The 115,343-nt window shown below is 52.6% G+C and carries 111 protein-coding genes, 14 tRNA genes and 1 rRNA gene (1 of these 126 running past the window's edge); 29 read left to right on the top strand and 97 right to left on the bottom strand.

Going from position 1 to position 115,343, the window contains the following annotated elements:
- Positions 1–390: the start of a sulfite exporter TauE/SafE family protein gene (locus KNO58_RS06755; RefSeq protein WP_214752473.1), read on the bottom strand. 390 nt of this gene lie to the left of the window's left edge; 390 of the gene's 780 nt are visible here — the first part of the coding sequence; it begins with the start codon at positions 388–390; its stop codon lies off the left edge, out of view.
- Between the two features lie 40 nt (positions 391–430).
- Positions 431–802, bottom strand: coding sequence for a rhodanese-like domain-containing protein (locus KNO58_RS06750; protein ID WP_251026133.1), 372 nt, complete (start codon positions 800–802; stop codon positions 431–433).
- 113 nt (positions 803–915) lie between these two features.
- Between KNO58_RS06750 and KNO58_RS06745 the strand changes: the two genes are divergently transcribed.
- From KNO58_RS06745 to KNO58_RS06735, 3 genes are all read left to right on the top strand, one after another.
- Positions 916–1,212, top strand: coding sequence for a rhodanese-like domain-containing protein (locus KNO58_RS06745; RefSeq protein WP_214752471.1), 297 nt, complete (start codon positions 916–918; stop codon positions 1,210–1,212).
- Positions 1,213–1,282: 70 nt separating this feature from the next.
- Complete coding sequence (locus KNO58_RS06740; protein WP_214752460.1) at positions 1,283–2,683, top strand: MBL fold metallo-hydrolase; 1,401 nt, start codon at positions 1,283–1,285, stop codon at positions 2,681–2,683.
- A 63-nt stretch (positions 2,684–2,746) separates the two neighbouring features.
- Positions 2,747–3,868 (top strand): TlpA family protein disulfide reductase, encoded by a 1,122-nt coding sequence (locus tag KNO58_RS06735; RefSeq protein ID WP_214752458.1) that lies wholly within the window; start codon positions 2,747–2,749, stop codon positions 3,866–3,868.
- 31 nt (positions 3,869–3,899) lie between these two features.
- Here KNO58_RS06735 and nfsA read toward each other — a convergent pair whose 3' ends face one another.
- From nfsA to KNO58_RS06710, 5 genes are all read right to left on the bottom strand, one after another.
- Positions 3,900–4,649 carry an oxygen-insensitive NADPH nitroreductase gene (nfsA, locus tag KNO58_RS06730; RefSeq protein ID WP_214752456.1) on the bottom strand — a complete coding sequence of 250 codons (750 nt, stop codon included), beginning with the start codon at positions 4,647–4,649 and terminating at the stop codon, positions 3,900–3,902.
- Between the two features lie 66 nt (positions 4,650–4,715).
- The gene (locus KNO58_RS06725) at positions 4,716–5,189 is read right to left on the bottom strand and encodes a hypothetical protein (RefSeq protein ID WP_214752454.1); all 474 of its coding nucleotides are present in this window, start codon (positions 5,187–5,189) and stop codon (positions 4,716–4,718) included.
- Positions 5,190–5,516: 327 nt separating this feature from the next.
- Positions 5,517–6,059, bottom strand: coding sequence for a sugar O-acetyltransferase (locus tag KNO58_RS06720; protein WP_214752452.1), 543 nt, complete (start codon positions 6,057–6,059; stop codon positions 5,517–5,519).
- 111 nt (positions 6,060–6,170) lie between these two features.
- Entirely contained in the window at positions 6,171–7,640 is a 1,470-nt protein-coding gene (locus tag KNO58_RS06715; protein WP_214752450.1) for a catalase, read from the bottom strand.
- Positions 7,641–7,748: 108 nt separating this feature from the next.
- Positions 7,749–8,330, bottom strand: coding sequence for a DUF2238 domain-containing protein (locus KNO58_RS06710; protein WP_214752448.1), 582 nt, complete (start codon positions 8,328–8,330; stop codon positions 7,749–7,751).
- A 154-nt stretch (positions 8,331–8,484) separates the two neighbouring features.
- Here KNO58_RS06710 and KNO58_RS06705 point away from each other — a divergent pair, with 154 nt between their 5' ends.
- Positions 8,485–8,898, top strand: a complete 414-nt coding sequence (locus KNO58_RS06705) for a VOC family protein (RefSeq protein WP_214752446.1) — start codon at positions 8,485–8,487, stop codon at positions 8,896–8,898.
- 34 nt (positions 8,899–8,932) lie between these two features.
- Here KNO58_RS06705 and KNO58_RS06700 read toward each other — a convergent pair whose 3' ends face one another.
- From KNO58_RS06700 to KNO58_RS06650, 11 genes are all read right to left on the bottom strand, one after another.
- Complete coding sequence (locus KNO58_RS06700; protein WP_214752444.1) at positions 8,933–9,658, bottom strand: class I SAM-dependent DNA methyltransferase; 726 nt, start codon at positions 9,656–9,658, stop codon at positions 8,933–8,935.
- Positions 9,658–10,005 carry a ribosome silencing factor gene (rsfS, locus tag KNO58_RS06695; RefSeq protein ID WP_034776639.1) on the bottom strand — a complete coding sequence of 116 codons (348 nt, stop codon included), beginning with the start codon at positions 10,003–10,005 and terminating at the stop codon, positions 9,658–9,660. The genes KNO58_RS06700 and rsfS overlap by 1 nt, the downstream gene beginning before the upstream one ends.
- Before the next feature lie 10 nt (positions 10,006–10,015).
- On the bottom strand, positions 10,016–10,573 hold the full coding sequence (yqeK, locus tag KNO58_RS06690) for a bis(5'-nucleosyl)-tetraphosphatase (symmetrical) YqeK (RefSeq protein ID WP_214752442.1): 558 nt from the start codon (positions 10,571–10,573) through the stop codon (positions 10,016–10,018).
- Positions 10,563–11,132, bottom strand: coding sequence for a nicotinate-nucleotide adenylyltransferase (locus KNO58_RS06685; RefSeq protein ID WP_214752440.1), 570 nt, complete (start codon positions 11,130–11,132; stop codon positions 10,563–10,565). The genes yqeK and KNO58_RS06685 overlap by 11 nt, the downstream gene beginning before the upstream one ends.
- Positions 11,129–11,425, bottom strand: coding sequence for a ribosome assembly RNA-binding protein YhbY (yhbY, locus tag KNO58_RS06680; RefSeq protein WP_034776635.1), 297 nt, complete (start codon positions 11,423–11,425; stop codon positions 11,129–11,131). The genes KNO58_RS06685 and yhbY overlap by 4 nt, the downstream gene beginning before the upstream one ends.
- Positions 11,426–11,430: 5 nt before the next feature.
- Positions 11,431–12,216: a shikimate dehydrogenase gene (aroE, locus tag KNO58_RS06675; RefSeq protein ID WP_214752438.1), complete on the bottom strand. Its 786-nt coding sequence runs from the start codon at positions 12,214–12,216 to the stop codon at positions 11,431–11,433.
- Positions 12,213–13,325 carry a ribosome biogenesis GTPase YqeH gene (yqeH, locus tag KNO58_RS06670; RefSeq protein ID WP_214720282.1) on the bottom strand — a complete coding sequence of 371 codons (1,113 nt, stop codon included), beginning with the start codon at positions 13,323–13,325 and terminating at the stop codon, positions 12,213–12,215. Before yqeH ends, aroE begins: the two co-directional genes overlap by 4 nt.
- Before the next feature lie 134 nt (positions 13,326–13,459).
- Positions 13,460–14,086 carry a YqeG family HAD IIIA-type phosphatase gene (locus KNO58_RS06665; protein ID WP_021066653.1) on the bottom strand — a complete coding sequence of 209 codons (627 nt, stop codon included), beginning with the start codon at positions 14,084–14,086 and terminating at the stop codon, positions 13,460–13,462.
- Positions 14,087–14,214: 128 nt separating this feature from the next.
- Positions 14,215–14,997, bottom strand: a complete 783-nt coding sequence (locus KNO58_RS06660) for a phosphatidylserine decarboxylase (RefSeq protein ID WP_214752436.1) — start codon at positions 14,995–14,997, stop codon at positions 14,215–14,217.
- The gene (locus KNO58_RS06655) at positions 14,994–15,413 is read right to left on the bottom strand and encodes a thioredoxin family protein (RefSeq protein ID WP_214752434.1); all 420 of its coding nucleotides are present in this window, start codon (positions 15,411–15,413) and stop codon (positions 14,994–14,996) included. Before KNO58_RS06655 ends, KNO58_RS06660 begins: the two co-directional genes overlap by 4 nt.
- A 66-nt stretch (positions 15,414–15,479) precedes the next feature.
- Positions 15,480–15,674: a YjzD family protein gene (locus tag KNO58_RS06650; RefSeq protein WP_214752432.1), complete on the bottom strand. Its 195-nt coding sequence runs from the start codon at positions 15,672–15,674 to the stop codon at positions 15,480–15,482.
- A 164-nt stretch (positions 15,675–15,838) separates the two neighbouring features.
- Here KNO58_RS06650 and KNO58_RS06645 point away from each other — a divergent pair, with 164 nt between their 5' ends.
- A complete protein-coding gene (locus KNO58_RS06645; RefSeq protein ID WP_214752430.1) occupies positions 15,839–16,651 on the top strand; it encodes a Cof-type HAD-IIB family hydrolase in 813 nt (270 codons plus the stop codon).
- Positions 16,652–16,695: 44 nt separating this feature from the next.
- On the opposite strand, the gene KNO58_RS06640 is transcribed toward KNO58_RS06645, so the two are convergent.
- The 11 genes from KNO58_RS06640 to KNO58_RS06590 all read right to left on the bottom strand — a co-directional run bounded on the left by KNO58_RS06640 (position 16,696) and on the right by KNO58_RS06590 (position 29,653).
- Complete coding sequence (locus KNO58_RS06640; RefSeq protein ID WP_214752428.1) at positions 16,696–17,367, bottom strand: 5'-methylthioadenosine/S-adenosylhomocysteine nucleosidase family protein; 672 nt, start codon at positions 17,365–17,367, stop codon at positions 16,696–16,698.
- Between the two features lie 74 nt (positions 17,368–17,441).
- On the bottom strand, positions 17,442–18,290 hold the full coding sequence (locus KNO58_RS06635; RefSeq protein WP_214752426.1) for a YitT family protein: 849 nt from the start codon (positions 18,288–18,290) through the stop codon (positions 17,442–17,444).
- A gap of 145 nt (positions 18,291–18,435) precedes the next feature.
- Positions 18,436–20,733: a glycoside hydrolase family 65 protein gene (locus tag KNO58_RS06630; RefSeq protein WP_214752424.1), complete on the bottom strand. Its 2,298-nt coding sequence runs from the start codon at positions 20,731–20,733 to the stop codon at positions 18,436–18,438.
- Between the two features lie 210 nt (positions 20,734–20,943).
- Complete coding sequence (locus KNO58_RS06625) at positions 20,944–21,351, bottom strand: general stress protein (RefSeq protein WP_214752422.1); 408 nt, start codon at positions 21,349–21,351, stop codon at positions 20,944–20,946.
- Positions 21,348–22,157, bottom strand: a complete 810-nt coding sequence (locus tag KNO58_RS06620) for a YsnF/AvaK domain-containing protein (protein ID WP_214752420.1) — start codon at positions 22,155–22,157, stop codon at positions 21,348–21,350. Before KNO58_RS06620 ends, KNO58_RS06625 begins: the two co-directional genes overlap by 4 nt.
- An 87-nt stretch (positions 22,158–22,244) precedes the next feature.
- Positions 22,245–23,228, bottom strand: a complete 984-nt coding sequence (locus KNO58_RS06615; RefSeq protein ID WP_214752418.1) for a YsnF/AvaK domain-containing protein — start codon at positions 23,226–23,228, stop codon at positions 22,245–22,247.
- A gap of 236 nt (positions 23,229–23,464) precedes the next feature.
- Positions 23,465–24,508: a LacI family DNA-binding transcriptional regulator gene (locus KNO58_RS06610; RefSeq protein ID WP_214752403.1), complete on the bottom strand. Its 1,044-nt coding sequence runs from the start codon at positions 24,506–24,508 to the stop codon at positions 23,465–23,467.
- Positions 24,509–24,559: 51 nt separating this feature from the next.
- The gene (locus KNO58_RS06605) at positions 24,560–26,071 is read right to left on the bottom strand and encodes an alpha-amylase family glycosyl hydrolase (protein WP_214752416.1); all 1,512 of its coding nucleotides are present in this window, start codon (positions 26,069–26,071) and stop codon (positions 24,560–24,562) included.
- Positions 26,072–26,094: 23 nt separating this feature from the next.
- Positions 26,095–26,928: a sugar ABC transporter permease gene (locus KNO58_RS06600; RefSeq protein ID WP_214752414.1), complete on the bottom strand. Its 834-nt coding sequence runs from the start codon at positions 26,926–26,928 to the stop codon at positions 26,095–26,097.
- A gap of 1 nt (position 26,929) precedes the next feature.
- Positions 26,930–28,282, bottom strand: a complete 1,353-nt coding sequence (locus KNO58_RS06595) for a carbohydrate ABC transporter permease (RefSeq protein ID WP_214752412.1) — start codon at positions 28,280–28,282, stop codon at positions 26,930–26,932.
- A 105-nt stretch (positions 28,283–28,387) separates the two neighbouring features.
- Positions 28,388–29,653, bottom strand: a complete 1,266-nt coding sequence (locus KNO58_RS06590) for an extracellular solute-binding protein (protein WP_214752410.1) — start codon at positions 29,651–29,653, stop codon at positions 28,388–28,390.
- 371 nt (positions 29,654–30,024) lie between these two features.
- Between KNO58_RS06590 and KNO58_RS06585 the strand changes: the two genes are divergently transcribed.
- Together KNO58_RS06585 and KNO58_RS06580 are read left to right on the top strand one after the other, a co-directional pair.
- A complete protein-coding gene (locus KNO58_RS06585) occupies positions 30,025–31,809 on the top strand; it encodes a glycoside hydrolase family 13 protein (protein WP_214752408.1) in 1,785 nt (594 codons plus the stop codon).
- A 156-nt stretch (positions 31,810–31,965) separates the two neighbouring features.
- Entirely contained in the window at positions 31,966–33,324 is a 1,359-nt protein-coding gene (locus KNO58_RS06580; RefSeq protein WP_214752406.1) for an MATE family efflux transporter, read from the top strand.
- Between the two features lie 39 nt (positions 33,325–33,363).
- Here the strand turns inward: KNO58_RS06580 and KNO58_RS06575 are convergent, their stop codons facing one another.
- Positions 33,364–34,098, bottom strand: coding sequence for an enoyl-CoA hydratase/isomerase family protein (locus KNO58_RS06575; RefSeq protein ID WP_214752404.1), 735 nt, complete (start codon positions 34,096–34,098; stop codon positions 33,364–33,366).
- A gap of 155 nt (positions 34,099–34,253) precedes the next feature.
- Between KNO58_RS06575 and ybaK the strand changes: the two genes are divergently transcribed.
- The 6 genes from ybaK to KNO58_RS06545 all read left to right on the top strand — a co-directional run bounded on the left by ybaK (position 34,254) and on the right by KNO58_RS06545 (position 39,485).
- Positions 34,254–34,718, top strand: coding sequence for a Cys-tRNA(Pro) deacylase (gene ybaK / locus KNO58_RS06570; RefSeq protein WP_214752402.1), 465 nt, complete (start codon positions 34,254–34,256; stop codon positions 34,716–34,718).
- A 20-nt stretch (positions 34,719–34,738) separates the two neighbouring features.
- Positions 34,739–35,437 (top strand): CDP-diacylglycerol--serine O-phosphatidyltransferase, encoded by a 699-nt coding sequence (gene pssA / locus KNO58_RS06565; RefSeq protein WP_214752400.1) that lies wholly within the window; start codon positions 34,739–34,741, stop codon positions 35,435–35,437.
- A gap of 86 nt (positions 35,438–35,523) precedes the next feature.
- The gene (locus KNO58_RS06560) at positions 35,524–36,276 is read left to right on the top strand and encodes a carotenoid biosynthesis protein (protein ID WP_021066675.1); all 753 of its coding nucleotides are present in this window, start codon (positions 35,524–35,526) and stop codon (positions 36,274–36,276) included.
- Entirely contained in the window at positions 36,242–36,940 is a 699-nt protein-coding gene (locus tag KNO58_RS06555) for a lysophospholipid acyltransferase family protein (RefSeq protein ID WP_214752398.1), read from the top strand. The genes KNO58_RS06560 and KNO58_RS06555 overlap by 35 nt, the downstream gene beginning before the upstream one ends.
- Positions 36,937–38,004, top strand: coding sequence for a glycosyltransferase family 2 protein (locus KNO58_RS06550; protein WP_214752396.1), 1,068 nt, complete (start codon positions 36,937–36,939; stop codon positions 38,002–38,004). The genes KNO58_RS06555 and KNO58_RS06550 overlap by 4 nt, the downstream gene beginning before the upstream one ends.
- A 14-nt stretch (positions 38,005–38,018) precedes the next feature.
- Positions 38,019–39,485 (top strand): phytoene desaturase family protein, encoded by a 1,467-nt coding sequence (locus KNO58_RS06545; RefSeq protein ID WP_214752393.1) that lies wholly within the window; start codon positions 38,019–38,021, stop codon positions 39,483–39,485.
- 429 nt (positions 39,486–39,914) lie between these two features.
- Here KNO58_RS06545 and KNO58_RS06540 read toward each other — a convergent pair whose 3' ends face one another.
- The 9 genes from KNO58_RS06540 to addB all read right to left on the bottom strand — a co-directional run bounded on the left by KNO58_RS06540 (position 39,915) and on the right by addB (position 55,480).
- Positions 39,915–40,754 carry a phytoene/squalene synthase family protein gene (locus tag KNO58_RS06540; RefSeq protein WP_214752390.1) on the bottom strand — a complete coding sequence of 280 codons (840 nt, stop codon included), beginning with the start codon at positions 40,752–40,754 and terminating at the stop codon, positions 39,915–39,917.
- Positions 40,723–42,201 (bottom strand): phytoene desaturase family protein, encoded by a 1,479-nt coding sequence (locus KNO58_RS06535; RefSeq protein ID WP_214752388.1) that lies wholly within the window; start codon positions 42,199–42,201, stop codon positions 40,723–40,725. The genes KNO58_RS06540 and KNO58_RS06535 overlap by 32 nt, the downstream gene beginning before the upstream one ends.
- Positions 42,198–43,724, bottom strand: a complete 1,527-nt coding sequence (locus tag KNO58_RS06530; RefSeq protein ID WP_214752881.1) for a phytoene desaturase family protein — start codon at positions 43,722–43,724, stop codon at positions 42,198–42,200. Before KNO58_RS06530 ends, KNO58_RS06535 begins: the two co-directional genes overlap by 4 nt.
- Before the next feature lie 73 nt (positions 43,725–43,797).
- Positions 43,798–44,799 (bottom strand): class I SAM-dependent methyltransferase, encoded by a 1,002-nt coding sequence (locus tag KNO58_RS06525; RefSeq protein WP_214752386.1) that lies wholly within the window; start codon positions 44,797–44,799, stop codon positions 43,798–43,800.
- A 102-nt stretch (positions 44,800–44,901) separates the two neighbouring features.
- Entirely contained in the window at positions 44,902–45,282 is a 381-nt protein-coding gene (locus KNO58_RS06520; RefSeq protein ID WP_214752383.1) for a YisL family protein, read from the bottom strand.
- A 138-nt stretch (positions 45,283–45,420) separates the two neighbouring features.
- Entirely contained in the window at positions 45,421–47,979 is a 2,559-nt protein-coding gene (locus tag KNO58_RS06515; RefSeq protein WP_214752381.1) for a HAMP domain-containing sensor histidine kinase, read from the bottom strand.
- A complete protein-coding gene (locus KNO58_RS06510; protein ID WP_021066686.1) occupies positions 47,976–48,338 on the bottom strand; it encodes a response regulator in 363 nt (120 codons plus the stop codon). Before KNO58_RS06510 ends, KNO58_RS06515 begins: the two co-directional genes overlap by 4 nt.
- Before the next feature lie 115 nt (positions 48,339–48,453).
- Entirely contained in the window at positions 48,454–52,056 is a 3,603-nt protein-coding gene (gene addA / locus KNO58_RS06505) for a helicase-exonuclease AddAB subunit AddA (RefSeq protein ID WP_214752378.1), read from the bottom strand.
- Positions 52,040–55,480: a helicase-exonuclease AddAB subunit AddB gene (gene addB / locus KNO58_RS06500; protein WP_214752376.1), complete on the bottom strand. Its 3,441-nt coding sequence runs from the start codon at positions 55,478–55,480 to the stop codon at positions 52,040–52,042. The genes addA and addB overlap by 17 nt, the downstream gene beginning before the upstream one ends.
- Positions 55,481–55,639: 159 nt before the next feature.
- Between addB and KNO58_RS06495 the strand changes: the two genes are divergently transcribed.
- A complete protein-coding gene (locus KNO58_RS06495) occupies positions 55,640–56,020 on the top strand; it encodes a truncated hemoglobin (protein ID WP_214752374.1) in 381 nt (126 codons plus the stop codon).
- Positions 56,021–56,075: 55 nt separating this feature from the next.
- Positions 56,076–56,432, top strand: coding sequence for a hypothetical protein (locus KNO58_RS06490; protein ID WP_214752372.1), 357 nt, complete (start codon positions 56,076–56,078; stop codon positions 56,430–56,432).
- A gap of 29 nt (positions 56,433–56,461) precedes the next feature.
- Here the strand turns inward: KNO58_RS06490 and KNO58_RS06485 are convergent, their stop codons facing one another.
- From KNO58_RS06485 to KNO58_RS06410, 16 genes are all read right to left on the bottom strand, one after another.
- Positions 56,462–56,872 carry a hypothetical protein gene (locus tag KNO58_RS06485; RefSeq protein WP_214752370.1) on the bottom strand — a complete coding sequence of 137 codons (411 nt, stop codon included), beginning with the start codon at positions 56,870–56,872 and terminating at the stop codon, positions 56,462–56,464.
- Positions 56,873–57,003: 131 nt separating this feature from the next.
- The gene (locus tag KNO58_RS06480; protein ID WP_214752368.1) at positions 57,004–60,072 is read right to left on the bottom strand and encodes an efflux RND transporter permease subunit; all 3,069 of its coding nucleotides are present in this window, start codon (positions 60,070–60,072) and stop codon (positions 57,004–57,006) included.
- 108 nt (positions 60,073–60,180) lie between these two features.
- Positions 60,181–60,630 (bottom strand): competence protein ComK, encoded by a 450-nt coding sequence (locus KNO58_RS06475; protein WP_251026131.1) that lies wholly within the window; start codon positions 60,628–60,630, stop codon positions 60,181–60,183.
- 121 nt (positions 60,631–60,751) lie between these two features.
- Positions 60,752–62,131: a HAMP domain-containing sensor histidine kinase gene (locus tag KNO58_RS06470; RefSeq protein WP_214752366.1), complete on the bottom strand. Its 1,380-nt coding sequence runs from the start codon at positions 62,129–62,131 to the stop codon at positions 60,752–60,754.
- Positions 62,128–62,790 (bottom strand): response regulator transcription factor, encoded by a 663-nt coding sequence (locus KNO58_RS06465; protein ID WP_021066695.1) that lies wholly within the window; start codon positions 62,788–62,790, stop codon positions 62,128–62,130. The genes KNO58_RS06470 and KNO58_RS06465 overlap by 4 nt, the downstream gene beginning before the upstream one ends.
- A 343-nt stretch (positions 62,791–63,133) precedes the next feature.
- Entirely contained in the window at positions 63,134–63,340 is a 207-nt protein-coding gene (gene copZ, locus KNO58_RS06460) for a copper chaperone CopZ (RefSeq protein ID WP_214720265.1), read from the bottom strand.
- The gene (locus tag KNO58_RS06455; protein ID WP_214752364.1) at positions 63,337–65,448 is read right to left on the bottom strand and encodes a heavy metal translocating P-type ATPase; all 2,112 of its coding nucleotides are present in this window, start codon (positions 65,446–65,448) and stop codon (positions 63,337–63,339) included. Before KNO58_RS06455 ends, copZ begins: the two co-directional genes overlap by 4 nt.
- Before the next feature lie 12 nt (positions 65,449–65,460).
- Positions 65,461–65,763 (bottom strand): metal-sensitive transcriptional regulator, encoded by a 303-nt coding sequence (locus tag KNO58_RS06450; RefSeq protein ID WP_214752362.1) that lies wholly within the window; start codon positions 65,761–65,763, stop codon positions 65,461–65,463.
- A gap of 94 nt (positions 65,764–65,857) precedes the next feature.
- Entirely contained in the window at positions 65,858–67,405 is a 1,548-nt protein-coding gene (locus tag KNO58_RS06445) for a fatty acid--CoA ligase family protein (RefSeq protein ID WP_214752360.1), read from the bottom strand.
- Positions 67,406–67,508: 103 nt separating this feature from the next.
- The gene (locus KNO58_RS06440) at positions 67,509–67,982 is read right to left on the bottom strand and encodes a PTS sugar transporter subunit IIA (protein ID WP_214752358.1); all 474 of its coding nucleotides are present in this window, start codon (positions 67,980–67,982) and stop codon (positions 67,509–67,511) included.
- Positions 67,983–68,139: 157 nt separating this feature from the next.
- Complete coding sequence (gene lplA, locus KNO58_RS06435; RefSeq protein WP_021066701.1) at positions 68,140–69,129, bottom strand: lipoate--protein ligase; 990 nt, start codon at positions 69,127–69,129, stop codon at positions 68,140–68,142.
- Between the two features lie 68 nt (positions 69,130–69,197).
- Positions 69,198–70,085, bottom strand: coding sequence for a Cof-type HAD-IIB family hydrolase (locus KNO58_RS06430; RefSeq protein ID WP_251026130.1), 888 nt, complete (start codon positions 70,083–70,085; stop codon positions 69,198–69,200).
- 90 nt (positions 70,086–70,175) lie between these two features.
- Positions 70,176–71,561: a protoporphyrinogen oxidase gene (hemG, locus tag KNO58_RS06425; RefSeq protein WP_214752354.1), complete on the bottom strand. Its 1,386-nt coding sequence runs from the start codon at positions 71,559–71,561 to the stop codon at positions 70,176–70,178.
- Entirely contained in the window at positions 71,554–72,483 is a 930-nt protein-coding gene (gene hemH / locus KNO58_RS06420) for a ferrochelatase (protein ID WP_214752352.1), read from the bottom strand. Before hemH ends, hemG begins: the two co-directional genes overlap by 8 nt.
- Complete coding sequence (hemE, locus tag KNO58_RS06415; RefSeq protein WP_214752350.1) at positions 72,480–73,529, bottom strand: uroporphyrinogen decarboxylase; 1,050 nt, start codon at positions 73,527–73,529, stop codon at positions 72,480–72,482. Before hemE ends, hemH begins: the two co-directional genes overlap by 4 nt.
- A 116-nt stretch (positions 73,530–73,645) precedes the next feature.
- Positions 73,646–73,951, bottom strand: coding sequence for a MerR family transcriptional regulator (locus tag KNO58_RS06410; RefSeq protein WP_021066706.1), 306 nt, complete (start codon positions 73,949–73,951; stop codon positions 73,646–73,648).
- A 128-nt stretch (positions 73,952–74,079) separates the two neighbouring features.
- Here KNO58_RS06410 and KNO58_RS06405 point away from each other — a divergent pair, with 128 nt between their 5' ends.
- The gene (locus tag KNO58_RS06405; protein WP_214752349.1) at positions 74,080–75,378 is read left to right on the top strand and encodes an ammonium transporter; all 1,299 of its coding nucleotides are present in this window, start codon (positions 74,080–74,082) and stop codon (positions 75,376–75,378) included.
- A gap of 258 nt (positions 75,379–75,636) precedes the next feature.
- On the opposite strand, the gene KNO58_RS06400 is transcribed toward KNO58_RS06405, so the two are convergent.
- From KNO58_RS06400 to KNO58_RS06380, 5 genes are all read right to left on the bottom strand, one after another.
- Positions 75,637–76,080: a GNAT family N-acetyltransferase gene (locus KNO58_RS06400; RefSeq protein ID WP_214752348.1), complete on the bottom strand. Its 444-nt coding sequence runs from the start codon at positions 76,078–76,080 to the stop codon at positions 75,637–75,639.
- 160 nt (positions 76,081–76,240) lie between these two features.
- Complete coding sequence (locus KNO58_RS06395) at positions 76,241–76,729, bottom strand: aminotransferase class I/II-fold pyridoxal phosphate-dependent enzyme (RefSeq protein ID WP_260570872.1); 489 nt, start codon at positions 76,727–76,729, stop codon at positions 76,241–76,243.
- Positions 76,730–76,755: 26 nt separating this feature from the next.
- A complete protein-coding gene (locus tag KNO58_RS06390; RefSeq protein ID WP_214752347.1) occupies positions 76,756–77,286 on the bottom strand; it encodes a P-loop nucleotide/nucleoside kinase family protein in 531 nt (176 codons plus the stop codon).
- A 412-nt stretch (positions 77,287–77,698) separates the two neighbouring features.
- Positions 77,699–78,829 carry an ABC transporter permease gene (locus tag KNO58_RS06385; RefSeq protein WP_214752346.1) on the bottom strand — a complete coding sequence of 377 codons (1,131 nt, stop codon included), beginning with the start codon at positions 78,827–78,829 and terminating at the stop codon, positions 77,699–77,701.
- The gene (locus KNO58_RS06380) at positions 78,826–79,563 is read right to left on the bottom strand and encodes an ABC transporter ATP-binding protein (protein WP_214752345.1); all 738 of its coding nucleotides are present in this window, start codon (positions 79,561–79,563) and stop codon (positions 78,826–78,828) included. Before KNO58_RS06380 ends, KNO58_RS06385 begins: the two co-directional genes overlap by 4 nt.
- A gap of 172 nt (positions 79,564–79,735) precedes the next feature.
- Here KNO58_RS06380 and KNO58_RS06375 point away from each other — a divergent pair, with 172 nt between their 5' ends.
- Positions 79,736–79,990 carry a GlsB/YeaQ/YmgE family stress response membrane protein gene (locus tag KNO58_RS06375; protein ID WP_021066710.1) on the top strand — a complete coding sequence of 85 codons (255 nt, stop codon included), beginning with the start codon at positions 79,736–79,738 and terminating at the stop codon, positions 79,988–79,990.
- Between the two features lie 47 nt (positions 79,991–80,037).
- Here the strand turns inward: KNO58_RS06375 and KNO58_RS06370 are convergent, their stop codons facing one another.
- Positions 80,038–81,087: a hypothetical protein gene (locus KNO58_RS06370; RefSeq protein WP_214752344.1), complete on the bottom strand. Its 1,050-nt coding sequence runs from the start codon at positions 81,085–81,087 to the stop codon at positions 80,038–80,040.
- A gap of 132 nt (positions 81,088–81,219) precedes the next feature.
- Here KNO58_RS06370 and KNO58_RS06365 point away from each other — a divergent pair, with 132 nt between their 5' ends.
- A complete protein-coding gene (locus tag KNO58_RS06365; RefSeq protein ID WP_021066712.1) occupies positions 81,220–81,648 on the top strand; it encodes an HIT family protein in 429 nt (142 codons plus the stop codon).
- A 54-nt stretch (positions 81,649–81,702) separates the two neighbouring features.
- Here the strand turns inward: KNO58_RS06365 and KNO58_RS06360 are convergent, their stop codons facing one another.
- Positions 81,703–82,032, bottom strand: a complete 330-nt coding sequence (locus tag KNO58_RS06360; RefSeq protein ID WP_241764606.1) for a hypothetical protein — start codon at positions 82,030–82,032, stop codon at positions 81,703–81,705.
- 174 nt (positions 82,033–82,206) lie between these two features.
- Here KNO58_RS06360 and KNO58_RS06355 point away from each other — a divergent pair, with 174 nt between their 5' ends.
- Both KNO58_RS06355 and KNO58_RS06350 read left to right on the top strand, forming a co-directional pair.
- Positions 82,207–82,563: a hypothetical protein gene (locus KNO58_RS06355; RefSeq protein WP_021066714.1), complete on the top strand. Its 357-nt coding sequence runs from the start codon at positions 82,207–82,209 to the stop codon at positions 82,561–82,563.
- Between the two features lie 60 nt (positions 82,564–82,623).
- Positions 82,624–83,187 (top strand): HTH-type transcriptional regulator Hpr, encoded by a 564-nt coding sequence (locus tag KNO58_RS06350; protein ID WP_021066715.1) that lies wholly within the window; start codon positions 82,624–82,626, stop codon positions 83,185–83,187.
- Here KNO58_RS06350 and KNO58_RS06345 read toward each other — a convergent pair.
- Positions 83,171–83,509 (bottom strand): DUF1878 family protein, encoded by a 339-nt coding sequence (locus tag KNO58_RS06345; protein WP_242679007.1) that lies wholly within the window; start codon positions 83,507–83,509, stop codon positions 83,171–83,173. The two genes, KNO58_RS06350 and KNO58_RS06345, sit on opposite strands and share 17 nt — an antisense overlap.
- Positions 83,510–83,660: 151 nt before the next feature.
- Between KNO58_RS06345 and KNO58_RS06340 the strand changes: the two genes are divergently transcribed.
- Entirely contained in the window at positions 83,661–84,659 is a 999-nt protein-coding gene (locus KNO58_RS06340) for a peptidylprolyl isomerase (protein ID WP_214752343.1), read from the top strand.
- A gap of 41 nt (positions 84,660–84,700) precedes the next feature.
- Here the strand turns inward: KNO58_RS06340 and KNO58_RS06335 are convergent, their stop codons facing one another.
- Positions 84,701–85,573, bottom strand: a complete 873-nt coding sequence (locus tag KNO58_RS06335; RefSeq protein ID WP_214752877.1) for an HD domain-containing protein — start codon at positions 85,571–85,573, stop codon at positions 84,701–84,703.
- Positions 85,574–85,745: 172 nt separating this feature from the next.
- Here KNO58_RS06335 and KNO58_RS06330 point away from each other — a divergent pair, with 172 nt between their 5' ends.
- From KNO58_RS06330 to KNO58_RS06320, 3 genes are all read left to right on the top strand, one after another.
- Complete coding sequence (locus KNO58_RS06330) at positions 85,746–86,657, top strand: magnesium transporter CorA family protein (protein ID WP_214752342.1); 912 nt, start codon at positions 85,746–85,748, stop codon at positions 86,655–86,657.
- A gap of 68 nt (positions 86,658–86,725) precedes the next feature.
- A complete protein-coding gene (gene dinB / locus KNO58_RS06325) occupies positions 86,726–87,817 on the top strand; it encodes a DNA polymerase IV (protein ID WP_251026129.1) in 1,092 nt (363 codons plus the stop codon).
- A 39-nt stretch (positions 87,818–87,856) separates the two neighbouring features.
- Positions 87,857–88,075 carry a YhzD family protein gene (locus KNO58_RS06320; RefSeq protein ID WP_251026128.1) on the top strand — a complete coding sequence of 73 codons (219 nt, stop codon included), beginning with the start codon at positions 87,857–87,859 and terminating at the stop codon, positions 88,073–88,075.
- A gap of 32 nt (positions 88,076–88,107) precedes the next feature.
- Here KNO58_RS06320 and KNO58_RS06315 read toward each other — a convergent pair whose 3' ends face one another.
- The 4 genes from KNO58_RS06315 to KNO58_RS06300 form a co-directional block, all read right to left on the bottom strand.
- Positions 88,108–88,599 carry a hypothetical protein gene (locus KNO58_RS06315; protein ID WP_214752340.1) on the bottom strand — a complete coding sequence of 164 codons (492 nt, stop codon included), beginning with the start codon at positions 88,597–88,599 and terminating at the stop codon, positions 88,108–88,110.
- Positions 88,600–88,661: 62 nt separating this feature from the next.
- Positions 88,662–90,437: an SLC13 family permease gene (locus KNO58_RS06310; RefSeq protein WP_251026127.1), complete on the bottom strand. Its 1,776-nt coding sequence runs from the start codon at positions 90,435–90,437 to the stop codon at positions 88,662–88,664.
- Positions 90,438–90,567: 130 nt separating this feature from the next.
- Positions 90,568–90,939 carry a YlbF/YmcA family competence regulator gene (locus KNO58_RS06305; RefSeq protein ID WP_114166429.1) on the bottom strand — a complete coding sequence of 124 codons (372 nt, stop codon included), beginning with the start codon at positions 90,937–90,939 and terminating at the stop codon, positions 90,568–90,570.
- Positions 90,940–90,974: 35 nt separating this feature from the next.
- Positions 90,975–92,093 carry a DUF445 domain-containing protein gene (locus KNO58_RS06300; RefSeq protein ID WP_251026126.1) on the bottom strand — a complete coding sequence of 373 codons (1,119 nt, stop codon included), beginning with the start codon at positions 92,091–92,093 and terminating at the stop codon, positions 90,975–90,977.
- Positions 92,094–92,136: 43 nt separating this feature from the next.
- On the opposite strand from KNO58_RS06300, the gene KNO58_RS06295 reads away from it, so the two are divergent.
- Together KNO58_RS06295 and KNO58_RS06290 are read left to right on the top strand one after the other, a co-directional pair.
- Positions 92,137–92,994 carry a PucR family transcriptional regulator gene (locus KNO58_RS06295; protein WP_260570852.1) on the top strand — a complete coding sequence of 286 codons (858 nt, stop codon included), beginning with the start codon at positions 92,137–92,139 and terminating at the stop codon, positions 92,992–92,994.
- Between the two features lie 103 nt (positions 92,995–93,097).
- The gene (locus KNO58_RS06290) at positions 93,098–94,198 is read left to right on the top strand and encodes an ABC transporter ATP-binding protein (RefSeq protein WP_214720281.1); all 1,101 of its coding nucleotides are present in this window, start codon (positions 93,098–93,100) and stop codon (positions 94,196–94,198) included.
- 44 nt (positions 94,199–94,242) lie between these two features.
- Here the strand turns inward: KNO58_RS06290 and KNO58_RS06285 are convergent, their stop codons facing one another.
- The 3 genes from KNO58_RS06285 to KNO58_RS06275 all read right to left on the bottom strand — a co-directional run bounded on the left by KNO58_RS06285 (position 94,243) and on the right by KNO58_RS06275 (position 97,501).
- Positions 94,243–94,893 carry an amino acid ABC transporter permease gene (locus KNO58_RS06285; protein ID WP_214752337.1) on the bottom strand — a complete coding sequence of 217 codons (651 nt, stop codon included), beginning with the start codon at positions 94,891–94,893 and terminating at the stop codon, positions 94,243–94,245.
- Complete coding sequence (locus KNO58_RS06280; protein WP_214752336.1) at positions 94,890–95,648, bottom strand: transporter substrate-binding domain-containing protein; 759 nt, start codon at positions 95,646–95,648, stop codon at positions 94,890–94,892. Before KNO58_RS06280 ends, KNO58_RS06285 begins: the two co-directional genes overlap by 4 nt.
- Positions 95,649–95,773: 125 nt before the next feature.
- Complete coding sequence (locus KNO58_RS06275; protein WP_214752335.1) at positions 95,774–97,501, bottom strand: phospho-sugar mutase; 1,728 nt, start codon at positions 97,499–97,501, stop codon at positions 95,774–95,776.
- Between the two features lie 99 nt (positions 97,502–97,600).
- On the opposite strand from KNO58_RS06275, the gene KNO58_RS06270 reads away from it, so the two are divergent.
- The gene (locus tag KNO58_RS06270; RefSeq protein WP_251026124.1) at positions 97,601–98,419 is read left to right on the top strand and encodes a sulfurtransferase; all 819 of its coding nucleotides are present in this window, start codon (positions 97,601–97,603) and stop codon (positions 98,417–98,419) included.
- A gap of 13 nt (positions 98,420–98,432) precedes the next feature.
- Here KNO58_RS06270 and KNO58_RS06265 read toward each other — a convergent pair whose 3' ends face one another.
- From KNO58_RS06265 to KNO58_RS06250, 4 genes are read right to left on the bottom strand one after another with little or no spacing between them, the layout of a single operon-like run.
- Complete coding sequence (locus KNO58_RS06265; protein WP_214752334.1) at positions 98,433–100,865, bottom strand: glycogen/starch/alpha-glucan phosphorylase; 2,433 nt, start codon at positions 100,863–100,865, stop codon at positions 98,433–98,435.
- A 22-nt stretch (positions 100,866–100,887) separates the two neighbouring features.
- The gene (glgA, locus tag KNO58_RS06260; protein WP_214752333.1) at positions 100,888–102,327 is read right to left on the bottom strand and encodes a glycogen synthase GlgA; all 1,440 of its coding nucleotides are present in this window, start codon (positions 102,325–102,327) and stop codon (positions 100,888–100,890) included.
- Positions 102,328–102,337: 10 nt separating this feature from the next.
- Positions 102,338–103,438 (bottom strand): glucose-1-phosphate adenylyltransferase subunit GlgD, encoded by a 1,101-nt coding sequence (glgD, locus tag KNO58_RS06255; RefSeq protein ID WP_214752332.1) that lies wholly within the window; start codon positions 103,436–103,438, stop codon positions 102,338–102,340.
- 34 nt (positions 103,439–103,472) lie between these two features.
- Positions 103,473–104,627 (bottom strand): glucose-1-phosphate adenylyltransferase, encoded by a 1,155-nt coding sequence (locus KNO58_RS06250; protein ID WP_214752331.1) that lies wholly within the window; start codon positions 104,625–104,627, stop codon positions 103,473–103,475.
- A gap of 152 nt (positions 104,628–104,779) precedes the next feature.
- Between KNO58_RS06250 and KNO58_RS06245 the strand changes: the two genes are divergently transcribed.
- Complete coding sequence (locus KNO58_RS06245) at positions 104,780–106,567, top strand: transglycosylase domain-containing protein (protein WP_251026123.1); 1,788 nt, start codon at positions 104,780–104,782, stop codon at positions 106,565–106,567.
- A 31-nt stretch (positions 106,568–106,598) separates the two neighbouring features.
- On the opposite strand, the gene KNO58_RS06240 is transcribed toward KNO58_RS06245, so the two are convergent.
- The 7 genes from KNO58_RS06240 to desA form a co-directional block, all read right to left on the bottom strand.
- A complete protein-coding gene (locus KNO58_RS06240; protein WP_214752329.1) occupies positions 106,599–107,489 on the bottom strand; it encodes a hypothetical protein in 891 nt (296 codons plus the stop codon).
- Complete coding sequence (locus tag KNO58_RS06235; RefSeq protein ID WP_021066738.1) at positions 107,486–108,043, bottom strand: DUF5366 family protein; 558 nt, start codon at positions 108,041–108,043, stop codon at positions 107,486–107,488. The genes KNO58_RS06240 and KNO58_RS06235 overlap by 4 nt, the downstream gene beginning before the upstream one ends.
- Positions 108,044–108,269: 226 nt before the next feature.
- Positions 108,270–108,743 (bottom strand): tRNA (uridine(34)/cytosine(34)/5-carboxymethylaminomethyluridine(34)-2'-O)-methyltransferase TrmL, encoded by a 474-nt coding sequence (gene trmL, locus KNO58_RS06230; protein ID WP_021066740.1) that lies wholly within the window; start codon positions 108,741–108,743, stop codon positions 108,270–108,272.
- 10 nt (positions 108,744–108,753) lie between these two features.
- Positions 108,754–109,197, bottom strand: a complete 444-nt coding sequence (locus KNO58_RS06225; protein ID WP_312845898.1) for a methylated-DNA--[protein]-cysteine S-methyltransferase — start codon at positions 109,195–109,197, stop codon at positions 108,754–108,756.
- On the bottom strand, positions 109,178–110,326 hold the full coding sequence (queG, locus tag KNO58_RS06220) for a tRNA epoxyqueuosine(34) reductase QueG (protein ID WP_214752867.1): 1,149 nt from the start codon (positions 110,324–110,326) through the stop codon (positions 109,178–109,180). The genes KNO58_RS06225 and queG overlap by 20 nt, the downstream gene beginning before the upstream one ends.
- A 78-nt stretch (positions 110,327–110,404) precedes the next feature.
- Positions 110,405–110,475, bottom strand: a tRNA-Gly gene (locus KNO58_RS06215).
- Between the two features lie 225 nt (positions 110,476–110,700).
- Positions 110,701–111,720, bottom strand: coding sequence for a Delta(5) desaturase DesA (gene desA, locus KNO58_RS06210; protein WP_214752328.1), 1,020 nt, complete (start codon positions 111,718–111,720; stop codon positions 110,701–110,703).
- A gap of 294 nt (positions 111,721–112,014) precedes the next feature.
- Between desA and KNO58_RS06205 the strand changes: the two genes are divergently transcribed.
- Positions 112,015–112,674: a DUF6241 domain-containing protein gene (locus KNO58_RS06205; protein WP_214752327.1), complete on the top strand. Its 660-nt coding sequence runs from the start codon at positions 112,015–112,017 to the stop codon at positions 112,672–112,674.
- 39 nt (positions 112,675–112,713) lie between these two features.
- Here KNO58_RS06205 and KNO58_RS06200 read toward each other — a convergent pair whose 3' ends face one another.
- From KNO58_RS06200 to rrf, 15 genes are all read right to left on the bottom strand, one after another.
- Positions 112,714–113,784 (bottom strand): DUF2332 domain-containing protein, encoded by a 1,071-nt coding sequence (locus KNO58_RS06200; RefSeq protein WP_214752326.1) that lies wholly within the window; start codon positions 113,782–113,784, stop codon positions 112,714–112,716.
- Between the two features lie 129 nt (positions 113,785–113,913).
- A tRNA-Leu gene (locus tag KNO58_RS06195) sits at positions 113,914–113,994 on the bottom strand.
- A gap of 9 nt (positions 113,995–114,003) precedes the next feature.
- Positions 114,004–114,077 (bottom strand) — tRNA-Cys (locus KNO58_RS06190).
- Positions 114,078–114,085: 8 nt separating this feature from the next.
- Positions 114,086–114,160: transfer RNA gene (locus KNO58_RS06185), tRNA-Gly, on the bottom strand.
- 4 nt (positions 114,161–114,164) lie between these two features.
- Positions 114,165–114,239 (bottom strand) — tRNA-Gln (locus KNO58_RS06180).
- 6 nt (positions 114,240–114,245) lie between these two features.
- Positions 114,246–114,321, bottom strand: a tRNA-His gene (locus KNO58_RS06175).
- Between the two features lie 18 nt (positions 114,322–114,339).
- Positions 114,340–114,410, bottom strand: a tRNA-Trp gene (locus tag KNO58_RS06170).
- A 3-nt stretch (positions 114,411–114,413) separates the two neighbouring features.
- Positions 114,414–114,497: transfer RNA gene (locus KNO58_RS06165), tRNA-Tyr, on the bottom strand.
- Between the two features lie 3 nt (positions 114,498–114,500).
- Positions 114,501–114,576: transfer RNA gene (locus KNO58_RS06160), tRNA-Phe, on the bottom strand.
- A 26-nt stretch (positions 114,577–114,602) separates the two neighbouring features.
- Positions 114,603–114,678 (bottom strand) — tRNA-Asp (locus KNO58_RS06155).
- 7 nt (positions 114,679–114,685) lie between these two features.
- Positions 114,686–114,759 (bottom strand) — tRNA-Met (locus KNO58_RS06150).
- Between the two features lie 17 nt (positions 114,760–114,776).
- Positions 114,777–114,851: transfer RNA gene (locus tag KNO58_RS06145), tRNA-Glu, on the bottom strand.
- Between the two features lie 19 nt (positions 114,852–114,870).
- Positions 114,871–114,961 (bottom strand) — tRNA-Ser (locus KNO58_RS06140).
- Between the two features lie 13 nt (positions 114,962–114,974).
- Positions 114,975–115,049: transfer RNA gene (locus tag KNO58_RS06135), tRNA-Asn, on the bottom strand.
- An 8-nt stretch (positions 115,050–115,057) separates the two neighbouring features.
- A 5S ribosomal RNA gene (gene rrf, locus KNO58_RS06130) occupies positions 115,058–115,173 on the bottom strand.
- Between the last annotated feature and the right edge of the window lie 170 nt (positions 115,174–115,343).

Raw genomic sequence — 115,343 nt, 5'->3', positions numbered from 1 at the left:
GACGTTCTTCTTCGGTAAGAACATCATGATTGTCGCGATTGTCGCGAGCATGGCGTAGACGACGTTAATCAAGTTCTCCGACAATAGCGTCGAGCCGTAACCTCCGATGAAACTTCCGATTAAGACGGCGACACCCATATATAAGATGAGCTGTTTGTTCAAGTAGCCACCTTTCCGATACGCATATATCCCACCAATCGTTGCGAAGAAGACTTGAATCGCACTAATCCCGGAAACCTCATGGGCGCTGAACGCCGCAAATCCGAGAAGCGGCGGAATATACAACAGCATCGGATATTTAATAATCGATCCACCAATCCCGACCATCCCCGAAATAAACGACCCGATAAAGCCGATTAAAAAGATGGTGATAATAAATCCAAATTCCATATTAACTCCTCCAATTCCCTATCCTCTATATAAGTAAGTTTTATTGTTGTTCCCAGGCGATCATGCCGCCTGAGACGTCATAAATCTCCGTATAGCCACGTTCTTGCAACAGCTTTGCCGCTTGGGCACTCCGGTTCCCGCTCCGACAGATGACAAAAATCGGTTCGTCTTTCGAATAAGGCAATTCGGTTGTATTTAATGATGAAAGTGGTGCATTCACCGCTCCTTCAATATGCCCCCCCTCGTATTCAGTCGATTCTCGGACGTCCAACAAGGTTATTTCTTCGTTTTCCAATCTGTTTTGTAGTGTTTCGACGTCGATTTTTGCAATTCCACTCTCATTTGACGTAAAAAGAACGATTCCGACCGTCGCCAACACTAAAATCGATACAATCATCATGATTTTCTTCAATTTTTGACCTCCGATTCTTTTTCTTGCATTCAGTATACCTCAGGGGGTATATTAAAAACAACGAAAGAAACTTACTTCAAAAATTCTTGAACCACAAAGGAGATTTATCACTCATGAAAACTATTTCGACGACTGAATTAGAAACGTTGCTTCAAGCTGACGAGTCACTCAACTTGATTGATGTGCGCGAGACAGACGAATTTGCAGGCGGCCACATCAAGCAAGCGAAAAACGTTCCCCTCTCTGAATTCGGTGCAAAAGTCGATGAACTCGATCGTTCGAAACCGATTCACGTCATCTGTGCGGCAGGCGGACGGAGCATGAACGCTTCGGCTTACCTCGATTCACTCGGCTTCGATGTCGTCAACGTCGATGGCGGCATGATGAGCTGGACAGGCGAAACGGTCTAACACTCTTCTATATATACAGTCAAAAAAATCACAATCGTTCACAGTCAACTATTCTTAGGGGGTATGTCACATGTTATTACGTTATTTCTATGATCAAAAATTAGCACAAGCATCTTATATGGTCGGTTGCCAAATGACCGGCGAAGCCGTCGTCATCGACCCGGCCCGTAACATCACACCGTATCTTCAAGAAGCTGCAAAAGAAGGCATGAAGATCGTCGCGACGGCTGAGACGCACATCCACGCCGACTTCGTATCAGGTTCACTCGAGCTTGCGAAACGCACCGGTTCAACAGCTTACCTCTCAGACGAAGGTGACGCGTCATGGAAATATGCATTCGCGAAAGACATCGATTCAAAACTCGTCAAAGATGGTGACACGTTCAAAGTCGGTAACGTCACACTCGAAGTCATGCATACACCAGGTCACACGCCAGAACATATCTCGTTCTTGCTTTACGACCGGAACCAAACACAACCGATGGGTATCTTCACAGGCGACTTCGTCTTCGTCGGCGATATCGGTCGTCCTGACCTGCTCGAAGAAGCAGCCGGTGTAAAAGGAACGACAGCTATCGGTGCCGAGCAAATGTTCAACTCGCTCAAGAAGTTCAAAGCGCTTCCTGACTTCGTTCAAGTCTGGCCGGGCCACGGTGCCGGCAGTGCCTGTGGGAAAGCGCTCGGCGCCATCCCGACATCAACAGTCGGTTACGAGAAAGCGACGAACTGGGCACTTCAAATGACTGATCAAGATGCGTTCATCAAAGAGTTGACGACGGATCAACCAGAACCGCCGAACTACTTCGCGATGATGAAGAAAGTAAACAAAGAAGGCATCCAAATGACGAACATGATTGCTCGTCCCGAAGTCGTCGGCACGGACCGCCTCGACACGCTCGTCGAAGAGACTCAAGTCGTCGATACACGTAAAGGGGAAGAATTCGCCAAAGGACACGTCCCGGGCACCATCAACATCCCATACAACACGAAATTCGTCTCATGGGCCGGCTGGCTCGTCAACTTCGACAAAGACATCACACTCATCGCGAGCGCGGAAGACGTCGAACAAGTGCAGACGGACCTTCAATCGATCGGCCTCGACCGACTCCGCTTCATCGTCCCAGTCGAAGAGCTCGGTCAAGAGCTGTTGACGGAAACGTACACGGACGTGACAGCGGAACAAGCGATCGAATCAGCTGAAAAAGGTGACGTCTTCGTCCTCGACGTCCGGAATGCGACGGAATGGAACGCGAGCCACTACGAGAAAGCCGAACGTATCCTCCTCGGTAAATTGGCACGCGACCACGAAGGTCTCCCGACAGACCAAACGATTGCTGTCCACTGTGCGTCAGGCGTCCGTTCACGGATGGCTGCTAGCGTGCTTCAATCACTCGGCTACAAGGATATCCAAAACATCCTCGGTGGTTACGGTGCGATGAAGACGGTCCTCAATGCAGCGCAAATCGGCTAATGCTATACTACAAACAAAGAAAGCGCCCACTCGTCTGGGCGCTTTTTCTCTAGGAGGGATTGTGTGATTGCGATTGGTCCATTGAACGTTCGACTCGATTTACTGGCTATGATGGCCATCTTGCTCATGCTCTACATTGGCTTTAAAAAAATCGGCTTATCGGAAAAAGACCGCGACGCCGTCCTCGGCACATGGTTCGCCGGTTTCCTCGCGTGGAAAGGAAGTGCAATCGTCCTCGGTCTCGCGTCGACGGGTAGTTTGGCCTTATCCCTTTATGCGACCGGCGGCACGTGGTCACTCCTGATCGCCGCCGGTGTGATTGCTTTTTTCGTCTACCGGCTCACACCTAGCTTACGTGGCTATTGGTTGTTCTCGGCCTTGTTCCTTTGGTTGGCGATGACGCTCGTCGTCCCGAAATATGGGACGCTCCCACTGCTTTCATCGCCGCAACCGCTCCATCTCTATATGGCATCCCTCATCGTCTTACTGCTCATCGCGACGTTGCGCTGGATGCGGACACCGACGCTCGGAGCACTGCTCTGGACGGGGATCGGTGCATTTTCGATTTGGTTGCTCGAATCAATCGTCACCGGTACGTTCGAGTTGTGGTGGATCATTCCGTTCTTCCTTCTAATCGCCGTCGCTGCCTACGTGGCACGACCGTCCAAGACGGCCATTCAATACGGACTCGGTCTCATCGTCGTGCTCGCCATCATCAACGCCAGCCTACCAGACGAGACACCACGGCTCGAGGCCGGTTCGTCTCAGACCGGTTTGAACATCGGTCAAGTACCGCCGAACTTCGAACTGAAGCGGACGGATGGTACGACGTTCAACTTGAATGAGTTGCGCGGCGAACGGGTCGTCGTCAACTTCTGGGCGTCGTGGTGCCCACCGTGTCGGGCCGAGATGCCCGACATGGCCAAGTTTGCCCGTGAACAAGACGATGTGACCATCGTTGCCGTCAATACGACGACGAGTGAACGGGATGTCGCTGATGCCGAATCATTTGTCGCCCCGTATGAAGACGCATTCGAAGTCGTCTATGACGAGGAAGGAATCGTCGGAGATGCGTATCGGATTCAGGCGATGCCGACGACATACGTCCTCGATGAAAATGGAGTCATCGTCGCCAAGCAATTCGGCGCCATCGACCACGCCTGGCTCAAAGCGCAGACAAACTGAAAACCGCCAAAATAAAATTTGGCGGTTTTTTTCATTGCTTCAAATAGCCTTGCGTCTTCAAGAAGTCTTTCACGTCGAGCCGAGTCGGTTTCGACAGCATTCGTCCCATCTGTCCGGTCCATGTGTCACTTCGTTGGTTCGACCCGCGTGCCGCGTAGTAGTCGTGAATCGTCGCATCATACGCATCGAGTTCTTGTTTCAGTTGCTCGGTGTCGGCGACGTATGTGTTCTCGTGATAAATATGTTCGAGCGGGAGGCGCGGTTTCTGGCCTTCGACGTGCTCCGGGACACCGACGGCAAGTCCGAAGAGTGGTAATACCCGCTCCGGCAAACCGAGTACTTCCTTCACAGCGAACATATCATTGCGAATCCCGCCGATATAGCAAATGCCGAGGCCCATCGATTCAGCGGCCACGACAGCATTTTGCGAAGCGAGCGCGGCATCAATGACCGCGACAAGTAACTTCTCATCCGTCTCAAGCGTCGCACTCACGTCGGCCCCCCGCAGTTCACCGATTAACTCATGTCGATATAAATCAGCGCAGAAGACGAAGAAATGACCGTTGTCGATGACGTACTGCTGGTTACCGGCGATTTCAGCCAGTCGAGCTTTCTTCTCCGGGTCGGTCACCCCGATGATGGAATAGGCTTGGATAAAGCTCGACGTCGAGGCGCGCTGGGCGCTCTCGACGATGAGCCGGATTTGTTCGTCGGTCAACGTCTCGTCCCTGAACGAGCGAACGGAGCGGTGGTTCAATAGTGTTTCAATGACTTGGTTCATGAAGCATCCCCCTTTTTTCCTATCTTGGCATAACCACAAGATCGGGACAATTTTGAAAGCTTCTAGTCAGTCATCCACCTCAAAAATCGCCCACGGTAACCAAAGGACAGATTCTGTCTCGACGTCTTCTTGATTGCTATATGTACAATAGCGTTCCGCTTCTTCAAGCGTCGGAATCAAGCCATGTTCATTCAAACGAAACTTGAACTGTTCAGCAAACTCTGACTCAAGACCATTACATAAATAGGAATGAAATATGCCCTTTTCATAACCAAGTACCTCATAACCTAACAGATGACCTGTTTCCACATTCTCTCTTCGCATGACAAAACGCTCGATTCCATATCGTTCAGGACTCTCACCCATTTCACTATCTTCTAAAAAGGTAGAGATGTGTGCTTCCGGTAATGCTAGACCAACCACTTTGACCGCCACATGACTGAGAAACTGACGTTTGAACGTATGAGCCAGGTCTAGCGATTGAAACGTTTGTGGATACCCAAGCTGTCCAGACTCATGATACGTATCGATCCATGCCATTAGTTCGGTACTCCCTTGTCGATTAAGCTTTAATTCATGCTCATATGTCGCTTTGGCTTGCGTTGACATACCCCAGAGTACGTCGATGTTCGGATGGTGCTCGCATATACATGTACTTATAGACAAGACTGTTTCAGGAATGAGACGACTATCCATATAATCTGGTCGCACCGACTCTGCGACGAGCACATAACCAGCACTACATATTGTCATTTTTTCTCTCCCACGTTTTCTAAGTATATGTAAAAACCTTATGACTCCCCAGGTTTATAGCGGACGAACGGTTGAAACGTTAGTTCAGCAACGTATTAGTTCTTTGTTTCATCATCATTCTTGCTCAATCGCTTTGATGATTTTGGCTGGGTTTCCAGCCACCACGACGTTCGGAGGAACATCTTTCGTTACGACGGAACCTGCAGCGATAACTGCACCATCGCCAATCGTTATTCCTGCCAAAACGACGCAACTCCCTCCAATCCATACATCGTTGCCGATATGAATCGGCGTAGCGACCCCACTCTTGTTTCGGTCACGTGAAGGTAACGCATGTCCTGCCGTATAAATCCCGACGTTCGGCCCAATCATGCAGTCATCGCCAATTGTTACTTCAGCCATATCTAAAATCGTACAATTATAGCCTGCATAAAATCGATTTCCCACATGAATGTTAGTGCCTAAGTCACAATGAAAATTGTGTTCAACGACCGGATCTTCACCCACTGTACCAAATAGCTCACGGAGGATTGACGCTCGTAACGTATCATCATCGACTTCAGATGCATTGAAGCGCTGCACGAGCCGCTGTGCACGTCTTCCTTGACGCTTCAGAGCGTCAGTTCCTCGTTCATAATAAATAGTCTCTCTCATCATATGTTCCTCCTGACGTATGGATTTGGGCCTGCTAGTCAAAACGAGCCATCCCTGTGCTCTTTATTATACGCAAAAAAGCAGAGCGGCTGTTGCCGACTCTACTTAAAATGATTATTCTGTCACTTGACTCAAGAACGGTGTGATATCGACGTTCAATTCTTTCGAGAGACGCGCGCCGAGGTCGCGGTCGGCCCGATAGAAGTTGCAAATTAAGAGGAGCACCGTGTTCTCATGGCGAACTTCTTTAATGTGTGCCACCAAGTTGTTCACGAGTGCCGTCTTCTCTTCTTCCGAGTAGCGACGGTACACTTCTCCGGCTTGACCGAAGTCGTTCGTCTTCTCGATTTTTTGACGGCCGGCCACGCCTGTGAGCGGCTGCTCCGTCTCGATATAAGCAGCATCCGGTTTCGGTGCGTCCTCATAGCGGTTCGGTTCATAGTTGACCGGGCTCGTCTGTTGTTTGAACGGCATCACCCCATCACGCTGGTTGTTCGACACTTGTGCGAACGGGCAGTTGATCGGGAGCTGCAAGTAGTTCGCCCCGATACGATAACGTTGCGTATCCGAATATGAGAACAAGCGACCTTGGAGCATCTTGTCTTCAGACGGTTGAATCCCAGGTACGAGCACGCCCGGGTTGAATCCGACCGATTCCGTCTCGGCAAAATAGTTGTCGACGTTTTTGTTAAGCGTCATCGTACCGACGAGTTGATACGGGATGACGTCTTCGAACCAGTCTTTTGTCGCGTCGAGTGGATCGAAATCGAAGTTATCCATATCGGCCGGGTCGAGGATTTGGACGTAGAGATCCCATTCTGGGAAGTCGCCTTCCTCGATGGCGTTGAACAAGTCGCGTGTCGCATGGTTGAAGTCTTCGGCCTGCACTTTCGCCGCTTCTTCCATCGACAAGTTTTTAATACCTTGTTTCGGGACCCAACGGAGTTTTATGTACACCGTGTTTCCGTATTCGTTGACCCATTTGAATGAGTGGACCGATGAACCGCGCATGTGACGGTATGAAGCTGGAATCCCTTCATCGCTGAACAAGTGGATGAGCATGCTTGTCGATTCCGGCGTGAGCGACATAAAGTCAAAGAAACGGTCCGGGTCTTGCAAGTTCGTCCGTGGGTCCGGTTTGAGTGAGTGGATTACGTCCGGGAATTTGATGGCGTCACGAATAAAGAAGACTGGTAAGTTGTTTCCGACGAAATCATAGTTCCCTTCTTCTGTGTAAAACTTGACCGAGAATCCACGTGGGTCACGAAGCGTCTCTGGTGAGCCGAGACCGTGGATGACGGTTGAGAAGCGAGCGAAGATTGGTGTCTCTTGTCCTTCTTCCTGCAAAAATTTGGCTTTCGTATATCGTTTCATGCTATTTTTAACTTTGAAGACACCGTGTGCTCCGGCACCACGGGCATGAACGACCCGCTCCGGCACGCGCTCACGGTCAAAGTGGGCGAGTTTTTCAATGAGTTGATAATCTTCGAGAAGTGTCGGGCCGCGGCGACCCGCTGTGATGGAGTTGGCGTTATCCCCGATTGGGACGCCTTGGTTAGTAGTTAGACGACGATGTTGATCCATATTATTGCCTCCTCTTTATAATCATTCTTACAAAGTTAATGATATTAAAAGATAATAATTATTACAAATAAAACGCTCGAGCAATGCTCGGGCGTTTTGCAATCGCTTTCAATTTTTGCGTTTCTTATGTTGTTCTTTGCGATGAATCTCGGTCACGAGCAAAGCTGCGATGATGCCCCCGAGCGATCCGGCGACGAGGTCGACCATCGTGTCGTCGTTCCCGTTGCCTTGCATCGTCGTGTTCAACACCAAGTCCGAGGTGAATTCATACATTTCCCAAAGCGCCGCCCCAGCCATCGAGAAGACGACGATATAGACGAAGACGAACCGTTTCGGCATCTCGAGCCGAATGTCCTCATCGAGCCGAGTCAAGAAGTCAAAGCCGAGAAACGCTAAGAAGACGCCGCTCAACACGTGCAGAAACGTGTCCCACCAGCCGTTCGAATATAGGCCGACAATCGAGCCCAAATATTGCGATGCGAACAAGAACAAGATATAGGCGACTTTCATTTTGGCGTCGAACTCGGTTTTGAACGTCTTCTCGAGGATGAACGGAATCAATCCCGACACGACCCCCGCCCCGGCGACGCTCGCATCAAACCACTCTCCTTCGATGATTGACGTCACGAGTATGACCGCCATGAACAATACGAACCCGAATTCCAGTAGACGTCCTCGAGTCAGTTTCATCTCCTTACGCCTTCTTTCGTAAGAATGTCTCACCTACTCCATTCCCGTTTCAGTGAATGTTTCAACAACCCTGTCCGAAAATTCGTGCTTTTGTCGGATTCTTCCGTCACCCGTTTGTCTCATACTGAAAGAAACGATTTGAGGAGGAACACGCATGCCAATCAACCCTTATCTCAATTTCAACGGCGACTGTCGCGACGCCGTCCTGTTTTATGCCGACGTCTTCGCCGAGCCCGCCCCAGACATCATGACGTTCGCGGCCCAGCCTGGACCGGACGGAGAACCGGTACCGGACGAGCTGGCCGATCTCGTGCTCCATGCCCGTCTGAGCGTTCATGGCACAACGCTCATGTTTTCGGACGCGATGCCGGACGGTCCTGTCTCATTCGGCCAGAACATCACGCTCGCCGTCGTGACCGATGACCTCGACGCCATCCGTCGAGAATTCGAGGCTTTATCTGCCGGTGGCCGTATCCTCATGCCGCTCCAAGAGACGTTCTGGAGCAAGGCGTACGGCATGGTCGAAGACCGTTTCGGTGTCCAATGGCAATTCAGTCACGAGGCGTAAACGAAAGACCCCATCGCAATTGATGGGGTCTCGTTTATTTCTGGGCGACAAAAAAGATTCGTTCTGCGTTCGGGCCCGGAGCTTGGTCCGTGAAGTCAGCGGTGACCGATTTCACATGGAAGCCGGCCCCGATGAGCCATTGCATATACTGCCCCGGCTCATACGTCCGTTGCTCATGCGTCTCCTCGACGCGCTCATACGTGCCATCCTCGAGGGCGACGAAGAACGTCAAATCGTGAACGACCGAGAGCGGTGCTTCGCCCGGGTCTGCGAACCAGATGTACGAGCAATCTTCCCCGTTCGAGGCATACGTCTTCTGATTGAAGAGCGTCTGCATCTTGTTCGGCGAATGCACATCAAAGATGAACATGCCGCCCGGTTTCAATTGTTCGTACACCGCCTCGAACGTGTCGATGACATCGGCCTCGTCCTCGAGATAGCAAAGCGAGTCACAGAGAATCGTCACGGCGTCGACCGGGTGTGGCAATTCAAGCTCCCGCATATCCTGTTGCCAGAGCGGAAGCGTGATGCCTGCCTCGAGCGCTTTCTCTTGGGCGACCTCGAGCATCGACTCGGATAAGTCGAGTCCGATCGTCTCGTAATGCTCCGCCAAGCGAATCGTCGCCGAGCCCGTCCCGCATCCGACGTCAGCAAGCGATGCACCGTCTTTGACATGGCGGCGCACGAAGGCGACCCAGTCCTCGTACGGGGCATCTTTCATCAACTCATCGTAGACGTAGGCGAACCCTTCGTACGCCATTAGCCGACTTCTACTTCCACGTGTGGTGCATCTGCCCACAATTTTTCAAGGTTGTAATAGTCGCGGTCATCGCGATGGAAGATATGGACGACGACGTTTTCGAGGTCAGCGAGCACCCAACGTGCCGAGTCCATGCCTTCGAATTTGTGGAGCGGGAGCTCATGCTCGCCGGCCACGTCTTTGATTTCGCGCGCGATTGCTTGGACTTGCTTCTCTGAGTTACCGTGGCAGATGACGAAATAATCTGCGACCGGTGAGATGCCTTCCATGTCGAGGACGACGATATCTTCGGCACGCTTATCGTCAGCGGCCTTCACGATCAATTCTAATTCTTCTTTTACAGTCATACTGTACCTCCTAGGGTGTTTTCACAAAATGGTTATACGTCTCAATCGTCAGCGGGAAAATCCGCACCGACTTGTTTAATAAATAAGCAATCGTCTGGCGCAACGTCGCGACGACGGCCGCTTCGAGCGAACGATCCGCGAGGTCACGTAAGGAGTCGACGCCGGGATACGACCGATTCGGTTCGATCGCGTCCGCAACGAATAAAATCTGGTCGAGCCGGGACATGCCCGGTTCTCCGGTCGTATGGTTCTTGATGGCCGACACGACGGCCGGGTCAAGGTCGTACGCTCGGTCTAACAGGATGGCCCCGACCGGCGCATGCAACAGCTCGTCATCGAACTCAAGCAAGCTCGAATCGAGGTTCTCCTCGATCACGACTTGCCGCATCATGTCGGCATCCAAATATTTCGCATAGTCATGCAACATCGCCGCGAGTCGCGCCGCTTCCACATCGGCCCCGTACAAGCGGGCCAACCGGTCGGCCGTCTCGACGACACCGAGCGTGTGGATGTAGCGTTTCTCGGGCAACGTCGCCTCAATCAATGATTGTGCTTCCTCATACGTCATACAAGTCGCGCTCCTTGATATAAGTTTCGACATCGAGCGGGACGAGATACTTGATCGACTTGTCCCGTCTCGCCCGTTCCCGGATATCGGTCGACGAGATCTCGAGTTGCGGCATATCGATCGTACGCACATCTGCCTGTTTCGGGATGCGGTAGCGGCTGCCTGGACGCGCGACGGCCCCGAACGTGACGAGGGTGACGAGTGTCTCGTAATCGTACCACTTCTCGAGTGATACGAGCGAGTCCGCCCCAATCAAGAAGAAGAACGTGTCGTTCGGATACAAGTCCCGCAACCGTCTCATCGTCTCGACCGTGTACGATGGCTCGTCACGTTCAAACTCAATCAAGTTCAGTTTGAACGCAGGTTGATCCACAATCGCCCGCCGGGTCATTTCAATCCGGTCTTTGGCCGGGCTGAAGCCCGCCTTGTGCGGCGGAATCGCCGCCGGCAGAAACCAGACCTCATCGAGCTCCAACTGTTCGCGCGCCTGTTCGGCAATCAATAAATGACCGAGATGCGGCGGGTCGAACGTGCCTCCCATCAGGCCGATGCGGCTCATGGGAGTTTGATTTGGCGATTTTCTTTCTCAGTCGCCTGTTTGTACAAGACGATGACTTTTCCGATGACTTGAACGACTTCGGCTTTCGTGCCTTCAGCCAATTCTCCGGCTACGTCTTTCGGCGTATCGGCACAGTTTTGGAGCACTTGGACTTTCAAGAGCTCACGTTTTTCGAGCGCGTCGCTGATGTCTTTGCACATCGCTTCGCTGACCCCATTTTTTCCGACTTGATAAATCGGCGAGAGGTGATGTGCCTCGGCACGTAAAAAGCGTTTTTGTTTACCTGATAACATACTATTTATTCCTCCAATAAGCGTTCAATTAACTTCATTCCGACAAGTTGATCCGGTCTCACACCTGTCCAATATTCAAACGCCAGAGCGCCTTGTCCGACAAACATGGCAGTTCCGTTGACGATTTTCGCGTCTGCTTTGGCGGCTTCCTTTAAAAACGGTGTGACGAGTGGACGATATATGATATCACAAACGACGGTGTTTTGTCGTAAACCTTTTAACGATCGTGGCGAATCGACGCCGTCCATGCCGACCGATGTCGTCTGGATGATGACGTCATAGCGTGCGATATCGACATCCTCGAGCGCCTGCGCTTCGATGCCGAACGCGTCCGCGAGGCGTTCCGCCCGCTCCATCGTTCGATTCGTGACCGTGACGTCACGGGTCGGCAAGGCGCTGATGATGCCGCGCGCTGCCCCGCCGGCCCCGATGACGAGCACACGGCCCGTCCAATCGGTCCAACGGTCGAGCGCGGCGACAAGGCCGGCCCCGTCCGTGTTCGTCCCAATCAACTTCCCGTCCCGCTTATACACCGTGTTGACGGCACCGGCGGCTTCGGCCGCCTGATCGAGCTCGTCCAGGTACGGGATGACCGTCTCTTTGTATGGGATGGTGACGTTGAAACCGTCCCAGACGCCGTCACGCATCTGTTGAAACAAGTCCGCGAGTTCGTCCGGGGTGACGTCGAGCGCCTCATAGCGCCCGAAAAGCCCAGACGCTCTCAGCCACTGCTCGTGCAGGACGGGAGAGAGCGAATGAGCAATCGGGTGACCGATGACGGCCAGTCTCATACGAGCGCCTCACGTAATGTGACGGCAACTCCTTTTGGTGCCCACGCGGCGATGCGTCCACCTTTTCCGTGAATCGCGACCCAACCGAGTCCGCTGAAGACGATGTCTGTCTTGACGCCGTCACGGAGACTGAACTCGTGACGCACGAGCGGAGGCAACAGTTGCAACGTTTTCTCGTTCGGCGGGTTGAGCATCTTACCGATATGGTTTTCGTATAGTTCATCTGCTTTGTCGAGCTTGGTCCGGTGTGTCTTCAACTCGTTCGACATGTAGACAACGAACGAGCGCTTGTTGCCTTCCATGTAGTCGAGACGGGCGAGTCCACCGAAGAAGAGCGTCTGCTGCGGGTTCAATTGGAACACGTGTGGCTTAATCTCTTTTTTCGGGGTGATTGTCTTCAAATCTTTCGCATCGACATAATGCGCCATTTGATGACGGTTGATAATCCCCGGCGTGTCGTACAGGTTGGCATCATCGTCGAGCGGGACGTCAATCAAATCGAGCGTCGTTCCCGGGAAATGACTGACCGTGATGATGGCCTCGTCTTCTGCTCCGAAACGCTTGATGATTTGGTTGATGAGCGTCGACTTCCCGACGTTCGTACAACCGACGACATAGACATCCTTGCCTTTACGATAGTACTCGATTTTCTCTGCGAGCTCGTCGATGCCGTGCCCTTTTTTCGCACTGATCAAGTGCACATCGACCGGGTTCAAGCCGAGTTCTTTCGCTTCAGACTTCATCCAGTTGGCCATCCGGTTCGGGTTGACCGACTTCGGTAATAAGTCGACTTTGTTCCCGACCAAGAGGACGGGGTTCGTGCCGACTGAGCGTTGAAGCCCTGGCAACCAGCTGCCGTTGAAGTCGAAGATATCGACGATTTTGATGACGAGCGCTTCTTTGGCACTGATGCCGTTCAAGATGCGCAAGAAGTCGTCATCTGTCAATTCGACGTCTTGGATTTGGTTGTAGTGCTTCAATTTGAAGCACCGTTGGCAAATGACGATTTCGCGATCAAGTGCCGATTTCGGTGCATAACCGGCACCGGTCGGGTCTTCCGTTTGAATGGCGACGCCGCAACCGGCGCAATAACGTGTTGTTTCTTCCATAGTGTTGTCTGCTGTCATTTAAGTTGCCTCTTCTTCATTCACTGTAGCGCCTCGCCGCTACTCCTGAAGCGTTAATTCCGACGCCTTACGCGCCGTACATGGACAGCCTCCTTCTTCCTGTGCGTTCGAGGTCCTTATTCATCTTTTTTATGTGAATCTTCGGAACGCGAGTGCATCGCTTCACCGATTTTCTCAGCGACCGCCACTTTGGCGCGCTTCGCATCGACGGCGAGCTCCTCAACTTTTTTCGTGATCAACACGTACTTTCCGCGACGTTTCATATGGGCGAACACGACTTTTTCAAGCATGCGATTGAACTTCGTGACAAGTCCGTCTGTCTTGACGACCGGTTGCACGTGGATGACGTGAATCCCAGCCATGTTGGCGCCGAGTACGTCCGTGAACAATTGATCGCCTAAGAAGATGGCTTCTTTCGTCGAATAGCCATATTTCGCAAGCGCCTGTTTGAATCCAGACGGCAACGGCTTTTTCGCACGTGCCACATAGTGAAGGCCGAGCGGTTCCGTGAACGTACGTACGCGGTTCTCGTTGTTATTCGAGACGACGATGACATCGAGTCCGTGTGATTTCACTTTTTCAAGCCATAGCAAAAGAAGCTCTGGTGCGTGCGGGACGTCCCAGGCCACGAGTGTATTATCAAGGTCCGTCAAAATGACGCGAACCCCACGGTCTTTCAATTCTTCAAGGTCGATGTCAAATACTGACGCGACGAACTGTTTCGGATAAAGTCGATTAAACACGATTAAATTCCTCCAATTAGCTAAAGCGATTCAACTACTATACATGTAGTGATATCCCTTCTATGGTAAACGAAAACCGACCAAACGACTAGTGTATCGTTCGGTCGGCCTAAAAAAGTTTTAAAAAATCAACCGTTTTGCATCGTCCCGATGACTTCTCCAAGTCGAACCGGGCCGATTTTGGCCGGATCAATGAAGACACGGCCTTTCTCAAAACAAAGGATGACGGTCGAGCCGAATGAGAAGTAACCGACCTCTTCGCCTTTGGCCGCCTGGTCGCCTGCGAGCGTCCATTCGATCGTATTGACGTTCAACGCACCGACCATGATGTGCTCGTATCGACCAGCGGCCGTCTCGAAGCGCGTGACGCGACGGTAGTTGCGTGAGAGCGGACGGACCGTCTCCGTCAACCCGATGTCGTTGACCGGCGCCGAACGGTCACCGAGTTCATAATGACTGAGCACACGCCCGGCGAGCGGGACATGTACCCGATGATAGTCTCGCGGACTCAAGTAAAGGACACAGACCGTACCGCCGGCGTAACGTCTCGCTTCTTGTTGCGAGCCGAGCAGTTCGGCAAGCGTGTACGACTGACCCTTGACTTCAAAGCGACTGTCGACCGTAATATCGGCCACGATGGACAGTTTCCCGTCGCATGGCGAGACGACCGAGCTCGGGTCGGCATCAATCGGCCGGGCCCCGTCTTTCAAATGACGCGTGAAAAAGGCGTGCAGGCTCGGATAAGCCTCAATCGGTTCCGCCGCTTCATCAACGTTGATTTGATACGTTTTCGCAAACGACGGGATGAAAGCCCGGCTCGCTGATGATTCGGCGAAGGCACGGAGTCGCTTGGCAATGACCGGGGTCGCGTTCAATTCAAACAATGTCTGATATAAGCGGCTTTTGATCACTGTGCGCCCTCCTCGTTTTTAAAGAACGTCTCGTACTGTTGCTCCGAGACCGCTCCTTCGACACGTCCGACTTCTTTTCCGTCTTGGAAACGAATCATTGTCGGTGTCCCGTTGATGCCATAAGTCGTCCAGACATTATGGTCGGCCAAGTTGATTGACACGGCGTCATATTCTTCGATGAGTGGCTCGACGTACGGTTTGACTTGCTCACAATATTCGCAACCTGTCTGCCAGAAGTAGACGACGACTTCCTCTTCTTCTGAGATTTTCGTCTCGAGCTCCTCCGGTGTGACGGCGTTGACTCCCGTCTCCTCGTTCGCATTGTTCAAGAAGAACAACAAACCGAGACCGATAACGATGATGACTCCGATGATGGCGAACGTGATGAAGTTCGCCCGTTTGGCACTATTTTTCATGACCGATTCCTCCTCGTAATATAAAAAGAACTGACTCGGATATGAGCCAGCTTGGTTGTAGACGTCTTACTTCTCTTGTGCGACGTCGCTAATCCCCATATCTTGGTTAAGCGTGTCTAAGAGTACAATAAAGATCGTGATGACGACGCCAAAGAATGTCGCGAGCATCGCGTTGAACGGCACGCCATCGACAGCAGAAATGATAAAGATTGCTGTATTCGAAAGCAAGATCGCCCAGAACAATGTGACTAAGTAACGCATCGATAGTCCCCTCCATCTCACAGATGATTCATGAAAAATTCATACGTCCTTAGTATAGCATTGTTACCGTAAAATGTGCGACCTCGATTGTATATTCTTTCCGTCGAAACGGGAAATATGGTACGGTTTGAGAAATAAGCAACTCGTAGAAAAGAGGAAACCCTATGTCACGTTATTTAATCGCAGTCGATTTGGATGGAACGTTGTTGCGCGACGACAAGACGATCAGTGAACGCAACGTGCGTGCGCTCCAGGCGGCCCGCGAGGCCGGTCATGAAGTCATGATCGCGACCGGTCGCCCACATCGCCACTCGATCATGTATTACGAAGAGCTCGGCTTGACGACACCGCTCATCAACTTCAACGGGGCGCTCGTCCATCATCCGAAAGATCCGTCATACGCAGTAACGCACCGTCCAATCCCGCTCAAGACGGCGCATGAGATTATTGAAGAAGTGTCGGACACGAAAGCGCACAACATCGTCGTCGAAGTGACCGATCACGTCTACTTCCATAAAGACCCGCAAGAGTTTTACAGCCCATACGCCGAACGCGCACTCAGCGTCACATCGGGCAACTTACTCAAGCACTTGCAGGAAGAGCCGACCTCGCTCCTCATCCACGCAACGAAAGAGCACGTCGACAACGTCCGCGCTCGGTTGAATAAAGTCCACGCCGAGGCCGTCTTGAACCGCCAATGGCGCATGCCGGAGCACATGATTGAAGTCATGAGCCAGAACACGTCGAAGGCGCTCGGTTTGCGCGAAGTGTCGAAACATCTCGGCATCAACCGTAAAAACATCATCGCGTTCGGCGACGAGGAAAACGACCTCGAGATGCTCGACTACGTCGGTACCGGCGTCGCGATGGACAACGCCATCAGCCAGTTGAAAGCCGTCGCAGATGAAGTGACCGCGTCGAATATGGAAGACGGCATCGCCATCTACCTCGAAGAGAAACTAGGCATCAAAGCATAATCCAAACACCGACTGTGCATGCAGTCGGTGTTTTTGCGATTTGCCTACAGGAAACGTATCAAATAGTCGTCGAAAATCTTCGTCATCACTTTCGGGGTATTGGCCAAATACACATTGATTTGTTCCGCATTCGAGGCAACGGCGTCACCTTGTCTCTCGTCTGTCGGAAAGTCGGAGATGCCTTTGATGATGATGCATTCGACGTCATTTTTCTTGCAGATGTACGCGATGGCACCCGCTTCCGTGTCCGCGATGGTGATGTCATGTTTCTTCAGTTCCAGGTAATCGTTCCACATCACGACCGCTCGATCGGCCGTCGCGATGGTACCGCTCAAAAAATCGTCCCCGTAATTCGCTAGTTCGATGTCGACGATGAACGATTGCTTGATGAGCGGCTCTACTTCTTTGACCGTACAATCGTATTGAACGGCTCGATGCGGGACGAAAATATCCAACGGGTCGAACGTATCGTCGATTCCAGCGCACGTCCCAGCCACGATGACTTTTACTAAATCGAACCGAGATATCATATATTGATTGGCACCGACCCCATTCGCTTTCCGTACACCGGTGCTGTAAAAAACAAGTTCGACGTCATCAAGCATCCTCCTGAAATACTCGCCATACGGGTAATCGAATCGCTCCTCCGCTTCGACGTCATAGTACGCCAATGTCGCTTCATATTCCCATTTCGTCGCAATGCTGACTCCAATCATTACGCGTCCCCCTCACATTTGTTTGATGTCTACCTATACAATAACCCCCGCTGAGCGTTCAGCGGGGGTTTATTTTAGCGTCGGAACGCACCTTCGACATCTTCAGTTGGGACCATATTGATGAAGACGGTCGGGTCGGCATCTTTACAGATGCGCGTAATTTCTCGCACTTCGTGGCGTTGGGCGACCATCATGAGCGTCGCTTTCTCGACTTTCGAGTACGTGCCAATCGCCGGCATGAGCGTGATGCCGCGGAAGACATGCTGGTGTAACTCTTTCGTCACTTCGTCCGGATGGCTCGTGACGATGAAGAGCGTCTGACGCTGCGTATTCGTGTAAATCTCATCGATGACTTTCGACGTCACATATAAGAAGACGATCGTATAGAGCGCGGTCTGCCAACCGAACAATGCACCGGCCCAAAGCGCGATCATCATGTTCATGAGGAACAGATAGACGCCGACCGAGTTGTTCGTGAACTTCGCTAAAATAAGGGCGACGATATCGAATCCGCCGGTCGAGGCACCAAAGCGAATCGTAATCCCCGAACCGATGGCGAGCAAAACCCCGCCGAACACAGCGTTCAACAGCGGGTCGTCCGAAATGATGGACGACTGCGGAAGCACGCGAATGAACACGGTAACTGCCGCGACGCTGATCAACGTATGAATCATCATGTTCTTGCCGAGCATGAAGTAACTGACGATCAACAGCGGCACGTTCAAGACGAAGAACCAAATTCCTTCCCCGAGCTCAAACGGTGTCCCCGCAAACAGTTGCGTAAAGATTTGGGCGAGCCCCGTAAATCCGGTCGAGTATACCCCCGCCGGGATTAAAAATAATGTCATGGATAATGCAACGAACACTCCCCCGATAATCGAAACGATCCCGATGCGTGCGTGTTCTTTAACGGCTTCCGTCAAGTTTTGTCTCCCCTTTCAAAAATGGCTAAGAATCAAGATAACATAGTTTTCTGGTGCTGCCTACTACAAAAATAATGAGATGTGTCCGCGCTTCTCATAAAAAAACAAGCCGGCCGAGGCCGACTTGTTGAGCTGATGCGTTTGGTCACGCTTTCACCGTCTCGATTGTCACGACATCATTTGCCGGGACCGTAACGACGTTTCCATATACGCGGATTGACACGTCCGTGCCACCCGTCTGTTTGATCGTCACTTGTTCACGCGTCGACGTGACCGTCAAGTGATGGCCGCGCCAGAGCATGTTGAACGAGTATCCGTTCCAGTCCTTAGGAATCATCGGGCTGAACGTGAGCTCCGAATCGAGGGCACGCATGCCGGCGAAACCATGAACGATCGACATCCATGAACCGACCATCGACGTGATGTGAAGCCCATCTTCCGTATCGTTGTTATAGTTGTCGAGATCAAGTCGCGCCGAACGTTGGTACAACTCGACCGCCTTGTCTTCATAACCGACTTCGGCCGCGATAATCGAGTAGACGCAAGGCGACAAGCTCGACTCATGGACCGTGCGCGGCTCATAGAAGTCGAAGTTGGCACGCTTCTGTTCGACCGTGAAGCGGTCGCTGAACGTATACAGTCCTTGGAGCACGTCCGCCTGCTTGATGAAGTTCGAGCGGAGAATGCGGTCCCATGACCAGTTTTGGTTGAGCGGCAAATGTTTCGGGTCGAGGTCTTTCACCAAAATCTGTTCTTTATCCATGAAACCATCCTGTTGCATGAACACATCCGGGACGAGGTCATCTTTCGGATAGTACATCTTCGTCTGGATATCGTTCCACTTCGCGAGTTCTTCATCTGAAAGACCGAGTGTCGCAATCAGTTCTTCAAGACGCGCCGGTTCTGCTTCTTTCAAGTAGTTGTACACGTCTTGCGTGTACTCGAGCGTCCACGCGGCAATCAAGTTCGTATACCAGTTGTTATTGACGTTGTTATCGTATTCGTTCGGACCTGTGACGCCTAGAATCATATACACGTCTTTGTGCGGGACAAAGTTGACGCGGCTAGCCCAGTAACGCGAGATCTCGACCAATACTTCAAGTCCGTATTGACCTAGGTATGACTTGTCGCCGGTGAAGTTCGTATAGTTGAAGATGGCGTGTGCGATCGCCCCGTTGCGGTGAATCTCTTCATGCGTGATTTCCCACTCGTTGTGGCACTCTTCCCCGTTCATCGTCACCATCGGATAGAGGGCGCCTTCCATGCCGACGTTCTTGACCGAGTTCTCTTTTGCTTGCGGCAATTGATTGTGACGATATTTGAGCAAGTTCCACGACACTTCCGGTTTCGTCGTCGCCAAGTAGAAGTGGAGGCAGTACGCTTCCGTGTCCCAGTATGTGGCACCGCCGTATTTCTCGCCGGTGAACCCTTTCGGTCCGATGTTGAGGCGTGAGTCCTCGCCTGTGTAGGTCTGATACATATTGAAGATGTTGAAGCGGATGCCTTGTTGCGCTTCAGCGTCGCCGTCGATGCGAACGTCCGCGTCTTCCCAACGTGCGAGCCATGCTTCCGTCTGCTCGGCGAGAAGCGTTTCAAAGCCTTTGTCGAACGCCGTCTCGACACGTTGCATCCCTTCTGACTGTAACGCCTCGACTTCGTAATCACGGTTCGTGACGACCGAGACGTACTTGTACGCCGTCGCCGTCTCGCCAGCTGGCGCCGTGACCGTGAACTTGTTGGCGACATAGAGGTCCGTCGCGTCGAGCACTTCGCAACGTGCCCCTTCGACGTCAGCAATCATCGATGCCGTGACGTGCCAGTCGAGCTTCTTCGTTTTCGTTGTCACGAAACCGAAACGCTCTTCGACGCCATGTTCCACCGGCAACCAGAACTTCTCGTCATAGTTCGAGTCTTCGTTGACGACATCCCCGTCCAAGTAAGGTGTGAACTCGACTTTCGCTTCATAGTTGACCGGAGTGACGTTGTAACGGATCGCCAAAATCTCTTTGTCGACGATGGAGAAGAAGCGGACGACTTCGACGTTCGTCTCTTCCGTCCCGTTCACGAGGGTGAACGTCCGCGTTAAGACACCGCGCTGCATATCGAGTTCACGTGTAAAGTCTTTCACTTCCCACTTCGCCAAGTCGACCGGCGTCCCGTTGATGGCGACACGAAGACCGATGACATTCGTCGCGTTCAATACTTTTGCGAAGTATTCCGGATATCCGTTTTTCCACCAACCGACACGTGTCTTATCTGGATAATAGACACCGGCCACATAAAAGCCTTGGTGTGTATCGTTTGAATACTCTTCTTCAAAGTTGCCGCGCATCCCCATGTGACCGTTCCCGAGCGAGGTGATCGATTCCGCCAGGCGATTTTCCTCTGGATGTAGGCCTTTTTCCGTTACTTTCCATTCGTCGACTGCAAACAATCGTTTCATCTGTCTGCCACTCCTTTTTCTCTACAAGGCTACTCGTCATTAGACAACCGAATCATGCAACCGTTTGTCTATGAAAGCGCTGTATTTCAATCTCACCTCTCATTTTACACGACTCGCACGAGAATGCAATCGTTTGCATAAACTTTTTTCTTACTTTTTCGAGCAAACAAAAAACCTACCACCTTGTCGTAAAGGCAGTAGGTCCACTAGTTACTTGTCTTGATCGCGTCCGAACGCCGCGTTCGCCTCGTGCCCTTCGAACGCCGGATTGTTTCCGTCATTGAACCCTGTGTCCGGTTCATCGAGAATCAAGGCGTAGCCACCGCTCAAAATATCACCGTACGCGCGATTGACGTCGTCGTCCGAAAGACCGAGGTCGAGCAACGCCCGCTTCACTTCCTGCTCGCCTTCGGCCACACCCGCAAACTTTTGCATCCAGTTCGCGCTCGCTTCTTCCACTTTCGCATCGGTGTTCCGTTTAACGAGCGAGACGTCATCTTTGTCTCTCGCGACGACATATAAGTCACTTTCGTCATAACCTTCCTCGGTCAGTTGATCGATTTTGGCGACGAGGGCAGCCTCGTCTTGATACGTGTCTACAAATCGACGTTTGCTCATTGTGTCTCATCCTTTCGGGTTGTCTGGTCTTGAATCGTGACGTCGGCCTGGCCGACCTCGGTCACTTCAATCTCTTCTTTACGGAGCGTTTCCGTCATCGTCTTGACGTCTTCGGTCACTTGTTTCCGGACGATAATCTCTTCGACGACGACTGGACGTTTGACGATGAACGCCCGCTCCTCGATGACTTGAATCCGGAGATGGTCCCCTTCGTCTATCGTACGAATGCCAGGCTGATTAAAGTCATAGTCCTCGAGTACATCTTCCGACCCTCGTGTCCGCTCCACATGAACCTGTTCCCTGCGGACCGGGACTTCAATCTCTTGAACTGTCTCCGCGACGTGCCGATTGATGACGACCTCGCCCGTTTGAACGGCTTGTTTCTCGATGATCAAGCGCTCCTCATGCAAGGCCAGCGTCTGTTCTTCCACCTCGGGTTCTGGTTTCACCTGTGGCCGGCCGGCGTCTAGGTGCTGGTCGGAACGGTCGGCATCGACGTACAGAAATAGTCGTCCCTGCTCGACTTCCCGAGCGAAGCGGTCTTGTTGCTCCTTCGTGAGGCGCATGCTGCCGAGCCAGCGTTCAATCGGCCGCTCGCTCGATGTGACGAGTGAGGCGACCGTATCCGGTTCGTCGGTGACGAGCACATATAACTTCGACTGGCGTCGGACCGTGTCCGCGACGTCGGCGCGCTTGACGAGGACGTACATGTCCTCTTCGGCGTACCCTTCTCGTTTCAAATCGACCGTTCGATTGAGCAGTAACTCTGGTTGGTCAAAGACTTCAGAGATAATCGCATGTTTCATGGCATTCGTTCCTCCTATGGTTACTTGGCGAAAAAAAGGATGGTCCCTCAGAGAGAGCCATCCTTGTCGAGGTACTTCGTCAATCGATTACAGGCGGTCACGCTCTTCGCGACGTGTGCGGTCGAGATCATGGTCGCGATCACGATGGCGCAGGTCGTCTTCCCCTTCGATATGCGCTTCTTCTTTACGCAACGTCTCACGTACCGTTTCCGTATCTTTGACTTTCTCTTTGCCGACGATGATTTCTTCGGCAACGACGTCTTTCTTCGTCACGTCAACGCGTTCTTCCGTGACCGGTACGCGAATCTCATCGCGGTCCGTCGTCGCATCGAACGAATGTCCTGTCGTTTCACGGTCCCCATCGACACGGCGACGCTCGACGTACACTTCATCGTGCTCGACTTCGACATCGACGCGTTCTTCGCGTTCGACGACATCTTTCTCGACGCGAACTTCACCGGTCTGCACACGTTCCTTGTTTACAAGGAGACGCTCTTCATGCAACTCGAGTTTCTGTTCGTCCGTCAAGTCCGTGCGGTTACGGATGTCGTCATCCATATCGTTAAAGCGGTTCGAGTCGACGCCTGCGCCTGTTGCACCGATGCCGGCACCTGTCACGCCAGTTCCGGTTCCCGTTCCGAAATCACGTGCGGTCATATTGCCGGCTTCATTGCCTTCTGATCCGTAACCGGCTGATGTGCGGCCGCCTTCGAACGTATCGTTACGTCCGTCGTCAAACACGCCGTCATTCTTGTCGAGCAAGAGAACCATGCCGCCATTCTCGATATCTTGGTGATGACGCGCCGTCTCTTCTTCTGAGAAGCCGAGTTTATCGAACGTATGACGTACTTCGTCTCCTCCGTCTGCCACTCCGAAGAAGCGATCAAGCCATGACGCTTTCGTTTCTTTTACTTCTGCATCCGTTTCGCCGCGTACCATCGAAAGGTTCGATTTATCTTTCACAACGACGTACAGATCGTCTTCGCGATGCCCTTGGGCGCGAAGTTCATCAATTTTTGACACGAGCTCTGATTCCTGATAGTAAGTGCCTACATAACGTTTGTTATCCATGATTGTATCTCCCTTTCAAATTCTATATTTTTTTGGTTATTGGCTGGGCGGATTCGTAATCATCTGCCATTCGGCCGGTAATGTAGATGTTCCCTTGCAACTCCGTTTCATGCGTTTCTTTCACGATTGTCATCTGTTTGTAATATCGTGACTTTCGACCGATTGATTCCCCTTCTACTTATATGCATCTGAATTGCACACAAAAAAACCTTCCGCCTGACACGGAAGGTTTGCCCTCATTCAACGATTTCAGTTTTCTTTTTCTGACCGCACGACTGACGAACGACCAAATAATGCGGGACGATGACGCGTTTCCCATAAGGTGGCGCACTGTCTCCAATCTGTTCAATCAGGCAGTTCGTCGCCTCGAAACCGAGGCCGAAGATGTTGATTTCGACCGAAGTGAGCGGCGGATTCGAATGCTCGGCGATATAGACGTTGTTAAAGCTGACGACGGCGACGTCCTCAGGTATTCGAAGCCCCATCTCGCTGAGCGTACTGATGACACCGAGTGCCATCATATCGTCACTGACGACGACGGCGGTCGGCGGCTCCTCTAATTGGAGCAACTCCCGCACTGCTTTGGCGCCGCCCTTGGTCATGAATTCGGCACGGGCGATATAGTCTTCCCGAACCGGGATGCCCGCCTCCATCAACGCCGTCGCGTACCCGTTGCGACGGTCTTGCGTGACGGCGAGTTTATCGGATCCTCCGATAAAGGCGATGCAGCGATGGCCGAGGTTGTATAAATGTTTCGTCACTTCACGTCCGGCCAAATAATTGTCCGTATCGACATACGTGATCGATGAGGCATCACCGAACGGCTTCCCGACGACGACGAACGGGAATTTCGTCTGACGTAAATACTGGACGACTTTATCATCTTCACGTGAGTACAAGACGATGACGCCGTCGACACGGCGACCTTGGACCATCTCGATGACACCCGACAACACCTCTTCTTCGGTCACACCTGTCGTCATGTAGAGCGAGTAGCCGTTTTGATGGGCTTTCGTACTGATTCCACGCAATACTTCAGGGAAAAATGGATTTTGTAGCGTCTTCGTCGCTGCGCTCGGCATGACGAGACCGATCGACTGCGTCGAGCGGTTGGCGAGGCTTCGCGCATGAATGTTCGGATGGTACCCGAGTTCTTCCATCGAACTGCGTACACGCTCTTTTGTTTTCTGACTGATACGCGGACTGTTGGCGATGACGCGAGACACTGTCGACGGTGCGACATTGGCGTGTTTGGCGACATCTTTAATCGTGATTTGCATGATGCTCCCCCTTGCTTCCGTTAGTTCAAAGTTCCCTATTACAGGGTATCGTCAGCTCGCGCTCTTGCGACGCTTCCACATGACCAATCCAGTCAAGAAAATCGGGATGGCGATGACAAGCAGACCGATCGTCCACATGTCCACTTCCGACTCCTCGACGATGTAGGCGTTCGCGCTCTCTCCTGCGAGCTTGATGGTGAACGTGTCACGTTTGTCGGTGACCAGTTGTGAGAACAAGAGACCACGAAGGCGTGTATCTTCTCCGACTTCGCTTACCTCGAATTCAATCTCTCGATCTTCGGCGTTCATATTGATGGCATACAAAGCGACATCGTCGCCGTCACGACGCTCGAACACGGCCATGCCGTCTTTCGAGGCGATCATGCGTTGCTCCCCGGTTGCGAAGACAGGATATTCTTCCCGCATCCGGTTCATCATCGTGACGTATTCATGGAGCTCTTCATTTCCAGGGAAATCGGTCATGGCCCGGTTCGCCGGATCGGCTCCACCGGTTTGTGCGTTCTCCGTGCCTTGGAAGACGATCGGCATGCCCGGTGACGCATAGAGGGCAAACAAGCCGAGGCGCAGGCGCCGTTCGGCCGACTCGGCCCCGCCGAGTTCTGCGACGTGCATGAATCGTTCCACGTCGTGGTTATCGAGGAACGTCGCCATTTGGTTCGGGTCGTTAAAGAACGTCTGGGCGTAGCTCGCGGCCACGTCGATTTCGTCCACGTTCGCCGACTTTTGCGTCATCGTCTTCGAGACGCGGTCGTAAAACGTGAAGTTCGTGATGCTGTTGAAGCCTAGGTCGTCATATTCCGCGACGTACTGTGGATCCGGGTCGAACACTTCGGCCAACAGATAAAAGTCGGGGTCGACGGCCCGAACCGCTTTGACGAAGTCTTCCCAAAACGGTTTGTCGACATGGCGGACCGTATCGAGACGATAGCCGTCAATGCCGGTCTCTTCAATCCAATACGTGGCCGCATCGAGTAAGTAGTCTTTCACTTCCGGGTCTTCTGTTTTGAAGTCCGGCAAATCGAATAGCCAGTGCGTCTCGACTTGTTCTTGATCATTCCATAGCACGATCGGCAACTCGTCATGGAACCAGTCCGGTCGTTCTTCGACCCACGGATGTTTCGGGCCGACGTGGTTGACGACGAAGTCGAGGATGACTTTAATGTCCCGCTTATGGGCCTCGTCGACGAGCTCTTGCAAATCTTCTTTCGTCCCGAATTGGGGATCGATGTTATAAAAATCTTTAATCCAATATCCGTGATAACCGTCCGGCATATTCTCAAACACCGGCGTCAACCAGACAGATGTGAATCCGAGCGACTCGATATAATCGAGCTTTTCAATCACGCCGCGGATATCGCCCCCATGAAAGGCTTTCGGATCTTCTTTGTCGACTTGGGCGTTGTTGTCCGGATTTCCGTCAACAAACCGATCGACCATGATAAAGTACATGCGTTCCTGTTCCCATGATGCTGCTTCTTTCGCTCCGACGATTGTTGGAAACAAAAGAAGCGACAGAAGAACGAGCACGACGCCTCGCCTCATATCGCTTCCCCCTTAAGTGAGTATTATCCTTTCGTACCACCGGCAGTGAGACCCGAGACGAAGTAGCGTTGGAACATGAAGAACAAGAGGACGATTGGGAGGGCCGAAAGGACGGCGCCTGCCGCGAACAACGTGAAGTTGTTGTCGAACTGTCGAGAGATCATGTTGTAAAGACCAACTGCGAGCGTCTGTTTCTCTGGTGAACGAAGGACGAGCGATGCCAAGATGAAGTCGTTGAACGGGCCCATGAAATTGAACAAGGCGATCGTTGCGACAATTGGCTTCGCGAGCGGCAAAATGATTTGCCAGAAGATACGAAGGTGACCGGCACCATCCATCCGAGCGGCTTCATCGAGCTCTTTCGGAATCGTATCGAAATAACCTTTTGCCAAGTACGTGTTCATCGGAATCGCGCCTCCGGCATACAGCAAGATGAGGGCTGTGTGCGTATCGAGAAGGTTGAGCATGTTCAAGAGCACGTAGATGGCGATGATGGCAACGAATTGCGGGACCATCTGCAAGACGAGGAACATAACGAGCGAGTTCTTCCGTCCGACGAAACGGTAGCGCGAGAAGACATAACCTGTAATCGTTACCAAAATAACTGAGAGCAACATTGTGATGACTGCAATTTTTAATGTGTTCACATACCATAAACTATAATCCGAAATCGATAGATCGAACAAGTTTTTATAGTGAATAAATGTCGGGTTCGACGGAATGATGGTCGATGTGATCGTACGACCCGGGTTGAATGACGTCCCGACCACCCAAAGCATTGGATAGAGAATGATGATCGACGCAAGCGTCAAGATGACATAAGAGAACGCCAAATTGATTCGTTTTTGTTTTTTCATATCAGATCATATCCTCGTCTTTGAAAGATTTTGTCCGACGGAACTGGATGACGGCAAGTGTCATGATGAAGAATGACAAGATGAGCGTGATCGCAGCCGCAAGTCCGTATTGCGGGTTGGCCCCGAGAGACAATTTGTAAATCCAAGAAATCAAGATGTCGGTACCGCCGGCCGTTTGACCCGGTACAGCCGGTCCACCACCGTTGAAGAGATAGATGATGTTGAAGTTGTTGAAGTTGAACGTGAACTGCGTGATGAGAATCGGCGCTGTTGCGAACAAGAGCATCGGCAATGTGATGAGACGGAACTTATCAAAGATGGTCGCACCGTCAATCGTCGCCGCTTCATACAAGTCACCTGGAATCGATTGCAACACCCCAGTCATGAGCGTCATGATGAACGGGAAGCCGAGCCACCATTGAATCAAGATGAGCGCACTGCGTGTCGCCGTCGGATCGGTCATCCAGTTGATCGGATCAAGTCCGAACGCCGGAAGAATCGTCGTGTTGAACACCCCGAACGATTCGTTGAACATCGAACGGAAGATTAAGATTGTGATGAACGCAGGTACGGCCCATGACAAAATTAAGATCGAGCGGAACAAACGACGGAAGCGAAGACCTTCTTGGTTCAAGAGCACCGCGAGGAAAATCCCGATGGCGATGACACCGACCGTCGAAGCGACTGTCCAGACGAGCGTCCAACCGAGAACGCCGACGAACGTGTCACGGAAAATATCAATTTCAAAGATACGTGTGAAGTTCTCAATCCCGACCCATTCGACGAGCTTCGCAGGTGGTGCGTTGTTGTAGCGATAGTTCGTGAAAGCAATCAAGAATGTGAAAATCAATGGAAGAATAACCGTGAAGACGAGCAAGATGAGCGACGGGATTAACATCAAGTATGGGAACCCGTGGTCGCGCAAGTTGCGAAGTTGCACTTGGAACGTTGCAACGTTTAGGTGCTGATCACGAATGCGACCGACTCGGTAAGCGTCACGAATGTTCCAGACGTAAAATGCGATACCGAAGAAAAGTAAGATTAACGCGACAATACCTTCTACCATCAAGAAGATGGAATGGTCGTTACGAGGTCCTGCCACTTCGCCAAGCGTGATCAATCCCCAAAGGCCGCCACGGTCGCCAGGTCCAGCGCCCGCCCCTTTGAAAAAGAGATCGTAGTTTACTGCAAAATAAGACATGATGACAATAAAGAAAGCAACGGCTTTCGCTTTTTGGTTGTTATAAAATTGGCCAGCTCCCGGAATGATCGAGAGTAATGCGGCGTTCCGAGCATGATTGGTCGGTTTGTCCGGACGTTGTTCCGGCGTATTCGGTTTCGGAATTGAAGCCATCCTCAATTTCTCCTTTCAATTTGAGCAAATCAATCGAGCAAGCGTTTGCTCAATTCTAGAAAATGAGGGGGAACGCCAGTCGGCGTACCCCATCATCTCTTGTCCTTATTGGTTGTTCGCTTGGATTTGTTGCTCGATGACTTTAACAGCATCGTCAGCTGATTTTTGTGCATCTTGCTTGCCAGTTGCGACGAGCTGAAGCGCTTGTGCCATTGGCTCCCAAACTTGTCCCATTTCAGGAATGTTAGGCATTGGGATTGCGTTCGTTGCTTGATCGAATACCGCTTTCGCAACTTCGTTCGACGTGATTGTTTCGTTCGACTCGAGTGCTGCTACTGGTGGAATCTCGTTGTACGCTTCGAACATTTTCAATGCGTTCTCTTCGTTTGTGAGTTCTGCGAGGAACATTTCAGCCCACTCTTGGTTCTCCGTGTATGCAGAGAGTGCGTATGTCTTCACGCCCATGAACGTCTTGATTGGCTCACCGTTTGGAAGTGTCGGCAATGCAGACGCTCCAAGGTTGACGCCAGCATCTTGGTAACCAGCTACGGCCCATGGTCCGTTCATGACTGTGTGTGCTTTCTTCTCAGTGAAGAGTTGGTCCATCGCTTGGCCGCCAGACTCGCCGATCAACCCTTTAGGGAAGAGGCCTTCTTGATACCATTTGCCGATGTAGTCGAAACCTTCAACTGCGCCTTCGTTGTTCAAACCGATGTCTGATGGGTCGAGCGCGCCGCCGTCTTCTTTGAAGACGTAACCGCCGAAGCCAGCCACTACACCGTGAGCGAAGTAGAAGTTATCCCAAAGACCGAGGAAACCGTACTCGCCTTTGTCTTTAAGATCTGTAGACAACTTGTACAAGTCGTCCATTGAAGTAGGAGCTTCTGATACCAAATCCTTGTTGTACATGAGGACTGGTGTCTCAACTGATTTCGGGTAGCCGTAAGCTTGTCCGTCGAACATGACAGCCGATTTCGAAGCGTCAGTGAACGCGTCAAGTGCGCCTTCGTCAGTAAGCGGGGCCAAGTGACCTTGGTCAGCGATCGTTCCGATTTGGTCGTGCGGTACGAGAACGATATCAGGACCTTTACCAGCTGGGCCATCAAGCGCCAACTTGTCTTTTTGGTCCGTCATTTGGACTTCAACGACTTCAACTGCGACGCCGTGTTCTTCTTCAAACGCCTTCGCAACTTCTTTCGTCGTTTCCGACTTTTCAATATCTTCCCAAATTACGATTTTTTCTGGCTTGTTCTCATTAGTAGAACCGCCTTCGTTAGTAGAACCGTTGTCCGTACCGCCACCACATGCAGCAAGTGCACCGAAAGCGAATACTGCCGTTGAAAGTCCTGCTACCATTTTTTTCATCTTCATGATGAAAAACCTCCCCAAGGAATAGTATGGTCAGATTTGCGCAATCGCACTGGCCTACTGATTTTAAACAACTCCGCTACAGAATCAGTAGGTTAGTGAAAACGTTTGCATCCTCACCTCAATTTTTATTATACAGTTGTGTAAGCGTTTTACAAGACTTTTTTTTAGGAATTTTTCCTGCCGTTGTCCCATTTATCTCTTTTTGAATTTTTTATAGGTGTTTTTCTTATAAAATGAGGAATTGGACGATTGACAAAATGTAAACGCTTTATTAACCTTTGCTTGAGCAAACGTTTTCACAACTGATGTTTCTTTTCTGAACAGACAGTGTAAAATGGTAACAACCCTAAGAGAGAAAGGAACGATTTCATTTGATTAAAGAAGCTATTTATCATCGCGCCATGTCCCCTTTCGTGTACAAGTACGACCGAGAAACGATACATATTCGATTCCATACGAAAAGAAATGATATCCAATCTGTTGACTTAATTTGGAATGACCCGTACGACTGGCACTCGGAAGATCCGGCCATGTGGAACTTCGATCCGAATAAACCGAGCTTCTGGCGCACGTTCGAGACACCGATGGAAAAAATCGGTCATGACGACCAATACGACTATTGGTTCATCGCCATCAAGCCGCCATTCCGCCGGCTCCGCTATGGTTTCCGTCTTCATGACGGCAACGAGACGGCCGTCTATACGGAAAAAGGTTGGTTCGAAGATAAGCCGCTCGATGACACGGGCTACTATTTCTGCGTCCCGTTCATCAATCCGATCGACATCTTCCACGCTCCATCATGGGTAAAGGATACGGTCTGGTATCAAATCTTCCCGGATCGGTTCGCAAACGGCGACTCGTCGCTCGACCCGGAAGGCACACTCGAATGGAACAGTGCCGAGCCGAGCCTGACGAACTTCTTCGGCGGTGACTTCCAAGGCGTCATCGACAAAATCGATTACCTCGTCGATCTCGGGATCACCGGTATTTACTTCTGTCCGATTTTCAAGGCGACGACGAATCATAAGTACGACACGCTCGATTATATGGAAATCGACCCGCAATTCGGGACGAAAGAGAAGTTCAAAGAGATGGTCGACCTGCTTCACGCAAACGGCATTAAAGTCATGCTCGACGCCGTCTTCAACCATGTCGGGTACAACCACCCGTGGTTCCTCGACGTCGTCGAAAACGGACCGCAGTCGGAATACCGGGACTGGTTCTATCTTCGTGACTTCCCAATCGAGACGACACCGAAGCCGAACTACGATACGTTCGCGTTCGAGAAGAACATGCCAAAAATCAATACGGAGCACCCAGCGTTAAAAGCTTATCTATTAGAAGTGGCCCGCTATTGGGTCGAGGAGTTCGGCATCGACGGCTGGCGTCTAGACGTCGCCAACGAAGTCGACCATGCGTTCTGGCGCGACTTCCGGAAAGCCGTGAAGCAAGCGAACCCAGAGGCCTACATCCTCGGTGAGATTTGGCACGACGCGCAACCATGGATTCAAGGCGACCAGTTCGACGCCGTCATGAACTACCCGTTCACGAACGCGAGCCTCAACTATTTCGCACTCGACCGGACGTCCGCTTCCGAGTTCCGGGACGAATTGACGCGCGTCGAGATGATGAACACGACGAACGTGAACGAAGTGACGTTCAACTTGATCGACTCGCACGACACGCCGCGTGCGCTCACACGGGCGAAAGGACATAAAGGCAAGTTCAAGTTGCTCATGACATCGATGCTCACATATACGGGCAGCCCGTGTATCTATTACGGGGATGAGATCGGTCTCGAAGGTGAACAAGACCCAGGCTGCCGTCGCTGCATGCCGTGGGATGAGACGCAGGAAGACCGTGAGCTGTTCCGCTATATCCAAAAATTAATTCGCCTCCGCAAAGAGCACCCGGTGCTCGCCAACGCCGGCTCGTATCGTTTCAACCTTGTCGATGACGAATCGAACGCACTCATCGTCGAACGTTGCACGAAAGACGAGACGTATTTGATATACTTCAATAACTCAGAAACGGTATCGAAGCTGAACCCGCTCTGGCATACGGGAAGCGCTTACGATTTGCTTCACGACCGCGATGTAGACTCACTTGAAGTCGAGCTCGCACCGTTCAGCGCCACGATTTTGAAAATGAAATAAATTCGGTTTTGCACCCGTCTCGGCGGGTGTTTTTTTTGTTGAAAATAATTTGCCAAATCCCTTTCTTTTTCATTTCAAAAGGAGTAACATGACCCTTGTGATTTTGACAACGTAAATATTTCATAGAGAGAATTGTAGAAACAAGGGAGAATACACATGCCGAATAAAAACACCGAACAGCTCAGTCTATTTAAAATATCGTGGCCCATCTTCATCGAGCTCGCGCTCCATATGGGAACCGGGATTATCGCCACGCTCATGCTTGCACATTACTCCGATGCCGCCGCTTCTGCCGTCGGCGTCGCCAACCAAATTTTGAACGTCTTCTTAATTGTCTTCAGCGTGACGTCTGTCGGCGCGACCATCTTGATCGGTCAAGCCATCGGCGCCAACCGGATGAAAAAGAGCCGCGACTTCGCCCGTTCTGCCGTCAGCTTGAACATGTGGCTCGGCGCAATCATGGTCGCCGTCGTGTTCTTGTTTGGTGAGACGTTCCTCCGCCTGTTCGGTCTATCGGATGAGCTGTTCGACCATGGTCTCTTGTTCTTACAAATCGTCGGCTTGTCGCTCTTTACCGAGGCGCTCATCATGGCACTCAGCTCCGTTCTTCGGAGTCACGGGATGACGAAGCACGCAATGCTCGCGACGCTTCTCATCGATATCATCACGGCCATCGGAGCCATGATTGCTGTCATGGGTTGGTTCGGGCTTCCGGTCACAGGTGTCGCCGGTGTCGCGTGGGCCATCGTCATCGCCCGTTTCTCGGCGATGGTGCTCTTGTTCTGGATCGTCAAGAAGCGGCTCATGCTTCGCTTCCCACTCAAAGAATTGATTAAGCCGCAACGCGATGATATCCGCGCCTTGCTCCAAATTGGGGTACCGTCGGCCGGAGAGAACTTATCGTACCAGTTCTCACAAATCATCATCACGGGATTCATCGCCACGATGGGCGAGGCGTCCCTCGCCGCCCGTGTCTACGTCATGAACTTGTCGATGCTCGCTTTCTTGTTCACGGTCGCCGTCGCCCAAGGGACGCAACTGTTAATTGCCCGTGACATCGGTGGGAAACGATTCAAAGAGGCATATACACGCGCCGTCAAGACGTTGAAGCTCGCCATGTTCGCGTCGCTCGTGGCCTCACTCGGACTCGCCGTCTTCGGTAAGTCGTTGCTCGGCCTGTTCACGTCGAACCCGGACATCATTGCCGTCGGCGTACCGATTTTATGGGCGACGCTCATCTTGGAGCCAGGTCGTGCCATGAACATCGTCTTGATGGGATCGCTCAAGTCGGTCGGTGACGTTCGCTTCCCGGTCATGATTGGAATCGCCTCAATGTGGGGCGTCGCCGTCGTCTTTAGCTATTTGTTCGGACTCCAGATGGGGCTCGGCGTGCTCGGGATTTGGCTCGCTTTCTCACTCGACGAGTGGTTCCGCGGTTTCTTCGCCTTCCGGCGCTGGAAATACGGGACGTGGCAACAAAAAGGCTTCCAATTCGAAGCAAAACCAACTTCATAATCAAGCAAAAAGAAGCGGTCGCTGTGACCGCTTCTTTTTTCATCGATTTAGGAACGCCTGCATCGCCTGGCGATGAACGTCCGTCTGCCCACACTTCCGTTGCCAGATAATCTCTTGTTCGAGCCCCTCCTCGAACGAATCGGCCCGGAACAGCGCCTTCATGCCTTGCACTGCCGTCGGTGACTTGGCTGCGAGCGTCTCGGCGTATGTCGTCAACCGCTCCAAGTACGCCTCATCCTCGACGAGCTCGGTGACGAGACCGAACGTTTCGGCCTGTTCGGCGTCAATCGTGCTGCCGCTCCACATCCAAGCGAGCGCAAGATCTGGCCGCATCAAGCGTCGTAACTGGTACGGTCCCCCGGCATCGGCGACGAGACCGATTTTGATGAATGCCGAACTGAACTTCGTCGACCTTGCGACGAGACGGACGTCCGCGGCGAGCGCCAGACTGAGACCCGCCCCCGCGACGACCCCGTGAATGCCGGCAATGATTGGTTTCGGACAGTCGGCAAGTGCCCGCACGAGCGGATGATACACCTCTTCTAAATACACCCCATAGTCGGCGTCACTCTCAATCGTCAAGTCCTGTCCCGATGAGAAAGCACGCCCTTGCCCGACGAGCACGATGACGTGGACGGCCTCATCCTCCACGAGCTGCTCCATCGCTTCCCTCGCCTCGCGAAGCAACGTTTCATTTAATGCGTTCAATTTTTCCGGCCGGTCCCATTTCAGCCAGCCGACCCCGTTCCGCTGTTCCAGTTGAATCGTTTCCATCCTGATTTCCCCCTTCATGATAAAATGAATCACTGTTCATTTCTCTATCATGGATTCTGTTTCCTTCTTGTCATGAAAACTTTCCGAGTTCGATTGCCCGACGCTACCACTATTTGCTATTCTTAAAAGAGTCGTTCAACGAAAGGGTGGGACTGATGCAACTGACAAACGCCGCAAGACAACTGAAACAACGGAACGTCCCGTTCACGTATCACACGTATGAAGTGGACGAGTCTGACGTCTCGGCCAAGCATGTCGCCGCATCACTCGGTAAACCGCTCGACCAACTGTATAAAACGATTTGTCTCGAGAACGAGCAACGTCGATTCGCCTTCTTTTTGATTTCAGGAGAGCTCGATATCGACTTAAAAGCGGCTGCAAAAGCCTGGGGTGCTAAAAAGGTTTCGCCCGTACCAGTGAAAGAACTCGAGGCGCTGACCGGGTACATCCGTGGCGGAGTTTCGCCGATTGGTGCGAAGAAGCGATTCCCCGTGTTTCTTCACGACAGCGCCAAACAAAAAGACACGATTATCATCTCGGCCGGAAAACGCGGCTATCAACTCGAACTCACACCGGCTGACTTGCTCGGATTCACAGACGGTCGCTGGTTCACTCAATAACAAAGATGGAGGCAATACCTATGTGGAAAGAACGAATCCGCTCGTGGATTCCTAACTCATTTACGTTCGGCAACTTGTTCTGTGGCGTCTTGGCCATCGTCTATGCGGCGCGCGGCGACTTTTCGAACGCGACGTTACTGATTATCATCGCCATGATGCTCGACAGTCTAGATGGACGGCTGGCCCGTATGCTCGGAGTGGCCGGTGACTTCGGGAAAGAACTCGACTCGCTTGCCGATGTCGTCACGTTCGGGGTCGCCCCGGCATTACTCGCCTACTATACGTTTTTTATCGATTACGGCAATTACGGCCTCTTCTTCGCGGCCTTATTCCCATTGTTCGGCGCTTATCGCTTAGCCCGCTTCAACTTATCGGCGACGAACGTCACCGCCAGCTACTTCTCAGGAGTCCCGATCACCGCGGCCGGTGGACTGCTCGCCGTCGTGACGACGTTCGGGGATCAGATTAATGAGCTACTCACCCCAATCTTTTTCACGGGTCTCGCGCTGCTCATGGTCAGCCGCGTGCGCATCCCGAGTTTCAAAGATGTGCCGCTCCCGCGCCATTCATTCATCATCACGGTCAGTCTCATCTACTTGACGTACATGATTCTGGCCCGTTGGAAAGAATGGCCTTCGTTCTGGTTCATCGCCGTCACATTCTACGTCTTATTCATCGCCTTCTCGTTCGTCAAGAAACGAAAACGGATGGCGAATTGATGGGTCCCTCTCGAGGGGCTCTTTTTTGCATGCATTTATTAGACGGATGTCACAAACCTCTCTAGAATGGTAAGTGAGGTGATGAAATGAAAGTGTATCCATGGATTTGGAAATGGTTTTTAGTTTGGTATGTCATCGGGGTCGTCCTCGTTGGCTTTGATTTGTTGCCGAGTTGGCTCGAATGGGCGAACCCGGTGTTCTTATGGCTCGCGGGGGCCATCGGCGGTTGGGTGATTGCGGACGGCGTCCGTCACGCCCGCTGGATTGTCCCGTTCATCTTCTTCGGCTCGATCGCTGTCGAGACGCTCGGTGTCAAAACCGGGTTCCCGTTCAGCGAGTACATCTACGCCGAGGCGTTCGGCCCGACCGTGTTCGGCGTACCGGTCACAATCGGCGCGGCGTGGCTCGCCGTCATCGGCTCGAGTTTTGCCGTTGCCCGTTTGTTCTCGTTCAAGAATCGCACACTCTGGCTCGTCCCGTTCCTCGCCGTTTGGCTCGACATGGCAATCGACCCGGTCGCCGCGAACGTGAAGGGGTACTGGGAATGGGCGAATGACGGTCTGTATTACGACATCCCGACGCAAAACTTCGTCGGTTGGTTTGGACTATCGCTCATTTTCTCTTGGTTGCTCGATCGATTTGAAGTCGAGGCGGAACCGATGTTGCTCGGGCACGGCCGTTATTTGTTCGTCATGCTTCACGCCTTATTCGGTGTCACGGCCGTCAACGCCGGTCTCTATGGGATTGGTGTACTCAGCCTCGTGACCGCCGCAGGTCTCATCTTGATAGAACGGAGGAGCCGTCATGATCGAAGCGAGCAAAAAGAAATGGTTCAATAACTTGTTCTCGACGTTCGTCAAAGAGCGTCAAATCCGTCCGTTTTTCCATACGATTCATGTCCGCGCCGATGACGTGCCGACACCGGGATTGTTTTTGAGCACACACAGCTCTTGGTGGGACGGGATGATTCTGCTCATGTTGAACGAATATCATTTGCGTCACGACGTCCACGTCTTAATGGACGAGGATGGATTGCGCCGCTTCCCGTTCTTTCGTCACTTAGGTGCGTTCTCCATCAAAAAAGGCAAACTGTCGGACGTGCGCGCCTCGCTCGACTACGCCAACCGGCTGTTACTCGCAGGCAAGTCCGTCTGGGTATTCCCGCAAGGACGTGAATATCCACAGGAGCACCGCCCGCTCGAAATCGGTTCCGGTGCGACGATGCTGATTCACAATCCGGAAGTCCGGCTGTGCGCCATCTATTATACGTTCGCGTCCCACGCCGCTCCGCTCGTCTATGTGCGGTTCCGCAACCATACGGTCGTCTCCACGACGCGACGCGACCAAAAACAAGAGCTCGCCGAAGCACTCGAGCGTCTCTATGACGATACGCGCGCTGACGTGATCGCGCAATCCGATCGCTATATCGAACTGTTCCCTCCGAAGCGCAGTTTGGCGGATTGGACGGAGCATTTGCTCCAAATTGGAAGAGGCCGCTCATGATCCTGCTCGTCATCACGTCCCTGATGCTCATCTTTACGTTGGTGAACTTGCTGTTTCTGCGGCCGCTCACCGCTCCGGCCCCTGTCCCGGCGACGGCGATTTGCATCCCGCTTCGGAACGAGGAACGGAACGTGCCAAAGCTCGTCGCCAGTTTGAAGGCCGCCTTGACGGATGAATGCCACGTCTATTTATATGAGGACCGTTCCGAGGATGATACATATGAGGCGCTCGTTCAAGCGATTGCCGACGATTCCCGCTTCACCATCTTCCGTGGGGTGCCACTCCCGGAAGGCTGGGCAGGCAAGGTCCATGCATGCCATCAGTTGGCGACCCGTACGACCGAGCCGTACGTCTTGTTCCTCGATGCCGATGTCACCATCGACCCGACGTTCATCGGTCGGCTCCACGGCACACTCGTCCGCGAAGGAGCGGTCTTCTTGTCCGGCTTCCCCCGCTTCCCGACACCGACTTGGCTCGGGAAACTGTTGATTCCGATGCAGCACGTCTTGATTGCCCAGCATTTGCCCCTGTTTTGGCGAAAAGTCCGCCATCCTGCCTTCGCTGCGGCCAACGGGATGAACGTGCTCGTCGAGCGGGCAAGCTACGAGGATGTCGGGGGGCATGCCTCGATTCACGATTCATTGATTGACGACATCGACCTCTGCCGCGAGTTCAAACGTCGGAAAAAGATCACGTCGCTCGTCAACGTCTCGCCGTACATCACGTGCGACATGTATGCGACGAATGAAGAAGTCTGGAATGGGTTTTCAAAGAACGTATTCAAGGGAATGAATGAAGCAGTGGGCATCGCCCTTTATTTCTTTCTCTACTACGGCATCCAGCTGTCTGCTTTCATCGCCTTTCTCGTCCGCATGGACTGGATTTCATTGTTGGCGTGTGCGTTCGTCCTGCTCGCACGACTCGCCATCGATGTCAAATCGGGTGGCCGCCAGTTTTGGCTCCATCCGTTTAGTCTCATCGCCTACTTGCTCCTCTTGTCGAGCGCGGTCATACGCAAATGGCGACGGAAGCCGATTTCATGGAAAGGCCGGACGTATCAATAATTAGGAGGCATAACATGAAACATATCGCCATTATCGGGGCCGGGCTCGGCGGCTTGAGTGCCGCCGTCACCTTGGCCGCCCGCGGTTACGACGTGACCGTCATTGAAAAGAATGAACATGTCGGCGGGAAGCTCATGCCGATCATCACCGACGGACACCGCTTCGACTTCGGACCGAATACAATCACGATGCCGGACGTGTTCCGCTCCGTCATCCGCAACAGCGGTGCCAACCCGGATGACTATTTCGAGCTCGTCAAACTCGAGTCGCACACGGTCAACCATTTCTCGGACGGATCAACATTCACGTTCGATTCGGACCGTGAAAAAATGGAAGCCGAGGTGCGCCGTCTGACCGGCGATAAGGCCGATAAAAATCAATTGGCCGCTTACTTAGACGAGGCAGAAAAACTATTCGAGATTGCCAATAACCGCTTCTTCACACGGATGGACTCGAAAATCGATACCGGTCTTTGGGCCGACATGATGAAAGTCCATCCGCTCAAGAGCCTACATGCGCTCCATAAGAAGTACTTTAAGGACCCGCGCATCATCCAAGCGCTTGACCGATACGCCACGTATATCGGCAGCAGCCCCTACGTCACACCGGGCACGTTCGCGCTCATCTCGCACCTCGAGCTGAATGACGGCGTCTATTTCGCCAAGGGCGGGAACTGGACGATTGCGAAAGGGTTCGCGAAACGGGCGAGCGAGCTCGGCGTCGAGTTCCGGCTCGGCCATGAAGTCACGAAAATCGAAGTGACGAACGGGAAGGCCCATGCAGTCGTCATCGACCATGAAGAGGTCATGTCCTGTGATGCCGTCCTCCTGAACGGGGAACTGCTCACGCAATATCCGCGTCTCGTCGACGCGATGGACCGTCCCTCGTTCCCAGTACCGACACGTGACACGATTGAGCCATCGGTGTCCGCTTTCGTCATCATGGTCGGTTTGAACAAACGCTTGAACCTCGCCCACCACAACGTCTATTTCTCAGACGACTACGAGGCGGAATTCCGAGCTTTGTTCGAAGAGGAACGCTATGCTGATGAGCCGACAATCTATATCTCGAACTCGGCCCATACCGACCCGTCCATGGGAGAAGCTGGCGACAACTTGTTCATCCTCGTCAATGCGCCCGCCCATATGACCGATATCGATGCCGAGACGTACGAGCATCTGATTCGTCGACGGCTTCGCACGTTCGGTGTCGATTGGGAAGACAGCGACGTCTTGTTCCATCGCCGCGTCACTCCGCTCGATTTGACCCGTGATTTTTACGCGTATTACGGATCTCTGTATGGCACGTCGGCCAACTCGAAAAAAGGAGCGTTCTTCCGTCCATCGGCCCGCTCCGAAGACGTCTCGAACATCTGGTTCGCGGGCGGTTCAACCCATCCTGGCGGCGGTAGCCCGATGGTGACGCTTTCAGGACAATTCGCCGCCCGATCGATGATAGAGGACATACCTCTGACAATTTGAACATTTTGTGAACAGAGTATTCGACACTTGTCGACACGGGATATACATGATAATATCGTAATCGAGTTCAAGCAGTTTCGTAACATCGGTTACACCTGTAGCGATCGAATGGCTTCCCCGAGCCTATCGCGTTTTGAACTTGTCACACCCGAGAAAAAAGTGATGAGCGAGTTTCCCCACTCGTATCCCGCAGCTGGAACAGCATGCATCTGATGTTCCCCCTTAGTCCATCAAGCATCCTGCTTCAGCGAAGATGCCCCATTGTCTCATTCCCCATGAGACGAGGCACATCTTTAGGGTTCATCACGTCCGATTCGTTCGTTTCCCCGATGAACGAATCACATAACGCTTACACCACTTTTGGTCCCCCGCCAAAAGTGGTTTTTTTATGCACAAAAAAGGCAGCCGTCTCGAGACGACTGCCTTTGCTTATAATCTGGCCAACAGCTTGCCTTTTTGAATCGTCGAGACGTACGCTCGCTTCGTGAAGACGTCATGCCCGTTCTGCCGGGCGGCGTCTAAAATGCCTTCGTAGAGGAGCGCCGCCGCCGCGACCGGCTTCCGGCTCGTCACGGGATACAAATGATGCGAGTCCCGGGCGCTGCTATATAACGCTTCCGCACGACGGGCCATCGTCTCCCAGACGTCGATGAAGGCCGGGGTCACTTGCCGCGCGAACAAATCGGCTTCCGCGACATTAAACTCGGTGAGCAACGACTGGGGCACATAAATCCGGTCCCGATCGAGGTCTTCCCCGACGTCGCGCAAGATGTTCGTCAACTGCATGGCAATCCCTAAATCGATGGCGCCTTGCTTCAATTGCTGGCGGCCGGCCGCATCGGCGTCCGGTACGAGAATCGGCAACAGCATCAAGCCGACCGTGCTGGCCGCATAATAGCTGTACCGCTCCGTCTCCTCGAGCGTCGCATAGCGCGTCTTATGTAAGTCCCATTTCATGCCTTCGGCCAACTCGAAGAACGGTTCGACGTCCATGTCGTACCGCTTCCAGACGTCCTCGAGCGCCACCCAGAGCGCATCCGGCAATCGTTCGCCCGCCAAGAAGCGGTCGAACTCGGCCAAAAATTGCGTCAAACTTTCCTCGGGACGGTCGGATTCATCGACCGCGTCATCGAGCGTCCGACAAAATGTATAGACCGCTGCCACGGCTTGACGGTCAGGTTTAGAGAGCAGGGAAAAGGCTCGATAGAACGTGAGCGAGCCTTTTTTCATTACGTCTTCACATTGACGATACGCTTCTTGTGTCGTCATGGTACAATGCCCCCATTTCTTCTTCCATTCTTTTCACTAACAGTTGCGAGCCGATCATGACGATGGGCACCCCGCCGCACGGATGGACCGATGCCCCGACCGCATAGAGACGGTCGATATGGGCATACGGACGGGCCTGCGGTTTGAACGCGGCCGACTGGGCCAATTTCGGGGCGATGCCGAAGCTTCCGCCCTCGAACAAACCGAATCGTTCCGCGTCCATCGGCGTCCGGACTTTCATCTCGATGATACGATTTCTGAAATCGGGCACCATCCGTTCGATGCGGCCGATTAAATGCTCGATGGCACCGCTCGCTTCAAAGTCTTCCCGTTCGAGTTTACGCGGCACCGGCACGAGCACGTACAGCACGCTCGTCCCCTCCGGTGCGAGCGAGTCATCAATGATGGACGGATTGAACGTATACATCGCTGGGTACTTGCTCAGTTTACCATCTTCAAAGATGGTCCGCATCGACCCGGCAAAATCATTCGGTAAATCAAACTGATGGACCGGCAAATCGATGTCACCGTTCACAGTGAAGTACAACAAGAGCGTCCCGCTCGACGGTTCATACGATTTCGGCTTGACACCATCAATCAATCGTTCCATGAGCGGGAAGTCGCCGTTGACGACGACCGCATCATACGGTTGGACGACACCGTCGACGACGACCGCATTGGCACGACCTTCGTCGACACAGATGCGTTCGACGTTCGCGTTCAGCTGGAACGTGACGCCGCGGCGTTTCAACTCTTGTTCTAATTTCGTCGCCAGCGAGAAATATCCTCCTTTGACGTACCAAATCCCTTCTTCTTGCTCGCGATACGGAATCAAGCCGTAGAGGGACGGCGTGTCATACGGGTTTCCGCCGATATAAAGCGTCTGCAGACTATAGGCGACGCGTAGACGCTCGTCTTTAAAGAAACGTTTCATGTTCTCATGGGCCGTCTCATACGCCTTCAAGCGCATGAGGAGCATCAATAGCTTCGGCTCGAACAAGTCCGTCTTGCTCTTATAGCCCCGGTCCAAGAACGCATCGAAGCCGAGGCGATATTCTTCTCGTTTTTGTGCCATATATTTTTTGAAACCGGCACCCTCGTTGAAAAGACGGTCGATTTCGGCCGCCTGGCGCTCGATATCGCGATACTTATAAAACATCGTCCCATCTTCATAGCGGAGGCGATAGAGCGGGTCGACTTCGAGCAGCTCGAGCTCGCGTTCCGGGAACCCGGCTTCTTGCAGCTGACTTTTCAGTTTCCCGGGTAATAGGACAATCGTCGGCCCTTCATCGACGCGGGCGCCGTTGTCGAACTCGACGTAATTGAGGCGTCCCCCGACACGGGATTCTTTCTCATAGATGGTCACGTGTAACGACGGATATTTATGGGTCAGGAGCATGGCCGCGTAGAGCGACCCGATTCCGGCACCGACGAAGCTGATGTTCATTGGCCGACACCTGCCCGGTCACGCAATAAGTTCGCGGTGATTCGCGCCGATTCAAAAATCGTCGGTAGCCCGCTGCCTGGATGGGTACCCCCGCCGACGAGCCAGACGTGATCAAGTTCCTCGAACTGGTTATGCGGACGAAAATACATCATCTGCGATAAGTTGTGTCCGAGGTTGAACGTGGCCCCTTCATACACACCGAACGCTTCCCAGTCGTTTGGCGTGAGCGGCTGCATGACCTCGATATGCTGACGAATGTCGCGATAAGGCGAACGGGTCTCAAGCGCATCGAGGACGCGTTCCGTCATCGTCGCCTCTAGCCTCTCCCAAGGCAAGTTCGACAGATTGTTCGGAACCGGTACGAGGACGTAGAGTGACGACTTACCGGCCGGCGCCAGCGTCGGATCAAGGTTTGACGCGTTCTGCACGTAAAAGGAGAAGTCTTCACTCAGCTTCAAGTCCTGCGTCATCTCTTTCACGTTTCGCTCGTAGTCGTCGGCGAAATGAATCGAGTGGTGAGCGACGTCGTCATAGACGCGATCGAGCCCGAGATAGAGCATGAACGTCGAGCACGAGTAGCGCTTCTTCTTCAGTTGCTTCGGACTCCAACGTGTGAGTGCGTCGCTCGGGACGAGTGTCGTCATCGCATGGGCAAAATCGGCCCCGATGATCACTTCATCGAACGCGTAATGCACGTTGTTCGCCACGAGACCGTTGACACGCTTCCCATCGAGCAAGAGACGGTCCACGCCTTCTCCGAGACGAATCTCGCCGCCCTCTTCTTCGATGACGCGCGCCATCGCCGTACAGAGTTGGTTTACGCCGCCAATCGGATGATGGACGCCGTAGGCATGTTCCATATACGACAAGATTGAAAAGCCGCCGGGACAATCCCAAGCCGACATCCCTAAATATTTGGCTTGGAACGTGAAGGCGTACTTCAGCTCCTCGCTCGTGAAGTATTCCGATAGCACGTCATACAACGATTTCCCGATCGACAAGAACGGCAGCGCCTTCAAGACGCGCGTGGCCACGTAGTCCGTCAGCTTGTCGTGCGCCGTCTGCAGGACTGGCATCAACTTCGACAGCTTGATGGCTTGTTCGGCCATGAAACGCTCATAACCTTCCCCGTTCCCTGGGAACTGCTCCTCAATCGCCCGATGCATTTGATCGCGATCGGTCGTCATTGACAGCACCCGGTTCCCACGATCGAAATAAAGGTCGTACATCGGTTCAAGTCGTTTCATCTCGACGTAGTCGTGTAAATCGCGACCCGTCTCTTCGAACATCTCTTCTAAAATATACGGCATATTTAAAAAAGTCGGGCCACGATCAAACGCGAATTCTCCGACTTGAAGACGAGACGTCCGTCCACCGACGAACGCCTGCTTCTCAAACACTGTTACCTTCACACCACGGCTTGCGAGCAGCATCGCAGCCGCAAGTCCTCCTGGTCCGGCACCGATCACGGCGACTCTTTTTTCCGACACGTTGAACAACTCCCTATGTGAATAGTCTCTTATGCTTCTATCTCATTATAGAAATGACTGGAGACAAGTTCAAATTTGAATCGGCTCGTCGTGTGTCCGCCATGTGTCAATTGCCGCGCTCGGCAATGACGATATACCATGATCCTTCCGGGATAAATGGGATAAAGCGAATATTTTCAAAGCCGACTTGTTGCATTTGACGGCGCAACTCTCGAATCGTCGGTAACGGGTGCAAGTTGTCGTGGAGGGTCATGAACGCATTGAAAGCTGACGCAAACCGAGAACCGAGTGGTGTCTCGGCGAGCGGCGTGACGAGGACGGCGACACCCGACGCCTCGAGGTTCTCGAGCATCCGCTCGAGCAATTCGACTCGTTTTTCGGGCGAGAAATAATAGAGCATGTTGTTCATCATGACGGCATCAAACCGATCATCATGATCCCATTCCATGAAATCGGCGACTTCGTAACGAATGTCGCCCGACTCGTCCTGCTCCCGGGCTTCGGCGATGACATCTTCTTCAAGGTCGATTCCGGTCAACTTCCATTCCGGTTCGAGGCCGTGCAGTTTTCGTAAATAACCACCGTGTCCGCATCCGATATCGAGCATCGTCTTCACATCGGCTTGCCGCAACAGTTGTTGCACGACCGGGAAAGCGACTGTCTCGACGAGCGTCGACGTCTGAGCGACGACTTGTCCATGCGTCGCCCCATCAAACGTCTTCTGTTTGCCCGACTCTAAAAAGTCAGGGTAAGCGATGAGCGCAGGGATGTGCAGCTCCATCATCTCTTGGAGCATGAAACCGATGCTGCGCTCGTCCTCATGCGACAATTGATATTTCAAACTACGCGTCGGGAAGTAGCGCCACCCTCGCTTCTTCAAATGACGAACGGCAACCCCCACTTCAAGCCAACGCTCTAACGCGAGCTTCGTCAACGGTTGCTTCAAACGAAGCGTCATCTCCGCAAAACTGGCCCCGCCTTGGAGCGCGTCGAACAATCCATATTTATAGCCGATATATCCGTGCCAAAGCGGCAGGAATGATTCCGTTTGTTTCATCCATCTTCGTGCGTGCAAGACGCGTGACCATTCATTCATTTGTTGTTCCATTGTTTCACCTCATCGTCGTTATCACTGATTTTTTTATTTTCCCCTAATAATTTACGGACAAACAAAAAAATCCCACTCCGATGTGCGGAATGGGAATCAACCTTAAATAAAGTTGCTGAAGAACGACTGTCCGTATGGCAACGCATAACCGATGAAGATTGTCACAAGTGCAAGTACGACAAAACCGCCGAACATCGCGCTCGCTGGTTTTTTCTTCTTCATACGGATGAGCGTCATCTCACCGAAGATGAGCGTGAGCAGTCCAACCGTGATTTTCACGTGGTAGAACATGCCGCCACCGTTCAATTGTAAATACAAATAAAGTCCTGTGCCGAACGCGACGAGCAACATGAGTCGAAACACCATGTGGGCAATCTTCCCGCTCTTGTTCGCGTTCTTATAGCCGACGTAGGCGACAGCGAACAAGACGAGTAGTAGAATCCAGCTCGTGACGTGCGTGTGTAGGAATGCAGTCAATGGCATTCAAAGTCCCCCTTTCCATTATGTACAATCTCTATTGTACACGAGTCGCTCGCTTTACGGTCAATCGGGTAATTGAAAAATCTTTATCGGCACCAAAAAGGCGCCCCGTTGACGGGCGCCTTGGCGTTGCTGACGTGATTAAGCTGTCGTTGATTCTTGTTCCCGGACCGCATATTCGTAACTCGGAATGACGACGGTGAACGTCGAGCCTTGGTGTTGCACTGACTCGACATGAATCTGACCGGCGTGACCGCGGACGATTTCTTGACAGATTGGGAGGCCGAGTCCGGTACCGCCGATTTCACGGCTGTCCGAATTGTCGACGCGATAAAATTTGTCGAAGAGTCGGTCGAGCGCATCGCTCGGAATCCCGATTCCTTGGTCTTTCACTTTAATCGAAATCGATTGGTCATGATGAGCCAATTCAACCGTGATTTTTCCGCCATGCGGTGAATATTTCACAGCGTTCGAGAGCAAGTTACTCATCAACTGTTTGAACTTTTGACAGTCAGCGAACAGTTCGTACGGGCGATCATCGGCCGTGACGAGCTCGAATTGGTGTTTCAACGACGACGCCTCATAGAACGTCATCATGTCGCGAATGACCGGCTCAACATCGAGCTGTTCGCGGTCATACATTTGACTTCCGGCTTCCATTCGTTGTACGTCGAGGAAGTCGTTGACGAGATGTGTCAAACGCTCCGTCTCGGCATGAATCGTCTCCAAGTATTTCGCTTGTTTCTCGTTCGGCAACTGCTTTTTGACCATGAGTTCAGTGAACCCGTAAATCGACGAGAGCGGCGTCCGCAATTCATGAGAGATGGTCGAAATGAACTCGCTCTTCAAGCGTTCTGCCTCGGTCTCGCTCGTGATGTCACGGAAGACGAGCAACGTCCCTTTCGAGATGCCGCCGACGACGATGCGCTCCGCATACATCTGCAGGTTCATCTCACCTTTACGAATCGAGAAGCTGACGCTGTCGTGCGGGAAGTCATCGGTAAAGAGCTGATCCGTGTACTTCAAGAAATCGTCATTTTGGTCGACCGTCGTCGCAATCGTCTCGCGCCATTCGTTCCATGATAATTCGGCAAGCTCGTTCGATGTGATGTCATCGAGTTCGGGGAACATCTCATAGAGCGGACGGTTGACGAAGACGTCATCCGTCGAGTGCTCGACATAGATGACCGCCTCGCGAATCGAGTCGAGAATGCGTTCCGTCTTCCCTTTTTCACGGGTCATCTCTTCGAATAGACGCATCCGGAGAAGCGAGAGCGACAATTGACGCGCGAACGACATGATGTCACCCATCTGCGTCTGCGTGAAGCGGTCCTTATACCGGACGAGATAGATGAACGCGATAATCGCGTCATCCGTCGGGTCATGGACCGGCACAGCCGTCTCATACATATAGTATGGGTACGGGAGCGGATGGTCGCTTGCGACTTGTTTCGATGAATGGACGGTCGTCCGTAGCGTCATCGCCCGGGTCAACACCGAATTCTCGCTGTCGAGCAACTGACGCGTGAGCGTCTCGTTCAAGCCGTGGCTCGTAATCGAGAATGAGCCTGTCGCGTCGAGGAAGACGAGTGCCCCGACCTCAGAGTCGGTGATGGCGACGAGCTTCTCGATAATCTCTGGATAGGCCGTCAGCGAATCCCGAGCCGCGAGCGTCTCGGTCAATTCGTTGCGGTATGCCAGGTGTTGCTCGTTCTGTTGCGTCTGCTCCAAGATTTCCTCGAGCTCTTGCTGCTGGGCTTGAAGCTCCTCTTGTTGCGCAATCAATTCTTCTTGTTGCGCCTGTAACTCGTGGTTTTTCTCAATCAAGTGACGTTCGTTGTCACGAAGCGTCTCGGCCATCTTATGGAACGACCGTGACATCGTCCCAATCTCATCTTCGCGTCCCATCTGATCGCTCAAATCGACGATCTCGCCCTTGAGCAGACGGTCCGAAGCGATGGAGAGACGTGAAATCAAGCGTGTTTGACGACGCAAGAACGGCTGGATGAACAGTAAAATCAAGGCCGCGAACGATAGAATGCTCGCAATCCACAAGAATTGAAGAATATTATTATTCAATTTCCAAGCGTCGTACACTTTTTGTTTCTCGCTATCCATCAAATCTTTGTAATCCGATAACGCCGTCTCAATCTGTTGAATCGGTCCGAGCGTGTCAATCCCGCGTTCTGGACTGTACGGCACGACGCCCTGCTCAATCAAACGTTGGGCGGTCGGTAATGCTAACACCGTTTCCGGATTGATGGTCGTCTCGGTGATTTCTCCGTCGGCCCGCAGTTGACCGTATTCTGTTGTCACCGGGAGGATGACACCGAAATAGAAGTCATGGAACTCTTGTAAATCTTCCGCGAAAATCTCGCCTTGTTTCGTCTGCACGACACTCTTGAACCAGTTGATTTCTTGTTGGAACTCGTTCTCTTTCGCTTTGGCGCGATCGAGCGACTCGGTATCACCGAAGACGAGATACCCTCGGGCCTCATACTGGACCCCTTGCCAGTCATCCCACAACGCGTTCAAGCGTTCGATGCGTTGATCCACGTCTTGTAGCCGTTGTTCGTTCGCGGCGACACGCTCTTCCATGTATACATACATGAAAATCGAGCCGACGAGCGCGAGTGCAAGGAAAGAGTAAAGGACGACCATGAGATCACGTCCGAGTTTTTGTTTAAACCATCTGTTCAATTCACGATGCCTCCTATAATCTTCACCAGTTCAAGGGGACTGAACGGCTTCGAAATAAAGTAGTCGACTCCAATCTCATTCGCGCAATCACGATCAGATTGTTGGCTCTTCGCCGTGAGCATCATCACTTTTGTATGTTGACGTCCTGGCAGTTTGCGTACTTTCTCAATGACCTCGAGACCGGTCATGCCTGGCATCATATGGTCGACAATCACGAGGTCATACTCGTTCTGTTCGATTAGCCGGTAAGCTTCAAGGCCGTCTGGCGCTTCATCAATGTCATATCCTTCATCTTCTAATGTATCTAAAACAAGCATACGTAATACTTCTTCATCTTCTGCTAGTAAAATTTTTACCATGACGATTCCTCCATTTTTTATCCCATTCCATTATTTTAACGGATTCAGTTCGTAATCACAAAAAATAAGGGTGTACGGTGTATAACCGTACCCCTTTTTCTTCACAACGTCTACATTATAATACAACAATTTCCTGCAATTCGAGAGAATAAATGAGCATCTGCCCGACCGTGATTCCCCAAATCGCCTCAATTGCCTCACGATAGAGCGAGAGTTGGACGTGATAGCGGTCACGCAACAGTTGTTTGGCCGCGTCACGGGAATCGCTCGAGAAGAGTACGGAGTCCGATTTATAGTCGAGGAGCACATACGTCTCGCCGTCATAAAACAGACAATCGATAATCCCTTGAATCAGCACGTGCTCGTCGGTGAACGTCCCTGTCGGATTGACCCGTGCGGCCGGCACGGTATACGTGAACGGCAGCTCCCGCCAACCGGTCCCGTTTTGAAGCGCTGCCGTCAACGCGCGCCCGGTATCCGAGGCAAAGAACGCCTCGATTTCAGGAATCGCGAGCCGGGCCGTCTCCGCCTCGACCGGACTGAGCATGCTTTCCGCTTCCCAGCGGTCGATTTGGACGTCGAGCGGCGCGGACGGGTCAATCAATTGGAAGACGAGATGTAACGTCGTCCCCCGTTCGGCCCCCGTCTGCTGGGATTGCTTCCATTTCGGTTCCCGATACGGCGTGTCCGTCGCCCGGTACGTCTCTTCAAACGCCGCCTGTTCGAGCTGGAGCGCCCGTTTCAACTCGGTCACCGTTTGTTTGGCCGCCGTTTCCGTCGCAGCATGCGCCGAATAGGCGTAGGCGAACGCTTTGTGGACGAAGTCGCTGACTTTCGCTTCGTCTTTGACCGGGAAATCGATCGCCTCGAACTGTTTAACGTGATGGAGCTGGGCCATCATCTCTTGGAGCGTGGCGACTTCCGCCAAATCGCCCTCACCGATGATACGGTACGTCCATGGTGTCGCTTCCTGTTGCGGCGCGACGACCGGTAAGCCTTGTTGTTCTAAGAACGAGGCTGCCCCTTCAAGTTTCAGGAGCGCCGGTGCAATCCAATCGAGATACGTCTTCGCGTCACGACGCGCATCGGCCGATAACGTCGTCCCGGTCTGCTCGACGTGCAGCCACTGCTGAATCTGTTTGCCCGGTTCTTTAATCGTCCCGACCAAAATCAATTTCTCTTTGGCCCGGGTGAGGGCGACATACAGGACGCGCATCTCTTCGGCTTTCATCGTGGCATCGAGATCACGGCGAATCATCTCTTTGACGAACGTTTCCGTTTTCGTACGCGTGACGACATCGATGGCGTCGAGCGAGATGCCATACTGCTTATGGAAGATGACACGCTGCATTTGGTCACGTTTATTGAACTGTTTTCCGAGCTGGGCGACGATCGTGACCGGGAATTCGAGTCCTTTTGACTTGTGGACCGTCATGATGCGGACGACGTTCTCTTCTTCGCCGAGCGAACGGGCCTCAGACAAATCCTCACCGTTATCTTGCAGCCGGTCCATCACCCGGAGGAAGCGATACAAACCGCGGTATCCGCTCCGTTCATAGGACAAGGCCCGGTCATAGAGCGCCTTCAAATTTTCTTGGCGCCCTTTCCCACCTGGCAAGCCGCCGGCGAAATCGTAGAAGCCGGTGTCGTTGAACACTTGTTGAATCAGTTCCGACAAACTATGGTTCCGGGCGAACGTACGCCACGCCGACAAGGCATCGAGCACATCCCCGCATTTCAGACCGAGGTCATCCTCATCGTCCGCTTTCGCCTTGAGCGCCTCGAAGAACGAGTCCTCCGATTCAAGGCGAATCTTGGCCAATTCCTGATCACTGAAACCGAACATCGGCGAGCGGAGCGCCCCCGCGAGCGGGATGTCTTGGAGCGGGTTGTCAATCAGTTTCAACACGGCGAGCATCATGCGAATCTCCGTCGCCTGAAAATAACCGCCGTCTGAATCGGTATAGGCCGGGATGTTATATTGCGTCAAAATATCCATCAGCTGTTCGACGCGCTCTTTTTTCGAGCGGACCAAGATGACGATATCGCGATATTCACACGACCGCAGCAACCCGGTCGCCTCATCGGTCACCTTGAACGGCTCCTCACCAGAGACGAGCTCTAAAATCCGGGTCGCGATGGCGCGGCCCTCTAGCTCTTGTTTCGAGAGGTCACGGCTCTCACCATTGACGAGAATCAATTCCGGTCTCGCCTCGAGTTCCTCATACGCCCGTCCCGGCACGAGTCGGGCCGCCTCATCGTACTCAATCTCACTCACTTCCTCGTCCATCAACCGGACGAACAAGTCGTTGATACCATGGAGCACTTCGGCCCGGCTTCTGAAGTTTTGGGACAGGTCGATGCGTTGCCCCGAACCACCTTGTCTGAAACGGGTCGCCTTCTCGATGAACAGACGCGGCTCGGCATGGCGGAACCGATAAATCGATTGCTTGATATCGCCGACCATGAACAAGTTGCCGACGTGTTCGGCTTCGTGGCTGACGAGCCCGATAATCGTCTCTTGAATCTCGTTCGTATCTTGATACTCATCAATCAACACTTCGGCGAAACGCTGTTTATAGAGCGATGCGACCGAGGACGGTCCGTCCCCGTCCCGCAGAATCGCGAGCGCATAATGTTCAAGGTCACTGAAGTCGACGAAGGCACGGTCCCGCTTCGCCTGCTCATAGGCGGCACCGAACGTCCGGACGGTCTTGACGAGCGTCTCGACGAGCGGCCGTTGCGTCATCAACACATCTAAATAGTCCGCTCCGCTCGTGCCGGCCTGGGCAATCGCCTCGCTCAACTTCTTCTTCGCCTGGTCATAGGCCGGTTTCAACACCGTGTGATAGACGTGGTGCTCGTCTTTCTTCTGGACCGATTTCATCGTCCCGAATTTGACGGCACGGGCCGCCGTCTCGAGTTCGCTCCACTTGAACGAGTCAGGATCAAGGTTCGCGAACGGCAAAATCGCCTGTTGCACGTTCTCAGATTGCGCTTCATACCCGGCGAGCCGAAGCTCGATGGCGACGCGCCGGAGTTGCCGCAACGCTTTCTCGATGTCTACCCAGAGTAGGTGACCGAATTCGATCAGCAGTTGTTCATCGTCCGGGTCTCCGTCAAATTGATACAACGAGACGAGTTCGTCCAAATACGCTTCCGGGTCCGGCAGTGTGCGCGCGTAGTGATAGAGTCCGAGAATCAACTCTTCGATCTCACTGTCACCGCGGTCGGATGTGTAGGCGTCAATCAAGGCGAAGAAGGCATGGTCCTGTTCGCCGTAGGCGTCTTCGAGCACGTCTTCGAGCACATCGTCCTGCAAGAGCACCAAATCCCGTTCTTCCGCGATTTTGAACGCCGGGTCGAGGTCGAGCAAATAGTAATTCTCTCGAATCACCTCGAGACAAAACGAGTGAATCGTCGTAATGAGCGCTCGGTTGAGCATTTGGCGCTGTTTGCGGATGTACGCGTTCTCCGGGTCGTCACGGAGTGCTTGATCGAGCGCCTTGGCGATTCGCCGCTTCATCTCGGCCGCGGCCGCATTCGTGAATGTAACCACGAGCATGCGGTCGGCTGTCAGTTCGTCCGTCTCATCCAAGAGACGGCTCGCGAGCCGTTCCACGAGGACGGCCGTCTTACCGGAACCGGCTGCCGCCGAGACGAGCACGTGCGAGCCTCTGGCATCGATGGCCGCTTGTTGGTCATTCGTCCACTTCATCGACGTCACCTCCTAATCTTGACAAGACGTCATCTTTTTCTAGCTTTTTCAATTGCCGCGCCTCGTTGGACAACGCCTCGTCAAAGTGACAGACACTTTGGAACGGGCACGTCTGGCATGGCCGGCGTTCTTTATACTCATACGGTTCGACCCCGATTTCCCCGTCATACATCGCCTCGGCGCTCGATTGGGCCAAATCGATGGCATGGTCCATCAACTGTTCGAGTTGTGGTGGCGAGACGACTTTTTTCGTCGTGTTCGCATCGAGCGTCCCGTCCTTCTTGTATTTGACCGGGATGACGATCGATTTTTTCTGGTCGAGTTTCGCCGTCCGGTCCATCATCTCTAAAATGGCCGGGTCATCGACGAGCAATCCTTGCATCTGATACGATTCGAGCACCTTGCGCTCGGTGTCGGTGTCCGTCTCGGCCGGAGCGACGAGCGGGCGATGGACGTGGAAATAGAGCGCGGCCGCTGGGGCGACGTTCTCTTGCGTCCAGGCGTTCGCCTGTTCAATCAATACTTTCAAATAGATGAGCATCTGCATCGCGAGCCCGTAATAAATCTCGGCGAAGTCGATCTCTCGTTTACTCGACTTGTAATCGACGATTCGAACGTACAATTGGTCATGAATCGAAGCCGTATCGACCCGGTCAATCCGACCGACGAGTTCGCACGTCGCCCCGTTACTGAGCGTGAACGACACCGGCGGGAAATTGCCGCTGCCGAAAGCGAGCTCAAAGGCGACCGGGTCGAACCCGTCTCGTTTCGACTGCTCGATTAACACTTCCGCCGTCTTGCTGACGACGTCGGTCAATTTCTTCTTCAAATAGCCATACCGGTTCGAACTCATCAAAATCGCGTTTTGAATCTCCGGTGTGACGAGCTCGACGGCCGCCTCGGCGAGCGACGAACATTCCTCCCGGCTCACATCACGCCATTCTTTCCCTTCCATCTGCACGGTCTGCGACATGTGCTCGATGGTGCGATGATACAGGTTGCCGATATCCGGCGCCTCCAACCGATACAAGCGGCGCTCTTTCAGACGAAGGCCGTAACTCGCGAAGTGGCGGTACGGACAGGCTTGGAACGTCTCGAGCCGCGAGACGCTCGCTCGAATCGAGTTCGTGTACAGCGACTTGGCGACGTCTTCCGGTAACGGTTTGGGCACGTTTTGATAGAAGAGCGCGCTCGTCAACAACCGAATCCGCTCGCGGCCTTCCGGATGTTTCAACAGCTCGTTATAGACCGTGAACCACGTGTCTTGAATCGGATAATGGCGACTGAGCCGCTGTAATTCGAGCGCCGTCACCGCTGCCGTCTGATTCACGTTCGTGATGAACGACAACTGGTCGCTCGGGCGATGTTCCCCGGCTTCTGCGAAGTGGGTCGTCACGACCTTCCCGCCGCCAAGCCGCGCCTTCAGGTCCGCGATGAAGCTGGCCGGCTGAATCGCTTTCCCGGAGCGATCGACGAGGGCGTAACTGACGAACAGACGGTGACTCGGTGCGGTGAGCGCCTTATATAGATAGTACGTCTCATCGTCAAACAAGTGCTCGGTCGCTTTGCCGGCCCGGACGCCGTTCTCGTGCATGAAGTCGAGGTCTTGGTCGGTCAATAGTTTCGACTGGGTCGAGACGAGCGGGATTTGATCTTCGTTCGCCCCGAGCAAGAAGACGACTTTTTTATCAAGCAACCGGCCCCGGACATAATCGGTGACCGTCAATTGATCCAAAGAGGGCGGGACGAGCGCATAGCGCAGGCTATCGAGCCCGGTATCCATCATTTGGAGGAACAGCTCGGTCGAGAGCATCTCGTCCGGTGCGGCGGCCTCCAGCTGTTCGAGCAAATGCAACACGGCGTCCCATACTTGCGTATGTTCGCGCGCCTCGAGCAAGCGTGCCTCCTCGAGCGCCTCATCGCGCCAATGGGCAAGACAAGACGACACACCGACCCGCTCCAAGAACGCGTAAATGGCGTGCGTGTACGCCTGCATCGTCTTCGCCGCCTTCAAGTCATCCAACAACGGGTCGAACGTGTCGACGACGGTTTGACGATAGCGATTGAGCGCCGTCTCTGCGTCGAGTTCTTCCCCGGTCAAGCGCGCCTCTTCCTCGGCGCGACGTTTCAAGTACCACGCATCGTGCCAATGGTAATGTTTGATGCCTCGTTCAATGACGAACGCCTCGAGCCGGTCAACTGACGTGCGCCGATGTTCTGCATCTAGCAGAATCAGTTCCGTCTTCAGCGCCCGAAACACGGGCTCTTCCCGGTATCCGCGCTGCGCGACTTCAATCGTCGCCTTCAATAATTCGACGACCGGATGATCGAGCATCGGCTGCCGCTCATCAAGGAAGAACGGCAAGTTCATTTTTTGTAGCGCCTGCGTCGCCAAATCGCCGTACGCTTCAAGCGACCGGGACACGAAGGCGATATCGCGGTATCGGAAGCCTTCCTCACGAACGAGCCGCACGACTTCACGGACTGCGGCCTCGACTTCCACCGACCGGTCGACGGCCGCGTGTAATACGACGTTCGAATCAGGTCGTGAGTACGGAGCTGCCGTCACTTGCCCGAATGTGGCCTCGAGATAGGCCAAGCTCGGATGTTGGAAACGAGGCGCACCCGTATGAGGCATGTCACTCGACGAGATGCCCCGTTCGGATAACAACTCTTTGAAGCGCATGAGCGTACGCTGTGTCGGTCCGAACGACGGATGGGGCCGGTAGAGCGAATCCGGGTCAATCGTCAACAGGACGTCGAGCGGCGCCTTCTCCGCCAAGGCGACGAGCACCGCCAGCTCCTGCTCGGAAAATTCATTAAACCCATCGACGTAAAACCGGGTCCCGGTCAAGTCGATGTCCGGTAACAGTTGCAACAGCACGTTAAAGTAATCTTCGGCATGAAGCGATTTTCCCTCTGTCATCGTCAAGAAACCTTCGTATAGGATGGACAAGTCCTGAAGTTTCAACGACCGGTGTTTGTCTTGTTCGCTCAAACGGAGCAACTGCTCCGGATCGACGAGTCCTCGTTTGAGGAGCGTGATCAACGCATTCAATTCCTCATAGAAACCGAACTGATTCATCGTCCGGCGGAACAGGGTCAAGCGTTCCTCGTTCATCTCGACGACACGGCGCAACAGCAAATGCGTCCCGGTCTGATCTAAAAACTGTTCGGTCGCGACGCCACGGTCGCGCATCATCAAAAAGGCGAGACGGCGCATCGATAAGACTTGAATCCGGGTCGACCCGTTCAAGCCGTCGGTCATCGCCATCTTCCGTTCCATTTCAAACGACATTTGGTCTGGGACGAGCATATAGATGGTCGGTCCGCTCGGGTCACGCTTCAGCTCTTCGATGACATGTTTCGTCATCCATTCGCTTTTACCGCTCCCGGAACGCCCGACGTGAAAAGTGACCGTCATTTAGGCGAACACCCCTTCCCTTTTTTCTTTATTATGACCCATTCGGCACCGTTTGTAGAGGGAAATCCTTTGAGACCCCGGTAAGAAAATTGGCCAGCTCGCATCCTTCCCATTTTCAAGGAAAATCGATTAGACTGGACGTATGAGGGGGAAATGAACATGAGTGCATATGAACAATTCGGCGGCGAGCGTGGAGTCCAGCAGCTCGTAGACGCCTTTTATGATCTCGTCTACGCCGACCCGGTGTTGTTGCCATTGTTTCCGGACGATAAAGATCGGGTCAAAGCGCATCAATTCGAGTTTTTAACACAGTTGCTCGGGGGACCGAAACTATATACGGAACGTCGCGGCGGCGGCAACTTGGCGATTATTCACCGGGACCATCCGATTTCTGAGACGCATGCCGGACATTGGCTCGGCTGTATGGAGCAAGCGCTCAAAACGGTCGATGCCCCCGAGTCGATCAAACAACAGCTCTTCCACCGCTTGATCATGTCATCCTCGAACGTCGTCCGCGTCTGCTCGCACCATTTTGAGTAGTCAGCCTTTCGAAAAGCGGGTATGATAAGAAAGTAAGTAAAGGAGGTCGTTTTTCATGACAGAAGAAGAAAAGAAAGAGGCCGTTTCGTCTGAAGAAGAAACGGAAGAAGTAGAACCGACGGCAGTCCTCGCCGACGCCTTGGATGAGGACGACGAGGAAGAAGACCAACCCGAAGAAAAGAACATGGACCACATTAAAGGTGTGTTCAACTATATGCACGAGAACGGACGAGAATATCGCGTCGTCTTCTATCAAGACCGGAAAAACCTCGTCTTCCGTGAACTCGGCAACGGGAAAGTCGAATTCGTCGGACGTTTCACTGACGAGGCATACGATGAAGAGAATGAAGCAGAGATGCGCGAACTCGGCGAGCAACAGCTCGAACGGATTCTTGCGGACCGTCTCAAATAAAAAAATCGCCCGAATTAGGGGCGATTTTTTTATTTGTTCTTGTTTTGTCTCTTCTTCCGAAGCGCGTAAATCGCACCGGCGAGTCCTCCAGCGACGGCAATCCCGGCCATGACCGGCACGAGTACTTTCTTCGTCGGAATCATTTCTTTCACGCGCTCATACGGTGTCGGTACCGACAGCTCAAGTTGAACGGCCGACTCTCCATGTCCATGCGCGCGTGCTTGGCGAGCCGCGTCAGTGATGACGACACGCCCCGTTGTATAACGGCGGTTGCCGTGCTCATCCGTATACGGACGACGTACGCGTTTGACGCCGCGAACTGTCTTCCCACGGGCTGCATCCGGACGGACGACACGTTCGCTCGTCCACGCTCGGCCCCCTGTCGCACTGTAAGCCGGGCGAATCGTCCGGCGATTTAACCATGTGTATGAATCATTCATCGTTGATTCCCTCCAATATTGTGAAGTCCTTCTCTTATTATACCCATAGAGCATCTCACAAAAACATGCCTTCCATCGACATCTAGACAGCCGACATGAAAAAAAGACCGGCACGATGGCCGGCCTTCCCCTTACTCCGTGAACGGTTTATCTCGGTGGCGACGTTTCGCCAAAATCAAATAGTACGCCGGGACGAGCACGAGCGTCAGTACCGTCGAGAACAAAATCCCTGACACGATACAGATGGCAAGTGGTTTGAAGAGTGGGTCTTGCCCGAACGCGACTGGCAACAGGGCGACGACGGCGGTCAAGGCCGTCAACAGGATCGGACGAATCCGGGCCCGGCCTGCCTCATAGACAGCGGTCGTGACCGCCATGCCGTCCCGAATCCCTTGCTCGATGAACTCGAACAAGACGACGGCGTTCCGGACGACGATTCCGGCGAGCGAGACAATCCCCATCGAAGCCATGAAGCTAAATGGCGTCTGCGTGATGAACAGCCCGACGACCGCTCCGGCAATCGCCAAGTAAATCGTGAACAAGACGAGTAACGGCAGTGACAATGAATTGAACTGGAACGCAATAATCAAGAAGATCAAGAACAGGACGACGACGAACAACGTAGCAAGTTCAAGGAAGAACTCGTTTTGTGTGTCGCTTGCCCCCGATTGATCAAACGCGATCCCGTCATCGGTCAAGGCAGACTCCGCATCGTTGAGCACACGGTCGACGTCTTGTTTGAACGCCTCCTCGTCCATGCCTTCGCTCGCATAGATTTGAAGCGTCACGGTCCGTTCCCCGTTCTCACGCGGAATCTGTTGAATCTGTTCCGTCGTCGTCTCGGTGACGAACGTGCTGAGCGGTGCGACCGGCGGGCCGGCCTCCGTTTCGACCGGGACGAGAATCTCGTCCAAGGCGAGCGCCTCACGGTTCGCTTCCGCATCGACGACGATTTTCACATCGCGCTGTTCGACACCATCATCGAACGTACCGATTGGAATTCCGTCCGTGACGAGACGAATCTGGTCACTGATCGCTTTCGCTGTGACGCCAGCTGCCGCCATCGCGTCACGGTCGAGCTCATACGTGAGCGTCTGGAACGGTTCTTTAATGTTGTCGAGGACGAGCGCACCATCAATCTCCTCGAGGTCCGCTTTCACGGCATCACGAGCTGCCACGAGCTCGTCGATCGTCTCGCCGCGCATCGTGAATTCGACAGGTGCCGACGTCGGCGGTCCTTGTTGTTGCGTATCCAAGAAGATTTCAGCGTCCGGGTTATTCTCACGGATTTGCGTCGTATACTGATCAATCAATTGAATCGCATCGATTGTCTCGTTATCGACGCGGACGACGACTTGACCGGTGTTGTCACCCGTTTGGTCGAGTCCACCCGTGAATAGGCTCGGTAACCCGCCCCCGGCAAAGATTGACGTCTCGGTGACACCATCGATGCTTTGGAACTCTTCCTCGATGGCTTGAAGTCTCCGTTCCGTCTCTTCCAAGTCGGTCTGGACCGGGAATGTGACGCTCGTCACGACTTCTGGTCGGTTCGCGGCCGGGAAGAATTCAAACGGAGTCAAAAGAATCAATCCGTACAAGGCGGTCGTGATGACGAAACCGACGAGCCCGAACGTCCACGGGCGCTTCGCAACTTTCGGCAGCAACTTGTCCGCATAGAAATTACTGAGACGGTTGAGCGGTTTTCCTAGCCAACCTGGCTCTCGTTTGGAAACTTTGACTTGTTTTCGGTTCAACCAGTATTGGGCAATCGGGACGAGGGTCAAACTGATGACCATCGAGGCGAGCACCGACAGCGCCAATACGGTCGGCAAGGCGCGAATAAAGTTCCCGTTCGCACCAGACAAGAGCGTCAACGGCAAGAACGCGAAGACGACGGCGAGCGTCGATGTGACGATTGAGCCCCACACTTCTTTCGTCCCGCGTACGGCACCTCCCATCGCCGTGTCCCCTTTCCGATAACGGCGCAGGATATTGTCGTTGACGACGATGGCGTCATCGACGAGAATCCCGAGGGCGATGATGGCCCCGATGATGGAGATTTGGTTCAAGTCGACCCCCGTGAAACGAAGCGGGATTAACGCGAGCAAGAATGATAATGGAATCGCCAAGCTGACGATGATTGATCCTGAGACCGTCAATCCGATCGTCGTGACGACGATGACGGCAATCATGGCGACGATGAACTCTTTCGTCAACGACGAGAAGATCGCGTCGACCGCTTTGGCCTGCTCGTAATAAGGGACGAGCTCGACACCAGCGACATCACCGACTTCTGTGGCGACAACTTCATCGACGCGTTCTTGAAGCGTCGGGATATCTTGTCCCGACTCGATCGTGACCGTCAAGGAAATGGCGGGCTGTCCATCGAGCGAGACGAGGTCCGTGACCGCTTTTTCCGTCTCTTCGACCGTACCGACGTCTTCGAGTAGAACGGGCGTCCCGTTCACCGATCCGACGACGACTTGACCCATGTCATTGACGTTCGTCAAACTGTCGATCGCCAACTGATAGATGCCTTCTTCCGTCGACTGACGGCCGAGCGGAGTCGTCTTATATTCTTCATTGATGGCCGTCAAGACGTCCGGGAAGGCGAGTTGACGCTCGCCGAGTTCGGCCGAGTCGAGCGAGACGACGAATTCGGTTTCTGGTAATCCTTTGATGGTCACACCCGTCACGCCATCGGTCCGCAATAAGCGCTCCTCCAACCGCTCGACATCTTCACGGGCCGCCTGCAACGATTCGCGGTCGTCCGCAGTCAACAAGTATGACGCGACCGGCAATTGTCCGATCGAGTCATTGACGGTTGGTGCGAGCGCATTGTCAGGCAAGCGCGGCGCGGCATCCGAAATGGCTTGACGCACGTTCGCCTGGAGCTCACTTCGGTCGAAGCCGTCTTCATACTCGACGGTGATGTTTGAGAACTCGGATGCGGATAATGATGACACATTCTCGATTCCATCGAGTCCTCTCAATTCAGTCTCCAAAATATTCGTGACGTTCCGTTCGACCGTCTCTGCGGTCGCGCCTGGATATGGCGTCTGAATCAAGATGATATTGACACTCGTCTCCGGAATTTCACGCTTCGGAAGTTGGAAGAACGTGAGCACTCCGACGACGACTGCGACGAGTAAAAACACGATGACCAGTTTCCCTCGTTCAATCATTTTTTGAAAAAACATGTTGACCCCTCGCTTTCAGATAATGTGCAAATACACATATGAACTATTCTTCTTCATCATAGAGGGGTTCGTCATCGATTTCAATCTTTAAACCTGACTGAATGTGTTTCAGTGAAAGCGTTTCTGGAAGGAGTACGATAATTGGATGGCGCGTTGTTTTTGTTTATCGACCGTGTGACTGGATACCGGGACATCGACCGTTTCTCCCGAATGGAATAAAATTTTGCTCCCTTTTCCACTTTTATTCGCCTTGTGCACATGTGAAAAATTGATCCAAGCACAGTCCGGGCTTTCTTTGGCGATGGTCGGGAAAAAGATTGTATCTGCGTGCCAATCCATGATGACGGGCGTTTTCCGGTGCGGGCCGAGTACGCCACGGGCCGCTTCAATCCGTCCTTGGATACTTGAACCGTAATATAGACAGGCGGATTCGAGTAAGTGAAGGGGTGAGCCTTTCAAGCGTTGAACCCCATCTGATTGATAGACGAGCGTCTCCGCCTCCCCGTACTCATTAAACACCGGAATCAAAGCTCTTGTTTCATTCGTCAACTTAGTCATCTGATCTGCCTCCATCATGGATGTATTGCCTTACCTCTCATTCATAACAAGGAATCATCGTTTTCACAAATCGAACTCCAACATTTCCCATTAAAAAAATCAGCCAACGCGTGGCTGATTTTTAATTTCGAGAATCTAACTTTAGTTTTTTTATCGAATTCGAGGGCGGAAAGTGAAAATGCACAGCAACTCCGTCACTTGTATTTCCCAATGCGACCGTCCCCTCATGAAGCGTCACAATCCGTTGAACGATGAAGAGACCGAGTCCAAACTTCCCTTGTTTTCCACGTGAGAATTGATGGAACAAGTCGAGGTTCTCGTCGACAGGTGGACCATCATTCTCAATCGTGATCTCGACTCCTGCCTCAGTATGCGACAGACGGATATGAATCCTCGATTCGGCGTAACGCAGAGCGTTATCGAGCACATTCTCGAATGCGACACGAATCTGTTCCCCATCACCGAGCATCTCACCGGCATGCCCTTCGACCGTCCAGTCCACGTTGCCACGCAATTTAAACCGGCTGACGAGTAGTTCCACCAATTTATCGAGATTGATCGGTTCAAGCCGCATCTCTTGGCCCTTGAAATATTCCAACTTGGTGACGTATAGCAAATCGACGACTTTCTTCTCGAGCCGTGAGGCCTCTTCGTCGATGACCTCGGCCGACCCTTTCAAGTCTCCGGTCGGATAGATGCCGTCTCCGATGGATTGGGCATAACCGCGGATGACCATGATTGGCGTCTTCAAATCGTGGGAGATGTTTTGGAGCAACGCCTGTTGAGCCACGTCCTGCTCTTGCAGCTCTTGCCGCATCGCATCAATCGAGCGGGCCAATTGGCCGAGCTCGTCTTGACGCGCGAGCGGAAGCACCGTCTCCCATTGACGGTTCGAGATTTTTTCGACTGCCCGTTCCATCTCGACGATCGGTTTCGTCAGCTCACGCGACATCCAGAGGGCCGGAATCAACGACAGCAAGCTGATGACTCCGATTAAAATCGAGATGCGCCAGTAGAGCGTCGAGACGAGTTCACGGCGATAGGCGTCCCACGCATAAGATGCCTGATAGATGAGCTCGCCATCATACTCGTTTTGACGGATGATATAGTAGACGTCCTCTCCGTCAATCGTCGTCTGATATTTGGCGACCTCGCTCGTCTGGTCGATTGCTTCTTGATACATCCGGTTCGTCAGCTCGAGCGGTGCCGATCCATAAATGATTCGTCCATTCGGTAAAAAGATGAGCTGGTTGACCGAACGGGACTCTTGTTGCCGGCGATCATACTCAATCGGATTTTGCGGGATATTTTCCAACTCGTTCGTATTCCCCAGGTAATAATCGACATCTTGCAACGTCTCATACACTTGTTCATCGATGAATTGCGTGATCGAGGAACGGATCGTCAATAAAATCATCAAGGCGAGCGTCACGATGATGAGGAGAATCAACACCCAGATTTTCCACATGAGCCGCTTCGGCTGAAGGTGATCGAGCTTCATGGCTTAACGAGTCGATAACCGACGCCATAGAGCGTCTCGAGCTCCAAGCGATGCAATTTCTTCCGCAGGCGCCGCACCAAATCATCGACGACGCGGTCCGAACCGAAATAGTCATGGCCCCAGACGCCTTCAAGAATCTGTTCACGCGACAACGCCGAACCCGGGTGTTCAAGGAACAGCAGCAATAAGTCAAACTCTTTCGACGTCAAATCGATTTCATCCTGTTCGTGTCGGATGAGACGTTTCTCGGGATAAATCGTATATTCCCCATACTCGATATGTTCGTTCGATTTTGAGCCGTACACCCGGTCAATCAACTTCTTCACCCGGATGACAAGCTCGCGTGGCAAGAACGGTTTGGCGATATAATCGTCAGACCCCATTTCGAGTCCGATGATTTTATCGATATCTTCGTCACGTGCCGAAATGAAGATGGTCGGTGTGAAGGCGTTCGTCGCCTTGATTTGTTTCAACAACTGGAATCCGTCCAAGTCGGGGAGCATAATATCGAGCACCCATAGGTCCGGCTCGTCCTTGATGGCAGCTTGGGCCGAGATTCCGTCGGTGAACGACCGGACGCGATACCCTTCCTGCTCCAAATATGTGACGAGCATCTTGTTCAAATTAATTTCGTCATCCACTAAATAAATTGTGTACATTCGAGTCACCTCTGCAACGTTTTTACATATCATATCAAACAATTATGGACTAAAGATGGGAATGGGCTCGTTTCTTGGGCTTTGAATGTGCTCGCTACACGTCAACGAATCGACAAAAAAAGAAGGGTCTCCCCTTCCTTACCGTGTCGGCCGCGTGCGCATCTGTTGCGCGAGGAATACTGTGCCTCCACTCAGTAAGGCCAGTACGCCGCTAATCATCATGATTTCCATCTTGCCCCACCTTCCTCGTTGATACCGATTCTCATTATCACCTATAATATAGCATGTTTCGACTCGGTTGAACATCACAAAAAAAGCTCCCGCTGTAGGCGAGAGCGTTGAATCATGCGTTGACGTCGTAGCCTTGTTCTTCGATGGCTTCAATCATCGCTCGTTTCGAGATTTTATCGTTATGGATGACATCGACCCGATGGTCCTGGAGCGAGACGATCGCTGATTCGACGCCGTCTAATTCCGTCAGCGCCCCTTCGACCGCTGCTTTGCAATGGTTGCATGTCATACCTTCTACTTTTAAAGTCGTTTCATTCATGTTGATTTTCCTCCTTGTGTTTTCAATCGTAATGCATTCAAGACGACCGAGACCGAACTGAACGCCATGGCTGCCCCGGCAATCCATGGGGCGAGCAGACCTGCCGCTGCGACTGGGATGCCTAGACTGTTATATGCCAGCGCCCAGAACAGGTTTTGCCGAATGTTGCGCATCGTCAATGAACTCATCTCGATGGCGCGGTTCACGCCCTCGATGTCTTGTCCCATCACCGTGACATCAGCCGCTTCTAACGCGACATCCGTCCCGCTCCCGAACGCAATCCCGACATCCGCGACGGCGAGAGCCGGCGCATCATTCATGCCGTCCCCGACCATGGCGACACGTCCTTGGCGCTTCAACGCTTCGACGTGATCCGCTTTCTCGACCGGTAGCACCTCGGCGATGACGTTCGCTTCGGGAATCCCGAGTTGATGGGCAATATCCAATGCGACTTCTTTGCGGTCACCGGTCAAGACGTACACTTGTCTCGTCATGGCGAGATGTTGCACAACGGCACGGCTCCGCTCTTTTAATTGATCTTGGAGACCGAACGCCGCGACGATTCCGGACTCGTCGGCCACATAGACAGGCGTCATCGCCTGCATATCCCAATCCGGTAAGGCGAAACCGGCTTCTTGCATCATGCGGACCGAACCGATACGTAGAGGTTTCCCATCCACGACCGCTTTCAATCCTCGACCGGCCAACTCTTCGACGCGTTCGACCTGGCCGCTGCCTTCACCACGACCAATCGCCTCGGCAAGCGGATGGGTCGACTGACGCTCGGCCATAATGGCCAACTTCAAAATCGAAGCGTCTCCGAACGTCGCCACGACTTCCGGCGTCCCTTTCGTGAGTGTCCCCGTCTTATCGAAGACGACGATGTCGACACCGTTCAACGATTCGAGTTGGCCGCCTCCTTTAAATAAGACGCCCCGTTCGGCGGCACGACCTGTCCCGACCATAATCGATGTCGGTGTCGCCAAACCGAGAGCACACGGACAGGCGATGACGAGGACGGCAATCGAGGCTCGAATCGCCGTATCAAAGTCGTTGAACCCGAGCGTCCAGACCGCGAACGTCAAGGCGCTGATGGCGACGACGATTGGGACGAACACACCCGAAATCCGGTCGGCCTGTCGCTGAATCGGTGCCTTATCCGTCTGGGCCTGTTCAACGACGCGGACAATTTGGGCGAGCATCGTCTCGCTACCAACACGTTCAGCGACCATCAACACCCGGTGTGAACGGTTAATCGTTCCGCCGACGACATCGGCTCCGACAGTTTTCTCGGATGGGATCGACTCTCCGGTCAGCATCGACTCATCGATGACCGTCTCGCCATCGACGATTTTCCCGTCGACCGGCACTTTCTCACCAGGACGAACGACGATGACGTCGCCGGCTTTGACCAAATCGATTGCGACCGAACGTTCGACGCCGTCGACGAGTAAAATCGCCTCTTTCGCCTGTAACGACAGAAGCGACTTGAGCGCGTCGGTCGTTTTCTCTTTGGCTCGAGCCTCTAACCATTTCCCGAGCAATACGAGCGTGATTAAGACTGCGCTCGTCTCGAAATAGAGCGACGGGTGCATCGGATGGGCGAGCATCTCGAAGACGGAGTAAAAGTAGGCCGCCGACGTCCCTGTCGCCACGAGCACGTCCATATTGGCCGCGCCGCTCTTCAAACTCTTATACGCCCCCTGATAAAACTGGGCCCCAATCCAGAATTGGACCGGCGTGGCGAGCGCGAACTGCCACCACGGACTCATCAGCCAATCGGCATGGAACGTCACACCCGGGATGTGCGTAATCATGACGAGCAGAAGCGGCGCCGACAACAGCGCCGAGATGAGCACTTTTCGCTCGAGCGGGCGCAGGTCGTGTTTGGGCGTCAGTTCCGCCTTCCGTTCTGCGCCGTAGCCGATTTTCTCGATGCGGGCGATCAGCTCGTCTTCGGTGATGCCGTCGTCGACGCGAATTGTCGCCGTCTCGAGCGGCAAGTTGACGGTCGCCTCGACACCGTCCATTTTATTCAATACTTTCTCGATGCGGGCCGAACATGCGGCGCATGTCATCCCTTGAATCGACAGTTCGACGGTTTTCATCCGAGCACCTCCTTACTTCTTGATGCGGCTGACGATTGTCATCAATTCGTCAATGTACGGGTCCATGTTTTCCGTTTCACTCGCATGGACCAAACATTTACGCATGTGACGTTCGAGCAGTTGCATCTCGACTTGTTTGAGTGCCGCTTGAATGGCTGACGTCTGGGTCAAAATATCGACGCAGTAGCGGTCGCTCTCGACCATCTTTTGAATCCCACGTACTTGTCCTTCAATCCGGCGTAGCCGTTTGCTGAGCGCTTCACGTTCGGCGTCTTCGCGCGGAACGATCGGTTCGTCATGCATGAATTCTTCCATGATTATCACCTCACCACTAATATACCCCTACCCGGTAACGGTGTCAATTCTTTCGAATAAAAAGGAGCGACCGGTTTCGTCGCTCCTTCCGTAGTCAATTACGTTGGAATTGCTCGCTCTTCAAGACAGTCCGTAAAATCTTCCCGGTCGTGTTCCGCGGCAGCTCCTCGATGATTTCGATATGCGTCGGCTGTTTGTATTTCGCCAGTTTCGTCGCCGCGAACGCTCGAATCTCGTCGAGCGTCACCTGTTCGTCTCGCGTGACGATGAACGCTTTGACCGCTTCCCCTTGCTCGGCATCCGGCACCCCGATGACGGCTGCTTCGACGATGCCCGGATGTTGATAGAGCACTTCTTCGACTTCGCGCGGATAGACGTTATAGCCACCGACGATGACCATGTCCTTCTTGCGGTCGACGATATAAAAATAACCGTCCTTGTCACGTTTCGCCAAGTCGCCCGTATAGAGCCAGCCGTCGCGAAGCGTCATCGACGTCTCTTCCGGCAGTTTGTAATAGCCTTTCATCACGTTCGGTCCACGGACGATCAGTTCACCGACCTCATCGACTCCGACCTCTTCTCCGAGCTCATCGACGACCTTGTTCTCCACGTGGACGATTGACGGCCCGATCGATCCGGCTTTCCGCTCACCGTGGAGCGGATTGAAACACGTGACCGGTGACGCCTCGGACAGGCCGTATCCTTCGAGAATCTTACACTCGAACTTTTGCTCGAACGATTCGAGCAACTGGACCGGCAGACTCGCTCCACCGGATACGAAGACGCGGACATGCTTGAGCGCCGAGGCATAGGCCGGAACTTTCATCGCCGTCTGCAACAGGAAGTTGTACATCGTCGGTACGCCGGCAAAAATGCTGACGCGATGTTTCGGGACGAGGTCGAACACGTCCTGCGGTGAGAATTTTGGCAAGATGACGATGGTCGCCCCGCGTAGGAGCGGTGCGTTGACGATGACGGTCAGACAGAAGACGTGGAACATCGGCAAGGCAGCGAGCGCTTTGTCTTCCGGCGTGATCTCCAAATACTCCCCAATCGAATGGGCGTTCGAGAACAAGTTGAGATGCGTCAACAAGGCGCCTTTCGGTTTCCCGGTCGTCCCGCTCGTATACAGGATGACGGCAACCTCGTCCTCATCGACTTCGACCACTTTGGCTTTTGTCGTCGCGAACGCCTCGTTGAACGGCAAGAACTCGATATCCCCATCTCGCTTCAACGCCGGTACGTCCGCATAAGGGACCGAGATGACGAGTCGGAGTTGCGGTAATTTCGTGAGTGCGGCTTCCGCTTGCGCGACGAGCGGCGACAAGGCGACGATCGCCTTAACGTCGCCATCGAGCAAGATGTAGGCCATCTCGTCCGGCGTGTATGTAGGGTTGATCGGAATGACGACCCCACCCCGGGCGAGCACCGCGAAATACGAAATCAAGAACGCGGGGCTGTTGCCGAGGACGAGCGCGACGTGGTCGCCTTGACCGATGCCTTTTTGCTCGAGCGTCGCCGCCATCGCCTCGACTTGTCCATAGAACTGTCCGTAGCTGACCGTGTCTTCCCCAAACACGTAGGCCGCCTTGTTCGGATGCGCGGCCACAACGCCTTGTAGTGCTGTGACTAAGTTTGCCATGATAATCCCCCTTTGAAAATGAATGACTATTCACTTTTGAGCCGTAAAAAAGAGCACGGCAGCCGCGCTCTTTTTCAGTTATCTTCATTGTACATGAAACGTTTCAATAAGAAAACGCTTTCAAGTCCATCGTCTGCAAATGATACAATCCGGTCCGACTCTGGACGTGCACGAGCGCCTGTAATGCCTCGTCGTCCATGAGCAAATCGTCCATCAACTTGTGGAGCGCCGACTGTTTCGCTTCCGTCGTCGCCGTGATGAAGAAAATCGCTTCGGCGCGGATGCTCTCTCCCGCAATCGTCTGCATCGCAAACGGCTGATTGAGATGAAGCAAGCTGATGCCGTCCTGTTTCGAGACGCGGATCGGCACATCGACGACGGCGACCGGTACGGCGACATCGGTCACGCCCGACGGAATCGTCCGCTCTTGCTCCGTCACGACGCGCGCGAACGCGTCATTGACGATGCCTCGACCTTCGAGTTCAAGGCCAATCGCTTGGACGGCGAGATCAAACGTCGGTTGTTCCGTCACCCACATCAAATTCGTGTCCATCCATTCAGTGATAAATCGATACATATCGTTTCCTCCCATTGGTTGACTCCATCTCACGAAAGCGCTTGCACTGATTATGATACGCCTCGCCGGAACGACGCGCAACGCTCCAGACAACCTGTCACGAAAACGCCAAAAAGAAGGACCTCTACGGAGAGGCCCTTCTGCGTGAAAAACCGCTTCAGCTAATGAGATCGACGAGTTCTTCGAGTTCGACGTTGCCGAAGTAATGTTTGACGTCAAGCTGTGACAATTGTTCCCGAATCGCGCCGCGTTCGAATCGCGTCCCGACGAGGGCTTGTTCGACGTCATGGATATCCCCGACACCGAAGAAGTCCCCGTAGATTTTCGCTTCCGTGATCGTTCCTTTGTTGACGTTCAAGCGCACGTCAATCGTACCGATCGGGAAGCGACGTTTTGACTCGACATCAAACTTCGGCGATTTCCCGAAGTTCCAGTCCCAGTTCGCATAACGCTCTTTCGAGATATCCTGAACGATCTCCCAGTCCTCGTCACGAAGCACGTAGCGTTCCGGCTCCTGTCCGTCGTAAATCGAATGGAGCAGCGCCTCGACGAAGTGCTCCATCGCCATCTCTTCTTCTAAGAATTCCGTGATGTTGGCGACGCGACTACGGACCGACTTGATTCCTTTTGAACGCATCTTCTCTTCCGAGACGTTGAGCGAGTTGACGACTTCCTCGATGTTCGAGTTGAACATGAGCGTCCCGTGGCTGAACATGCGGCCGCGCGTCGTGAACTGGGCATTCCCGCTGATTTTCCGTTCGCCGACTTGGATATCGTTACGTCCTGTCAACTCTGCCTCGACGCCGAGTTGCTTCAAGGCGTCGACGATTGGTTGCGTGAACTTCTTATAGTTGTTGAACGAGTTGCCGTCATCTTTTGTGATGAAGCTGAAGTTCAAGTTGCCTTCGTCATGATAGACGGCACCGCCGCCCGACAAGCGACGGACGACGTCAATCCCGTTCTCTTCGATATATTTCAAGTTGACTTCTTCTGATGTGTTCTGGTTCTTGCCGATGATGATCGACGGGCCATTAATATAGAACAAGAAGTAATCCTCATGCTCGACGTTCAAATGTTTGAGGATATATTCCTCGACCGCCAAGTTGAGTTTCGGGTCCCGGATATCCGGGTTGAAAATAAATTTCACAGTAGGTTCCTCCTAAGGATAATCGTTAATTGTATTATACGAGACCGCGGCCCGACGCTACAACTCGTTTACTTCCATTCCCCGTTCATGACGCGTTTCAATGCGTTCGCGACGCCATATTCGTCATGACGCTCTGTGACGTGGTGGCTGATGGCAATCAAGTCTTCATGACTATTCGCCATCGCGATGGCTTTACCGGCCACTTCAAACATCGGGACATCGTTCAAGTTGTCCCCGATGACGACGACTTCTGATAAATCGACACCGAAATGCTCGGCCAATTTTTTGACGCCGTGCCCTTTATCGGCCCCGTTCGCCATGACTTCAATATTATCGTTACCTGAAGACGTGACGTACACGCCTTCCACGCGCTCATCGATTTCCGTCCACAATGACGACATCTTCTCGAAATGGCTCGAGAAGGCGATGAATTTATAGACGCGTCCGGCCTCGTTCTTAATAAAGTCCTCGATGTCTTCGACAAGACGGACGTCCTCGTTGACGTAATACCGTTTCTGGAAAAACTCATACATCTCGAGCGACCGCTCATCGCCGTTTTGCTTCAAGTTCTCCATCGTCGCATCGATCAAATCGAGTCGGCTCGCGACGAGGCCCGCCTCTGAATACATTTCATAGAAGACGTCTGAATATTTGTGGTCTTGATGCAACACCGAAACGACCTCGAGCGCTTCTTCCGTCGTCAAATCGATTTCGTGCAACACGTCACCCGTTTCCGTCAGTACGCGGCCGCCGTTCGAAGAGACGATCGGGCACGTGAGGCCAACCTCGTCGAGAATCTCTTTCGCGTTGAAGTAATTGCGTCCCGTCGCAATCGCAAAGCGAATCCCTTGTGCTTCTGCCGCACGGACGATTTCTGCCGTCTCGGGTGCAATTTTCGTGTGGTTGTGCAGGATCGTGCCATCCATATCGGATACGAACAATTTGTACGTTGTCATCAACATCCACTCCTCTTTTTTCTGTTTCGCTTATAACTATAACAAAAAGAGAGGCCATCGGAATAATCCGACACCTCCCCTTCCGAATCTTTACCCTTCTTCCGCGAGCGCCTTAATCTGTTCATGGACGCTCTTGATGCAGTCCGGCATGCCGATCCCGTCATAGGCGATGCCCGCGAGCAGAATGCCGGGATAGACGCGGCCCATCTCGGCGCGCAACGCGCGGACCCGGTCGGAATGGAAGACCGCGTAAGGTGGCAACCCGTCCCGGAGCCGGCTGACGACCGTCTCGAGCGGAGCTGCTTTAATCGTCATCAAGCCGCCAAGGTCACGTAACGCCGTCGCGACAATCTCCTCATCGGACGCATCGACGATCTCATCGGCGCCCGGACGTCCGAGAAAGACGCGCAGGACGTGATACCCTTCCGGCACGGCGTGCGGCCATTTCTGGTCGATGAACGTGCACGCCGTAATCGTCACATCCGCCTCTTGGCTCGTGACGAAGCCCGTCCCGACGAACGGCAGCTCAATATCGTCTTCTTTGAATACGAGCGAACACGTCGCCGTCGCGTGCGGCTTCATATCCGCAAGAAAATTACTGTCGACTTTTGGTAAGAACTGACGGATGAGCCGGGGCGGGACCGTCAAGATGAGGTGATCGGACTCGATATCGCCTCGATTCGTCAGCAGGCGATATCCGCCCTCAATCTCCTCGACTTGTTCGACCGAACAGTTCAAGACGATCTCGGTGCGCTCTAGCCGCTCGGCAAGACGATCGGTGAGCGACTTCAACCCTCGTTTGAGTGAAGCGAACTGTCCGACTTTCTTGGCACCGACTTCCGCGACCCGTTGTTCGGGGCGCAAGTGACGCATCCCTTCATACAAGTTTCCGTGCTTTTTCTCGCCTTCGATGAACTGAGGGAACGTCGACAAGGCGCTCATCTTGTCGATGTCTCCCGCGTAAATCCCGGAAAGGAGCGGTTCGATCAACCGGTCGACAATCGGGTCCCCGACCCGTTCCCGCAAGTATAGGCCGAGTGAGACGTCCGTTTCCGGCGCCTCGACGTCCGGTGGCGATAAGAGCATCGCCCGGAGCGCGGCATGTTCTTCGTCCGATAAGAGCGTCGTGTCCTTGAACGCATCAACGTCGAGCGGGATGCCCATGACCGTCTGTTTCGGAATCGGATGCAACCCGTCATGATGGAGTACGTACGCTTGTCCGACCCCGTTCCGGACGATTTCATCGCCGAGACCGACGTCATGAATCAAATCCGTCATCGCCGTCTTACGGAACACGTAAGAGTCGGGACCTCGTTCGACCGCAAATTCTCCCGTCTCAAACGTATCGATTTTTCCGCCTAGCCGCCCGCTCGTCTCGACGAGCTTGATCGTGACATCCTCCGGTAAATAACGTTCGGCATAAAAAGCGGCGGTGAGACCTGTGATCCCACCACCGACAATCGTTACATTACGCATGATGTACAATCACGCTTTCCATGCGATCGGCGATGGCTTCAATGAAGCTCCGCTCCGCGTTTGGCATGTTCGGGCGCGCGTAGTGAACGCCAAGGCGGTCACAGACGACTTTACATTCCACGTCGTTATCGAAGAGCACCTCGAGGTGATCCGCGACAAATCCGACCGGCGTGTAAACGAACGCCTCATAGCCATGCTTTTCATAAAGTTCAGCCGTCAAATCTTGGACGTCCGGTCCGATCCACGGGTCAGGCGTGTTGCCTTCCGACTGCCAACCGACCTCATAGTTCGGTACGCCCGCCGCTTGGGCGATTTTGTCAGCCGTCTCTTTCAATTGATCCGGATACGGGTCGCCGCCTGCCAAAATCTTCTCTGGGAGACTGTGCGCCGAGACGATCAAGCAAGCCTTCTCGGCAGGTACCGGCAAGTTCGCGAACGTCGCTTTGATGGCTTCCGCCCACCAGTTGATGAATTTCGGCTCATCGTACCACGATTCGACCGAACGGATTTCGACGCCATACTTCGCGGCTTCTTCATGCGCCCGTCCATTGTACGACTTGACGCTGTATGACGAGTAGTGCGGGGCCAATACGACCGATACGGCTTCTTTGATGCCGTCGTTCGCCATTTGCGCGACCGCATCTTCTACGAACGGTTCGATGTGCTTGAGCCCGATATAGAGCTTGAACTCGATTTCGCCGACGTGGCGCTCGTTCAAGATGTCACGGAGCGTCTCCGCTTGATCGATTGTGATTTTCGCGAGCGGTGACACGCCACCGATGGCCTCATAGCGCTCCGTCAAGTCTTGAAGTGCTTCCGGTGAAGGTTTGCGGCCATAGCGGATGTGCGTATAGTAACGCTCGATATCTTCAGGTTTGTATGGTGTCCCATAAGCCATTACGAGTAATCCGACGGTTTTCATAATGATGTGCCTCCCATTTTTTCACGTGAGTAGTCATGGATAAATGCTGTCAATTTGACGAGCACAGACGGATCGACTTCCGGGAACACCCCATGTCCCAAGTTGAAGACGTATCCAGGTTGTTTCATCCCCTCATCGAGGATTTCTTTCACTTTCGCCTCGATGATCGGCCACGGAGCCAGCAAGAATGACGGGTCAAGGTTACCTTGGACCGCTTTTGTGATGCCGCGGTCGCGCGCTTCTTGAATCGACAGGCGCCAGTCGAGTCCGACGACGTCGAGCGGCTGGTCTTGCCACTCCTCGACGAGATGGCTCGCTCCGACACCGTGCATGATGAGCGGGATGTCGAGCTTGCGCAACTCGGTGAAGATTCGTTCCGTCGTCGGTTTGATATAACGAACATAATCTTTGCGGCTGAGCGTCCCGACCCATGAGTCGAACAACTGGAACGCTTGGATGCCGGCCTCCGCCTGCGCCGTCGCATACGTGATGACCATGTCACCAAGCTTGTCCATGAGCGCGTTCCAAACGTCCGGCTCGGCGTACATGAGCGCTTTCGTCCGGTGGTAGCTCTTCGATGGGCCGCCTTCAATCATATAGCTTGCGAGTGTGAACGGCGCGCCCGAGAACCCGATGAGCGGGACTTCTAAACGTTCCCGAAGCAAACGGATCGTCTCGAACACGTACGAGATGTCGTCCGTGTTGAGTGGTTTTAGGCGTTCCACGTCTTCCATCGTCCGGTACGGGTTATCAATGACCGGCCCGATGCCGCTCTTGATTTCCACATCGACACCCATCGACGGAAGTGGCGTCATAATATCTTTATACAGAATGGCCGCGTCGACTCCTAGTTGTTTTACCGGGAGCTCTGTCACGTAGGCACACAGTTCGGCATCATGGGTGATTTCGAATAAGGTCCTCGTTTTTTTGATCTCACGATATTCTGGTTGGTAGCGTCCGGCTTGGCGCATGTACCAGACGGGCACATAGTCTGTCGCCTCTCCTTTAAACGCCTTCAAAATAGTATCGTTCATACGTCGCGTCATTCCCCTCTATAATTCTCCTACACTCTTCTTCTATAGGTATGTGAACTCAAAAACATTATACAGAAATTAATTAGAATAATGCTAATGTGAAGCATTTTCATTGTGTTTTCTTTGTGTCATTTCTTTGGCGGATACGTGCGGAAGGCCGAATTAAGCTGACCACGAATCAAATCGTCACGCTGTTTCGTCGACAAGCGCTTCTCGCGATCTTTGATATCTTGAATCCGCCACCCGTCCTCGAGTTTCGAGGCCACATCAATCAATCGTTCCACGTCATGGAAAGAATATTTACGTGAACCACCTTTTGTCCGTTCCGGAAAAACAAGCCCTTTCGACTCATAATAGCGGACTTGCCGCTCCGAAAGTCCCGTCAGTTCAGTGATGACGCCCATCCCGATCACTTTCTTCGATTTATAGTCCATCGCCCGTCCTCCTCTTCATAAAAAAACTATGTCAGATAATCTGACAATTTGCAATCCAAGTTGATTTTTTCGTCTTACACTGAAAACAACTTTTGAATCATCAATCGGAAAAAAGGAGGAATCGCAACATGGAAGACATCTTATATTATATGGACACGCTGTTCGTACTCATCGCCGCCTTGCTCGTCTTGACGATGCAACTTGGATTTGGGTTGCTCGAGACGGGGACGCTCCGGGCTAAAAACGCCGGGCACGTCGCAGTCAAACAAATCATCAGCCTCTCTGTGGCGGCACTCGCCTTTTGGGCTGTCGGCTTCGGCCTCTCATTCGGGGACGGGACCCGCTGGTTCGGGACGGAAGGTTTCTTCATGAACGGTTCGTTCACGAGCCTAGATTGGGCCAACGTCTCCATCGATATCAAATTCTTGTTCCAGTTGTCATTCGTCGCCGTCGCACTCGCCATCGCTTGGGGTGGTTTCGCAGAGCGGGCTAAACTATCTGCTTACGTCTTGTTCGGCATCTTCTTCGTCGCCATCCTGTATCCAATCGTCGCCCGCTCGGTATGGGCCGGTGGACTTCTTGGGACGATGGGCATGCAAGACTTCGCCGGTTCGGCTGTCGTCCACCTTCAAGGCGGGATGGCCGCACTCATGGCCACCATCATCTTGAAACCACGTCGTAAAACGGAATCGCTCGCCGGTCATAACCACGTCTTGACGGTCGTCGGTGGACTCGTGCTCTGGCTCTGCTGGTTCGGTTTCAACGCCGGATCGACGATGTCGGTCGCGGACGGCTTCTTCGGTTACGTCGCTCTCACGACGATGCTCGCCACGGCTGCCGGTGCGCTCGGCGCTCTTGCCATCGTCATGATTCACAAGAAAACGGCCGACATCCCGACAATCGTCAACGGTGTCCTCGGGGCACTCGTCGCCATCACCGCTGCTTGCGCCTTCGTCGAACCTTGGGCCGCCATCGTCATCGGCGCGCTCGCTTCGATCGCCACGTACGGTACAAGCATCCTCATGGCAAAATATATCGACGATCCACTCTGCGCCTTCTCGGTGCACGGTGTCGCCGGTATCATCGGGACGCTCGCCCTCGGATTCTTCGCCTCACCTCGTTTGGTCGAGATCACTGGCATCGGTTCGGCCGGCCTCTTCTACGGCGGCGGCTTGACTCAACTCGGTGTCCAAGCACTCGGTGTATTGATCGCGATGGTCATCGCCGGTGGCGGTAGCTACGCCTTCTTGAAACTCCTTGACGTCACGATCGGTCTTCGTGTCACAGAAGAACAAGAAGATATCGGCCTCGACATCGCCGAGCACGGGGTTTCGGCTTACGGTGAAGTCGAGACAGAACCAGAAGCACCGGCACGTCTCCCGAAAATTCTCGGGTCGAGCGTATCGGTCATGTCACCTAAGAAATAAAGCTTATACGAATCGGCCAATCAACTTTTGAAAAACGAAAACGACTCCGGCTTCTTTTATCATAGGCTGGAGTCGTTTTAGTTTTCCCTTAATAATCTCATAATGTTAAGTCCTAGACACCCAAGGCTTAGACTTAGATGCAGGTAACCACATCTGACCTTGACAACTCCTTGTCACGCCCTCGTCGAATCCGGTCTGAAAGTTGCGACGAAGGTTGAAGCGTTTCCCCTTTCATTCACATAGCAAGGTCTACAGAACTTACATCAAACGCAATACGTAATGGAGAAACTGCGTGTCCTGCTCGTATCCGTTTTTTTCATACAATCTTTGCGCAGCCGTGTTTTCCGGTGCCGTCTCCAGGCTGATACCCTGGGCGCCCAATTCCATCGCGAAGTCCCGTGCTTGGTCCAACAGAAGTTGCCCGACTCCAAAGTTTCGCGCCTCCTCTTTCACGAACATGTCATTCAAGATCCACGACTTGTTCATCGAGATCGATGAGAACGTCGGATAGAGTTGAATAAACCCTAGATACTCCTGTTCATTCTTCACAACGAAAATCACGGACTCCTTGTTTTCGATGCGTGCTTTTATGTATGACTTTGCTCCTTCCACGTCTGATTGCTTTTCGTAAAACATACGGTACGAATCGAAGAGCCTCGATACTCCCTCTATATCTGCAATGGTCGCTTGATATACTTCCACTTGTCCCCCACCTTTTTAATTTTTTCTACCTTCTCATTCAATTAAACAGAACAGTTTGACATCATGCTAATGCCAGTCACACTGCTCACTTGAATTATGACAACAAACAAGAGCGCCCTGAGAGTATTGATAGAAATCGACTATGGCTTATCACTTTGATTCATTCGTGCACATATTGACGAGCTCGGCGACTCAACGCAATCCTCTCTCCAACTCTTCTTTCGAGGCGTAGGCATAAGAGATTCGCAAATGGTTTTGTTCCAATTTGTCGTACACCACTAGGGTTCAATAAAACACCTTCCTTCAGGGCTAAGTGAAACAGCTTGGTAATCGAGACGTCTCCCTTCAGATCGAGCCAAAATCCACCGCTAGGGATATTCCACGTGGCGATGTGGGTGAAATGCTTACTCAATAGCTCCACCACGAAATCTCTCTGCTCTTTCAGTCGGATTCGAGTCTGCTCGATAAACGTCTGGTACATCACCCTTCTGATCCACTTTTCTACGAGATGTTGCGAGATCGAACTCGATCCATAATCGGTCTGCATCTTGATATCAGCCAGTCGATTGATGACCGGCTCCGGACCGACGACCCACCCGATTCGCAGTCCAGGACTCAGTGACTTCGAGACGCTCCCGATGTAAATCACATTCTATTCTCTAAGGATGCATTACTTTAATTATTTATTACAATTTCACCTTCACCTGTGGGTACTTCAAAGCCTTTCAGATATGACAATAAAAGCTCATCTGAGACGCGGAATGCATTTGCATCGAAACGCTTACTTCGCAGCAGAAGTCTTTTCCGCAACTCACTTTCCTCAACTTTCAAATAAATAAGTAACCACTTCCCATCGAAATCTTCAATAATTTTTTTGTATCTTTCTCTTCTCTCACGATCCCAAAAACTAAAATCGATAACGACATCCTTTTTTCCCTTTATCAGCTCAATGAGTAAACCGAATAACTTGTTTTCAGCCTCTAAACGGTATTTTTCGAAATCTTCCATTGGAAAATCGATTCCCCAACGGCCATGAGTCCTCCATATTTCTTCGTCAATAGAGAGGCGAACAAAACCATTCTGTTCTAATATTTTTGAGAAAGTCGTTTTTCCTGACCCCGCGATACCGCACATCATTATAACTAAAGAGTTTGAAGTTTCTTTTTTTTGTTGGTAGATTTGATTAAAATCAAAATCATCAAACATTTCGATTGCACCCCTTTCAAATTAAAACGCTTGTCAAGATGGTCTGAATCTATTCTTTTTCATCTTAAAATTATCACTATTGACTCTTTGATTCATTTTAATGATTAAAAATGCATTATCGCCTTGTATGCTTCTATTTGTCTCCCAACTGTTCAATTATTTTCTATATTCATGTTTAATGAAAAGGAAACATATTGATGTCTAAATTTTATACAGTTCAGACATATTTCTAAACAGCCATATGATGAATGGCAATCTATCAAATTTATATTTCTGCACAAAAAAACGCAGAATCACAATTTCTCTGAAATTATAAATCCTACGTTCAAAACTATTTGCCATTCTTACCTCAATCACGATTAATGAATGGCTATTTTTTATTTGACATCAAATCAACGTTAACGTGTCTATTTTACTTCAATCTCGCCAAATAATAACGGACGACCGCGTAAGCCAAGACGAGACCGACGAGCGCGTCCCACGTCGCCCCGAACAAGAGCGAGGCAGCACCGAGGGCGAGCAGTTGCGCGAACAGCAACCGAGTCGCCCACCATTTATAGGCGACGAGCCTTTCGGTACGTGTGATTGGCAACCACGACGCCATCGACACCGTGTCGAGCCGTTTAAATAATGGGACGAGTTGGAGCGCCGTCAACCCGACGAAGAGCGGGACGACCAGTCCGACGTACCATCCGCCCGAGAGCCACATGACGACGAGCGCGACGGCGGAAAGCCGCAATACGAGGTCGAGTGAATCGTTCGACCGCATGACCCGGAGTCCGTACACGTAACGGGCGGCATCGGCGCGGGTCAATACCGAACGTTCGAGCAGGCTCACGATGAACGACCGCTCCCGAACGTCTTCCCGCAGCGCCGGCACATCGACGAACCAACTGACGACCCGGTTGAACTGGGCTTTGCTCTTCTCTTCGAGCAATAGCCAGTCGAGCAGCGGGATGCGCTGGTTCCGTCGCACGTGGAGCAGGACGAACGGGACGAGCGCGGGCACCGGGGTCAATAGCGGTACGCCGAACAGGATGAGGAAGCCGCTGGCGAGTGCACTCGCCAAGACGACGTATTTCACGCCTTCCAACTTGGCGAGACGACCCGCGGCTGAAATGAGCACACTCGTCGCGAGGATGGCCCCGACTTCGACCGACGTGAGCGCTTGCGTCCGAACGAGCAGCGGCAACACGACGAGCATGACGAGGATGGCGCGGACGGCAGCGAAGACGACGTTGAACAGGCGAACGCCTGTCATGAACGCTCGAATCTCACCGAGTTGCGGCAATAAGAAGACTTGGTCCGCTTCTTGAATCAACGTCCGGGGACGATGCCCGAGCGGCAGCAACAACCAAATCAGCGCCACGATCCATTCACTCGGAAAATCCGGGTCCAAATCCGTCAAAAACTGGTTATACACGAACGCCCCGTAGATGAGCGTGAAATAAAGCGTGAACAACAACCCGCCGTTTGCGACGTAGCGGCTGTATTTCACGACGTCTTCCACCCAGACGCCAAATCGTTGTTTGAATACGTTCATCGTTTCCGCTCCTCGGCCTCAATCGCCTCGACATAGATGTCATCGAGCGTGGCGTCCGGACGCAGACCGTATGTCTCGCGCAGCTGCGCGGCCGTCCCGGTCGCGATGACCGACCCTTGGTGCAAGAAGACGAAACGGTCGCAGTGGCGCTCGGCCGTCTCTAAAATGTGTGTCGACATCAAGATGGCGCAATCTTCCTTATACTCGTCAAACAATCGGAGCAATTGCCGGATTGCGAGTGGATCGAGTCCGACGAACGGTTCATCGACGATGAGGAGCGGTGACTTCGTCACGAGCGCACATAGGATCATTGCTTTTTGACGCATCCCTTTCGAGAAGACGGACGGGAACCAGTCCAGTTGCTTCTCCATCCGCATATCTCGTGCCAATCGCTCGGTCCGGCTCGTCAAATCCACCGCGTCGATGTCATACGCTTTCCCAATCAACGTCAGATGTTCACGCAACGTCAGCGTGTCGTACAAAATAGGGGTCTCGGGTATATAACTAATTTTCTTACGATAATTTTTTTCTGACGAGCTGAGTGTCTGGCTATCGACTTCGACCGATCCTGAAATCGGATCAAGCAATCCTAAAATATGTTTGATTGTTGTCGACTTGCCGGCTCCGTTTAGCCCTATCAGCCCGACGAGCTCACCTTTTTTTACATCAAACGAAATATCGTGTAACACTTGCTTACCTATATAACCGCCATTCAAATGGTCGACGTGCAACATGAAAACTCCACCCCTCATTTTCAACTTTTTTTTGTGATATATGTTTTAAAAGCTGTCACATGGGAATAATCTGAACTGTAAGGCATTTTAAAACTTATTCATTACTTCCATTGTTCCATAAAATTGTTAGTGAGAACAATGGACAAAACAGGACAGAGAGGAGAATGTTGTTATGGGTTGGATTATCACATTAATCGTCGGGGGTATCATCGGTTGGTTAGCAGGTCTTATTTTAGGTAAAGACGTGCCAGGCGGCGTCATCGGGAACATCATCGCTGGTATCATCGGTGCTTGGCTTGGTGGCCTCATCTTCGGAGACTTCGGTCCTGCAGTTGGCGGCATCGCGATTATCCCAGCACTTCTCGGTGCGATTATCTTGATTTTAATCGTATCGTTCGTTATGAAATCAATGAACCGCAAGCGTTAAGCTACGGCTCATGAAAACGGGACCCTCGCCGAGGGTCCCGTTTTTTGTCATGTCAAAACGAGATAGATGGCCTCATCCCGCTCGATGAACCGCTTCTCGCTTTGTAAGCGCAGGAACGTGAAAATCGACTCGAGCAACGTCCGGTCGTAGCGCCATTCGACGCCAAAATCCGTGTCGACCCGTTCATTCGGCTCACCTAAGAGCGCGATCAGGTCGTCGGGCCGCTTCTGTAAATCGATATCGATGCGATCGACCCGGCCGTCGACAAATCGGAGCTCCATGCCGTCGTAACGCCAGACGTCGCCCCGTTCGATCGGTTCGCCGAGCTCGTCGACGACCGTCTGTTCCCGTTTGTTCATGAGCGCCTCAAGCGTCTCAATCGAATGACCCGTTTGCGCCTCGACCTCGATTTCAATCAATTCGGCCCGTTCGAGGTCGAATTGTCCGGCGACCGTCTCGGATTGGTCCGGCAATAAGCCAAACGCTAGTTGCGCATCTTCCGTCAACGTCACGTCCTCGGTCTCGGTAACCGTTTCCCCATCAATGACGGCGACGGCTTTGACGTCGTAGCGGCCCGGCATGCGAACCATCTCAACTGCTTCGCCTGCCTCATCAATCCGTCCCGCCTGCACCCCGTCGATCCAAATATTCGTCAGCGGGACGTCTGCCGACGTCCGCAACGTCTTCGGCAACAACTCGATTCGATAATCCGCAAAGCCGAACCGCCCTTCGCCCGTATCGACGAGCCGGAACAATCCGTCCGTCTCCATGCCTTGCGTCCGGTCGGACCGGTCCTGTGCCACTTCCGAGATGGCCTCACCGCGGATCGACTTGTCTTCATTCAACCACCCCATAAACCGGAGCGCCTCGGCTTGCGTGAGCGGTTCCGTTTCATATTCGACGTTCTCCTGGAAAAAGCTGACGTCTTCGGTCAACAAGGCGTCCTTGAAGCGGACGTGAATCTTGTCGTTAGCGGCAGCCGGTTTATATCCCCATTGATAGAACGCACCGACCGCGAGGCCGATCCCGAGCGTCACGAGGAGACCGAGGTAAATGTTTCGTCGCCGCGACGGTTTCTTCGATCGTACATATGCCATCCGTTCCCTTCCTCTCTCTACTTGCTATTGATATCAGTGTAGGGTGAATCGACTGTCCGGACAATCGTTCTTCCGCCCGAATTTCCATGTTATGATGAAATGGATTAGTCATTCATGAATGGAGGAGTCAGCATGCACACTGAGGACAACTGTATCTTTTGTAAAATCGTCAACAATGACATCCCGTCGTATAAGGTATACGAGGATGACGCCGTCGTCGCGTTCCTCGATATCTCTCAAGTCACGAAAGGACATACGCTCGTCATCCCGAAACACCACGCCCGTAACATCTATGAATTGCCGACCGACGTGGCCCGTGACGTCTTCCAAGCCGTCCCTGCCGTCGCGAACGCGATTCAGCGTGAAACAGGCGCGATCGGGATGAACGTGTTGTCTAACGCCGAAGCGATTGCCGGGCAGACCGTCTATCACTTCCACATCCACCTCTTGCCGCGCTACGGGGAGGCGGACGGATTTGGCGCCAAATGGGAAACGCATCAAGACGCGTACTCATCTGACGACATGCAGGCGATTGCTGCCGGTATTAAAGCAAACCTATAACAAGCAAATGGACCGATCGCCCCATGTGCGACCGGTCCATTTTTGTCTCGCGCCTCATGACGAGTTGATTGAATCGAGATGGCGCTTCCGCTCCTCTTCGATTTGGGCACGCTCGACTTGTAATTTAATCGCCTGCTCGTATAACTGTTGCCGCGATTTGACAGATTCCGCTTGTTCGAATTCTTTTCTTAACAAATTTAGACGGGCGTCTATTTCAATCAGTCGCTTTTCAAGCAAAGTTTGTTTCCGCGTCTGTTCGTTCTGTTCCGACGCTTCATATCCCGCCTCGAGTGCTTCCATTATTGTCTGTGCCCAAGGGTCATCTCCCAGTCGCTTGGCCGCGTTATACAGGTCTAACATGTCATCAACCCAACGCTTTTGCATATTCACTGGAGGTCACCTTCCTTTACCCATAGTTTAAAATAAAATGATTTTTCGGTCAAAATTGAATGTTCTGAAAAATTTTATTTAAGATATAGGTTTTTAATCTCTCTTTTTTGGTAAAATAATATGAAAAGAATGTATTCTAGTATCAGCGTGCTCGAGGAGGGGAAAGTATTGTCGAATCACAATCGTCGCGATTGGGTTGCTTTCGGCTTTGTCGTAGCGTTTCTAGGAGCTGTGACCGTGAAAAAACTCGCCCGTGGAACGGCGAATGACGCGGCGGCCAATCAACACCGAGCGTCTACAATCACTACGTTGAAAGAACAATTCCAAAAAGTCGCTAAAGATGCGTCGCAAGTTGCGGCGGCCGGTAAGTTACAAGGAAAAGAATTGACAGATCAAGTGAAAGCCGAAGTCGAACGCTATCAACAAGACATTCAGCCTTCAATCGAGCGGATCCAAGGAAACCTAAACGAGCTTTCGAACGTACAGTCAGATGCGACCGAAGCGAAAGCGGAAAAGGCCAACTGACCCAGTCTGTCGTCATCGCCCGTCGTTTTAGTCACATTGTATCGGAAAGGATGGATCGACATGGAACACGAAAAAGAATTCACTGGCCCTGAGGCCATGCTCTATAGTCATAAAATCATTCAGCTTAGTAAGGCACTGTGGAAGACGGTCGAGAAAGACTGGCAAAATTGGATTAAACCGTTCGACTTGAACATAAACGAGCACCATATTTTATGGATCGCTCACGCCCTCGGCGGCGCTTCGATTTCAGAGATTGCCAAATACGGGGTCATGCACGTATCGACGGCGTTCAACTTCTCGAAGAAGTTAGAAGACCGCGGTTTGCTCACGTTCTCGAAAAAGGAGACGGACAAACGCAATACGTACGTCCAATTGACGCCTGAAGGTGAAGCGCTCTTGCTAGAGACGATTCATGCGTTCGACCCGGAAGAGAACGGCGTCTTCCGTGCCTCGCTCCCGCTCCAAGAACTGTACGGAAAATTCCCGGACTTGACGGACATCACGGCGATCGTTCGCCGCTTGTATGGCGACAACTTCATGGACATCTTCGCAGAAACGTCGAAAATGATCACGGAAGAAGCCGGACGTCGCCCTGAGGACGACGAGATCAGTAAAGAAGCTTGACCTGCCGATACAACGGTTCCGTGACGTCTAGCGCCATCCCTTGGCGCACACACGCCGCGAGAATCGTCTCGGCCTCTAACTGCGGATGAAGCATCCCGACGAAATGAACGAGCAAAGGCTCCACGGACGACAGCCCGTAGCGCATTTGCTCGTTTTGTCGTTCTCGGATATCATCCAACAACGCGAAAAACGCGACGACGTCTTGCCTTGTCAAATTCGCCTTGAGCACCTCATGTTCGAACGGCCGCTCCGACCAATCGACCGCCCCGAGCAACAGTTCCATTTGAAACGATAATTGATTGATTTTCTCTTCTAACGACACGCTCTCCACCCCATCATTTCACATTCTCTTTCATCATTATACGACACGTTTCTGTGCTATGATACTACACAGGCAAGAGAACAGCTGTTATCATTAACAAAATGTGGTATAGTCGGATTTAGAAACTTATAGATTTATAGGGGTGGAATATATGTCAAACGGAATGACGAATGAACCTAACAAACAGAACAAGAAGTTTTCAACAGGCGCCCTCGTCGGCGCGTCAGCGATTGCACTTCTCATCGGTGTCGGCGGCACGTATGCGGCGACAAGCGGCGGGTCTTCTGACAACTCAACAGTTGTTTCTTTTGAAGGCGGCGAAGTGACACGTGGCGAAATCGTGGACAAGAGCTACGATAGCATGGTCCCACAACTTGCGTTCCAAGAAACGATGAACGAATTGCTCGAAAAAGAATATGGCGACAAAGTCGAGCAAGACAAAGTCGATGAAGAGTTCAGCAAGACCGAAGAGCAGTTCAACTCGAAAGAAGAGTTCGAGCAAGCGATTCAACAAGCCGGCATGGCCAGCACGGACGAGTTCAAAGAAGCACTCCGTGGTCAAATGCTCGTCGATGCAGCGAAATCAGAGCTCGTCGAAGTAACAGACGAAGATATCGAAGCGCAATTCGCGAAAGAGAACGTCGAAGTCAAGGCGAGCCACATCCTCGTCGAGACAGAAGAAGAAGCACAAGCGATCATTAAAGAATTGAACGACGGTGCCGACTTCGCTGACGTCGCGAAGGAAAAATCGACAGACACAGGTTCTGGTGAAAAAGGTGGCGACCTCGGTTACTTCTCAGCCGGCGCCATGGTCCCTGAATTTGAAGAGTACGCGTTCCAAGAAGACGTCGTCAACAAAGTCTCTGAGCCGGTTCAGTCACAGTTCGGCTTCCATGTCATCAAAGTCATGGACCGTAAAGAAAAAGACCTTAAACTCGAAGACGAGAAAGATCGTATCCGTGAAGAATTAGCGACTGAAAAAGCCGCTTCTGTCGACGCGAACAAAATCTATGCCGAGTTAATCGAGAAATATAACGTCGATGTGAAAGATGCGAAAGCATCGAAGCAGTTCGACGCCGTGAAAGACGCGCTCAAAGCGGAACAAGAAGGTACAGAAGAAGCTCCTGCCGAGGAATCGACAGAGCAGTAATCAACAAAAGACGTCCCGCGGGACGTCTTTTTTGCATGCCTTTATAATTTCGGTTTATAGAACGCCCGGTTATCGAGCGCCATGACCCGTTCTGTGAACGTCCCTGGCTCGACGCCTTCGAACGCCTTATCGAACATGTTCATCCGGGCATCGATGTTGTCGATAAAGAAGAGCATCTCGGCTTCCGGGAGCTGCGGCGCGTTCGCCGACCCCCACTCCGGTTTCCCGTGATGGCTGAGGACGAGGTGTTGAAGCAACGTCACGACTTCACGGTCGGTGCCGAGCTCGCGTGCCACGACCTCAATCTCGGATGCCATAAGCGACAAGTGCCCGAGCAGTTTGCCTTCGAGCGTATATTCCGGTGTGATTGCGTCCGACAACTCGATCACTTTCGCCAAGTCGTGGAGCACGACGCCTGCAACGAGCAAGTCCCGATTCAATTGCGGATACAGGTCGCACATCGTGTCAGCCAGCTTCAGCATCGACAGGACGTGGAACGCGAGTCCTGAATAGACCGCATGGTGATGGCGTACCGCCGCCGGATACGTGAAGTATGCCTCCTCGTTCCGGTCGACGAGCGCCGTCACGAGTTGTTTCATCCCCGCGTGCGCCATCGCCTCGATATAGCCGCGAATTCCTGTCTCGAGTTCCGACTTCGGCACAGGTGCCGAGCGGACGTACGGCGCGATGTCAGTCTCGCCTTCAATAATGGAAATTTGCTTGAGTTTCAACTGGGTCCGTCCGCGATAGTCCATCACTTCCCCGGAAGCGTGGACGATTTTTTTCGTCGCATATTTGTCCGTATCGGCACTGTCCCACACTTTCGTCTCAATCTCCCCGCTCTCGTCGCATAGGATGAGTGTCAAATATGGTTTGCCGTTGCCGGCGAGTCCGCGATAGGATTGTTTAATCATCACATATTGGTTCAACGTGTCGCCCACTTTGAGCTGACCGATTTTAGTAGTCGTCAAAAAAAGCACCTCTCCTCTTGTCAGTACCTACATCTTAACGAAAGTTCAGGCCAGATGCCAACTTTCTAAGAAAAGCGGGAATACTTCAGAGAGAAGCATATTGGGGGAATGGAAGATGAATTGGAATTGGTATACACGACCAGAAGAAATCGTACATGTCGACAATCACTATGAGGAAGCGTACACGTATTGGCTCGAACAATTGACGACGGCGAAAGTCACAAAAATCATCGTCGAACGTGATTATATGTACGGGTCGCTCACGCTCGACTACGAACAACTCGAACGCGAACCACAAAAAATCGGGCACTATTTCGTGACCCGGGACTTTTTATGGACAATCGGATTCGATGAGCTGTATTGCGAGACAGTGGCCGCGAAGCAATATGACTCACCAATCGAGGCATTCTATGACCTGCTCTCTGAAAAGATGGACTATTATTTCCACGGTATCGATGAGTATGAAGAACGCTTGATGATGACCCAACGCGAGATGAGCGGGCAAGTCCCGCCCGAATTTATGAACGAGATTTTCGGGCTCCGCAGCGAGATTGAACGATGGTCCGACACTGTCGTCCCATATCGTGAGTTACTCATGGCCGGACGTGAGGCGTTCCTTGATGTCGACTTAGATGAATTGAAAGCCTATCGCCTTGCCACGTATCGGGTCGACCGTCTATTGACGTTAATCGAACATTATCAAGCCGATGTCATCGCGTTAACCGACCTCGCCTCGACGCTGTCGAACTTTCGCGGCAACGAAATCATGAAGGCGCTGACCGTCTTCACGGCGTTGACGACACCGGTCGTCGCCTTCGGTGCCATCTGGGGAATGAACTTCAAAGAGATGCCTGAACTGAAGTGGCCGCTCGGTTATCTGTTCGCCTGGATGATGATCATGCTCTTCACAGGCTTGGTCTATGCGTGGTTGAAACGAAAAAATTGGATTGGTTCGCTCTTACAGTTCCCAAATCAAATTCGGAACCAAGAACGCTTGGAAAAACAACGTAAGAAACGAAGTGAGTGAAAAGACTAAAAAAACGAACAAAAGTTCGGTATACTGAAAGGAGCAGATGAGACAGAAAGGTGATGTACATGGAACGATTGATTATCCACGTCGATATGGACGCTTTTTACGCCTCGGTCGAACAACGGGACCGTCCTGATTTACGTGATAAGCCTGTCATCGTCGGTGGCGCCCCCCACAGCCGTGGGGTGGTCGCCACCTGTTCGTATGAGGCGAGAAAATACGGGATTCACAGCGCCATGTCATCACGGCGTGCGTTCGCTCTCTGTCCCCAGGCGACGTTCGTCAAACCGCGGTTTCACGTCTATCGGCAAGTGAGCCAGCAAGTGATGGCCATCTTCAAGTCCATCACGCCGCTCGTCGAACCGCTCTCGCTTGACGAGGCGTATTTGGACGTGACCGAGAACACACTTATGAGCACGTCCGGCCCTTATATCGCGCGCTATATCCTCGGCGAAATCAAGCGCCGGACGGGGCTGACGGCCTCGGCCGGAGTCGCCCCGTCAAAGTTCGTCGCCAAAATCGCCTCCGGGTTCAACAAACCGAACGGACTGACGGTCGTCGAAGCGGCCGATGTCAAATCGTTCCTCGCCCCGCTCCCCATCACGACGATGCACGGCGTCGGCAAAGTGACGGCCCAAACGCTGTTCAAGCACGACTACCATACGATTGCTGATTTGCAGCGCGCGCAACCTGAACAATTGAAAGCCATTTTCGGATTCGACCGCGGGAACCAACTGTATGAACTCGCGTCCGGTCGCGATAGCCGCCCCGTCGTACCGACGCGGGAACGAAAATCGATCGGCTCCGAGACGACATTCGCGTTCGACCTCGATGATCCGGAAGAAGTATATGAACGGGTCGTCCCGGAAATCGAAGACGTGCTTCATCAGCTCGACCGGCGCGAACTCAGCTGCCAGACGGTGACGATTAAAATCAAGACGAGCGAGTTCCAGGCCCGGAGCCACCAAATCAAACTGAATCATCCGACGCACGACCACGACGAGATTAAACGGCTTGCCCGCCGCCTATTCGACGAGATGGCAATCGCTGAACCGGTCCGCTTAATCGGGATGACGGTGTCCGATTTAATCCCCCGTACTGAGACTGCCCGTCAGCTCACGTTCGAGGAGCTGACAAAACCTCCGCTTGAAGAATGAATGACCATTCAGTACAATGAAAGAAAAGGGGGCAGACGGATGGAACAGTATACGATCACAGCGTTCGAGAACGACGGCACGACCGTCTTGAACGATTCATTTACCGCGGCAAGCGATGACGAGGCGAAAACGAAAGGCCTCACGTTGCTCGAGGAAGCCGGGCACCTCCACAAGGGAGCCCGCATCGCACGTAGCGGCCAACTGATCTACTTCGAGCGCTGTAAACTGCCAGGAAAACTGAAAGGCACGGCCTCATAACAGAAGCGCCTCGGGAATCCCGAGGCGCTTGTTCATTCACTATATTTAGCTTCCCACTCGCTGCGCCACTCCGTGTAATCGGGATGCAACTCTTCCGCCGTCTTCCCATCGAGTGAATAGCTCGATCCGGTAAGCGGCTCGGCCGAATCCGGATATGACGTCCCGCCGATGATTTTGCCGTCCACCATCATGACCGAGACGTTCGTCTGGCCGAGTTCTGCGACTTCATCGAGCGGATGGTCGCGGACGATAAAATGCTCTTGTCGAATGTCGCGTCCGATATAGTCATCCGGAGGTGTCATCTGCACTTCCCACGTACTGCGTGTCGGCAATTCAAGCAAATCCGCCTTCTCGAAGCTTGACGTTCCATCCCCTTCATAAGACACGATCTCATAGCCTTGCTCCTCTAAGTACGCCTTGGCCACTTTCGCATCCGTCCCGAGCGTCGGTTTTGACTGTTCACCTTCGTTCGAGCACGCTGCCAGCAAGAGTGCACATACAATGATTCCGATTCGTTTCCACATCGTCTCTCCACCTCATCATTTAGCATTTTTTTACATATTCGGCAGATCGACCAACATGTCCTTCAAAATGGGAATAGGAGTAAAATTGTGAAGATAGCGATGACGGCTGTCACCACTTGCAGCGGCAAGCCGACTTTGACGAAATCGAAGAAACGGTAGCCCCCGATTCCGAACACCATCGCGTTCGTCGGCGAACCGAACGGGGTCATGAATGCGAGTGATGCCGCAATCGCGACGGCGACGACAAGCGGGACCGGGCTCACGTGAAGCGCCGCGGCGAGTGATACGGCGAGCGGTGCGAACAAGACGGCCGTCGCCGTGTTCGAGATGATTTGACTGAGTGCCATCGTCGCGAGGAAGATGGCGACGAGCACCAAGACCGGTCCAGCTTGACCGAACGAATCGCTGATCCACGTGACGAGCCAGCTCATAATCCCGGCATTGTCGAGTGCTTGACCGACGGGAATCATCGCGGCAATCAATAATAGTGAGGACCACTGAATCGATTCATAGGCGACGTCCATGTGGCGCACGGCTCCCGTGAGCACCATCGCCAGCGCAGCGAGCCACACCGCCACGGTCGGATCGACCCATTCGAAAACGAGGAGCGCAATCATCATGAGCATAATCAGCCCCGCTGCCAACTGATGACGCTCCGACACGGCCCGGTTCGCGACATCGGTTACCCGCTCATTGGCGAGCAATAAGGCCGTCTCGTCCCCGGCTCGCTCTAAGTCGTCCCACTCCCCTTGCGCGACAAGCATATCTCCGCGCTCGAGCGGGACGTCTTTCAATCGTGTGAGGGCAATCTCTTCGTTCGGACGAATGACTTGAAGCACGTTCAACCGATATTCGTTGCGCAAGTGACTATCCGATAAACACCGGCCGACGAGCGGGCTATCCGTCGGGATGGTGAAGACGGCAACGCCGCCCGCTTTCCCGTAGACGGCCTTCAAGTCGACCTGTTCGACCGCCACTCCTTCCCTTCGAGCAATCCGCCGGACATCCGCCTCCGCTCCGCTGACATACACTTTCCCTTCGATCAGACGGGTTTCCGCGCGAGCCGTGACGAAGCGGTGCGTCACGCTTTTTTCTTGTTCGCCGACGACGATCAGACCATCTCGCGACCAGTTGACGTCGCGAATCGTCCGTCCGATTAACGGATGCCCTTTCGAGAGGATAAAGGCAAACAGGCTTATGTGCGGCACGGCCGACCGGTGCATCGCCGAGGGTCGCACCTCGTTCGTACCGAGCAATCGGTTGCCGATGACGTGAAAATACAGCAGCCCGACGACTGCCATGACGAGCCCGATCGGAAAGAGCGCGAAGAAACCGAGCGTGCCGGCGGACGTATTTCGTAACGTCTCGGCCGCTACCAGGTTCGGCGGCGTCCCAATCAATGTCATCGTCCCCCCGATACTCGAGAAGAACGCGAGCGGCATCAACAGTTTGGCCGGACTCGTCCCTATCTGTCTCGACATGGCGAGGACGACCGGAATCAATAGGGCGACCGTCCCTGTATTCGACATGAGACTCGACAATAACGTCACGGTGACCATCAAGACGAGAAAGAGACGCACCTCACTCCCTTTCGCGTACGGGATGAGTGCGGCGCCTAACCGCTCGGCCAAACCCGTATGAAATAGGCCGGCCCCGACGATGAACAGTCCGGCAATCATAAGCACGACCGAATTCGAAAATCCGGCCATCGCTTCAACCGGCGTCAATTGATTCGTCAAGACGAGCAACAAGAGGCCGAGGAGTGCTACCAAGTCGGCTCGGAGCCATCCTCCGATAAACCCGATTATCATGATCGTTAAAATCACCAAGGTGACCATTACGTCCACCCTTTCTTGTGAAAGATTCTACAATCTTACTATACCACGCGCATTGTAAGCGTTATCATCAACGGCGTGACAATCTTGGCAACAAAAAAACGGATGGCTCGATTGCCATCCGCATTACGTCTTATTGAACTTCGTTATCATTGACCATCGGAGCGTAAAGCTCTTCAAGTGGCTTCATGATAATTTTCGTCACTTCTGTGACGAGTTGATGCATGCGTTGCTCTTCTTGCATGAGCTCCATGATCAATTCGTTCTGTTGAACGCCCATCATTTTCGTTTGTGCGTCCATCATCTCTTGTTCAGAGATTTCTTCGCCTTGCATCTGCTTCTGTTGAAGCGTCATTTGGATGTCACGGAAGTCAGCGAATAACTGGTTCGCTTCTGCATCCGCATTGACACGATCGTATAGTGAAGAGAGATTTGTGAACTCCTCAGAATCGCGAAGTGCTTTTTCCAATTGGTAAGCATGATCGTACAAGTTTGTTTGTGACATGTGACGTCCTCCTAAATACTATTAGGGCGTGCCCCTCAAATAATGGCAATCAACCCTTGAATCAACCCAATCATACCACCTAACAAGGCGCCAAGCCATGTTATTGCCCGGAACTCTCGTTTTGAGATCGACAGGACGATCTCTTCGAGGTACGACGTATCAAGCGAGCTTACCTGCTCTTGCACGATTTGGTCGATTTTGAGGCGCTCCATGACCGTCTCCATTTGATCCGTGAAGCGAGTGATGACGAGTCGGACTCCGGCCGGGACGAGTTCGTCGACGACGCGGTCTTCGATGTCTCGTGTATACGAGTGGACCGTCCGATCGAGCAACGCTCCGACCGGCAAGCGCGAGACGACTTCCGTCGTCACACCGTCAATCAACCGTTCCTCGAGACGATCGTCAAGCAACGTATCGACCGACCGTTCGCTGAACCGTTCGAACTCGCGCGTAATCATTTCAGCCATCCCCGATCGCGTCGAGCTGCCACGGAGGATATTGATAATCTCAGGACGGATCATTTCGACAAAATTCAAATTTTGCACGAACCCGGCAATGAACCCGAGACGACGCTGGACGAACGAGTCGACCATGTGTCGAAGTTGGGCCTCGCCTTCGACCGAATAGAAATACTCTTCCGATTTGACGAGCAAGGCGTCGACGATTTCGGGAATGATGCCCCGGACGCGGTCCATGCCGTCCTCACCGAGAATCTCATACAGCTTACGCGTCTTTACATCCTCGAGGATGAGCCGAAGCTCTTGGCGGAGCTTCGTGTCCGCTTCTGCCAAGACACGGGTCTCCGCATCCGGATAGAGCGGTTCGATGAGCGACCGAATCGTCTGATCGGAGCGCAGCATCGTCCGTACCTCGCCTTGAACGTAAAACGTGATATGGCCGCCGACCTGTTCATCGAGCAGGCGCTTGCGCATCCCTTCCGGCGTCAACAAATGTTTGACGACGGTCTTACCGAGGCTCGTCGCCAACTCATCTCGCCGTTTCGGGATCAAACCTGGCGTGAACGGGACGCGCATGTTCCCGATATATTTAGGGTGATGGGGCCGGAATAACATTTTGATGGCGAGGAAGTTGGTCACTCCCCCGATTGTCGCACCGATAGCGATCATGATGAATACTTTGACTAGACTCTCCAAACTGTCTGCCTCCGATCTGAAATATGATACATTTGTTGAAGAGGTGATTGTTTTGACTACGTTTGAACGAATTAAATCGATTTTCCCGATGGCTGTCCATCGGTCGGAAGAAGCGTCTGGTGACGTTCGCTGGTATCAAGCCCCGGACGGCACGATTTTTGGGCTCCCTAAACTGGAACTGACGGAGCGTGAGCGACAGTTGCTTGAATGGTCCGCCACGCCGCTACTGACAAGGCTCGACCCGCGACAAGCCAAATGGCAGGATCGACTACTCACCGACACGTACCGGTTCGACCGGCCGTTTCGTCTCATGTCGCTCGTCCTTCATTATCAGGACGCTGAGGCGCTCGAACAATTTTTAGACGTGTTGGCCGACTTTATGCCTGAAGCAGAGATCGTTCTCATGACCCGGTCTCACGTTGAAATCATTGAGACCGATCAGTTCGTCGAGCTGACCGAGTTCGAGGATGTCTTGCGGGCGATTGCGAGCGATTGTTACGTCGAGGCTCACGTCGTCTATAGCGTACGTCCGCTCGGTGACCTAGGACCACTTTATCACCAGCATCAGGCGCTACTCCCACTCGCCAAGCTCTCTACTAAAGCTTACCCTGCTAGTCAATTATTATACCATTATTTACTACAACGCCATGAGACTTTTGATGTACGTCCCCGTCTGACGGCCACTGTCGTCGCGTCACTCGACAAGACGACAATCGATGTATTGGAGGCGCTGTTCGCCAACTCGTTGAACGTGTCGCACACGGCGAAGGCGTTATTCATGCACCGAAATACGCTCAACTATCGGCTCGACCGGCTCTATGAAGCGACCGGTTATGACGCCAGACAGTTTTACGATGCCGGTCTGCTTCAATTGATTGTCACGTTGCACAAATCTGAGTAATCGTTTTTGTGCAACGTGTACATATTCGATGCAAGCGGTTTCATCGTATAATCAGTCTTGTAAGCGCTATTATCCAAGAACAGATTCTCAGGAGGCTAACGACATGGCAGAAATTCAATTGAATCATATCGATAAAATCTACGCTGGTGGCGACTCGAAGGCAGTCAGCGATTTCAACCTACACATCAAGGACCGTGAGTTCATCGTCTTCGTCGGACCGTCTGGTTGCGGTAAATCGACGACGCTTCGTATGATTGCAGGACTCGAAGAAATCTCGAGCGGTGACTTCATCATCGACGGCAAGCGCATGAACGACGTCGCACCGAAAGACCGCGACATCGCAATGGTTTTCCAAAACTACGCCCTTTACCCGCACATGAGTGTCTATGACAACATGGCGTTCGGTTTGAAGCTTCGCAAGTTCCCGAAAGATGAAATCGATCGTCGCGTCCAAGATGCGGCCCGTATCCTCGGACTTGAAGAATACCTTCAACGTAAGCCGAAAGCACTCTCGGGTGGTCAGCGTCAACGTGTTGCCATCGGCCGTGCCATCGTTCGTGATGCCAAAGTGTTCTTGATGGATGAGCCGCTCTCAAACTTGGATGCCAAACTTCGCGTTCAAATGCGTAAGGAAATCATCCAATTGCACAACCGTCTCGATACGACGACGATTTACGTTACCCATGACCAAACGGAAGCGATGACACTCGCGACTCGCATCGTCATCATGAAAGACGGAATCATCCAACAAGTCGGTTCGCCGAAAGAAGTATATGAAAACCCGGACAACATCTTCGTAGCAGGCTTCATCGGATCACCATCGATGAACTTCTTCCGCGGAAAATTGGCTGATGGGAAGTTCCTCGTCGGCGGTGAAGAAATCAACGTCCCTGAAGGCAAAATGAAAGGTCTTCGTGACCGTGGTTACGTCGGCAAAGAGCTCGTACTCGGAATCCGTCCAGAATCGATTCACGATGAGCCAATCTACATCGACTCGCCAACGACGCACACGTTCCGCACGCACATCGACGTCGCCGAACTCATGGGCGCTGAGTCGTACTTGTACGCTGAACTCGGTGGTCACCAGTTCACGGCACGGATTGATGGTCGTTCGAATATCCACATGGGTGACGACGTCACACTCGCACTTGATATGACGAAAGCTCACTTCTTCGACACGGAGACAGAACTCGTCATCCGTTAATACAAAAATCCCTTCGATTTTAGAATCGAAGGGATTTCTTTGTGTTAGCGAATCGCATACCGACGTTCGAGACGATGCTGCCCCGCTTGGATGAGCGTCGACAAGATCCAATAGATCGATGCCGAGAACAAAAGGAGCGGCATGACGAGATACGTCGTCGCTGCGATTTGGTCTGACACGTACGTCAACTCTTGGACGGCAATGACCGAACCGAGTGACGTCGATTTGATGATGTCGATGACCGAGTTGGACACCGGTGGGATTGCACGGGATAACGCCTGTGGGAAGATGATATCCTTGAAGCGCTTCGCACGCGGAATCCCGAGGGCGACACTCGCCTCGACTTGTCCGCGGTCGACCGAATTGATGGCCGCCCGGAACGCTTCCGAGATATAGGCCGCAAAGTGAAGGCCTAACCCAAAAATGAGCGCCTGCATCCCGCTCAACTGGACGAAACCGGTCAGACCGACGTACAAGATGAGCAATTGCAAGAGGAGCGGTGTGCCCCGGAAAAACGAAATATACGTACGCGTGAACAAACGAACGACCTTGACAGGACTGCTGTGCAAGACAGCGATGATCAGACCGAGCACCAAGGCGAGGAGAATCGACAGGATACTGGCGATCAACGTCAATTGTACGGCTTCGATATAGGCCGAACGGTTCTCGATGACGGTCGTGATCAGTTCATTCATTGACTGATGTCCTCACCGAAGTACTTCTCACCGATTTCAGCCATCGTGCCGTCTTCTTGCATTTCAGCCAACGCCTCGTTCAAACCTTCGAGCACGTCTGAGTCTTGACGCGTCATGTAGCCCGCCTCACTCTTATTGAAGACGTCACCGACCGCTTTCACGTCGTAACCTGTCTTCTCAAGCTCCGTCAAGATGAAGAGACGGTCGTTGAGTGCCGCATCGAGACGTCCGACTTGAAGGTCTTGGAGCACTTGGTTCGCGCCTTTGTAGAACTTCACTTCAGCACCGGCTTCTTCAGCGAGCTGTGCGTAGACCGAACCTTGTGTCGAGCCGACAACTTTGCCTTCGAGGTCGTCGATGCCTTGAATGTCGTTGTTGTCCGAAGCGACGATGACTTGCGCACCTGATACCGCGTACGGCGTTGAGAACGCGTATTTCTCTTCACGTTCCGGTGTGATGCTCATCTGGTTGGCAATCATGTCGATGCGTTCTGCGTCAAGAGCCGGTACGAGTCCTTTGAAGTCCATCGGCTCGTATTCGACCGTGTAACCGGCACGTTCGGCCGCTTCATTCAACACGTCGATGTCATACCCTGTGATTTCACCTTTATCTTTGTACGTGAACGGCGGGTACGTCGCTTCTGTCCCGACTGTGATGACGGCTTCTTCTGAACCGCTGTCTGTCTCTGTCCCGCAAGCCGCGAGCACCCCGAACGATGCTCCGATTGCGAGGACTGCTGTTAATGATTTTTTCATAGTAATTTCCGCCTTCCTGATAATCCTTATATGATTACATGGTTATGAACAATATACTCATCATACTGAGGGGGGCATAGCTTGTCAAACAAAAAACACCACCCTCGTCAGGGCGGTGTCTTCCATTAATCGATAGCTTTCGCTTGCTTCATGACATCGCGTTCAATCGCTTCCCGTTTCACTGTCGTTTTCTCCGCGCTATCGGCGTGGACACTGAAATAGAATTTGATTTTTGGCTCGGTCCCAGAAGGACGCAGGCAGAACCATGAGCCGTCCTCGAAGATGAACTTGAGCACGTTCGACGACGGCAAATCGATCGCTTCCGTCTCGCCTTGCTGCAAGTTTTTCGCGACTTGTTGCTTATAGTCCTCGAAACGGACGACTTCATAGCCGCCGACTTCTTGCGGTGGATTGGCGCGGAACGCCTCCATCATCCGACCGATCTGTTCGAGACCGGCCTTTCCTTTCAACGTCATCGATTGGAGCGACTCCTCGTAGAAGCCATACTTCTCATAGACGGCTTGAAGGGCATCGTATAACGTACGGTCGTGCTGTTTGTGGAAGGCCGCCATCTCGGCGCCGAGCAAACACGCTTGGACGGCATCTTTGTCACGACAGAAGTCCCCAATCAAATAGCCATAGCTCTCTTCATAACCGAATAAGAACTCATACTGACCCGACTCTTCATACTGTTTGATTTTCTCACCGATGAACTTAAAGCCAGTGAGCGTATTCTCGAGGTGGACCCCATACGCCTTGGCGATGGCTGCCCCAAGTTCGGACGTGACGATCGTCTTCGCAACGAAACCGTTCGTTGGAAGCGTGCCCGTCTCCACTTTTTGAGACAGGATGTAATCCATAAGGAGCGCCCCGGTCTGGTTCCCCGTCAAGACGAACCATTCGCCGTTGCGGTCACGGACCGTGAAACCGACACGGTCGGCGTCCGGATCCGTCGCCATGAGCAAGTCGGCCCCGACGCGATCGCCGTACTGCATCGCGAGTTCAAAGGCAGCCCGTTCTTCCGGGTTCGGATAACTGACCGTCGGGAATGCCCCGTCCGGCTCAGCCTGTTCGTCGACGATGGTGACTTGTTCGAAGCCGTATGCTTTCAATCCTTCCATGACCGGACGACGTCCTGTCCCATGAAGCGGTGAATAGACGATTTTGAGCGGATCGCCTTGGACGTCCGTATGAATCCGAATCGATTGGAGGGCTTCCATGTAAGCTGCATCGACCGATGAGTCGACCGTGACGAGTGTGCCCTCGGCCCGAAGCGGTGCCTCCTCTTTGACGGCAATCGTCAATTCATCCTCGATGGCATTGACGTACGAGACGAGTTCATCGGCCTCGGCTGGTGGCAATTGCCCACCGTCGGCGCCATACACTTTGAAGCCGTTATATTCAGGCGGATTGTGGCTCGCCGTGATGACGATGCCGCCGAACGCGTTCAAGTGACGGACCGCGAATGACAACTCTGGCGTCGCTCGCAAACTAGGGAACAAGTATGTCTTAATCCCGTTCGAGGCGAGTGTGCGTGCCGCCTCGAGTGCGAACTCCGGTGAGAAGTGGCGCGAGTCATGGGCAATGACGACGCCGTGACGTTTCGCTTCTTCTCCCGATGCAGCGATAAAGTCGGCAAAGCCTTGCGACGCCTTGCGGATTGTATAGATGTTCATCCGGTTCGCCCCTGGACCGATTTCACCGCGCATACCGCCCGTCCCGAATTCGAGCGTCTTATAGAAGGCATCCTCGAGTGATGTCTCGTCTTGTTCGAGCGCTTCGAGTTCAGCGCGTAAATGTGGCTCGAGTGCCTCGTGTTGTTTCCATCGGTCATATGTCTGTTGCCATGTCATGGTCAGTTCCCCTTTCGACATTCAAAAATTCAATCGAAGTACTCGCCAATTTGTTCCATCTTGTATACGATGGGAGTAACGAAACTTCGAGGTGATACTATGTTTCCAACAATGCGTGCCCAAGAATTGAAACACATCGTCCATACGGACTCGATCCGCTTCATTGATTGCCGCTATTCATTAAACGACGCCTCATACGGAAAGTATGTGTATCGACAAGGACATCTGCCGAACGCCGTCTTCCTCGACTTGATGGAAGACTTGTCCGGACCGTTGTCCGAACACGGCGGCCGCCATCCGCTGCCGTCTAAACAGGCATGGACCGAAACGCTCCGCCGCATCGGGATTCAACGCGATGACTTGGTCGTCATCTACGACGACGGCTTCCCGTTCGCCGCTCGTGCGTGGTGGTTATTCAAGTGGGCCGGCCATGAGCGCGTCATCGTGCTCGAAGGCGGCATCCAATCCGGCATCACCTATTGCGGGGAGACGACGACGGACGTCCCGTCCTATCCCGCTTCTGACTACACACCCGTCTTCCAAGACGAGATGATCGCGTCGATTGAAGACGTACGTGCCGCCACCATCACTGGTGGCTTATACGATTCAAGAACCGCCGACCGTTACGACGGCAGCCACGAACCGATTGACCGCAAGCCCGGGCATATCCCGAACGCCGTGCTTTGCCCCTATACCGAGGCCGTCACCGACCTCGGCACACTTCAAGACTTCCATGATTTGAAAGAGCATTACGCCGACGTCCTCGATGTCCCGAATCCAATCTTTTATTGCGGGAGCGGGGTCACCGCCTGCGTCAACATCTTGGCGCTACACGCCCTCGGTAAAGACGATGTCCGGCTGTACCCCGGCTCTTACTCCGATTGGATTAGCTATCCAGAAAACAAGGTCCACCCGTAACGGGTGGATTTTTTTATTTGACGCTCGTCGGTTTAATGTTCCAAACGGCGTTTGCATATTCCGTGATCGTCCGGTCACTCGAGAAGATCCCCGATTTGGCCGTGTTGACGATTGAACTCTCGGCCCAGCGTGCCTTGTCTGCGAATACTTCATCGACACGACGCTGCGCCTGCATGTATGACGCGAAATCTTTCAAGACGAGGAAGTCGTCATTATAGACGAGGAGCGAATCAAAGATTGCTTGGAATTGGTATTCCCCGACTTTGTCGAACGTCCCGTTGACGAGCGCGTCGACGACGTTGCGCACTTCCGTGTTCGCATGGTAGATGTCGGCAGCATGGTACCCGCCGAACTTCTTATAGTTCATGACTTCTTGCGGCGTCAATCCGAAGATGAAGATGTGGTCGTCGCCGACCGCATCGCGAATCTCGATATTGGCCCCGTCGAGCGTCCCGATCGTGAGCGCCCCGTTCATCATGAACTTCATGTTGCCGGTACCTGACGCCTCATAACTTGCTGTCGAGATTTGTTCACTCAAGTCCGAACCAGGGAAGATGCGCTCGGCCATGGAGACGCGATAGTTCTCGAGGAAGACGACTTTGATGAAGCGGCTCGCCCGTTTGTCATTGTTGATCATCGAGGCAAGGGCGTTGATATAACGAATGACTTCTTTGGCGTAATAATAACCAGGTGCCGCCTTCGCCCCAAAGATGAACGTCCGTGGGACCATCGTGAACGTCGGATCGGCTTGAATCTTCTGATAGAGCGCATGAATGTGCATCGCGTCCATCAATTGACGTTTATAGGCGTGCAGCCGCTTGACTTGGACGTCAAAAATCGAGTCCGGGTCGACGGCGATACCCGTCTCGGCTTGAATATAGCCGGCCAGGTCCAGTTTGTTCTGTTGTTTCACGTTCATGACCTGCTCTTGGAAACTCGTGTCTTTTGAGACACCCATCAACTTCTCGAGATCGTTCGGATGTTCAATCCATGATGGACCGATCGCATCCGTAATCAAATTCGAGAGGCGTGGGTTCGACTTGAGGAGCCAGCGTCGATGTGTGATGCCGTTCGTCTTGTTGTTGAACCGCAGTGGGAACATCTCATACAAGTGACGCATCTCACGCTGCTTCAAGATGTCCGTATGAATTCGGGCCACCCCGTTCGTCGAGTGCGAGCCGACGACGGCAAGGTTCGCCATGTTGATGTGTTGGTTCGACACGATGGCGATTTCACCCATATGCGGCTCGAGATGCGGGTAGTTGACGAGGACGTCTTTACAGAAACGGCGATTGATTTCCGTGATGATTTGATAAATACGCGGCAGTAACCGCTCATACATCTCGACCGGCCACTTCTCGAGCGCCTCGGCGAGGAGTGTATGGTTTGTGAATGACATGACGCTCTTCGTCACGCGCCACGCTTCATCCCACCCGTAACCGTGGTCGTCCATCAAAATCCGCATGAGTTCAGGGATAGCCACGACCGGATGTGTGTCGTTAATATGGACGGCATAATGGTCGCCGAGGTGTTTCAAGGATTTATTATGACGTAAGTAAGACGCGATCATCGACTGGACGCCCGCCGAGACGAAAAAGTACTGTTGTTTCAAACGCAACACTTTTCCTTCGTACGTCGTGTCGTCCGGATATAGGAACTCAGAGATGGTCGCAATCGATTGTTTGTGTTTGAGCAGGTCTTTGTACGAACCTTTCGTCCGTTCCATGTACTCCTCGTCATCAAACGGTGACTCGGCGTTCCAAAGACGGAGCGTATTGACGACCTCATTTTTGTAGCCGATGATCGGCATATCGTAAGGTACCGCTCGAACGACTTCATCCGGATGGTGAACGACGCGAAGCCGGTCCCCGATTTGGCGCATCTCAATCCAACCACCGAAATTGACGTCGACGGCTCGATCGGCACGGCGTGTCTCCCACATGTTCCCGTCACGAAGCCAGTTGTCTGGCAACTCGACTTGATAGCCGTCGACGATTTTTTGTTTGAACAAGCCGTAACGGTAGCGAATCCCGTTCCCGTGTCCCGGGAGACTGAGCGCTGCCAGCGAGTCGAGGAAGCAGGCGGCTAGGCGGCCGAGACCGCCGTTGCCGAGACCTGGTTCCGGCTCATACTCGGTGATGTCGGTGAAGTTGAATCCGAGTTCATCGAGACCCTCTTGCACGACTTCGAGGACGTCCATGCTGAGCAAATTGTTATACAGAAAACGACCGAGCAAAAATTCAAGTGAGAAATAAATGACTTGTTTACTTTGTTTTTCTTCTTGTTTGTCGCGGGTGTTGATCCATTTCGGAATCGCCTGTTCGCGCACCATCGTTGCCAACGTTTGATACACTTCCTGCTCGGTCCCTTCATCAAACGACTTCCCGTTTAATGCGACAAATCTCTCTTGGAATGAAGTGACGAAGCTCTGTTTGTCTGTAAACATATGTGTGTAAAACTCCTTCCGGTCATGCAAATAGGTGATACAACTCACGGTATTGCTTCGCAGATTGTTTCCAGCTAAAGTCCGCGGTCATCGCTTGATGGACGAGCGCGTTCCAATTGTTGTCATCGTAGAAGACGCGAATCGATTTCTCAATCGTCGCGAGCATCTCGTGAGCGTTATAGTTCAAGAAGCCAAAGCCTGTGCCTTCTTGCGTATACTCGTTATACGGTTTGACCGTATCGCGAAGTCCACCCGTCTCGCGTACGATCGGGAGCGTCCCGTAACGCATCGAGATGAGCTGGCTGAGACCGCACGGCTCGAAGCGGGACGGCATGAGGAATGCGTCCGATCCGGCATAAATCAAGTGTGCGAGTTCGATATCGAAACCGATATACGAACCGACCTTGCCAGGGTGTGACGCCGTCATGTGATGGACGATGCCCTCATACTCCGGTTGTCCCGAGCCGAGGAACACGAACTGACAGTCCAAGTTCCCGAGCTCTTCGCTCACCGCTTCAATCAAATCGAGTCCTTTTTGTTCGACGAGTCGACTGACGAACCCGATCAACATGACATCGTCACGCACCTCGAGGCCGAACCGTTCTTGGAGCACACGTTTGTTGGCGAGCTTTCCTTCTTTGACCGTATCGAGGTTGTACGTCTTTGCGATGCGCTTATCCGTGCTCGGGTCATTCGTCGCCAAATCGAGGCCGTTCAAGATGCCTCGGACATCGACAGACCGATAACGGAGTGTCGCGTCGAGCCCTTCCCCATAATACGGTTCCATGATTTCATCACGATACGACGGGCTGACCGTCGTGATTTGGTCAGAGTGGACGATGCCCGCCTTCATGTAGTTGACGAGACCGTTATGTTGAATCCCTTCCGCCGTGAAGTGTTCCGGACCGAACTGTAACAGCTCGCCGAGGACCGCTTCCGGGAAGATGCCTTGATATTGCAGGTTATGGATGGTAAAGACGGTACGAATGCGTTGATACGCCTCGATATGTTGATAATGGATCCGCAAGAAGGCCGGGACGACACCGGTCTGCCAATCATGACAGTGAAGCACGTCGGGCACGTCTTCCGCTTCGAGCTTCCCGATCATCTCAAGGACGGCACGAGAGAAGAATGCGAAGCGCTCGGCATCATCGTAATGGCCATAGAGCACGCCTTCCCGTTTGAAGTAATATTCGTTGTCGATGAAGTAGTATGTGATGCCATCCCGTTCGAGTTTGAGGACGGCACCGAACTGCTTGCGCCATCCGACCGGAACGATCAGGTCGAACATGTACTCCATCTCATCTACGTACTCTTGAGCGATCGTGCCATACTTCGGCATGATGACACTCACTTCTTCACCAAGGCTAGACACCGCTTGAGGGAGCGAGCCGATGACATCGGCAAGCCCCCCCGTTTTCATGAACGGTGCCGCTTCTGAAGCGACATACCATATTTTCATAATATCCCCCTTACACCGTTGTCCGTTTTCCGATTACGATCGGCTCATCGACCGTACCGCGAATGACTTGTCCTCGTTTGACGACCACTTCTTTATCTAAAATGGCGTTCTCGACGACAGCACCTTCTTCGATGATCGATTTGGATAGAATGATTGAGTTTTTAACGCGGGCGTGTTCGCTGACGACGACACCGCGGAAGAGAATGCTGTTTTGGACTTCACCGCTGATTTTACAACCGTTCGCGACGAGCGCCTCATTCACTTTCGACCCGTTCAAATAGCGCGTCGGCGGCTCATGTTTAATCTTCGTATAGATGTGCGGGAAGTCATATATGATTCCCTCATGACGAAGTAAGCGCATACTCTCATTATAGTATGAAAGCACAGAGTGAATCACCTGCATTTTGCCAGTATAGTGATACCCGTGAACGTGAAGACGGTGAAGCTGCGGACGGATGACACCATCGAGCAAGTCGTACTCACCCTTTGACGTCGCTTCATCAACGAGACGAAGGAACAAGTTTTTCGACATGACAATCGTCTCCGTGTACGTATATTCGTCGCTCGGACTGTATCCGCGCTCGCCGATCCCGACGACACGGTCGTTCTCGCCGAGACGGATTGGGCGGCAATAACCACATTTCTGTTCATGGCCCGTATAGGCGAGCGTGATGTCCGCCCCCATCGATTTGTGATGCTCGAGCATGTCTTGGAAATCGATTGTCGTCAATACGTTCGAACCTGTGATGACCACATACGGTTGCTTGCTGCGCACGAAATGTTCGCGGTGCATCGAGAAGTTGGCCAAATCGCCGAGGTAGGCTTCTCCGTCAGGCTTGAGTGCCGGCGGGAAGATGTGCAGGCCGCCTTGTGAGCGGTCCAAATCCCATTCTTTCCCTGATCCCAGATGGTCCATGAGTGAGCGGTATTTATCCAGTGTGAAAATACCAACTTGGTTGATGCCTTGCGTGATCATGTTCGTCAATGTAAAGTCAATCAGGCGATAACGCCCTGAGAACGGGACAGCCGCTAAATTGCGATGCCCCGTGAATTCAGGAAATAAGCCCTCTTCGGTTCCTAGGTTGATGACCCCTAACAAATCATTCGTCAACAGTAACGCCTCCTTGCGTCGGTCTTTTTTTAAATCAAGCACGTTGTTTGAAGACTGTGCCGCTCTCGATATTTTCATGTGGTTCAATGACAACGATCTCACCACCCGGCTCGCCAACTGTCGCCCCGTCTTGAATGACGGCACAGCTCGCGACGATTGCTCGATGAATCGTTACGTCTTTTCCAATCCGTGCTCCCGGCATGATGACCGAGTCTTTGACGAGCGAGCCTTCACCGACACGCACATCGTAGAACAAGACCGAATGTTGGACCTCGCCTTCGATTTGGCAGCCTTCGTTGATGACCGACTGTTCGATACATGCATCTTTCCCGATGAATTGCGGTGTCTGGTTCGGGTTGACCGAATAGATTTTCCAGTTCGGATCGTAAAGATCGAACGGTGGATCTTCCTCGAGCAAGTCCATATTGGCTTCCCAAAGCGATTGGATCGTTCCAACGTCTTTCCAGTAGCCTTTGAATTTATATGCGAACACGTCTAAGCCGTCGAGGAGCGTGTTCGGAATGATGTTTTTCCCGAAGTCGAAACTTGATGTCTCGTCTTCCGCGTCTTGAATCAAATGCTCCCGAAGTACTTTCCAGTTGAAGATATAAATCCCCATCGAGGCCAAGTTGCTCTTCGGCTTCTCTGGCTTCTCGTCGAACTCATTGATGCGAAGATCGTCGCTCGTGTTCAAAATCCCGAAGCGCGGCGCCTCGTCCCATGGCACTTCCATGACGGAGATTGTGACATCGGCTTGCTTCTCTTTATGGAAATCGAGCATCTTCTCATAGTCCATCTTGTAAATGTGGTCCCCCGATAGGATCAACACGTACTCCGGATCGTAGTCGTCGATATAGCTCAAGTTCCGATAAATCGCATTAGCCGTACCCTCGTACCAATTTTTCCCCGACTGTGCTTGGTATGGCGGTAAGATGGCCAAGCCCCCGTTGCGGCGGTCCAAGTCCCAGGCTGACCCGATGCCTAGGTAACGGTTCAATTCCAGCGGCTCATATTGTGTTAACACGCCCACCGTCGTGATTCCCGAATTGGTACAGTTCGATAATGGAAAATCGATGATCCGGTATTTCCCCCCAAAGTTGACAGCAGGTTTTGCCGTCTTCCGTGTGAGAGGCCCGAGTCGTTTCCCTTCTCCTCCTGCGAGGAGCATCGCAACCATTTCTTGCTTCATAGTACAGCCTCCTAAATTCATAATATAAACATCTATTACCCTCTTTCTCTATTTCCTAATGTATTCCTGCCCAAATTATTATATGATAACGTTTACATTTTGAATTTTTTTCAAAGATTGACGATATAATGTATGAAGAGAGAGGTGAGACGATGCGAGCGTGGATTGGGACCCTATTTTTTGCTGGACTGTTAGCCGTCGGCGGAACGATCAGCGGAGCGTTAAAAGAAGAGATTGAGCAAGCGAAACAGATTATGACGTGGGGCGAAAAGACGGTCAGCGCGACCCCGCTCGCGTCGCAACATGCCGTCACGTTGACGTACAAAGGCGGGACGGAACGGCTCTATTTGAACGGTCGGCGCGATGACGTCTCCGTCGCGCGCTTTCCGCCCCACCTCCGTGAAGCCATCATGACCATCGAAGACCGCAAGTTTAACGCCCATCCGGGATATGACCTCGGTGGCATCGCTCGGGCGTTCATCAATAACGCCAATGAATCATCGCGCCAAGGCGGCAGCACAATCACCCAACAGCTCGCCCGGAACGTCTATTTGACGCACGAGCGGACATATGAGCGCAAAGTAAAGGAATTATTGCTCGCCCGGGCACTTGAAAAACAATATAGTAAAAAAGAAATTATGACAGCCTACAGCAACGTCATTTTCTTCGGGCATAACGTATACGGGATTCAAGCGGCGGCCGAGACGTATTTCGCTCGTCCGCTCGAAGATTTGAACTGGAATCAAATCGCGTTCCTATTGACCGTCCCGAACAATCCATCTTTATATGATCCGCTCGATCCATCGGAATCGTTTTATGAGCGTAAAGATCGAATCCTCACCCAGCTCCGCGATGCCGGCGTCATATCGAGACAAGCGTATGAGACGCATCACGGGGTGAAGCTGACGGCGACGTATCGTCAACACGTCGTCCGATATCCCGATTATATGGATGCGGTCATGAAAGAGGCGATCCGACTCGTCCGCTCGCGTTACGACCTCGATGAAGAGGCCGCCAGAGACTACTTGGCGACCAATCAAGCGACCATCGAGACGCATCTGTCCGTCGCCCGGCAACAACAGGCGAAACAAGTCATGACAAAACTGCCGAACGGTTTGAACGGCGGCTATGCCGAGCTGACGCCGAACGGACGCATCATCGCCCTCGTCGATTCAGAGATGACCCAATCGGGTGAATTCAATCGGGCCACGCAAGCGTTCCGCCAACCGGGGTCGGCCATCAAGCCTGTCCTCGTGTTCGCACCCTATATAGAAGAGACCGGAGCAAAACTCGATACCATCCTCGACGGTCGGCCGGTCTGTTACGGGACGTATTGTCCGACGAACAGCGGAAATCGTGTCCTCGGTGATGTGTCGTTCCGCGACACGGTCGCGTATTCCTACAACACGCCGGCGCTCGCCGCTTTCACCGCCATCGATCAAGAGGCAGCGTATACGACGGCGGACATGATGTTCAGCCAGTGGGACGCCAAAACGGATAATAGCTTGGCCAGCGCGCTCGGCGGTTTGACCCAAGGCGTGTCGCCCAAAGAGCTCGCCGCCGCCTATACCCCGTTTCTCAACCAAGGCGTGTACGTTTCCGGACAGACAATCAAACAGATTCGGTTCGAGTCTGGCGCAGCTACGATCACGCCGAGCATGACGAAGCAAGCCGTTTGGTCGAAAACGACCGTCGCGACGATGCGAGAGGCGCTGTCCGCCGTCACCACATATGGGACGGGACGTTACGCCAACCAAATCAAAGCGCCTTACATCGGCGGGAAGACCGGCACGACGAACTCACACAAAGACATGTGGTATGTCGGGTTGACCGATGAGACGATCACGGCCATCTGGCTCGGCGCCGACACGCCGCGGCCGTTCCCGGAGCTCGCCAACCGGGCCTATCCTGCCATCGTCTGGACGGAGGCACATCGCTAAAAAAGCCAGGGACATCGTTGTCCCTGGCTTTTTATGATTGTCGATATGTATGGCACGTGTAATCTCCCCATGCCTCGAACAGTTCATGTTGTTGAATCAGTTTCCACGGATTGAACAGCGTCTGCCCGTTCTTGTTGAAGAAGAGCCCGGCGCCGATGCAGTACGTCGCGTGTTGGACCCGCCCTACCTCATCGACGAACGTCAGCACATCCCCTCGTTCGGTCAGTTCCGCCTCGGTTCTCATATAACCGGCCTGACCGAGCGTCTGCAGGAACGTGCCGGGATGGACCCATTGCGTGGCCATCCAGTCCGCACCCGTCACCGCAAACAGCGTCGCCGCGAGGCAATTGCTGCCTGACGTGTCCGGGAAAGTGTTGGCAAGGCGTCGCACATGGGTAGGACACGTGTCCGGGACGGGGCACGCCGTCCACTCGTCCCAAGCTTTGGCGTACTCGAACGTCAGTTGATGACGCATCTCGTCTGGCATTACCTGAAAGGCTGATTGATGTAAGATAAGATACGGCGCATCGTCTACTGTCACCATCGAAGTTGCCAACGAAGCGATGTCCATGTCAGTCGCCGGGAAAACGAGCCCCCGTCCGACCGTGACTTGATAGGCAAGCAACTCGCGTCTCACCTCTGTCGTTAGCGTCGCGATCCAACCAGGCGGCGCATGCAAAACAAAGGCTGCCTCGCGATCAATCATCCAATACGTATAGGCGTTGGCCATCCGGATGTCGCGATAAGACGGATGCGCGTCGAATTCCGCTCGCGGGATGATTAAGACGTTCGCATCCGCGCCGAGTCGCGTCACGAGGCTCGTGTCCGCCATGAACAAGTCCATTGGTGGCATCAGTGATGCCATCCAAGCTTGAACGACTTCTTCGGTCGGCATGAGGCGAATCGTTGTGTTCACCGTCATAGGATGATATCCCCGACCGAGTTAAACAAGCGGAGCATCGCCCAAGCGAGGCCGCTCAACAGGATGGCCCACATCATCGCTTGAATCAAGAGCAAACCGATTGCCCGAAACGTCGACATCAACTGACTGACTTGCCATATGTAATAGAACAAATAGAGAACGAAAGTACCGAGCAGTACCGCGATGACGGCAAGGAGCGAGTTCAAGAACAAGAAGCTGATTCCCGACCCGACCAGGAAAATCGTCGCCCCTGGCTTTAGACGATGGAGTGAACTACCGTTCGTCTCACGCGCGAAGAAGGCGAAGCCGAGTTGATTGAATGTGTCGGCCACGAGCTTAAAGGCGCTGAACAGCATGAAGTAAATGGTAAAGAATACGACAAGCACGAGCACTTTCGACTCCTGGACGGACAACAGTGCGATAATCTCACTGTAGACACCGACACGGGTCAGCCATTGAATCACATACTCGCTCGTGGCAATCGCAAGCGACATCGAGAACAGAATAATTCCAATCAACGGGGCATAGCTTAACAAGTACACGTTTGTTTTCATATCGGCTCCAATTTCACAAGAATTTCTCATATTCAGTGCAAATCTATTATCAAGTATATTATAATATTCGTAGTCACGGAGAACAAAAGGGGGATTTTCAGATGGGTTTATTACTAATGGTCGGAATCAGCGTCGTCTTCCTCGCAGCTATCTTAACAGCTGGATACAACAGAAAACCTGAAGGTAATCAATAAGAGCCGAGATTCTCACGAATCCGGCTCTTTTTTTATTTCAGTCCAGCATATCCTTGTTGGCGGAGCGCCTCATAGACGATAATCGCCGCCGTGTTCGAGACGTTAAGCGACCGCACGAGGTTCGATTGCGGCAAACGGATGCAGCGGTCGAGGTTATTCTCAATCACTTCCATCGGCAACCCTTTCGTCTCGCGTCCGAAGACGAAGAAATAGTCCTTGTCGACCGCAGATACGTCGAGGTCACTCGGGTACTGTTCCCCATACTTGGTAATGTAGAAGAACTCTCCATCCGGGTGTTTGGCCCATAGTTCATCAAGCGAATCGTGATACCGCACGTCGACGAACTGCCAATAATCAAGCCCGGCCCGTTTGAGCATTTTATCGTCTGTTGAAAAACCTAACGGACGAATCAAATGAAGTACGGAATTGGTCGCGGCACATGTGCGCGAGACGTTACCTGTATTCGCCGGGATTTCTGGTTGGAACATTACTACATGGATTGCCATAATCTACTCCTCACTTCACTTGTTCGAGATCAAGTAATCGTTGTTTTTGATGAATACCACCTGCGAAACCGGTCAACTGTCCTCCGCTGCCGACGACCCGATGGCATGGGAAAATGACAGGTAACGGATTCCGGTTCAGTGCCTGGCCGACCGCACGAACCGCTTTCGGTCGTCCAATCTGTTCGGCGATTTGTTTGTACGTCCGCATCTCTCCAAACGGAATCGTCAAGAGCGCATCCCATACTTCTTGCTGAAAGACGGTCCCGTTCATCTCGATCCACTCGCGATCAGACGGTTGAAGCCCGTCTTGTTCGACACGTTGAATCAGGTCGGTCAGCCAAGCTGGTGCCGAACCATCATCTGCTTTTGTCTCCGCGAAGTCTAACGCACATAGCTTTCCATTCGCGTTCAATTCATAGGCTAACGTTCCCCATTTAGATGACACGGTCTTCACGGTCCCACTCCTCTCGGAATAATCGAATCTCTTCATGTACGAGCTCCGACGTCTCCGTCGACTCGATTTGTTGATAAATCGTCTCGGCTTCGGTTCCGAGAATCGCCCCGATCGCCCAGACGGCCGTCGCCCGCATGTCTTCGCGCTCATCCTGTTGGATGAAGTCTTCGAGCACTGGCACGGCTGACGGTTCCCGATAGTGGGCCAATGCTAGAATCGCATTTCGCTGAATCGGTTTTTTCCCGCGCCATGCGCCAGACAGATGACCGAATTTCGCTTTGAACTCGCGATTGCTCATATTCAAGAGCGGGACGAGCAACGGTTTGACGATTTCCGCTTCCGGAAGCAGTTCCTCATGATGACGCCAGTCCTTCTTCCGATTATACGGACAGACTTGTTGGCACGTGTCACAGCCGTATAGCCGTCCGCCGAGCTTCGAACGGAACTCGCGTGGCATGAGTGTCTTCATTTGCGTCAAATAGGCGATGCAACGTTTCGCGTCGAGCACACCCGGTTCGATGAGCGCCGTCGTCGGACATGCCGTCATGCATTTCGTACATTCCCCGCACCCGTCCTCAATCATCTCGTCCGGCGGTAAGTATGCGTCTAGAATCATCTCGCCTAGGTAGAGGTACGACCCCTTCTCAGGCGAGATGATGGAACAGTTCTTGCCGCTGAAGCCGATTCCGGCCCGTTCGGCCACCGCCCGATCGACCAGCTCTCCCGTATCGACCATCGAGCGTGTCCGGACGCCCGGGACGAGTTGTTCAATATACGCCTGCAATTGTTCGAGTCTCGAGCCGACGGCGCGATGATAGTCGAGCCCCCATGAGGCCCGGGCGAACAAACCGCGGCGCTCATCGGCCACACTTCGTGGCGCATCCTTCAATTTGCTCGGATACAAGATGGCGATTGCAATAATCGACTGCGCTTCTTCCAGCAACAGCGTCGGTGTTGTCCGCTTGTCCAAGTCAGGCTCTTCGAACCCGGAAGCGAATCCCTTTTCTTGTTGTTTCACGAGACGTTGCTTCATGACGATGAACGGATCGGCCGTCGTCACTTTCAACTCGTCAATCCCAATCGTCGTCGCATACGCCACAATCTTCTGTTTAAGTGTTTCCGGGCTCATCCCGTTCATCGAATCACCTCTTTCATGCCTATTTTCGCATACAAAAAATCTCTCCGCCAGTCGGCAGAGAGATGATGAAGCGGGTGAAGAGAATCGAACTCTCGTCATCAGCTTGGAAGGCTGAGGTTTTACCATTAAACTACACCCGCATGGTTCAAATGAGTCGGCTGTAAAAGCGACTACAATCAATATACATCTATACCTTTCAGAAGTCAACACTTTTGAATAAATTTCTTCGACAGCTTATGAATTCTATATTTCGAATGCTTGAATACATCTAATTCCCTTATTTCTCTTATTCAAACCATATCTCAATATAAGATAACCATAACGATATAAAAATATCCTGCCGACTTTGTCGGCAGGAATATACGTCACAACGATGATGTCTTCGGTTCCCGAAGCAAGTGCTTAATATCGCGGAACGTGACAAACGTCTTATTCTGAGCATCGTATAGTTTGTAGCGCAACGATTTCAAACTCGACCATAGACCGATTGTCGTCGCTTTTTGGAGCGGTGGAGTCGACGTATGGGCTTGTTCAAGGTTGTAGTTCGGCACACGCGGGCTCAAGTGATGGACATGGTGGAAACCGATATTCCCGGTTACCCACTGCAACACTTTCGGCAACTCGTAATATGAGCTTCCCTCGATCGCAGCTTTCACATAGTCCCACTCGCTCTCGTCTTCGAAATACGAATCTTCGAACGTATGCTGTACGTAGAACAACCAGATTCCAAGGACACCAGCTGTGAACATCGTCGTGCCTTGAACGATCAAGAACGCTTTCCAACCGACGAGCGCGATGACAAGCGCATAGAGCACGACGAGCGACAAATTGATGAGATATGTGTTGTTCCGTTCTTTTTTACGCGCATCTTTACGGTTAAAACGGCTCGTGATAAGAATCAAGAACAACGGACCGAGACCGAACATGACGAGCGGGTTACGGTATAGACGATATTGCATTCGAGTCCATCTCGATGCCTCGACATATTCTTCAATCGTCATGACCCAAATGTCACCGACGCCACGCTTATCCAAGTTCCCACTCGAGGCATGGTGAATCGAATGCTCTCGTTTCCATTTCTCATATGGGAACAACGTGAGAATCCCCATAATCGTCCCGACGATTGCGTTCGCTTTCTTATTCTTGAAAAACGAACCGTGCGTGCAGTCGTGGAAAATGATGAACATCCGGACGACGAAACCAGCCGCGACGATGGCGAGCGGAATCGTCAAGAAGACCGAGATTTGGAGCGCCTGATAGGCAAGAATCCAGGCGGCAAGAAACGGCAAGATCGTATTGATCATTTGCCGGACGCTCTTCTTCACATCGGCCTTTTCAAACGGCGAGACGTGTTTTCGGAGCTGGGCGATTTTTTCTTTACTCATGTACAACTTCCTCCTCAATTGCAAACAGCGATGACGACAACAAAAATGAAATATGAAACCAAATACACTATTAAATTGACGAGCCACGTGACCGTCACTAGAATTTATTCATCATAAATTATTATTACCAGGTAATTATATCACATCACAGATGGAAAAACGTTTATTCAAAATGAGTTATCAAATCAATTTTTTGTTTCTTTTATCTATTTTTCCATATAAATTCCTTATATGGGATTAATGGTATTTGAAGTATGTTAAAATCCAACTATGTACAGATAGGAGGAAATGATATTGTTCAAAAAACTGAAACAGGTATTTACCCCGAAGCGACTCATCATCGTAACGAGTGTCTTCATCTTGCTCATTCCAGTCTTTTGGATCAGCTATACGTTTTATAAAAACTTAAGTCAAGGTGTCGAGAACGAGAATCTTGACGACAAATACGCCAAACGCGTCAAAGAATTACAAATCGAAGTATCTAAAGAAGATCCATTAGATCGGAGAGGCAACTCCACCGCAAAGACTCGCGTTGAATTAGAGGTCTCTTTCAATGAAGAGAAACCAAATCGAACTGAATTGATCAAAAGCATGCACTTGATGACACATCAAAAAATATCAGCCCGTTCCAAATGGGGAGCGATTCCGATGACACCACAGAACATTCAACAATCAGCTGAATACTTGGAGCTCTTAAAAACTAAATTTAAAATAGACGATCGAATGTACGCCGAATTGAAAACGATGCTTGATCACTGGTCACAAGGTGACTTCACTCTAGCTGACAAGGAACAGGATCGCTTATTGGACTTTCTCCAAGCGAGTAGAGGTTTCTCGAACGGATTAGCTACCAAGAACGAAGAAGAACTCTTTATTTTGAACAACTTCGGACCTGAATACTTGAACACATTGAATGAAACGACGTACACGTCATATGAAGAATCATCTCCGTGATGATTCTTTTTTCATGGATCCTAAAAACCCTAACCGAGGTTAGGGTTTTCCGAGTCTTCGCTTAAGTTTTTCTTCCGCTTCAGGTGATAGCAACCAGTTGAACCAACGTCCATGCCCATCCGTTTCGGCGAGCACGAACTCACTCTTTCTGCCGTCTGTGATGAAATCGAGGTGGAGCAGCTTGTCTTGGACATTATTATAGATGTGACAGACGTCCCTGTTCTCCCCTATCAAGTCGACTTGATGTAACAGCTCATACTTGGTTTCAAGCGACATTTGATTCGCCACGTGTGTATGGAAGATACAGACGATGGTATCCCGATCAATCGAATCGACCCGTGGTTTTAATAAGCGAACCCCATCGCCTTGAATCAACTCCATTGGTTGTGATCCAATCAACGCACTCGCCTGCTCAAATAGCTCTAGACGCGCTACATGTTCAGGCCAGATGAGCGCCTTCAACCACAATTGTTCATCTGCATCGGTCAATTCGACGATATTCAAATCGAACCCGATTCGTTCCCGGACTGGAGGAAGCGGTAGATTCAGTCGGGGTCTCCCCTCGCCAATCACCTCTGCTGTAATCTCAAAGGATGACGTCACGTTCCCAACCGGTTCGTTGTTGTCATATCGATAGCTGTATTGATCCCATAGAAGCTGCAGGCCGGCACTCGTACCAATCTCCACTAAAGCCAACGTGTGCTTGGAATGTTCATAAATCATACCGAACACCGGGTATAAATACGCACACCGTCTCACTTCGTTCGTTTGAACGAGTCTCGTCTGTAAGAGAGCAACCAACTCAGTTTCATAGGTCGCACAAAATTGCTGAAAACTTGGAAACAGTTCCTGATCAACCTCTTTCGCTTCATTAGATACGCTTGGATAGTAGTCGCCTAATCGATGTTGGTGCCCACTCAAGAGCAGATAATGGACTGCCCCAAATAACAGGTTCGGAATAGGCTGCCCTGGATTAGCTCGTTCACACAATGTGAGAATCGATACGTCCGTCGCTACCTCGTTCGATAATAATTCATAAAGAGTACTCGAACCTCTACACTCGTTTGCAGCAAACTTGATAAAAGCTTGAGCGATTTGATCTGTCGGCAATGTACTTCCCCCTTCGTTCGCTTGCACAATCGCACACTCCTTGCTTATTCCTTACGCATCGCTCACTTCCCTTTATTTCTAAAGTTTCACATACAAAAAAAGACCCTAGCCTCAGCTAGGATCTACGGATACCGGTGGTCGGAGTCGAACCGACACTCCAGAGGAACACGATTTTGAGTCGTGCGCGTCTACCAATTCCGCCACACCGGCATATTATGTTGGAGGCGCCAGTCGGAATCGAACCGACGATAGAGGAGTTGCAGTCCTCTGCCTTACCACTTGGCTATGGCGCCAAATTTAATGGAGCGGAAGACGGGATTCGAACCCGCGACCCCGACCTTGGCAAGGTCGTATTCTACCACTGAACTACTTCCGCATAATGGCTGGGCTGGAAGGGATCGAACCTACGCATGTCGGAATCAAAATCCGATGCCTTACCACTTGGCTACAGCCCAATAAAATGGGGCGACTGAAGGGAATTGAACCCTCGAATGCCGGAATCACAATCCGGTGCGTTAACCACTTCGCCACAATCGCCATAATTATATTAGAAAGCAGGGGCAGCAGGAATCGAACCCGCGCTGACGGTTTTGGAGACCGTAGTTCTACCGCTAAACTATGCCCCTAAGTGGTGGGGGGGGGCGGATTCGAACCGCCGAACCCGAGGGAGCGGATTTACAGTCCGCCGCGTTTAGCCACTTCGCTACCCCCCCACATGGTGGCTTTGGACGGAATCGAACCGCCGACACAAGGATTTTCAGTCCTTTGCTCTACCAACTGAGCTACAAAGCCATGTATGTAGTAATTTAATTAAAAAATGGCGGTCCTGACGGGGGTCGAACCCGCGATCTCCTGCGTGACAGGCAGGCATGTTAACCACTACACCACAGGACCACACTAATTGCGGGGGCTGGATTTGAACCAACGACCTTCGGGTTATGAGCCCGACGAGCTACCAGACTGCTCCACCCCGCGACGATATAAAATTTAAATGGTGACCCGTACGGGATTCGAACCCGTGTTACCGCCGTGAAAGGGCGGTGTCTTAACCGCTTGACCAACGGGCCATACTATTGATTGAAAAACTGGCGGAGAGCAAGGGATTCGAACCCTTGAGACGGTTTTGCCGCCTACACGAATTCCAATCGTGCTCCTTCGGCCACTCGGACAGCTCTCCAAAAAGAGAAAAGTGGCTCCGCAAGTAGGATTTGAACCTACGACCTACCGGTTAACAGCCGGTTGCTCTACCACTGAGCTATTGCGGAACGATCTTGCCTGGCAGCGTCCTATCCTCACAGGGGGAGACCCCCAACTACTTTCGGCGCTGAAGCGCTTAACTTCCGTGTTCGGCATGGGAACGGGTGTGGCCGCTTCGCTATCGCCACCAGACAAGTATTATATTAACATTATTTAGTCGTAACGTCAATATATTTTAAGAGATTGTTCTCTCAAAACTGAAGACTCATCAATTCACACAAACCATTAGACTAGATCAAAGCCTCGACCGATTAGTATCATTCAGCTCCACACGTCGCCGTGCTTCCACCCATGACCTATCT

Origin of the sequence: Exiguobacterium sp. J17977 (assembly GCF_018616375.1) — a bacterium.
Classification (GTDB): Bacteria; Bacillota; Bacilli; order Exiguobacteriales; family Exiguobacteriaceae; genus Exiguobacterium; species Exiguobacterium mexicanum.
Note: the sequence above shows the minus strand (reverse complement) of the source record. Positions and strands in the feature narration are given on the sequence as shown.

Coding starts and splice junctions, on each gene's coding strand:
- KNO58_RS06480 (WP_214752368.1), bottom strand. CDS start 60,072: ATGTTTTTTCAAAAAATGATTGAACGAGGGAAACTGGTCATCGTGTTT.
- glgA (WP_214752333.1), bottom strand. CDS start 102,327: ATGAAAATATGGTATGTCGCTTCAGAAGCGGCACCGTTCATGAAAACG.
- KNO58_RS06445 (WP_214752360.1), bottom strand. CDS start 67,405: ATGGCAAACTTAGTCACAGCACTACAAGGCGTTGTGGCCGCGCATCCG.
- KNO58_RS06645 (WP_214752430.1), top strand. CDS start 15,839: ATGTCACGTTATTTAATCGCAGTCGATTTGGATGGAACGTTGTTGCGC.
- KNO58_RS06315 (WP_214752340.1), bottom strand. CDS start 88,599: ATGTGGAAACGAATCGGAATCATTGTATGTGCACTCTTGCTGGCAGCG.
- KNO58_RS06280 (WP_214752336.1), bottom strand. CDS start 95,648: ATGAAAAAATCATTAACAGCAGTCCTCGCAATCGGAGCATCGTTCGGG.
- KNO58_RS06320 (WP_251026128.1), top strand. CDS start 87,857: ATGGAACAGTATACGATCACAGCGTTCGAGAACGACGGCACGACCGTC.
- queG (WP_214752867.1), bottom strand. CDS start 110,326: ATGAGCCCGGAAACACTTAAACAGAAGATTGTGGCGTATGCGACGACG.
- KNO58_RS06575 (WP_214752404.1), bottom strand. CDS start 34,098: ATGGAAACGATTCAACTGGAACAGCGGAACGGGGTCGGCTGGCTGAAA.
- KNO58_RS06360 (WP_241764606.1), bottom strand. CDS start 82,032: ATGCAAAAGCGTTGGGTTGATGACATGTTAGACCTGTATAACGCGGCC.
- KNO58_RS06385 (WP_214752346.1), bottom strand. CDS start 78,829: ATGAACGTATTCAAACAACGATTTGGCGTCTGGGTGGAAGACGTCGTG.
- KNO58_RS06430 (WP_251026130.1), bottom strand. CDS start 70,085: ATGACAACGTACAAATTGTTCGTATCCGATATGGATGGCACGATCCTG.
- KNO58_RS06540 (WP_214752390.1), bottom strand. CDS start 40,754: ATGACGACACAAGAAGCGTATCGTCAATGTGAAGACGTAATGAAAAAA.
- KNO58_RS06350 (WP_021066715.1), top strand. CDS start 82,624: ATGGAACACGAAAAAGAATTCACTGGCCCTGAGGCCATGCTCTATAGT.
- KNO58_RS06240 (WP_214752329.1), bottom strand. CDS start 107,489: ATGACGGTGAACACAACGATTCGCCTCATGCCGACCGAAGAAGTCGTT.
- KNO58_RS06375 (WP_021066710.1), top strand. CDS start 79,736: ATGGGTTGGATTATCACATTAATCGTCGGGGGTATCATCGGTTGGTTA.
- KNO58_RS06330 (WP_214752342.1), top strand. CDS start 85,746: ATGAATTGGAATTGGTATACACGACCAGAAGAAATCGTACATGTCGAC.
- aroE (WP_214752438.1), bottom strand. CDS start 12,216: ATGAGACTGGCCGTCATCGGTCACCCGATTGCTCATTCGCTCTCTCCC.
- KNO58_RS06405 (WP_214752349.1), top strand. CDS start 74,080: ATGGAAGACATCTTATATTATATGGACACGCTGTTCGTACTCATCGCC.
- KNO58_RS06555 (WP_214752398.1), top strand. CDS start 36,242: ATGATCGAAGCGAGCAAAAAGAAATGGTTCAATAACTTGTTCTCGACG.
- KNO58_RS06450 (WP_214752362.1), bottom strand. CDS start 65,763: ATGGAAGAATTCATGCATGACGAACCGATCGTTCCGCGCGAAGACGCC.
- dinB (WP_251026129.1), top strand. CDS start 86,726: ATGGAACGATTGATTATCCACGTCGATATGGACGCTTTTTACGCCTCG.
- KNO58_RS06490 (WP_214752372.1), top strand. CDS start 56,076: ATGACAGAAGAAGAAAAGAAAGAGGCCGTTTCGTCTGAAGAAGAAACG.
- KNO58_RS06640 (WP_214752428.1), bottom strand. CDS start 17,367: ATGATTGGAGTCAGCATTGCGACGAAATGGGAATATGAAGCGACATTG.
- KNO58_RS06710 (WP_214752448.1), bottom strand. CDS start 8,330: ATGAAACTGACTCGAGGACGTCTACTGGAATTCGGGTTCGTATTGTTC.
- rsfS (WP_034776639.1), bottom strand. CDS start 10,005: ATGACTGTAAAAGAAGAATTAGAATTGATCGTGAAGGCCGCTGACGAT.
- nfsA (WP_214752456.1), bottom strand. CDS start 4,649: ATGAACCAAGTCATTGAAACACTATTGAACCACCGCTCCGTTCGCTCG.
- KNO58_RS06720 (WP_214752452.1), bottom strand. CDS start 6,059: ATGATGAGAGAGACTATTTATTATGAACGAGGAACTGACGCTCTGAAG.
- KNO58_RS06725 (WP_214752454.1), bottom strand. CDS start 5,189: ATGGCATGGATCGATACGTATCATGAGTCTGGACAGCTTGGGTATCCA.
- KNO58_RS06620 (WP_214752420.1), bottom strand. CDS start 22,157: ATGAAACATGCGATTATCTCTGAAGTCTTTGACCAACCAGAGTTACTG.
- KNO58_RS06655 (WP_214752434.1), bottom strand. CDS start 15,413: ATGAAAAATAGTGCCAAACGGGCGAACTTCATCACGTTCGCCATCATC.
- KNO58_RS06630 (WP_214752424.1), bottom strand. CDS start 20,733: ATGAAACGATTGTTTGCAGTCGACGAATGGAAAGTAACGGAAAAAGGC.
- KNO58_RS06455 (WP_214752364.1), bottom strand. CDS start 65,448: ATGAAAACCGTCGAACTGTCGATTCAAGGGATGACATGCGCCGCATGT.
- KNO58_RS06560 (WP_021066675.1), top strand. CDS start 35,524: ATGAAAGTGTATCCATGGATTTGGAAATGGTTTTTAGTTTGGTATGTC.
- addB (WP_214752376.1), bottom strand. CDS start 55,480: ATGACGGTCACTTTTCACGTCGGGCGTTCCGGGAGCGGTAAAAGCGAA.
- KNO58_RS06520 (WP_214752383.1), bottom strand. CDS start 45,282: ATGCCATTGACTGCATTCCTACACACGCACGTCACGAGCTGGATTCTA.
- KNO58_RS06365 (WP_021066712.1), top strand. CDS start 81,220: ATGCACACTGAGGACAACTGTATCTTTTGTAAAATCGTCAACAATGAC.
- KNO58_RS06265 (WP_214752334.1), bottom strand. CDS start 100,865: ATGTTTACAGACAAACAGAGCTTCGTCACTTCATTCCAAGAGAGATTT.
- KNO58_RS06270 (WP_251026124.1), top strand. CDS start 97,601: ATGTTTCCAACAATGCGTGCCCAAGAATTGAAACACATCGTCCATACG.
- copZ (WP_214720265.1), bottom strand. CDS start 63,340: ATGAATGAAACGACTTTAAAAGTAGAAGGTATGACATGCAACCATTGC.
- KNO58_RS06305 (WP_114166429.1), bottom strand. CDS start 90,939: ATGTCACAAACAAACTTGTACGATCATGCTTACCAATTGGAAAAAGCA.
- KNO58_RS06510 (WP_021066686.1), bottom strand. CDS start 48,338: ATGGTAAAAATTTTACTAGCAGAAGATGAAGAAGTATTACGTATGCTT.
- KNO58_RS06525 (WP_214752386.1), bottom strand. CDS start 44,799: ATGGAACAACAAATGAATGAATGGTCACGCGTCTTGCACGCACGAAGA.
- KNO58_RS06595 (WP_214752412.1), bottom strand. CDS start 28,282: ATGGCTTCAATTCCGAAACCGAATACGCCGGAACAACGTCCGGACAAA.
- KNO58_RS06700 (WP_214752444.1), bottom strand. CDS start 9,658: ATGGCGTACGAAGGGTTCGCCTACGTCTACGATGAGTTGATGAAAGAT.
- yqeK (WP_214752442.1), bottom strand. CDS start 10,573: ATGACGTATGAGGAAGCACAATCATTGATTGAGGCGACGTTGCCCGAG.
- KNO58_RS06475 (WP_251026131.1), bottom strand. CDS start 60,630: ATGACTAAGTTGACGAATGAAACAAGAGCTTTGATTCCGGTGTTTAAT.
- KNO58_RS06745 (WP_214752471.1), top strand. CDS start 916: ATGAAAACTATTTCGACGACTGAATTAGAAACGTTGCTTCAAGCTGAC.
- KNO58_RS06340 (WP_214752343.1), top strand. CDS start 83,661: ATGTCAAACGGAATGACGAATGAACCTAACAAACAGAACAAGAAGTTT.
- KNO58_RS06610 (WP_214752403.1), bottom strand. CDS start 24,508: ATGCAAATCACGATTAAAGATGTCGCCAAACACGCCAATGTCGCACCG.
- KNO58_RS06625 (WP_214752422.1), bottom strand. CDS start 21,351: ATGAGCAAACGTCGATTTGTAGACACGTATCAAGACGAGGCTGCCCTC.
- KNO58_RS06390 (WP_214752347.1), bottom strand. CDS start 77,286: ATGTTTGATGATTTTGATTTTAATCAAATCTACCAACAAAAAAAAGAA.
- KNO58_RS06335 (WP_214752877.1), bottom strand. CDS start 85,573: ATGATTAAACAATCCTATCGCGGACTCGCCGGCAACGGCAAACCATAT.
- KNO58_RS06410 (WP_021066706.1), bottom strand. CDS start 73,951: ATGGACTATAAATCGAAGAAAGTGATCGGGATGGGCGTCATCACTGAA.
- KNO58_RS06370 (WP_214752344.1), bottom strand. CDS start 81,087: ATGGCATATGTACGATCGAAGAAACCGTCGCGGCGACGAAACATTTAC.
- KNO58_RS06465 (WP_021066695.1), bottom strand. CDS start 62,790: ATGTACACAATTTATTTAGTGGATGACGAAATTAATTTGAACAAGATG.
- KNO58_RS06590 (WP_214752410.1), bottom strand. CDS start 29,653: ATGAAGATGAAAAAAATGGTAGCAGGACTTTCAACGGCAGTATTCGCT.
- trmL (WP_021066740.1), bottom strand. CDS start 108,743: ATGGCAATCCATGTAGTAATGTTCCAACCAGAAATCCCGGCGAATACA.
- KNO58_RS06535 (WP_214752388.1), bottom strand. CDS start 42,201: ATGAACATCAGCTTCGTCGGTGCCGGAATCGGGTCGCTCTACGCGGCC.
- KNO58_RS06275 (WP_214752335.1), bottom strand. CDS start 97,501: ATGACATGGCAACAGACATATGACCGATGGAAACAACACGAGGCACTC.
- hemG (WP_214752354.1), bottom strand. CDS start 71,561: ATGCGTAATGTAACGATTGTCGGTGGTGGGATCACAGGTCTCACCGCC.
- yqeH (WP_214720282.1), bottom strand. CDS start 13,325: ATGGAAGAAACAACACGTTATTGCGCCGGTTGCGGCGTCGCCATTCAA.
- KNO58_RS06470 (WP_214752366.1), bottom strand. CDS start 62,131: ATGAAGCTCGATCACCTTCAGCCGAAGCGGCTCATGTGGAAAATCTGG.
- KNO58_RS06550 (WP_214752396.1), top strand. CDS start 36,937: ATGATCCTGCTCGTCATCACGTCCCTGATGCTCATCTTTACGTTGGTG.
- KNO58_RS06250 (WP_214752331.1), bottom strand. CDS start 104,627: ATGAAGCAAGAAATGGTTGCGATGCTCCTCGCAGGAGGAGAAGGGAAA.
- KNO58_RS06705 (WP_214752446.1), top strand. CDS start 8,485: ATGCCAATCAACCCTTATCTCAATTTCAACGGCGACTGTCGCGACGCC.
- KNO58_RS06245 (WP_251026123.1), top strand. CDS start 104,780: ATGCGAGCGTGGATTGGGACCCTATTTTTTGCTGGACTGTTAGCCGTC.
- KNO58_RS06235 (WP_021066738.1), bottom strand. CDS start 108,043: ATGAAAACAAACGTGTACTTGTTAAGCTATGCCCCGTTGATTGGAATT.
- KNO58_RS06440 (WP_214752358.1), bottom strand. CDS start 67,982: ATGTATCGATTTATCACTGAATGGATGGACACGAATTTGATGTGGGTG.
- KNO58_RS06615 (WP_214752418.1), bottom strand. CDS start 23,228: ATGGATAACAAACGTTATGTAGGCACTTACTATCAGGAATCAGAGCTC.
- KNO58_RS06310 (WP_251026127.1), bottom strand. CDS start 90,437: ATGGTCACCTTGGTGATTTTAACGATCATGATAATCGGGTTTATCGGA.
- hemH (WP_214752352.1), bottom strand. CDS start 72,483: ATGAAAACCGTCGGATTACTCGTAATGGCTTATGGGACACCATACAAA.
- ybaK (WP_214752402.1), top strand. CDS start 34,254: ATGCAACTGACAAACGCCGCAAGACAACTGAAACAACGGAACGTCCCG.
- KNO58_RS06600 (WP_214752414.1), bottom strand. CDS start 26,928: ATGAAAAAACAAAAACGAATCAATTTGGCGTTCTCTTATGTCATCTTG.
- KNO58_RS06685 (WP_214752440.1), bottom strand. CDS start 11,132: ATGAGCCGCATCGGCCTGATGGGAGGCACGTTCGACCCGCCGCATCTC.
- KNO58_RS06290 (WP_214720281.1), top strand. CDS start 93,098: ATGGCAGAAATTCAATTGAATCATATCGATAAAATCTACGCTGGTGGC.
- yhbY (WP_034776635.1), bottom strand. CDS start 11,425: ATGTTATCAGGTAAACAAAAACGCTTTTTACGTGCCGAGGCACATCAC.
- desA (WP_214752328.1), bottom strand. CDS start 111,720: ATGAGTAAAGAAAAAATCGCCCAGCTCCGAAAACACGTCTCGCCGTTT.
- hemE (WP_214752350.1), bottom strand. CDS start 73,529: ATGACGCGACGTATGAACGATACTATTTTGAAGGCGTTTAAAGGAGAG.
- KNO58_RS06650 (WP_214752432.1), bottom strand. CDS start 15,674: ATGCGTTACTTAGTCACATTGTTCTGGGCGATCTTGCTTTCGAATACA.
- KNO58_RS06740 (WP_214752460.1), top strand. CDS start 1,283: ATGTTATTACGTTATTTCTATGATCAAAAATTAGCACAAGCATCTTAT.
- KNO58_RS06580 (WP_214752406.1), top strand. CDS start 31,966: ATGCCGAATAAAAACACCGAACAGCTCAGTCTATTTAAAATATCGTGG.
- pssA (WP_214752400.1), top strand. CDS start 34,739: ATGTGGAAAGAACGAATCCGCTCGTGGATTCCTAACTCATTTACGTTC.
- KNO58_RS06495 (WP_214752374.1), top strand. CDS start 55,640: ATGAGTGCATATGAACAATTCGGCGGCGAGCGTGGAGTCCAGCAGCTC.
- KNO58_RS06285 (WP_214752337.1), bottom strand. CDS start 94,893: ATGAATGAACTGATCACGACCGTCATCGAGAACCGTTCGGCCTATATC.
- addA (WP_214752378.1), bottom strand. CDS start 52,056: ATGAAGTGGACGAATGACCAACAAGCGGCCATCGATGCCAGAGGCTCG.
- KNO58_RS06485 (WP_214752370.1), bottom strand. CDS start 56,872: ATGAATGATTCATACACATGGTTAAATCGCCGGACGATTCGCCCGGCT.
- KNO58_RS06545 (WP_214752393.1), top strand. CDS start 38,019: ATGAAACATATCGCCATTATCGGGGCCGGGCTCGGCGGCTTGAGTGCC.
- KNO58_RS06380 (WP_214752345.1), bottom strand. CDS start 79,563: ATGTTGCACGTCGACCATTTGAATGGCGGTTATATAGGTAAGCAAGTG.
- KNO58_RS06605 (WP_214752416.1), bottom strand. CDS start 26,071: ATGAGGCGAGGCGTCGTGCTCGTTCTTCTGTCGCTTCTTTTGTTTCCA.
- KNO58_RS06715 (WP_214752450.1), bottom strand. CDS start 7,640: ATGGATCAACATCGTCGTCTAACTACTAACCAAGGCGTCCCAATCGGG.